The organism is Paenibacillus algorifonticola, from assembly GCF_000971975.1.
Lineage (GTDB): Bacteria > Bacillota > Bacilli > Paenibacillales > Paenibacillaceae > Pristimantibacillus > Pristimantibacillus algorifonticola.
Genome location: NZ_LAQO01000025.1, coordinates 1 through 115,343, shown reverse-complemented (window position 1 = coordinate 115,343; position 115,343 = coordinate 1). Strand labels below are relative to the sequence as shown.

101 protein-coding genes are annotated in these 115,343 nt (G+C 50.6%); 77 read left to right on the top strand and 24 right to left on the bottom strand.

All coding sequences use genetic code 11. From position 1 onward, the window contains the following. The first annotated feature begins 156 nt into the window (after positions 1-156). The 3 genes from WH37_RS24965 to WH37_RS24955 all read left to right on the top strand — a co-directional run bounded on the left by WH37_RS24965 (position 157) and on the right by WH37_RS24955 (position 5,056). Positions 157-741, top strand: a complete 585-nt coding sequence (locus tag WH37_RS24965) for a TetR/AcrR family transcriptional regulator (protein WP_046233345.1) — start codon at positions 157-159, stop codon at positions 739-741. A gap of 126 nt (positions 742-867) precedes the next feature. Next, positions 868-2,958: a YhgE/Pip family protein gene (locus WH37_RS24960; protein WP_046233344.1), complete on the top strand. Its 2,091-nt coding sequence runs from the start codon at positions 868-870 to the stop codon at positions 2,956-2,958. Between the two features lie 172 nt (positions 2,959-3,130). Continuing rightward, positions 3,131-5,056, top strand: a complete 1,926-nt coding sequence (locus WH37_RS24955) for an LTA synthase family protein (RefSeq protein ID WP_231594354.1) — start codon at positions 3,131-3,133, stop codon at positions 5,054-5,056. Positions 5,057-5,107: 51 nt separating this feature from the next. Here the strand turns inward: WH37_RS24955 and WH37_RS24950 are convergent, their stop codons facing one another. The 4 genes from WH37_RS24950 to WH37_RS35725 all read right to left on the bottom strand — a co-directional run bounded on the left by WH37_RS24950 (position 5,108) and on the right by WH37_RS35725 (position 6,674). After that, complete coding sequence (locus tag WH37_RS24950) at positions 5,108-5,302, bottom strand: hypothetical protein (protein ID WP_046233343.1); 195 nt, start codon at positions 5,300-5,302, stop codon at positions 5,108-5,110. A 16-nt stretch (positions 5,303-5,318) separates the two neighbouring features. Continuing rightward, positions 5,319-5,786 carry a hypothetical protein gene (locus WH37_RS33935; protein WP_052737196.1) on the bottom strand — a complete coding sequence of 156 codons (468 nt, stop codon included), beginning with the start codon at positions 5,784-5,786 and terminating at the stop codon, positions 5,319-5,321. Between the two features lie 164 nt (positions 5,787-5,950). Further along, positions 5,951-6,436, bottom strand: a complete 486-nt coding sequence (locus WH37_RS24940; protein WP_046233342.1) for a hypothetical protein — start codon at positions 6,434-6,436, stop codon at positions 5,951-5,953. A gap of 49 nt (positions 6,437-6,485) precedes the next feature. Further along, positions 6,486-6,674: a hypothetical protein gene (locus tag WH37_RS35725; protein WP_156182362.1), complete on the bottom strand. Its 189-nt coding sequence runs from the start codon at positions 6,672-6,674 to the stop codon at positions 6,486-6,488. 166 nt (positions 6,675-6,840) lie between these two features. On the opposite strand from WH37_RS35725, the gene yunB reads away from it, so the two are divergent. Then, entirely contained in the window at positions 6,841-8,085 is a 1,245-nt protein-coding gene (gene yunB, locus WH37_RS34970) for a sporulation protein YunB (protein WP_082110995.1), read from the top strand. A 106-nt stretch (positions 8,086-8,191) separates the two neighbouring features. Here the strand turns inward: yunB and WH37_RS24930 are convergent, their stop codons facing one another. The 3 genes from WH37_RS24930 to WH37_RS24920 form a co-directional block, all read right to left on the bottom strand. After that, positions 8,192-8,680 (bottom strand): DinB family protein, encoded by a 489-nt coding sequence (locus WH37_RS24930; protein ID WP_046233341.1) that lies wholly within the window; start codon positions 8,678-8,680, stop codon positions 8,192-8,194. 33 nt (positions 8,681-8,713) lie between these two features. Further along, positions 8,714-9,652 (bottom strand): helix-turn-helix transcriptional regulator, encoded by a 939-nt coding sequence (locus WH37_RS24925; protein ID WP_046233340.1) that lies wholly within the window; start codon positions 9,650-9,652, stop codon positions 8,714-8,716. A 687-nt stretch (positions 9,653-10,339) separates the two neighbouring features. Continuing rightward, positions 10,340-11,401 carry a M23 family metallopeptidase gene (locus WH37_RS24920; RefSeq protein ID WP_046233339.1) on the bottom strand — a complete coding sequence of 354 codons (1,062 nt, stop codon included), beginning with the start codon at positions 11,399-11,401 and terminating at the stop codon, positions 10,340-10,342. A gap of 261 nt (positions 11,402-11,662) precedes the next feature. Between WH37_RS24920 and lipA the strand changes: the two genes are divergently transcribed. The 9 genes from lipA to WH37_RS24875 all read left to right on the top strand — a co-directional run bounded on the left by lipA (position 11,663) and on the right by WH37_RS24875 (position 25,125). Further along, positions 11,663-12,571: a lipoyl synthase gene (gene lipA / locus WH37_RS24915; RefSeq protein WP_046233338.1), complete on the top strand. Its 909-nt coding sequence runs from the start codon at positions 11,663-11,665 to the stop codon at positions 12,569-12,571. 36 nt (positions 12,572-12,607) lie between these two features. Next, complete coding sequence (locus WH37_RS34965; protein WP_082110994.1) at positions 12,608-13,387, top strand: YutD family protein; 780 nt, start codon at positions 12,608-12,610, stop codon at positions 13,385-13,387. A gap of 187 nt (positions 13,388-13,574) precedes the next feature. After that, positions 13,575-15,401 carry an IucA/IucC family protein gene (locus tag WH37_RS24905; RefSeq protein WP_052737194.1) on the top strand — a complete coding sequence of 609 codons (1,827 nt, stop codon included), beginning with the start codon at positions 13,575-13,577 and terminating at the stop codon, positions 15,399-15,401. Continuing rightward, complete coding sequence (locus WH37_RS24900; protein ID WP_052737193.1) at positions 15,398-17,239, top strand: IucA/IucC family protein; 1,842 nt, start codon at positions 15,398-15,400, stop codon at positions 17,237-17,239. Before WH37_RS24905 ends, WH37_RS24900 begins: the two co-directional genes overlap by 4 nt. Positions 17,240-17,244: 5 nt before the next feature. Continuing rightward, complete coding sequence (sbnA, locus tag WH37_RS24895; RefSeq protein ID WP_046233337.1) at positions 17,245-18,240, top strand: 2,3-diaminopropionate biosynthesis protein SbnA; 996 nt, start codon at positions 17,245-17,247, stop codon at positions 18,238-18,240. After that, complete coding sequence (gene sbnB / locus WH37_RS24890; RefSeq protein ID WP_046233336.1) at positions 18,237-19,274, top strand: 2,3-diaminopropionate biosynthesis protein SbnB; 1,038 nt, start codon at positions 18,237-18,239, stop codon at positions 19,272-19,274. The genes sbnA and sbnB overlap by 4 nt, the downstream gene beginning before the upstream one ends. A gap of 4 nt (positions 19,275-19,278) precedes the next feature. After that, positions 19,279-22,431, top strand: coding sequence for an IucA/IucC family protein (locus WH37_RS34960; RefSeq protein WP_143088619.1), 3,153 nt, complete (start codon positions 19,279-19,281; stop codon positions 22,429-22,431). A 19-nt stretch (positions 22,432-22,450) separates the two neighbouring features. After that, complete coding sequence (locus WH37_RS24880) at positions 22,451-23,785, top strand: LLM class flavin-dependent oxidoreductase (RefSeq protein ID WP_046233389.1); 1,335 nt, start codon at positions 22,451-22,453, stop codon at positions 23,783-23,785. Beyond that, positions 23,782-25,125: an MFS transporter gene (locus WH37_RS24875; RefSeq protein ID WP_063838041.1), complete on the top strand. Its 1,344-nt coding sequence runs from the start codon at positions 23,782-23,784 to the stop codon at positions 25,123-25,125. Before WH37_RS24880 ends, WH37_RS24875 begins: the two co-directional genes overlap by 4 nt. Before the next feature lie 67 nt (positions 25,126-25,192). Here the strand turns inward: WH37_RS24875 and WH37_RS24870 are convergent, their stop codons facing one another. Beyond that, positions 25,193-26,785, bottom strand: a complete 1,593-nt coding sequence (locus WH37_RS24870; protein ID WP_046233335.1) for a helix-turn-helix domain-containing protein — start codon at positions 26,783-26,785, stop codon at positions 25,193-25,195. A 471-nt stretch (positions 26,786-27,256) separates the two neighbouring features. Between WH37_RS24870 and WH37_RS24865 the strand changes: the two genes are divergently transcribed. The 10 genes from WH37_RS24865 to WH37_RS24820 all read left to right on the top strand — a co-directional run bounded on the left by WH37_RS24865 (position 27,257) and on the right by WH37_RS24820 (position 38,165). Next, positions 27,257-28,285 carry an ABC transporter substrate-binding protein gene (locus tag WH37_RS24865; protein ID WP_052737192.1) on the top strand — a complete coding sequence of 343 codons (1,029 nt, stop codon included), beginning with the start codon at positions 27,257-27,259 and terminating at the stop codon, positions 28,283-28,285. Between the two features lie 103 nt (positions 28,286-28,388). Next, positions 28,389-29,375 (top strand): FecCD family ABC transporter permease, encoded by a 987-nt coding sequence (locus WH37_RS24860; RefSeq protein ID WP_046233334.1) that lies wholly within the window; start codon positions 28,389-28,391, stop codon positions 29,373-29,375. After that, complete coding sequence (locus WH37_RS24855) at positions 29,375-30,385, top strand: FecCD family ABC transporter permease (RefSeq protein WP_046233333.1); 1,011 nt, start codon at positions 29,375-29,377, stop codon at positions 30,383-30,385. The genes WH37_RS24860 and WH37_RS24855 overlap by 1 nt, the downstream gene beginning before the upstream one ends. Before the next feature lie 23 nt (positions 30,386-30,408). Further along, the gene (locus tag WH37_RS24850; RefSeq protein ID WP_046233332.1) at positions 30,409-30,990 is read left to right on the top strand and encodes a nitroreductase family protein; all 582 of its coding nucleotides are present in this window, start codon (positions 30,409-30,411) and stop codon (positions 30,988-30,990) included. A gap of 228 nt (positions 30,991-31,218) precedes the next feature. Further along, positions 31,219-32,571: an LLM class flavin-dependent oxidoreductase gene (locus WH37_RS24845; RefSeq protein ID WP_046233331.1), complete on the top strand. Its 1,353-nt coding sequence runs from the start codon at positions 31,219-31,221 to the stop codon at positions 32,569-32,571. A 25-nt stretch (positions 32,572-32,596) separates the two neighbouring features. Beyond that, positions 32,597-33,952: an LLM class flavin-dependent oxidoreductase gene (locus tag WH37_RS24840; protein WP_046233330.1), complete on the top strand. Its 1,356-nt coding sequence runs from the start codon at positions 32,597-32,599 to the stop codon at positions 33,950-33,952. A 43-nt stretch (positions 33,953-33,995) separates the two neighbouring features. Then, on the top strand, positions 33,996-35,339 hold the full coding sequence (locus WH37_RS24835; RefSeq protein WP_046233329.1) for an LLM class flavin-dependent oxidoreductase: 1,344 nt from the start codon (positions 33,996-33,998) through the stop codon (positions 35,337-35,339). Then, on the top strand, positions 35,336-36,448 hold the full coding sequence (locus tag WH37_RS24830; protein ID WP_046233328.1) for an LLM class flavin-dependent oxidoreductase: 1,113 nt from the start codon (positions 35,336-35,338) through the stop codon (positions 36,446-36,448). The genes WH37_RS24835 and WH37_RS24830 overlap by 4 nt, the downstream gene beginning before the upstream one ends. A gap of 14 nt (positions 36,449-36,462) precedes the next feature. Further along, positions 36,463-37,746, top strand: a complete 1,284-nt coding sequence (locus tag WH37_RS24825) for an LLM class flavin-dependent oxidoreductase (protein WP_046233386.1) — start codon at positions 36,463-36,465, stop codon at positions 37,744-37,746. 29 nt (positions 37,747-37,775) lie between these two features. Next, positions 37,776-38,165 carry a helix-turn-helix domain-containing protein gene (locus WH37_RS24820; RefSeq protein WP_052737191.1) on the top strand — a complete coding sequence of 130 codons (390 nt, stop codon included), beginning with the start codon at positions 37,776-37,778 and terminating at the stop codon, positions 38,163-38,165. A gap of 67 nt (positions 38,166-38,232) precedes the next feature. Here WH37_RS24820 and WH37_RS24815 read toward each other — a convergent pair whose 3' ends face one another. From WH37_RS24815 to WH37_RS24790, 5 genes are all read right to left on the bottom strand, one after another. After that, positions 38,233-39,030, bottom strand: coding sequence for an NAD kinase (locus WH37_RS24815; protein ID WP_046233327.1), 798 nt, complete (start codon positions 39,028-39,030; stop codon positions 38,233-38,235). Between the two features lie 107 nt (positions 39,031-39,137). Next, positions 39,138-40,280 carry a sporulation integral membrane protein YlbJ gene (gene ylbJ, locus WH37_RS24810; RefSeq protein WP_046233326.1) on the bottom strand — a complete coding sequence of 381 codons (1,143 nt, stop codon included), beginning with the start codon at positions 40,278-40,280 and terminating at the stop codon, positions 39,138-39,140. Between the two features lie 481 nt (positions 40,281-40,761). Beyond that, positions 40,762-41,889 carry a glycoside hydrolase family 88/105 protein gene (locus tag WH37_RS24800; protein ID WP_231594352.1) on the bottom strand — a complete coding sequence of 376 codons (1,128 nt, stop codon included), beginning with the start codon at positions 41,887-41,889 and terminating at the stop codon, positions 40,762-40,764. Next, positions 41,864-42,952, bottom strand: a complete 1,089-nt coding sequence (locus WH37_RS24795) for a dienelactone hydrolase family protein (RefSeq protein WP_063838040.1) — start codon at positions 42,950-42,952, stop codon at positions 41,864-41,866. Before WH37_RS24795 ends, WH37_RS24800 begins: the two co-directional genes overlap by 26 nt. Before the next feature lie 33 nt (positions 42,953-42,985). Beyond that, entirely contained in the window at positions 42,986-43,876 is an 891-nt protein-coding gene (locus WH37_RS24790; protein ID WP_046233324.1) for a pectinesterase family protein, read from the bottom strand. Between the two features lie 85 nt (positions 43,877-43,961). Here WH37_RS24790 and WH37_RS24785 point away from each other — a divergent pair, with 85 nt between their 5' ends. Further along, a complete protein-coding gene (locus WH37_RS24785; RefSeq protein ID WP_046233323.1) occupies positions 43,962-44,837 on the top strand; it encodes a helix-turn-helix transcriptional regulator in 876 nt (291 codons plus the stop codon). Positions 44,838-44,938: 101 nt separating this feature from the next. Here the strand turns inward: WH37_RS24785 and WH37_RS24780 are convergent, their stop codons facing one another. Both WH37_RS24780 and WH37_RS24775 read right to left on the bottom strand, forming a co-directional pair. Further along, positions 44,939-46,360 carry a glycoside hydrolase family 28 protein gene (locus tag WH37_RS24780; protein ID WP_046233322.1) on the bottom strand — a complete coding sequence of 474 codons (1,422 nt, stop codon included), beginning with the start codon at positions 46,358-46,360 and terminating at the stop codon, positions 44,939-44,941. Between the two features lie 17 nt (positions 46,361-46,377). Next, a complete protein-coding gene (locus WH37_RS24775) occupies positions 46,378-47,946 on the bottom strand; it encodes a glycoside hydrolase family 43 protein (protein ID WP_046233321.1) in 1,569 nt (522 codons plus the stop codon). Positions 47,947-48,143: 197 nt separating this feature from the next. Between WH37_RS24775 and WH37_RS24770 the strand changes: the two genes are divergently transcribed. The 6 genes from WH37_RS24770 to WH37_RS24745 all read left to right on the top strand — a co-directional run bounded on the left by WH37_RS24770 (position 48,144) and on the right by WH37_RS24745 (position 55,667). Further along, positions 48,144-50,405, top strand: coding sequence for an AraC family transcriptional regulator (locus WH37_RS24770; protein WP_046233320.1), 2,262 nt, complete (start codon positions 48,144-48,146; stop codon positions 50,403-50,405). Between the two features lie 252 nt (positions 50,406-50,657). Continuing rightward, entirely contained in the window at positions 50,658-51,614 is a 957-nt protein-coding gene (locus tag WH37_RS24765) for an ABC transporter permease (protein ID WP_046233319.1), read from the top strand. A gap of 12 nt (positions 51,615-51,626) precedes the next feature. Continuing rightward, positions 51,627-52,511 carry a carbohydrate ABC transporter permease gene (locus WH37_RS24760; protein ID WP_046233318.1) on the top strand — a complete coding sequence of 295 codons (885 nt, stop codon included), beginning with the start codon at positions 51,627-51,629 and terminating at the stop codon, positions 52,509-52,511. A 115-nt stretch (positions 52,512-52,626) separates the two neighbouring features. Then, positions 52,627-54,141 carry an ABC transporter substrate-binding protein gene (locus tag WH37_RS24755; RefSeq protein ID WP_046233317.1) on the top strand — a complete coding sequence of 505 codons (1,515 nt, stop codon included), beginning with the start codon at positions 52,627-52,629 and terminating at the stop codon, positions 54,139-54,141. Between the two features lie 423 nt (positions 54,142-54,564). Further along, the gene (locus WH37_RS24750) at positions 54,565-54,945 is read left to right on the top strand and encodes a globin domain-containing protein (protein WP_074904938.1); all 381 of its coding nucleotides are present in this window, start codon (positions 54,565-54,567) and stop codon (positions 54,943-54,945) included. A gap of 14 nt (positions 54,946-54,959) precedes the next feature. Next, a complete protein-coding gene (locus WH37_RS24745) occupies positions 54,960-55,667 on the top strand; it encodes a DUF2225 domain-containing protein (protein WP_046233315.1) in 708 nt (235 codons plus the stop codon). Positions 55,668-55,871: 204 nt separating this feature from the next. On the opposite strand, the gene WH37_RS24740 is transcribed toward WH37_RS24745, so the two are convergent. Continuing rightward, positions 55,872-56,114, bottom strand: coding sequence for a hypothetical protein (locus tag WH37_RS24740; protein ID WP_046233314.1), 243 nt, complete (start codon positions 56,112-56,114; stop codon positions 55,872-55,874). After that, positions 56,111-56,311, bottom strand: a complete 201-nt coding sequence (locus tag WH37_RS24735) for a YycC family protein (protein ID WP_046233313.1) — start codon at positions 56,309-56,311, stop codon at positions 56,111-56,113. The genes WH37_RS24740 and WH37_RS24735 overlap by 4 nt, the downstream gene beginning before the upstream one ends. A gap of 142 nt (positions 56,312-56,453) precedes the next feature. Here WH37_RS24735 and WH37_RS24730 point away from each other — a divergent pair, with 142 nt between their 5' ends. Next, positions 56,454-58,238, top strand: a complete 1,785-nt coding sequence (locus tag WH37_RS24730; protein WP_046233312.1) for a M3 family oligoendopeptidase — start codon at positions 56,454-56,456, stop codon at positions 58,236-58,238. Between the two features lie 70 nt (positions 58,239-58,308). Here the strand turns inward: WH37_RS24730 and WH37_RS24725 are convergent, their stop codons facing one another. The 3 genes from WH37_RS24725 to WH37_RS24715 are packed head-to-tail and all read right to left on the bottom strand — an operon-like array spanning position 58,309 to position 60,961. Then, positions 58,309-59,142 (bottom strand): ABC transporter ATP-binding protein, encoded by an 834-nt coding sequence (locus WH37_RS24725; RefSeq protein ID WP_052737189.1) that lies wholly within the window; start codon positions 59,140-59,142, stop codon positions 58,309-58,311. Positions 59,143-59,166: 24 nt separating this feature from the next. After that, positions 59,167-59,925: an ABC transporter permease gene (locus WH37_RS24720; protein WP_046233311.1), complete on the bottom strand. Its 759-nt coding sequence runs from the start codon at positions 59,923-59,925 to the stop codon at positions 59,167-59,169. After that, positions 59,900-60,961 (bottom strand): ABC transporter substrate-binding protein, encoded by a 1,062-nt coding sequence (locus WH37_RS24715; protein WP_046233310.1) that lies wholly within the window; start codon positions 60,959-60,961, stop codon positions 59,900-59,902. Before WH37_RS24715 ends, WH37_RS24720 begins: the two co-directional genes overlap by 26 nt. A gap of 349 nt (positions 60,962-61,310) precedes the next feature. On the opposite strand from WH37_RS24715, the gene WH37_RS24710 reads away from it, so the two are divergent. The 32 genes from WH37_RS24710 to WH37_RS24565 all read left to right on the top strand — a co-directional run bounded on the left by WH37_RS24710 (position 61,311) and on the right by WH37_RS24565 (position 94,689). Next, entirely contained in the window at positions 61,311-61,952 is a 642-nt protein-coding gene (locus tag WH37_RS24710; RefSeq protein ID WP_046233309.1) for a helix-turn-helix transcriptional regulator, read from the top strand. Continuing rightward, on the top strand, positions 61,949-62,749 hold the full coding sequence (locus WH37_RS24705; RefSeq protein ID WP_046233308.1) for a pyruvate, water dikinase regulatory protein: 801 nt from the start codon (positions 61,949-61,951) through the stop codon (positions 62,747-62,749). Before WH37_RS24710 ends, WH37_RS24705 begins: the two co-directional genes overlap by 4 nt. Positions 62,750-62,847: 98 nt before the next feature. After that, positions 62,848-63,810 (top strand): class II fructose-bisphosphatase, encoded by a 963-nt coding sequence (glpX, locus tag WH37_RS24700; RefSeq protein WP_046233381.1) that lies wholly within the window; start codon positions 62,848-62,850, stop codon positions 63,808-63,810. A 9-nt stretch (positions 63,811-63,819) separates the two neighbouring features. Continuing rightward, positions 63,820-64,419, top strand: a complete 600-nt coding sequence (locus tag WH37_RS24695; RefSeq protein ID WP_046233307.1) for a suppressor of fused domain protein — start codon at positions 63,820-63,822, stop codon at positions 64,417-64,419. 70 nt (positions 64,420-64,489) lie between these two features. Continuing rightward, the gene (gene ndk / locus WH37_RS24690) at positions 64,490-64,888 is read left to right on the top strand and encodes a nucleoside-diphosphate kinase (protein WP_046233306.1); all 399 of its coding nucleotides are present in this window, start codon (positions 64,490-64,492) and stop codon (positions 64,886-64,888) included. A gap of 158 nt (positions 64,889-65,046) precedes the next feature. Further along, complete coding sequence (fsa, locus tag WH37_RS24685) at positions 65,047-65,760, top strand: fructose-6-phosphate aldolase (RefSeq protein ID WP_082110992.1); 714 nt, start codon at positions 65,047-65,049, stop codon at positions 65,758-65,760. 170 nt (positions 65,761-65,930) lie between these two features. After that, positions 65,931-67,127, top strand: coding sequence for a GNAT family N-acetyltransferase (locus tag WH37_RS24680; RefSeq protein ID WP_046233305.1), 1,197 nt, complete (start codon positions 65,931-65,933; stop codon positions 67,125-67,127). 689 nt (positions 67,128-67,816) lie between these two features. Continuing rightward, a complete protein-coding gene (locus tag WH37_RS24675; RefSeq protein WP_046233304.1) occupies positions 67,817-68,569 on the top strand; it encodes a YveK family protein in 753 nt (250 codons plus the stop codon). Further along, complete coding sequence (locus tag WH37_RS24670; protein WP_046233303.1) at positions 68,550-69,242, top strand: CpsD/CapB family tyrosine-protein kinase; 693 nt, start codon at positions 68,550-68,552, stop codon at positions 69,240-69,242. Before WH37_RS24675 ends, WH37_RS24670 begins: the two co-directional genes overlap by 20 nt. A gap of 280 nt (positions 69,243-69,522) precedes the next feature. Further along, positions 69,523-70,410: a UTP--glucose-1-phosphate uridylyltransferase GalU gene (galU, locus tag WH37_RS24665; protein ID WP_046233302.1), complete on the top strand. Its 888-nt coding sequence runs from the start codon at positions 69,523-69,525 to the stop codon at positions 70,408-70,410. A 167-nt stretch (positions 70,411-70,577) separates the two neighbouring features. Beyond that, positions 70,578-71,267 carry a sugar transferase gene (locus tag WH37_RS24660; RefSeq protein WP_082110991.1) on the top strand — a complete coding sequence of 230 codons (690 nt, stop codon included), beginning with the start codon at positions 70,578-70,580 and terminating at the stop codon, positions 71,265-71,267. Between the two features lie 254 nt (positions 71,268-71,521). Then, positions 71,522-72,460: a GDP-L-fucose synthase family protein gene (locus tag WH37_RS24655; protein WP_046233301.1), complete on the top strand. Its 939-nt coding sequence runs from the start codon at positions 71,522-71,524 to the stop codon at positions 72,458-72,460. A gap of 213 nt (positions 72,461-72,673) precedes the next feature. Beyond that, the gene (gmd, locus tag WH37_RS24650) at positions 72,674-73,681 is read left to right on the top strand and encodes a GDP-mannose 4,6-dehydratase (protein WP_046233378.1); all 1,008 of its coding nucleotides are present in this window, start codon (positions 72,674-72,676) and stop codon (positions 73,679-73,681) included. Positions 73,682-73,749: 68 nt separating this feature from the next. Beyond that, positions 73,750-74,988, top strand: coding sequence for a hypothetical protein (locus WH37_RS24645; protein ID WP_046233300.1), 1,239 nt, complete (start codon positions 73,750-73,752; stop codon positions 74,986-74,988). A gap of 4 nt (positions 74,989-74,992) precedes the next feature. After that, a complete protein-coding gene (locus tag WH37_RS24640; RefSeq protein ID WP_052737188.1) occupies positions 74,993-76,423 on the top strand; it encodes an oligosaccharide flippase family protein in 1,431 nt (476 codons plus the stop codon). A 60-nt stretch (positions 76,424-76,483) separates the two neighbouring features. Continuing rightward, the gene (locus WH37_RS24635; protein ID WP_046233299.1) at positions 76,484-77,806 is read left to right on the top strand and encodes an O-antigen ligase family protein; all 1,323 of its coding nucleotides are present in this window, start codon (positions 76,484-76,486) and stop codon (positions 77,804-77,806) included. A gap of 1 nt (position 77,807) precedes the next feature. Further along, positions 77,808-78,944: a glycosyltransferase family 4 protein gene (locus WH37_RS24630; RefSeq protein WP_046233298.1), complete on the top strand. Its 1,137-nt coding sequence runs from the start codon at positions 77,808-77,810 to the stop codon at positions 78,942-78,944. A 3-nt stretch (positions 78,945-78,947) separates the two neighbouring features. Further along, a complete protein-coding gene (locus WH37_RS24625; RefSeq protein ID WP_046233297.1) occupies positions 78,948-80,108 on the top strand; it encodes a glycosyltransferase family 4 protein in 1,161 nt (386 codons plus the stop codon). After that, entirely contained in the window at positions 80,105-80,671 is a 567-nt protein-coding gene (locus WH37_RS24620; RefSeq protein WP_046233296.1) for a putative colanic acid biosynthesis acetyltransferase, read from the top strand. The genes WH37_RS24625 and WH37_RS24620 overlap by 4 nt, the downstream gene beginning before the upstream one ends. After that, entirely contained in the window at positions 80,668-81,912 is a 1,245-nt protein-coding gene (locus tag WH37_RS24615; RefSeq protein ID WP_046233295.1) for a glycosyltransferase family 4 protein, read from the top strand. Before WH37_RS24620 ends, WH37_RS24615 begins: the two co-directional genes overlap by 4 nt. 18 nt (positions 81,913-81,930) lie before the next feature. Beyond that, positions 81,931-83,331 carry a sugar phosphate nucleotidyltransferase gene (locus tag WH37_RS24610; RefSeq protein ID WP_046233294.1) on the top strand — a complete coding sequence of 467 codons (1,401 nt, stop codon included), beginning with the start codon at positions 81,931-81,933 and terminating at the stop codon, positions 83,329-83,331. 2 nt (positions 83,332-83,333) lie between these two features. After that, positions 83,334-84,515, top strand: coding sequence for a glycosyltransferase (locus WH37_RS24605; RefSeq protein WP_046233293.1), 1,182 nt, complete (start codon positions 83,334-83,336; stop codon positions 84,513-84,515). A gap of 123 nt (positions 84,516-84,638) precedes the next feature. Beyond that, positions 84,639-85,976, top strand: coding sequence for a UDP-glucose dehydrogenase family protein (locus WH37_RS24600; RefSeq protein WP_046233292.1), 1,338 nt, complete (start codon positions 84,639-84,641; stop codon positions 85,974-85,976). Positions 85,977-86,090: 114 nt separating this feature from the next. Next, complete coding sequence (locus tag WH37_RS24595; RefSeq protein ID WP_046233291.1) at positions 86,091-88,046, top strand: asparagine synthase-related protein; 1,956 nt, start codon at positions 86,091-86,093, stop codon at positions 88,044-88,046. A 2-nt stretch (positions 88,047-88,048) separates the two neighbouring features. Next, positions 88,049-88,213, top strand: coding sequence for a paeninodin family lasso peptide (locus WH37_RS35720; RefSeq protein WP_143088617.1), 165 nt, complete (start codon positions 88,049-88,051; stop codon positions 88,211-88,213). Positions 88,214-88,359: 146 nt separating this feature from the next. After that, positions 88,360-89,310, top strand: a complete 951-nt coding sequence (locus WH37_RS24590; RefSeq protein WP_046233376.1) for a phosphoenolpyruvate carboxykinase (ATP) — start codon at positions 88,360-88,362, stop codon at positions 89,308-89,310. Continuing rightward, entirely contained in the window at positions 89,303-89,644 is a 342-nt protein-coding gene (locus WH37_RS24585; protein ID WP_046233290.1) for a lasso peptide biosynthesis PqqD family chaperone, read from the top strand. The genes WH37_RS24590 and WH37_RS24585 overlap by 8 nt, the downstream gene beginning before the upstream one ends. 27 nt (positions 89,645-89,671) lie before the next feature. After that, entirely contained in the window at positions 89,672-90,148 is a 477-nt protein-coding gene (locus WH37_RS24580; RefSeq protein WP_046233289.1) for a lasso peptide biosynthesis B2 protein, read from the top strand. Then, complete coding sequence (locus WH37_RS24575; RefSeq protein WP_046233288.1) at positions 90,141-91,337, top strand: nucleotidyltransferase domain-containing protein; 1,197 nt, start codon at positions 90,141-90,143, stop codon at positions 91,335-91,337. Before WH37_RS24580 ends, WH37_RS24575 begins: the two co-directional genes overlap by 8 nt. Next, a complete protein-coding gene (locus tag WH37_RS24570; RefSeq protein WP_046233287.1) occupies positions 91,334-93,154 on the top strand; it encodes an ABC transporter ATP-binding protein in 1,821 nt (606 codons plus the stop codon). The genes WH37_RS24575 and WH37_RS24570 overlap by 4 nt, the downstream gene beginning before the upstream one ends. A 30-nt stretch (positions 93,155-93,184) precedes the next feature. Continuing rightward, complete coding sequence (locus tag WH37_RS37135; RefSeq protein ID WP_269431345.1) at positions 93,185-93,307, top strand: hypothetical protein; 123 nt, start codon at positions 93,185-93,187, stop codon at positions 93,305-93,307. Beyond that, complete coding sequence (locus WH37_RS24565) at positions 93,286-94,689, top strand: hypothetical protein (RefSeq protein WP_046233286.1); 1,404 nt, start codon at positions 93,286-93,288, stop codon at positions 94,687-94,689. Before WH37_RS37135 ends, WH37_RS24565 begins: the two co-directional genes overlap by 22 nt. A gap of 144 nt (positions 94,690-94,833) precedes the next feature. Here WH37_RS24565 and WH37_RS24560 read toward each other — a convergent pair whose 3' ends face one another. After that, positions 94,834-97,329 carry a right-handed parallel beta-helix repeat-containing protein gene (locus WH37_RS24560; RefSeq protein WP_046233285.1) on the bottom strand — a complete coding sequence of 832 codons (2,496 nt, stop codon included), beginning with the start codon at positions 97,327-97,329 and terminating at the stop codon, positions 94,834-94,836. A 379-nt stretch (positions 97,330-97,708) separates the two neighbouring features. On the opposite strand from WH37_RS24560, the gene WH37_RS24555 reads away from it, so the two are divergent. The 10 genes from WH37_RS24555 to WH37_RS24510 all read left to right on the top strand — a co-directional run bounded on the left by WH37_RS24555 (position 97,709) and on the right by WH37_RS24510 (position 108,255). Next, positions 97,709-98,884 (top strand): P-loop NTPase family protein, encoded by a 1,176-nt coding sequence (locus WH37_RS24555; RefSeq protein WP_046233284.1) that lies wholly within the window; start codon positions 97,709-97,711, stop codon positions 98,882-98,884. Between the two features lies 1 nt (position 98,885). Then, entirely contained in the window at positions 98,886-100,181 is a 1,296-nt protein-coding gene (locus tag WH37_RS24550; protein WP_046233375.1) for a TadA family conjugal transfer-associated ATPase, read from the top strand. After that, positions 100,105-101,016: a type II secretion system F family protein gene (locus tag WH37_RS24545; RefSeq protein WP_143088615.1), complete on the top strand. Its 912-nt coding sequence runs from the start codon at positions 100,105-100,107 to the stop codon at positions 101,014-101,016. Before WH37_RS24550 ends, WH37_RS24545 begins: the two co-directional genes overlap by 77 nt. Positions 101,017-101,028: 12 nt before the next feature. Next, complete coding sequence (locus WH37_RS24540; RefSeq protein WP_052737186.1) at positions 101,029-101,895, top strand: type II secretion system F family protein; 867 nt, start codon at positions 101,029-101,031, stop codon at positions 101,893-101,895. 41 nt (positions 101,896-101,936) lie between these two features. Then, complete coding sequence (locus tag WH37_RS24535; protein ID WP_046233283.1) at positions 101,937-102,122, top strand: Flp1 family type IVb pilin; 186 nt, start codon at positions 101,937-101,939, stop codon at positions 102,120-102,122. Next, positions 102,094-102,825, top strand: a complete 732-nt coding sequence (locus WH37_RS24530; protein WP_046233282.1) for a TadE/TadG family type IV pilus assembly protein — start codon at positions 102,094-102,096, stop codon at positions 102,823-102,825. The genes WH37_RS24535 and WH37_RS24530 overlap by 29 nt, the downstream gene beginning before the upstream one ends. Before the next feature lie 12 nt (positions 102,826-102,837). After that, positions 102,838-105,114, top strand: a complete 2,277-nt coding sequence (locus tag WH37_RS24525; RefSeq protein ID WP_143088614.1) for a TadE/TadG family type IV pilus assembly protein — start codon at positions 102,838-102,840, stop codon at positions 105,112-105,114. After that, positions 105,080-106,030 (top strand): TadE/TadG family type IV pilus assembly protein, encoded by a 951-nt coding sequence (locus tag WH37_RS24520; protein WP_082110989.1) that lies wholly within the window; start codon positions 105,080-105,082, stop codon positions 106,028-106,030. The genes WH37_RS24525 and WH37_RS24520 overlap by 35 nt, the downstream gene beginning before the upstream one ends. 39 nt (positions 106,031-106,069) lie before the next feature. Beyond that, the gene (locus tag WH37_RS24515; RefSeq protein WP_046233279.1) at positions 106,070-106,582 is read left to right on the top strand and encodes an A24 family peptidase; all 513 of its coding nucleotides are present in this window, start codon (positions 106,070-106,072) and stop codon (positions 106,580-106,582) included. 74 nt (positions 106,583-106,656) lie between these two features. Then, the gene (locus WH37_RS24510; protein WP_046233278.1) at positions 106,657-108,255 is read left to right on the top strand and encodes a DUF6382 domain-containing protein; all 1,599 of its coding nucleotides are present in this window, start codon (positions 106,657-106,659) and stop codon (positions 108,253-108,255) included. 11 nt (positions 108,256-108,266) lie between these two features. Here the strand turns inward: WH37_RS24510 and WH37_RS24505 are convergent, their stop codons facing one another. From WH37_RS24505 to WH37_RS24495, 3 genes are all read right to left on the bottom strand, one after another. Beyond that, positions 108,267-109,172, bottom strand: coding sequence for a TIGR01777 family oxidoreductase (locus tag WH37_RS24505; protein WP_046233277.1), 906 nt, complete (start codon positions 109,170-109,172; stop codon positions 108,267-108,269). Between the two features lie 18 nt (positions 109,173-109,190). Next, complete coding sequence (locus tag WH37_RS24500) at positions 109,191-109,682, bottom strand: RAD23 family protein (RefSeq protein ID WP_046233276.1); 492 nt, start codon at positions 109,680-109,682, stop codon at positions 109,191-109,193. Between the two features lie 163 nt (positions 109,683-109,845). Next, positions 109,846-110,283: a DUF2621 family protein gene (locus WH37_RS24495; RefSeq protein ID WP_046233275.1), complete on the bottom strand. Its 438-nt coding sequence runs from the start codon at positions 110,281-110,283 to the stop codon at positions 109,846-109,848. A gap of 102 nt (positions 110,284-110,385) precedes the next feature. Between WH37_RS24495 and WH37_RS24490 the strand changes: the two genes are divergently transcribed. The 4 genes from WH37_RS24490 (at position 110,386) to ppnP (ending at position 115,240) form a co-directional block, all read left to right on the top strand. Next, a complete protein-coding gene (locus WH37_RS24490; RefSeq protein ID WP_046233274.1) occupies positions 110,386-111,504 on the top strand; it encodes a deoxyribonuclease IV in 1,119 nt (372 codons plus the stop codon). Between the two features lie 65 nt (positions 111,505-111,569). After that, positions 111,570-112,460 (top strand): formyltetrahydrofolate deformylase, encoded by an 891-nt coding sequence (gene purU, locus WH37_RS24485; protein ID WP_046233273.1) that lies wholly within the window; start codon positions 111,570-111,572, stop codon positions 112,458-112,460. 413 nt (positions 112,461-112,873) lie between these two features. Next, positions 112,874-114,892 carry a transketolase gene (gene tkt, locus WH37_RS24480; RefSeq protein WP_046233272.1) on the top strand — a complete coding sequence of 673 codons (2,019 nt, stop codon included), beginning with the start codon at positions 112,874-112,876 and terminating at the stop codon, positions 114,890-114,892. 30 nt (positions 114,893-114,922) lie between these two features. Next, on the top strand, positions 114,923-115,240 hold the full coding sequence (ppnP, locus tag WH37_RS24475) for a pyrimidine/purine nucleoside phosphorylase (RefSeq protein WP_046233271.1): 318 nt from the start codon (positions 114,923-114,925) through the stop codon (positions 115,238-115,240). Positions 115,241-115,343: the final 103 nt, after the last annotated feature.

The following is a 115,343-nucleotide window of genomic DNA, read 5'->3' as shown; positions in this document are numbered from 1 at the left end:
TTTCTCTAAAAAACGCTCGAAAAAAAGATTGTGCTTTTGAATCGTCTGTGTTAAATTAACTTATGACCAATTGACTGAAAATGAATTTTAGTCATTTTTGATCATTAAGCCAATCAATAGACGGTTGTAAAGCTTTTTGCAAGGGAGGTTATGGGGATGGCAATTGATCGCAAAACATTGATTTTGGAAGCGGCGACACAGTCGTTTGCACAGTTTGGCTATAAAGCGACGACGATGGATCTCGTATCCAAAATCGCAAATGTAGGCAAAGGGACGATTTATACTTTTTTCAAGACGAAGGAAGAGTTGTTTGAGGAAATTCTCGGCAAAGCATTTGCAGAGCTGCAAAGCATTATGTGGGAGGGAACGAAGCAGGACGCGGCGTTTGTCGACAATTTGTTTAATGTGCTTGATTCGATTCTCGATTTTCGCTCCGACCATGAGCTGGCAGTGAAGCTCTCTCAGGAGGTTCGAGACATTGGAACGGTTCAGGCGCTTGAGGGCATCCGCCGAATGGAGCAGTTCGCGCTGGACTTTCTGGGGCAGCAGCTTGAGCGGGCGATTGACAATGGCGAGGTGAAGCCTTGTAATCCGGCGATTGCCGCATTTATGATTTTGCGGCTGTATATCGGCTTGACGTCTGAGTGGAACAAGCTGAGCGATCCGCTGAGCAAGGATGAGATTAAACAAAATATGCTTTCCTTTATCGCATATGGCATTGTAGCTGATCCGGTGAAGTAATGGGCAAAGTCAGAGCAAGACGGCGATGCCTATTTTTTTGAGAAAAATTGACCAATTTACCGAAATGGTCATTGGTTCAATATATAAGCAGCATAGATTAGCATATTGAAAAAGGACGTGTTCTGGATGAGTGTATTTCAAGTGTTTTGGAAGGAAATGAAACTGCTTGGCAAGAAGCCGATGGTGCTGCTGACGTTAGCGGGGGTTGCTCTGCTGCCGATGCTGTACAGCAGTTTTCTAGTAGAAGGGTCATGGGACCCTTACGGACAAACGAGCAAGCTGCCAATAGCGGTTGTTAATCTCGACCAAGGGGCAGACTATGAAGGCAAGCAGCTGCATATTGGCGAGGATTTTGCCCGAGAGCTCCAGAAAAACAATGACTTTAGCTGGTCATTCGTCTCGCAGGAGCAGGCAAAAAGCGGAATAAGCGATAATCATTATTATATGACGATAACGATTCCTGAGCAGTTTTCGCAGGATGCGGCGACGCTGACAGAGGCTGAGCCGAAGCAGGCGGAAATTATTTTTGAACCGAATAGCGATTATAACTTTGTAGGCGCACAAATCGGCAGCAGCGCAATAAAAGAGCTGAAGTCGAAGCTGTCGGTGCAAATTACGGAAGCCTATACGCGCAGCATGTTTGAACAAATCGACAAAATTTCCGATGGCCTTGGGAAAGCGGGCTCCGGTGCAACGGAGCTTCAAGATGGGGCAGGCAAGCTAGGCGAAGGCATTACGACGCTGAAAACGAATTTGAACAAGCTGGCCAGTGGCACAGCGGACGTTCAGGTAGGCGTGAAGCAGCTCGCGAGTGGCGCGAGCGACCTTGCCAAAGGCGCGGGCACGCTGAAGTCGGGAACCGCGACTTTGGCGAGCGGGCTGAATGAGCTGTCTGCGGCCGCTGCCAAGCTGGACGCAGGGGCTAGCAGCGCAAGCAATGGCGCTGCGAAGCTTGAAGCTGGCTTGCAAGCGTCAAGCGTTGGAAGCGGGAAATTATCCGCTGGCCTGACGGCTTCGGAGAAGGCCAGCGCGCAGGTTGCGGCCGGTGCAAGCCAAGTCGCGAGCGGCTTGGAGCAGCTCGTGGCGAGCAGCCCGGAGCTGCAAAGCAATGAGCAGCTGGCGCAGCTGCTGGCGGCAAGCCGCCAAGTGGCGTCCGGCAGCGAGCAGCTGCATGACGGACAAAAGCAATTGCTGACTGGCAGCACGGAGCTTGCGAAAGGGCAGAAGCAGCTGCTGGACGGAGCAGCAAAGCTTAGCGGCGGACAGCAGGAGCTCGCTCAAGGGCTGCATACCTTCAGCACCAAAATGAAGGAAGCTGCGGCAGGTGGCCAGAAAACAGCAGAAGGTGCCTCAAGTCTGCAAGCCGGCGCTGCAAAGCTTCAAACGGGGCTTGGGAAGCTGAACGGCGGTGTTAGCGATTTGGCCGATGGCTCCAAAAAGCTTGACGATGGTGCAGGTCAGCTTGCCGACGGATCCGTAAAGCTTGTTGACGGATCGGGCGAGCTCGCGAGCCAATTAAATGAAGCAGCGAGTAAATCGTCTGAAGTGCAATCCAGCGACAGCACGGTTAGCATGTTCGCTGCTCCAGTCAAAATTACGGAAAACACCGATCATAAGCTAAGCCATTATGGGCTGGGCATTACGCCTTATTTCCTATCACTGGCGCTGTTTATGGGGGCGCTCGTGTTTACTACGGTTTTCTCTCTGAGAGAGTCTGGCATTGCTAATGCCACACCTACGCAGCGTTTTGTGAGCCGTACGATGACGTTTACAATGGTCAGTCTCTTGCAATCGATCATTGCGGACACGGTTTTGCTATACGTCCTCAAGCTCGAAGTTCATAGCAAGCCATTATTTTTCCTATTCACGATTATTACAAGCTTGACCTTTACATGGATTGTACAAATGCTCGTCACATGGCTTGACAACCCGGGGCGCTTTGCGGTCATCCTGCTGATGATCCTGCAGCTCACTTCAAGCGCAGGAACGTTTCCACTGGAGATGCTGCCGGATTGGATGCAGAAGGTGAACCCTTGGCTGCCCATGACACACAGCATTATCGGCTTCAAAGCGATTGTAGCAAGCGGAGATTATATGGTTATGCGCGAGCAAATGTTGATATTAGGCATTTTTGCGATTATTGCGCTCGCCTTGACCTTCTTGTATTTCTTTCGCCAGACTGGCAAAAATGAAGAAATACAAGCCATTACCGCTTAATGAAGCAGCAGGATGAATGAAACGAAATAATCGGAAGGAACATCCTCTTTCATTCAACGCCCAAATGCGTTAATATAATCTTAACAATTATCATTCAGGAAGCGGCCATCACGTGTTGATGGCTTCTTTTTTTGGTTATATTAACGTGGAATGCGAGAGAGTGGTGAGGTTTATGCAGCAACAGATGTTTGGGGAAAATAAGCAGCGGTCGCCTTTTTTACTTGTTTATGCAGCGCTGCTGATCAAGCTGGCGTTATTTCGCTATTTTATTTTTGATACCATTGCCATTAGAGATGTGGCGATGGATGGCCTAGGCCTGCTAGGCGTGTTATTGCTGTTCGAACTGGTTGCCCCTAGCAAGCGCAAAGGTGCTATTTTTTTACTCGTTAATGCGTTGCTTTCGCTTCTGCTGTTTGCTTCGACGGTTTATTTTGATTATTACGGCTCGGTGCCGACGTATAATGTGCTTAAATCGATCAATCAAGTCGGTCAAGTGCGGGCAAGTATTCAGACGTTAATCCAGCCTGTCTATTTCACTTATTTTCTTGATGTGGCGATTTGGCTGGCGGTGTATGCGGTAAGGCGTTTTCGTACACGGAAAGTGTATGAATACAAACGTATGGGACGAGTGTCGGTGCTGCTTGTCATTCTAATCGTAAGTACATCGTTTTTCAGCCGCCAGGTTTATATGGATCAAACGATTGCAAATGAACTGGAGCGGGCAAAAAATCTCGGGTTTATCGGCTTTCAAGCATCTGCGGCTTGGCAGGCTGGCAGTGAAGCCATCGAGACCGAAACCGGCAGCTTGCCAGAAACGATTGCTGAAATTAATCAGCTGCAAGCGAGCTATCCTTATGCTGATACGGGACCAAATAAGGATGCGAAAGGCAAGCAAGTGGCCAAGCAGCCTGTTCAATTTGGTAAGGCAGCAGGTAAAAATCTAATTGTCTTGCAAATGGAAGCTTTCCAAAACTTTCCGATTCACCTTAAGGTGGACGGACAGGAAATTACGCCGACACTTAATCAGCTGGCAGATGAGGGCTATTATTTTCCTCATGTTTATCAGCAAATTGGCCAGGGCAACACGTCGGATGCCGAATTTATGTCGAATACGTCGATTTATCCGGTTGGCAGCGAAGCGATGTCAAAAGGGTACGGGGACCGTGCGTTCCCAAGCCTTCCGAAGCTATTGGAGGAACAAGGCTATGATACAGCTACCTTCCATATTAATAACGTGACGTTCTGGGATCGCGACAAGTTGTACCCGGCGCTCGGTTTTAATGCTTATTACGATAAGCCTTATTATACGAATGACCATTTTAATGATTTTGGCGCCTCGGATGAGGAGCTTTACCGGGTCGGGGCCCAAAAGCTTGCTGAGATGAAGCAGCCATTTTACGCGCAGTTCGTTACAACGTCCAGCCACTTTCCCTTTAAAGTGCCGGCTGACCGCGTAACACTAACGCTGCCGGATTCGCTTGCAGGCACTCAACTTGGCGACTATTTGACATCGATTCATTATACCGATTACGCCATTGGCACATTGATTAACAAGCTTAAGGAGCAGGGATTGTGGGACAATACGGTGTTGGTTATGTACGGCGACCACTTCGGCCTGCAGCCTGACAAAATCGATCCCGAGCAATTCAAGACGGAGCTTGGCATGACGTATGATGCACGGCTCAGCCGCTTTAATATTCCGTTTATCGTCCATATGCCGGGCGGCGCCAAGGGTGGGAAAGGGCAGGTAGTGGAGCAGGTCGGCGGACAACTGGATATGATGCCGACGATTGCTAATTTGCTTGGTCTTAAGCCGGCGCAATCGGGCGCCACGCTGTTTGGCCATGATCTGTTGAACATCAATCGGAATGTGCTGGGGATGCGTTATTATTTGCCGAGCGGATCATTTTTCAACAATGATATTTTGTTCGTTCCCGGCAAAGGCTTTGAAGACGGTACCGCCGTATCGCTCGATACGATGGAGCCGGTTCCGAAATTTGAGCAATACCGCGGGGATTACGATTATATTATGAAGCTGATGAGCTTATCTGATAAATACGTGCGTATGCTGCCAAAGCGCGAGCTCGAGGCGTATTAATGATAATAGATGAGTGAGATAATTACTGTTTTTATTGTAAAAAAGCTCCGCCTATTGGCGGAGCTTTTCACAATTACTATTCGAATTTTTCCACTTTTCAATGGCTTCGCTAACTTCTTTATCGCGTTGTTCGTCTTTCGGTCCGGGTATAGTCGGGGAGACTTCATAAACATTGAAACGAGTGTCTGCTATATCTATGCGTCCTCTGCCGGAGCTTCTTACAAAGTTGCTGCCGCTGCCGTTCATTTGAAATCCACCACCTTTAATTCAAGTATAACCTAATAAGGTTATGCCCAGCAACGTTAGGAATAAACATACGACTGCTGCCCATAGAAACAGCACCATATTCATTGACGTAATGATGAATAAGTCCACTTTTTGCTTCAAAAGCTACAAATCCGTCACCACCTTGCTCAATATGTCGCTGAGCAGCATAAGCAAATAGATGGTGGGCCACGAATTTATATTTTTCTTTTGCTCCACGATTATGTGGTGCCTTTTCAATTAAGTGTATCCATTCATGATCGCCACGATTTTCTAGTGCTATGGCACCCTCTATTTGATCCGAATCGATGACACAGATTTTATACACTTCGACATTACCCATCTGAAAGTACAATCGCCAGTTAAAACCTGGTGTCCAATTTGGTCGCATTCCTTTTACATCATCTAAACTCATTTTTGTTATGTATATTGGAATACGGTAGCCTATCTCGTTTTCTATAAGCATAAAACCACCTCAAGAACTATCAAAAATAGCCGGATTTTCAGAAGGATTTATCTGAACTTTTTAGTAATCTTTCTTTATATGAATAAGACTAAAAATACCTCCAGCGTTGCTGAAGGTATTTTTTTAGCTTTTTTGAAAAAGAAACTGGCAAGGCAGGCAAGCGGCTACTCCCGCGAAAAGCCTTCCTCTTCCAAATATTCGACAGCCTCTTCATAGGTTTCGAACGCCATTTCCAAATTCATACCTTCGTAAATCATCCATGTATCTTCCTCGAACCTCAGTTGAAGCGTCTGCGAGTCTTCGTTAACCCATTGCTGATCGGAATTGGCCCGCTGTCTTCTGCGCTGCGCTCTCGTAAGCGGCACTTCAGGCTTGAACGATAGCGATTTGATCGCTTCGGCAATTAACGTACGAAGTGCAGGCTCATCCAGGCTGCGAATGTTGACGAGGCCCTTGTCGTCGATGTCATAGCCGTCCAGCAGGGCGGCGTAAACAAAACCGTTGCCGTTCGGATGCAGGTGGTAGACGACATTTTTGCGGTCGTACACGCTGCCCGCATATTGAAAATTAACGCGTCCCAGCGACACATCGCTGCGCTCCAGCTCGGGGAAGGACGTAATGATTTCAAGCTTTTGTTCAAAAGTTAGCATAATTTCCTCCATCGTTGAATCCAGTTTATTTTAGCGTAAAGGGCGCTGGCTACAGATGCGCCTTGTTGACCTGTTCGTTGCGTACCATTTGCTCCAGCTTGTCGACGAGAGCTTGATGCTCAGGCGGCAGCTTCCGCAAGCCGAATAAACGTTTGGCTTTGTTTTGCTTCAGCGTCTTCAGCATGTACAGCTTCTCCCGATAGGTGAACATGGGTACCAGCCTCCAATCCAATTGCACCGCAAGTTCCTCCATTATATAGGCTTCACCGTCAGGATGAAAGCTATAACCTGAACAATAAAGCTTTTTAGCCAAGCAAGGCGGCACGGGCGAGGCTTCTTCTTTTTTTGCCATGACAAGCATAAGCTTGTAACAGAGTGGGAATTTGGCGGGAGGCGATAGTAGCATGGCAAGATGGGGGAGAAAATGGGGACTGCTTCAGCTGTTGAACCGCAATCGAAAGCTATCCTGGCCTGGACTGCCGCTGAGGCGGGTGAAGACGGTCAGCTGGAGCAATCGGGGAAGCGCAAGCGAAAATCCAGGCAGACGCAGCGGCAAAAGCTGGGGCAGCAGCAAGCGTTCTGGCGCAAGTGTTAGCCGGCCCAAAAGCTGGGGCAGTGGCAAGCTTACTAGCGTAAGCATTAGCTGGCCTAAAAGCTGGGTCAGGGGGAGCCGTCCTAGCCCCAGCGCTAGTCGCCCCAGAAGCTGGGGAGTGAGCAAGCCCTTGTTTGGTAAAGGCAGCAGCCATAGTGGTTTTGTAGCAAAATCGCAGTCTGGTCGCGCCGCTTCCCGTCCAGCCGCTTATGATGCTTTTCAACCTGGACAGTCACAGTCGTCCGGTGGAGGAAGCTGGGGCTCAAGGCCGAAGTCGCCAAGGCGGAAGCTCAAAATATGGGCTGCCATTATTGTGTTAACGCTGCTCATTGGCGGCATTCAGTCTTTTTTATACGTAGATAAGCATTTGCGCGAGCCGCTTACTAAGGTTGCCCAATTGCGAATCAAGCAGGTAGCAACACAGGCGATTAATAAAGCGACGACAGAGCAGGTGGCCAGCCAGTCCGAGTTCGAGAAGCTGGTTGATTGGAAAATGAACAGCAACGGCAAAGTGTCGGGCTTCATGCTGAACTACAATGAGCATACGAAAATTAGGGCGCAAACGATTACGACGGTGCAATCGACGCTTGAGCATCTCAAGGAAATTCCCGAGCATATTCCAATTGGCAATGCGCTGGGCAGTCCGCTTATTGCGTCATATGGTCCCCGTGTTCCCGTCAAATTTGAGCCAGTCGGCGCGGTTAAAGTGGATCTCAGCACACGCCAGCAAAATGCTGGCATCAATATGATTTTGATTGAGGTGTACATTCATATTGTCGCGGAGGTCGCGATTATTATTCCTTTTGAAACGGAGCCGCAAATGGTGGAAACGGAAATTCCGATTTCCTATTTGCTCGTCGTTGGCGACGTCCCGATGTATTATTACGACAACAAAGGCAATCCAGTGGGCAGCTCTGCCCCTGGCGCCCCTAATATTGCACTGCCTTTATCAAAAGGAACCGGAGTGACGCAGCCATCGGACGGCAGCATGCTGGAGGAGCAGCTTGATGCACCAGCGCTGCCTGCGCCGAGCGCGGAGAATGAGAGCGAGCATTAGAAATAAGGAAAGCCACTGATGCAAACGTTGCATCAGTGGCTCATTAGTGATTTATTAGTGTTTCTATAAAGGCTACGTTCATTTGGAACATGCCCATTAAGCCGAATTACATGTACAGCATAAAGAAATTCAAGTCATGTCCGTTTTGCTTCAAGTAGTTGTAAAGCTGCGAGCGATGGTGGAACGTATGGGTAACGACCTCAATAAGCCATTTGATCTGAACCATGCCATGCTCCAAATAATAAGCTTTAGAAGATTTATTCAGCAGCTCTTCCTCGCTTAAGGAAAGGATATACTGCTTGAACGTTTCAAGGTTGGTTTGAAAACGCTGAATCAGCTCGTCCGTACTAGTGATGCCAGCGGCTCCATTTTCGACCTCCGCAACTTCATGCTCCGTCTTTTCCTGTAGAATGGCTAGATCGCTAGCGGGAATGGCAACCAGATGATGAACGAGCTCAATCAGCGAACGCATATTGTCCTGCGGGCGAAAGTCCCACTCGGACTGCTTGATTTGAGCAATTAAGGAGCTGCTTGTCCGCACGGATAGTTCCAGCTCCTCCAGCAAATGATCTCTAACTGTAAATGTTCCTAACATTATGTATCGTCTCCTTGTTTTGTCAATTATTTTTTATTGCTGCTCATAGCGGGAAGCAAGCTGGCATACTCGTTGATAAATAGCTTTTCGCAGCGCAGGCGGTTCTGTCACTTCGGCATCCATGCCGAGATAGGTGAAAAATTGAACGGCCCAGTCCCATTCGGACATGGGCAAATCCATTTCAAGCTTCCACAGCTGGCTGTCCACCTGCTTGACCAGCTGCCCAAAATGAGGATCCTGCTCGGCGAGCAAAGCTCCCCGATACGTTAATTGGGCAGCGATGTGTGCAAGCTTCATAGCGCTAGAGTCAGCCGATCCGGCCTTGTCCAAGTAGGCTGAAGCCGCTAGCGGCGGCTCAATGGGCTCCAATTGCACAAAACGATCAACGCGGAACGTGCGCTGCTCCTCATGCAGCACGGAATAAGCTTCACAGTACCAGAAGCCATGTGCTGTGTAGAGCCGGAGGGGCAGCAGCTCAAGCGATCTTTGATGCTGCTCGGAGCGATAGAAGGCGCGAATCCAGATCGACGTTCCCGCATATTTCAGCAGTTCCTCCAGCAGCGGTGTTTTGTAGTTCCGGTCGGGAATGGCAATTTCCAGACGATCCAAAATCGGCTCTATATGCTGCAAAATATGCTCCGGCATCGTGGCTCGAATTTTATCAATGGCTGTAAAACGTGCTTGGTTAAAAGGGGTGTCGGCCATTTTGGTCATGGCATTCAGCGAAAATAGCACAGCGAGTGCTTCCTGCGAATCGAAATGCAGCGGCGGCAGTTTATAGCCATCCATTAATCGGAAGCCTCCTGCAGGCCCCGATAGGGCGTATAACGGTATTCCCATCTCGGCTAGCGCCTGCATATCGCGAAGAATCGTTCGTTTGGATACCTCAAGCTTGCTGGCCAAAGCCTGCGCAGTCTCGGGCCGCTGCTGCAAAGCCATCATAATGGCAATGAGGCGATCATTCCTTTTCAAACGGGGCCTCCCTCCCTTTTTAACCCAGTATAGCATGCTATTAGTGACAACATGTTTGTCATCATTAAATCAGGCTGCTCAAGAAAAAAATAACGCTGCCGCCATGAAAAAACCGCTAGCTGCTGGCCAGCGGCCAGCAATTAGCGGTTCGTATTGGAGCGATAGGTGGCGCTTCGCGAGCTGAGCTGAAAGCTATTACCCTTTTTTCAAAATATAGAGAAAGCATATCCTAACGCTATCCTTTCTCTATATTTCTCGGAATGAAACGCGCCGCGCCGCCAAGGACGTCGACAGCCGTTTCACCTTGAAATATAGGAAAGGATGTCCTAATGCTATCCTTTCTCTATATTTCTCGGAATGAAACGCGCCGCGCCGCCAAGGATGGCGACAGCCGTTTCACCTTGAAATATAGGAAAGGATGTCCTAATGCCATCCTTTCTCTATATTTCTCGGAATGAAACGCGCCGCGCTGCCAAGGACGGCGACAGCCGTTTCACCTTGAAATATAGGAAAGGATGTCCTAATGCCATCCTTTCTCTATATTTCTCGGAATGAAACGCGCCGCGCTGCCAAGGACGGCGACAGCCGTTTCACCTTGAAATATAGGAAAGGATGTCCTAATGCTATCCTTTCTCTATATTTCTCGGAATGAAACGCGCCACGCCGCCAAGGACGTCGACAGCCGTTTCACCTTGATCGCCGCAGTTCTTCGCGCTCCCATGCTTTCAGCAACGGATACGGGTCGAAGGACCATTCGATCAGGCCGCGGTCGCGGTAAATGCCATAGTGAAGATGGGGAGGGAATTTGCCCTGGGTTCCCGGCTTGCCATAGCCCGAGCTTCCGACCCAGCCGATCACTTGACCCGGCTTGACGACCGTTCCGGCGGCCAGCGATTTATCGAACCCGGATAGGTGCGCGTAATAATGGTAATAATTGTTGAGATCACGGATGCCAATGCGCCAGCCGCCGAATGGGTTCCAGCCCTTCACCTCGATAATGCCATAGCAGGTGCTTTTGACAGAGAGGCCGTAGCCAGCGAACAGATCGGTGCCTTCGTGGCTGCGTCTGCCGCCCCAGCTGCGAGCGTTGCCCCAAGTGCTTTTATACGAATAGTTATTTCCGACTGGCAGCGGAAAAGCATGCTCGAACAGATCCAGTCGTCCAAACGCTTCATAAATACGCGTAAACTGCTGAATACGCTGGACGGAGCGGCTGTTATGATAATATTCCCATAGCCCAATGGCCAAATCGTCCTCAGTCGTTCCATGCTGCAAAATTTTGCTTGCTATCGCATACAGCAAATCGAAATCATTGGTGCGTTCCGCTAGCCCGTCGCCATTGCCGTCCCGGCCAATGCCGTTGAACCAGCGAATGGAAAGCGGCGATACATCGGCTTTATTCGGATTCAGCAGGCCGCTCCATTGATCCTGTTCAATAAAGATGCCAACGGTTTGGCCTAGAAGCGGCCGCGTTTTGGGGCGTGCGCTTGACAGCGTGCGCTCATATTGATCAATAGCGGCAAGCTGGGGCCATGGAATGCCCGTCATCAAGCTTAACTTGTCGTATAACGTTTTCCGGGTAGCGAATACTTCGGCAGCTTTAGGCGTGGACTGGACTGGCAAAAGGCCTTCATCTTGATGCTCTGCTGACCGGGACGCCGAATGGGCTTGCCCGGAGTGCCCGGTTATGAGGCAGGCGGAAAGTGTGAGTGCTGCTGCAAAACGCACGGTCTGTTTCAAGCTGTCCATCCTTTCTGTAGCTATATGGCTTGAAGGTTAGGTTTTGCAAATCATTGCTTTTTATGCGAGGCGCTTTGACTTGCCATCCATCGTAAATATGTATGGCTTTTATCTGAAATTCGAATGAATCGAATGGGCAATTACGTGCTACATAGAGAAGAAACATGCTATAATAGCGAAAGTGATACGGCCAAGGCTTATTTTGAAATGCAGCCATTATTGCGTTTGAGGATACGACCTTGTTAAATGGAGTGAAAGCAGGGATGCCGGATGAAACCAACCAAACAAACAGAAAAACTGCCGAAGCCGGATTGGCTTCGCATTAAATTAACGACTGACGGCAATTATGCCGAAATTAAAGACATGATGCGTACCAAGACGCTGCATACTGTATGCGAGGAAGCGCGTTGTCCAAATATTTATGAATGCTGGGCTAATCGTACGGCAACCTTTATGATATTAGGTGATATCTGTACGCGGGCTTGCCGCTTCTGCGCCGTTAAGACGGGCATGCCGACGGAGCTGGATACACAGGAGCCGGAACGCGTTGCTGAAGCAGCGGAGCAGATGGGTTTGCGCCACTGCGTCGTAACATCGGTTGCGCGCGATGATTTGAAGGATGGCGGCGCATCTATTTTCGCCGCAACGATTCAAGCGATTCGCGAGCGCGTTATGTTTTGCCGCGTTGAGGTGCTCATTCCGGATTTCCTTGGCAATGAAGCTGCGCTTCAAGTGGTTATGGATGCGAAGCCGGATATTTTGAACCATAATATTGAAACGGTAGAGCGCCTTTCTGACCGCGTGCGTGCCCGGGCTAAATATGCCCGTTCACTGGAGCTTCTTAAACGCGCGAAGGCGATGAATCCGAAAATTCCGACGAAGTCGAGCATTATGCTAGGCCTTGGCGAAACGTTTGAAGAGATTTTGAAAACGATGGATGATTTGCGTGCTGTGGATTGCAACATATTGACTTTAGGTCAATATTTGCAGCCAACGCCAAACCATCTGCCGCTAGTTCGTTACGTGCATCCAGATGAATTTGCCGCTTTGAAGGAAGAAGGATTGAAGCGCGGATTCCGGCATGTTGAGTCGGGCCCGCTCGTTCGCAGCTCCTATCATGCGCATGAGCAGACGGATTCCGCTGTCGCCGCTGAGGAGCGCGAGCTGAGCAGCGTGTAAGGCTTGAACTGAAGCTTCGAGAGGTGGGAAGTCGTCTTGATTCAAATCGGTGGTAAAATTTATGAGCTTGTTCATGAGAACAGAAATGGCTGGAATCAAGAGGCCTTTCGTGCCCGCTACAGCGAGGTGCTGGAGCGGTATGATTATATCGTGGGCGACTGGGGCTATAGCCAGCTGCGCCTGAAAGGGTTTTTTAAAGACAATCATATGAAGTCCACTCGTGATACGATGTTTTCCTATGCATCGGATTACATTAATGAATATTGCAACTTCGGCTGCCCTTACTTTGTGTTGGAGAAGACCGGAAGCGTGAAGCAGTCCCCCGAGCTTGAGGAAGTGGACGAGGAGGATGCACTGACGGCTGATCTCAACGACAAGCTGTTCATGGCGCTGGAGGAAGCTTTTCAGACAGCGGGGCAGGAGGGAGACGGCCATGTGCAGGCTGCTGCTCCGACAGCCAAGTCTCCTGGTGGATCAAATGCTCCAAATCAGGGACAGAAGCAAAGCCAGAACAGTCAGAGCCATACTTCGCGCGGCAGCTCCGGCAATCGCAGCGAGGATTCTTCGCAGCGCAGCGGGGGCAAGCAGCGTGAGCGCCGCAGCTATCGGCCGAATGGCGGCAGTGGCGGGGGCGGAGAGCGTGCAGATCGCAGCGGCGGCAAGAAGCCGCCAAGAGGACTTGCGGCAAGCAAGGAAATCGCCGCTTCCGCTGAAAGCAATGAAGGAGCGCCGGTTCAGCCGCAGCGCCAGAAATCGCCTTATCGCGGCAAAAATCGCCCGCCGAAAACGAATCTTTCCGAGCCAACAGCGGAATAAGCAGGTGCGGGTACAGGGTTAAGTTAAATGAAGCAGGAATACTGGAGTCATCCAGGTTCCTGCTTTTTTTGCGTTCAAAAGCATTTGGTAAAATCGGACAAAATGCTACATGGACGGTCGCAGGCGTTGCCGATATCATTGATAATGAAAATCAATTAAAAGTTTTCAGGAGGTGCTTCAAACGGGAATGGCTTATGCGAATATAGCAGCAGTAGGCGAACTGGCAAGCTCACAAGCTTTTCAGAGGGCGAGAAGGCGGGTGTTCACCCAACTGATTGAAGCACTCGTATTTGAAAGGCTACCCGTTTTCACATGCACGGAGCAGCGAGGCGGCCAGCTGGAGCTACTTATTTTCGGTCGCGATGAGCAAGAGCGGCCGGTCCATTATAGCTGCCAAGGCAGAAAAATGCTAAGTTTTGGAAAAATAAAGCTGACGAACAGCATCATAAATCGCCTTCAGGAAGGAAGGCAGGAAGAGGCGCAAGATATCGCCCTCTTTCTGGAGGAAATGGCTCGCTCACTTGCTGAGATACCTAGCCAGATTAGCACCTTTGCCGCAGAACTGGAGCAGACGCTGCTGAAGGAAGCGGCTGCCTTGCAGCGGATAAGCGAGGAGGGGAGCCATAAGCGGGGCGGCATCCGCAGTTACGACGAGCTTGAGGGCGATGTGCTGGAAGGGCACCCGTACCATCCATGCTTCAAGTCGAGAATCGGATTTACGATGGCTGATAATGAGGCGTATGGTCCGGAGTTTCATCCGCAATTTCAGCTGCTCTGGCTCGCTGTCTGGCAGGAAAATGTGGAAATGACAGCGTCCAAAGGGGTAGATGAAAGAGCGCTTATTCGAGCGGACGTTGGCGTGGAGCAACTCACGGAGTGGGAGCAGCGACTCGAGCAGAAAGGCTGCGAGCCGAAGGATTATGTATATATGCCAGTACATCCATGGCAGTGGCGGGAGGTGCTTTCCGGACTATTTTTCAAGGAGATCGCTTTAGGGAAAATAGTCGTATTAGGCGAAAGCCGCCACCTCTATTCGCCCCAGCAGTCCATTCGCACATTAGCTAACCGCACAGACCTTAAAGGGCTGTCGATTAAATTGCCGCTAAGCATCCGCAATACCTCATCGATGCGGACGATTAGTCCGCGGCATGCAAGGAATGGCCCGAGATCCTCGACTCGCCTTGCGACTATGGTGGTGGGGGATGAATATTTGAGAGAAACGCTGCGGCTGATTTTATTGCAGGAGCGGCTCGGTATTTCTTACCGTTATGAACGGCTACCAGAGTCGGTGCGCGGGCGGGCAGAGGGAACCCTTTGCGCCTTATGGCGGGACAGCGTCCATCTTTATTTAGATCAGGGCGAAGAGGCGGTTCCATTCACGGCGCTATGCCATGTTAGGTCAGACGGGCAGCCCTTTATCGCGCCATGGGTGCAAGCGTCAGGAGTAGAGGTTTGGCTCAGTCAATTGCTCAACGTTGTTTTGCGTCCGCTGCTCCATTTGTTGTTCGCGCATGGAGCTGCAGTTGAAGCACACGCGCAAAATCTCGTGCTGCTGCATCGCAGCGGCGTACCGTCGCGGCTCGCCGTAAAGGACTTTTCAGGCGGCGTATTATTTTATAACGGAGAAAATGCAGACTCCGCGGCTTTGCCGGAAACGGATGTCAAGCATGAGGTTCGGGATGTTGTGCATAACGCTTTGTTTTTTGTGAATTTGGCGGAGCTGGCTTTGTTTTTGAACAAGCATTATTCATTCGAGGAGCAGCAATTCTGGCAGGCGGTTGCAGATGCGATCGGCCAGTATGAACGGGATTTTCCGCAGCTTGCAGAGCAGTTTCAGGCCTATAATCTGTTTGAAAATCGCGTCTTCGTCGGGCTGCTTGCCGCCCGCAGGCTGCGAGGAGATGGCGGAGAACGGGATCACTGGATTGCGAATGCGTTAGCTGGCTACCGTGACAGCGACCGTAAAGCTGCCCGTGTTCAATCGGACTTCATAGAGGAGGAGAATAAGAAATGAAGGCACTTGAGCTGACGCAGCCCGAGGCGGGGATAGAGGAGATTGTCCATTCGGAGGCTTATCCGCCAGCGCGGCGGCGCGTACTCCGCCAACTGCTGGAGGCGCTGCTGTATGAGCAGATGATTGCTTACGACAGCCGCATCGCTGCTGATGGAGCGGAAGAAATAACGATTACAGGTACGGATGCACAGGGGCGTCCCGTCTATTATCGCTGTGCGTTCAGGCGCAAGCTGAGCTTCGGCAAGCTTCGCTTAACCAACCAGCCGCTGTACAGGCAGGCGGCGGAGCATCAGGATGGACACGGGCAGGAAGCCGAGGATATCGCGTTATTTTTGCAGGAAATCGTTTCTGCGATGGTAGAGGAGCCGCGTTACCTGGAACGCTTCACGCAGGAGATTGAGCAGACGCTGGTCAAGGAAGCCGCTGCCCGCAGTCATCGCCTGCTGCATCCGGTTAGTGGCAGCCGGGAGCTGGCGGATTTGGAAGGCGACGTCATCGAGGCCCATCCGTATCATCCGTGCTTTAAATCGCGAATCGGCTTTCAATTGGAGGATAACGCGCGGTATGGCCCAGAATTTCATGGACGCTTCCAGCTAGTCTGGCTTGCGGTCCATAAGGAGGATTTGATTTTCGCCGTATCCAAGGATCGTTCATGGACGGAGCATATTGCCGGCGAGCTTGGCGAGGAGACCGTTGCCCGGTTTGTACAAAAGCTGGAGCGGCAAGGGCTTGCGGCAGCGGAATTTACGTTCGTCCCGGTTCACCCCTGGCAGTGGCGGGAGAAAATCGCTCCACTATATTTCCGCTTCATGGCCAGTGGGCGTATGGTTGTGCTCGGCGAAGAAGGGGATCATTATTCTCCGCAGCAGTCGATCCGTTCGTTGTCCAACCGCAATAACCGGCTCAAAAATAATGTCAAAACCGCGATCAGCATCGTCAATACATCCGCTGTACGCCTTCTCGGAACGCATCATGTGACGAATGCGCCGATTTTATCGGATTGGCTTGAAAGCATTGTGGCTGGTGACCGCTATTTGCACGATGAGCTTAAGCTTGTGCTGCTTAAGGAGCATGCGGGCGTCTCCTTCCGCTACAATTTATTGCCAGGCCCTGTGCGGGCCGCCGGCTATGGAACGCTTGGCGCTATATGGCGCGAGAGTGTGTATGTCCACTTGGAGGAGGGAGAGGAAGCAGCTCCGTTCACCGTTTTATGCCACATAGGCGCTGATGGCAAGCCGTTTATCGATAGCTGGGTGCAGCGTGAAGGACTTCGAAGCTGGCTGGACAAGCTGCTTGCAGCCAGTATGCTGCCGCTCATTCATCTGCTGTTCGAGCATGGCATTGCAATGGAATCGCATGGTCAAAATTTAGTGCTCATTCACAAGCAAGGCGTGCCTTCGCGGATTGCGCTTCGGGATTTGCCTGGCGGCGTGCGTTTCCATACTCGCGATGGCGAGGAGGAATCGAGACCTGAGCATTTGCTGGACTCCGATCCGCTGCATCCTAACAGCTACAGCACGTCGCCAATGGAAACGAATAATGTTCAAAAGATTCGGAATTTTCTGATGGATTCTTTTTTGCAAATTATGCTGGCTGACCTTTGTCTCGTTCTGGAGGAGCATTACGGGTTGGATGAAACAGAGTTTTGGCATGCCGCTGCGGCGCCGATCCACAGCTATTTGAGCACATTCGGTCTGCACAAGGCAGAGCGCTATGATTTATTTGCTGAAACGATAGAAGTCGGGCAGTTAACGAGACGCAGGCTGTTCGGCGAGCATGTGATCCGCAATCATGCTGTTGCCAATCCGCTATACCAAATGAGAGAAACAGGAGTGTGAACAAGATGAATGTGAAAACGGTGCGCAGGCAAGAGGCAGGAGTGACCTCCGTAGTAGATTGTGTGGGCGGAACACCGCTCGTCCGGCTGAAAAGAATTTTTCCGGACTCAAGCGTCCGGCTGTTCGCCAAGCTGGAGATGATGAATCCGGGCGGCAGCATGAAGGATCGATCCGCGCTGTATATGATTGAGCAGGGCTTCGAGAGCGGCTTAATCGGGCCGAATACGCATTTAATCGAAAGCACCTCCGGCAATCTCGGTATCGGGCTGGCGATGGTTGCGAAGATCAAGGGGCTGAAGCTGACCTGTGTTGTCGATCCGAAAATTTCAAAAACGAATTTGCAAATTATTAAAAGCTTAGGCGCCAACATTGATATGGTTACCGTCAAGGATGAACAGGGCGGCTATCTCAAAACGCGGATTCACCGGGTCAATGAGCTGCTGGGCCAAATTCAAGATTCCTACTGGATCAATCAATATGCCAATGAGTGGAACTGGAAAGCCTATTATTCTACTGCGGCGAGCGAAATTATGGAGCAAATCGATGAAAAAATTGACTATTTGGTTTGTGCGGTCAGCACGACAGGCAGTATTTTGGGCTTTGCCCGGCGGCTGCGCGAGACCAATCCTCACATGAAAGTAATCGCAGTGGATGCGGCAGGCTCCGTTATTTTCGGCGGCCAGCCGGGAACGAGAGAAATTCCTGGCATTGGCGCAAGCCGCGTGCCGGAGCTGCTCAGCAGGGAGGAAATCGACGAGGTCATCTACGTGCGCGATTTGGAGTCGGTAGCTGGCTGCCAGCAGCTGCTCGGACAAGAGGGGATTTTTGCTGGGGGCTCCACGGGGTCGATTATTGCCGCGTTAGGCAAGCTGCTGCCGTCTATTTCTCCTTCTTCTACGATTGTTACCGTATTCCCCGATCGTGGGGACCGTTACATGGATACGATTTATAACGACGATTGGGTTAGTAAGCTTGAACAAACAGGAGGAGCATTGGTATGAATAAAATGCTGTATTTGAACCGCGAGGATATTCGCCGGGCGGGAGGCGATTCGTCAGAGCTGTATGTGCAGGCGGTCAGTCATGCGCTTGCGCTGCATGCGGAGGGAGATTTTGTACAGCCGCTGAAGCCGTATTTGCGCGTCAATGAGCAGAGCGGCCATATTGCCGACCGGATTATTGCAATGCCTGCGCATTTAGGCGGGAACGAGCCAGTATCCGGCATTAAATGGATCGGTAGCAAGCATGACAATCCGTCACGGCTTGGCGCTGAGCGGGCCAGCGGCGTCATTGTGCTAAACGATCCACAGAGCAATTATCCGGTAGCGATATTGGAGGCGAGCTTGATTAGCGGCATGCGCACCGCAGCCGTTACCGTTATTGGCGCCCGTTATTTGGCGAAAAAGCATTTTGCCGCTTTAAGCTGCATCGGCTGCGGCGCGATTGCCGGCATGCAGATGCAGGCGATGCTTGAGCAGTTTCCTGCTATAAAGACGCTGCAGCTTTATGATTTGAATGCAGCGGCGGCTGAGCGCTTCGCTGAACGCCTTCGCAAGCGCTTCAACCATGTGCACATTACGGTTGCGGAGAGCGCGGAAGCGGCTGTGCGCAGCGGCGAAGTTATTGTCACCTGCACCGTGGCCGACCAGCCGTACATTCCATTCGAATGGCTGCAAAAAGGCGCTTTCGTCAGCAATATTTCGATCATGGATTTGCAAAAGGATGTTTTTCTCCGCGCGGACAAAATCGTCGTTGACGATTGGCAGCAGGCGAACCGGGAGAAAAAAATTATTCATCAGCTCGTCACGGAGGGCAATTATTCGCGCGAGCAGTTGTATGGCGAGCTGGGCGAGCTGGTCACTGGCCGGAAGCCGGGGCGTGAAAACGATGAGGAAATCATCGTGCTGAATCCGATGGGTATGGCCATTGAAGACATTGCCAGCGCTGCGGAAATTTATCGGAAGGCGAGAGAGGCGGGCATTGGCAGCGAGCTGGAATTGTTTGGCGCTGAGCAAGCCGCGCCATCTGCAGGGTGATGTTATGAGTGAGCGGAAAACAATCGTTGCTCCGCCTTCAATAGCGGAGCAAGAGCATGTGGAGCGGCTGCTCAATGCGTATATGCGAGAAGCGGGACATTTTCGTCCGCTTCTTCACGAGGAGCAGCAGCTGCCGCCGGAGCTTCATGCAGCTATCGCTCGTGAAGCGGGCCTTGGGGCATTTATGCTGGAGCTGCCCCATTCCCGTGCTGCAATTGTCGGCTCCATTCGCTGGCTATCGGCAATGGGCCATCACAAATACGGCGACTCGCTGTGGCTGGTGGAGGGAACAGGGAGAGGAGCTCGTCATGCCCCGTTTAGCAGGCTGGATGGTGCAGCTGGGCTAGCAGCCATTGTAGTAGCCGAGCTCGCGCTTGCAAGCGGAAGCCGAGATGCAAGCAAAGAAGAAGCATTTCTGGCGCAAATTGCCAGCTCGCTACGCAATATGAGCCATTTCTTAGAGCAGTCAGGCAGTGGCGGGAGCCAGCTTGCGAGGACGTATGGCAGCGGGCGAATTCGGCTGGCAGAGCAGTCGATGCTGCAGGGCCATCCGTTCCATCCTGCCCCGAAAAGCTCGCAGGGATTTTCAGCGGACGATAAAGCCCGCTACGCGCCAGAGCTTGGCGCTGCGTTTACGCTGCATTATTTTGCCGCTGAGCCGGAGCTCGTACAGCAGCAGTGGATCGAAGATCAAGCAGTGGGTGAAAAAGCCGATCCGGTCACACCTGAGAAGGTGCGCCTTGCTGCGCTGAAGCTGCTGCCTGCTGCCCGGCAGCACTACGTTCTTATGCCTGTCCATCCTTGGCAGGCGAAGTATTTGCTCCGCTTGCCTGTGGTCGAGCGGCTCATTGAGCAAGGCGGACTTGTGCATTTGGGCCCGCTGGGGAATGAAGTGGTGCCAACCTCTTCTGTGCGCACCGTTTGGGATGTGCAAAGCCCTTATATGATCAAGCTGCCGCTGCAAGTGCGAATTACCCATTTTGTGAGGAATAATCCGACAGAGCAGCTGGTCAGAACGATTGAGGCAAGCCGAATTCTCGCTCAGCTAGAGCAGAGCAGCCCGTTTGGAGAGACGTTCAATATTATCCTTGAAGAAGGCTACCGGACAATCAATTTGCTGGAGGATGTGCCATCTGAATCACTAGAGGCTGCTATAAGCACAACAGAAGCGGCGGAACTGGCCGCGAGCTTCGGCGTCGTGTTCCGCCGCAACCCGGCTTATATGGCGCCTTGGAATGAACCAGAAGAGGCGGCAAGCCCGCTTGTAGTCGCCGCGCTGCTTGAGGAGGGAGCGGAACCGAAGTCTGCGCCAATAGGCGCCTTCATCCAGCTTGCTGCGGAGGCCAGGCAGGCGGCGCCGGATCTTTCCTTTGCCCAGCAATGGCTGGAGCAATATGTAGAAATATCACTGGTACCGTTGATTTGGCTATTCACGGAGCATGGAGTCAGCATGGAGGCACATGTGCAAAACTCGCTTGTTGCATTGGAGCGGGGCTGGCCGGCACGTTTTTACGTCCGGGATTTGGAAGGGACTAGCCTTAGTGAAGAGCGGCATGGACAGCCAGCTTCCGGGAGGAAGTCCAGTTACGCAGCTCGTGGGCACAGCTCCACTGACCAACCTGCCTTTACACTGCCGCAGGGCCATCCGGCGCTGTATGCAGATAAGCAGGCGTGGGATCGATTTAAATATTATGTGCTGGTCAACCATTTTGGCCATCTCATTCATGCCATCGCTTATTCGCTGGATGTGGAGGAATTGGCGTTGTGGCAAACCGTTCATCATACGCTTCGCCGTTCTTCATGGCTGAATGAGGCTGAACCGTATATGACCGATTTATTTCAAACGCCCCAGCTGCCAGCCAAAGCGAATTTGTCCAGCTGGTTCAGCCAGCGCGGCGAAAATCCGTCCTATGTAACGGTGCCGAATCCGCTTTATGCGGTGGGGGAGCGCAGGGACGAGCCTATTGCTGCCTCCGTGCTGAAGCGAGTGATGTCGGATAAGCAGGAGCATGCCAATCAGCCCTATTGCGCTTATTTGTACAATTTGGCTGAGCTTCGCTCGCATATTAGCCGCCTGACCGCCAGCCTGCCGGACTTCTGCCAGCTGTTTTATGCACTGAAGGCAAACTCCGAGGCGCCTATTATAGGAGCGCTTGCTCCTTATGTTCATGGGTTTGAGACGGCTTCCGCAGGCGAAATCCGCAAAGCGCGCGAGGTGGATGCTGCCATTCCGGTTATTTATGGAGGTCCCGTCAAAACCGATGAAGCGCTGGTGGAGGCTATGGAACGAAAGGTCCGCCATATTCATGTGGAAAGCAGGCATGAGCTGCTGCGATTGAACGAGCTTGCCGCTCGGCGCGGGGAAATCATGCCGGTGCTGCTGCGCGTAAATGTGAGCATCCCTTTGCCGGATGCGAAGCTCGTGATGGCTGGTCGGCAATCGCAGTTCGGAAATGATGAGCAGCAAATTCCCGAACTGCTGGAGCTGTCTCGCACGTTAAGCCATATCAAAATCGATGGTTTTCATTTCCATTCGCTATCGAATAATTTGAGCGTCGATCGGCATTTGGAGCTGCTCGCCTTCTATTGCCACCGCGCTGCGGAGTGGACGCAGCAGTTTCATCTGGACATCGCTTACATCAATGTAGGCGGTGGAATCGGCGTCAATTATGCGGATTTGCTGCGCCAATTCGAGTGGGAGCGGTTCACGGATGGGCTGCGGGAGCAGATTGCTCCGCTATGCGCAGCTGGCGTCAAGCTCGTATTTGAGTGCGGCCGCTATATTGTCGCTTCTTGCGGCTATTACGCGGCTGAGGTGGCCGAGGTGAAAAATAATCATGGCAGCCGCTTCGCCCTGCTGCGCGGCGGCACGCACCATTTCAGGCTGCCGGCATCCTGGCAGCACAGCCATCCGTTCCGCATTATAGCGGTGGATAGCTGGCCTTATTCCTTTGAACGTCCGCAGCTGTCTGACTGCCGGGTAACGATCGCTGGCGAGCTATGTACGCCTAAAGATGTGCTGGCGCGTGACAGCTATATCGAGCGGGTGCGTGTCGGGGACATTGTGTTATTTCCTTACGCAGGCGCTTACGGCTGGGCGATATCCCATCATCAGTTTTTAAGCCATGCGCAGCCGCAGCACATTTACCTTGATTAAAGAAACGGAGCTGAGAACGATGACCCAGACGAAAAAGCAGCTGCATCTGAATTTATTTCTGATGAGCACCGGCCATCATGAGGCTTCATGGCGGCATCCCGACAGTACGCCGGAGAGAGCGGTCGATGTGCATTATTATGTAAAGCTGGCGCAGACCGCTGAGCGGGGCAAGCTGGATTCGATTTTTCTCGCTGATTCCTACGGCTTGCCGCCTACGATTCAATACAAGGTGCTCCAAGGGCTCGAGCCGTTTACGCTGCTGTCCGCGCTTGCGATGGCAACGAAGCATATCGGGCTCATTGGCACCGCCTCGACGACGTATAATGAGCCGTTTCACATTGCCCGCAAATTCGCCTCGCTGGATCTCATCAGTGGAGGTCGGGCAGGCTGGAATATAGTGACGTCCACAGGCAACACGACGGCTTTCAACTTCCGCGACGAGCAGCTTCCTGAGCATTCGATGCGTTACCGCCGGGCCGAGGAGTTTTTGCAGGTGGTCAAATCGCTGTGGGACAGCTGGGAGGACGGTGCGCTCATCATCGATAAGCAGTCCGGCGTGTATGCAAATCCCGAGCGAATTAAGCGGATCGATCATAAGGGGGAGCATTATGCGGTTCGCGGTCCGCTGAATTTGCCGCGTATGCCCCAAGGGCACCCGCTGCTTGTGCAGGCCGGCGCCTCGGATACAGGCAAGGAATTTGCCGCTATGGCGGCGGAGGCCGTATTTACAGCACAAAATACGCTGCAGGGCGGACGCGACTTTTACAGCGATTTGAAATCGAGAATGGCGAAATATGGACGCAGCACGGATAGCCTTTGCGTTTTGCCGGGCTTCTGCGCCATCATTGGCGATACGGAAGCAGAGGCGAAGGAAAAGGAGCAGGAGCTGCATGAGCTGGTGCAAATCGATTATGGATTATACAGGCTGTCTAATTTATTTGGCATAGACCTGTCCGCTTATCCTTTGGATGGGCCGCTGCCCTATGCCGACTTGCCGCAAACGGAGCAAATCAATTCACAGAAGGGCCGGCATCAAATGTTTATTGAAATGGCGCAGCAGGAAAAGCTCAGCATTCGCCAGCTCATGATGCGTACTGCTTCTTCACGCGGCCATTTCTCCATGGCGGGCACGCCGTTACAAATAGCAGATGCGATGGAGCGCTGGGCAGTCGCAGGAGCAGCGGATGGCTTTAATTTAATGCCGCCTTCGCTGCCGTCGGGGCTCGATGATTTTGTGGACAAGGTCATTCCAGAGCTGCAAAATCGCGGCTTGTTCCGCACCGATTATACCGGCAGCACGCTGCGGGAGCATTACGGGCGCAGCGCCGAGGCACGGCCTGGCGTCCACGCGTGAAGGGGAAAAGGGCGCCAGATGGAGCGGACAAAGCAGCGGTTAACTGGCGGCTGAACCTCACTATTTTATGGCTGGGCAATTTTCTGGTTACGGGCAGCGCGACGATGGTCATCCCCTTTCTTCCGCTTTTCCTTGAGGATTTGGGCGTGAGCTCGGGCAGTGAGGCGGGCTTTTGGGCTGGAGCGATATTCGCTGCCCATTATGTGACCTTATTCATTTGCCAGCCCATCTGGGGAAGAATAGCCGACCGCTATGGGAGAAAAATGATGCTGCTGCGCGCAGGCTTCGGCATGGCCGTCGTCATTGCGATGATGGGCTTCGCTGAGGCGCCGTGGCAGCTTCTGCTGCTTCGTCTGCTCAATGGCGCTTTTGCCGGATTTTCACCTTCGGCAACCGCCATCGTATCGACGAATACGCCGAGCAGCCGAATGGGCTTTGCCATGGGCACGCTGCATTCCGGCAATATTTCCGGGACGGTCATGGGGCCGCTTATTGGCGGCTTGCTGGCGGAATGGCTCGGGCTGCGCAGCGTTTTTTTCATCACGGGCACGGTGATGTTTATGGCGGCGCTGTTAACCGCTATCGTCGTGAAGGATCATTTCGTGAAGGCGGATCAGCGCTTCGAGCAAAATGTTTCTACGATCGGCGGCTTTCTCGTGTTATGCCGGGTCCGGCAAATTCCCGCGCTGCTGGCGGTCAGCATGATGATTCAGTTCGCGCTGACCGGATCACTGCCGTTTATTCCGCTTTTCGTCAAGGAGCTGCATGGCGAGGCAGGCATGCTGGCTTTATATGTAGGGCTGGTCAGCTCGGTAACGGGCGTGTCCAATATGATTTTTGCACCGCTGCTTGGCAGGCGCTCTGACCGTACAGGCCCGCACCGCATTTTGAGCTACTCGATGCTCGGAGCTTGCCTAATCGTACTGCTGCATTATTTTGTCGCTTATTATTGGCAGCTGCTGCTGCTGCGGTTTTTGCTGGGCATGTTCATTGGCGGGCTCATTCCGACGGTGCGAACGCTCATTAAGCAGTATGTGCCGAAGGGGATGGAGACGCGGGCATACAGCTTTGATACGAGCGCAGTCAGCCTGGGGGCCGTTCTTGGACCCATCGTGTCCGGTGCGGCATATGGCTATGTAGGCATAAGGGGTGTTTTTCTCATGTCTGCCTTTCTCATGCTGCTTAATGCAGGCTGGAGCTACAAAATGCTTGGAGGCAGGAACAAGTCCAGAAGCGACTCTAAAGCTAATCCCGAAACCCTTTCTAACACGATGGCCATTGCTGAAAATAACGCTTCTACGCACCGACCTGCGGGCGAAGCAGTCAAAAAGCCTATGTAACCGCGCTAAAGCGGCCGCATAGGCTTCTTTTTGTTGGAAATCAGGCTTTTCAACTAGTAGTGAAAAGCTAGGCATGATGCTGGCCATTCGTATAGAGGAGCAGCGAGTCCATAATCGTTTTGCGGCCGATCGGCGTCCAGCACATCGCATACCAATTCGGGATGAAGCGTACGCGGCCGCTCTGGACAGCCTCATGCTTTTTCCAGAAGGGACTGCTCTGCATCCGCTGTAAAATTTGGTCGCTGCTCGGTCCATGATGCAGCTTTTGAACGAACAAATAATCCGATTGAATGGACAGGCCGCTGAGCTGCTCCGGCTGCATTTCGATTTTGTGGTCAATGGCTGGAGACGAGCTGCCTGCCGTTAGTCCAAGCTCGGTGAACAGCAGCTCGTTGAGCGGATGATCCGGCGCTCCCTGGATGCGGACGGCATTATGCGTAACCCGCATTAACGTCAGACTCCCGCTGCCGACGGAGCGGCCGAGCTGCTTGCGGGCGTCGTCGGTTTGCTGCGCCAGCTCGCTGAGCATCGTCTGCTCGGTTCGCTCGCAGCCGATCATTTCCGCCATTTTATGCAAGACGATACGCCAGTCGGCATGATGCTCCAGACATGCGGTGGAGGCAATTTGTTTAAGCGGCTCCTCATATTCATGATGATAGCGGTCGATAAGAATTAAGTCGGGTTTCAGCTGCATCAGCGTCTGCAAATGACTGGTCACTTTGCGCAGATGCTCGGCTTCTCCCATTCCGGGATAGCGGAAGCAGTTCATGCTGGCAATCGGAAAAATGCCGAGCGAGCGTAAGCTGTCGTCAAAGCTGGAGCAGGCGACGACCGCAATTTTTAATTGATGGCGCTTCATATAGAGATTGGGAGAAATGCCAACCGCTGCTTTAAATACCCGGCTGAAATAAAATTCACTGCCAAAGCCGACGCGCTCGGAGACGCTTCTGACAGACGCCCCATTCAGCGAAAGCTGTGCCTTCGCCTCCTTGACACGAAGATCCGCTAAATATTCAAAGGGTGTGACGCCCATTACCTTCTTAAATTTGCGCGAGTAAGAAGTTGGCGTCAGCATGGCGATGCTGGCAAGCTGCTCCAGATTGATTTTTTCATGCAGATGTTTATGAAGGTAGCTGATGCTTTCCTGCATGCCCTTCTCAGACGTTGGAATGCGATTAAGCTCGAGCAGCTCTAGCAGGACTGTGCTGTAAAGCTCCTGAAATTGCAGCTGTATCATCAGCTCGCTTTCAGGCTTGCTTTCGAACTTATCAACTTGTGAGGCTGTCTCATATAGGCGTACGATGCGCTCGGAGGTTTGCTGCTGGCTGCGAAGCTTGATGCCGCTGCCAAACAGCTCGGCCGGCAGCTCGGGAAGCTGCACCTTCCGGCTTTCACGCTGTTTGGCGACACCAACCGCATCCAGAATCAGCACATAATATTCAAAATCTCCGCGATCTGATTGGAAGCGTATGGACATGCCGGGAAGCAGCAGAAGCGGCCCAAGCGCTTCAAGCTTTCGCTCATAGCCGTTAATAGCGAGGAGGCCGGAGCCTCGGGTAAGAAAGACGAGCATCGGAGCGGGCGCCGTCCGCTGAATAGAAGTGTGAGCTGGCTTGCTGTATTTATGAATGGAAGATAAAAAAACCATTGTACGTTTCATTTTGGCGTCTCCAGTCTATTAGTCTGGTAAGAGGCATCGGTTGCTGCAAGGTGAAACGGCTGTCGTCGTCCTTTGGCGGCGCGGCGCGTTTCAGTCCGAGAAATATAGAGAAAGGATGAGAAAATGATATACTTTCCTATATTTCAAGCGTAAACGGCTGTCGCCGTCCTCTGACGGCAAAGCTACCGTTTCGAGGGTGAAATATAAGCCGAGAATAAGTGTGAAACTTATAAATGCTTATATTTAAAAAAAGGAAAAACCGATCTTGTTTATTGTAAATGAAAATCATTATCATAGTCAATTGTGAAAACAAACTATGGGCAGCAATTGGATAAATGATAAAATTTTATATGGAATCGGACAAAAAGATCGATGTACAAAAAGAGCGAAACGATTTATGATTCTCGTTGAGAATAGTTCTCATAAAAAAGGTCGTTATGGACCAAAGATACATACAGGGAGGTTTTTTCAATGTTATTCAAGTTACAAATCAATTGGCAGGCGCGCGCGGTACTGGTGCTGCTGCTGATGCTCGTCGTATCAGGCTGCGGAGCTGCGGCAAATGGATCTGGTGGTGCACCGTCAGGGCAGAACAGTTCTAGTCCGGCTGCGGGAGAAAGTGCACAGCCAACCGCTGAAGCAAATGCAGCAGGAGATACAGAAGGCCGCACGTTCAAGCATGCGATGGGAGAAACAGTCGTTCCGCCTAATCCGCAGAAGGTTGTCGTATTGGATAATGGCGCACTCGATAATATGCTTGCACTTGGCGTGAAGCCAGTTGGCGCGCCATCGATTATTTCGGTAGATGACGGTTTTGCGACCTATTTGACAGGAACAGAAGGCATTACGAATATCGGAACGGTAGAGCAGCCAAGCTTAGAGACGATTGCCTCGTTGAAGCCCGATGTCATTATTGGCATTAAGGATACGCAGGAGGCCATCTATGAGCAGCTTTCGCAAATTGCGCCAACTGTGTTTACAGAGGTAGGCGGCGCACAGTGGGAGGCGAACTTGGCTGTGCACGCAGCTATTGTTGGCAAAGAAGCAGAGGGCAAGAAGCTGATTGAGCAATTTGATGCGCATATCGCAGAGCTGCATGCGAAGCTTGGCGACAGCTTGAATACGACGGAAGTTTCGCTGCTTCGTCCAAGGAAGGACCGCGTATCCGTTTACTTGAAGCCTTCGTTCACTGGCGGTGTGGTAGAACGTGCTGGCATTAAGCGTCCGGCTGTACAAAGCAAGGATGATGATTTTAACTTTAATGCGACAGAGGAACAAATTGCCGATCTGGACGGCGATGTCATTATTTTGTTCGGACGCGAGAGCGAGCAGGAATATTTTGAACAAAAAATTAAAAGCAATCCGCTATGGAATACGCTGAAAGGTGTGCAGAATGATCGCGTCTACGTAGCGAGCTGGGAAGTTTGGCTGAGCGGGCATGGCATACAGGCAGTCAATTTAATGATTGACGATTTGACTAAATTCCTAGTCAAAGCGTAACCAGCGCTAGCGTTTAGGGTATTAGAAGCGTGGTGAGAAGGCAGAGTGTCCCTGTTCAGGCAGAGCTGGCGCTCTGCCGCCACGCTTTTAGGGAGGAACGGATTTGAATATTCGGCTTACGGGCATTGTGCTCGGTATTGTATTTGTCATCTTTGGCCTTGCAGCCAGCATTGCTGTAGGAAAATCAATGGTTCCGCTTCATACGGTCATCGATGCGTTTACCTCATTTGACGGCTCAAGGGAGCATCTGATCATTCGCACAGTCCGGGTGCCGCGCGCTCTAATGGCGATGATGGTGGGGGCATCGCTCGGCATGGCGGGAAGCATTATGCAGGCCATTAGCCGCAATCCGCTGGCGGGCCCCGAGATGCTCGGAAGCAACTATGGGGCGGCGCTGCTGCTCGTCATATCCATGTTTGTATTTGGATTTACGTCTTCGCTTATCCATATGTGGGCGGCACTGCTTGGGGCGGGGCTTGCCTGTCTCGTTGTTTTTATGCTCGGTTCGCTGGGCAGGGGAGGTCTTACGTCCATTAAGCTGATTTTGGCGGGCGCCACTATCAATATGCTGCTTGCTTCCATGGTGCAGGGCATTCTTATTTTCAGCGAGGAGTCGCTGGATGAAATGCGTTTCTGGATGGCCGGTTCATTGACCGGCGGCAGCATGGAAATGTTCGTACGCGTGCTGCCGTACATGCTGGTCGGAATGGCGGGAGCTCTGGTTCTCAGCCGGCAAATTAATTTGCTTAGTCTCGGCGATGAAGTCGCTCAGGGGCTGGGGCTGAAAATCGGCCTAATGAAAACGGCAGCGCTGTTCATCGTCATGTGCCTGATGGGAGGCTCTGTGGCCATTGCCGGTCCAATCGGCTTCATTGGCCTTGCGGTACCGCATATCGTCAGATTTATGGTCGGGCTGGATTATCGCTGGATCATTCCTTATTCTGCGCTGCTTGGAGCAGGGCTGCTGCTGCTGGCGGATATTGCTGCCCGCTTTATTTTTCCCTATCAGGAGCTTCCAGCAGGTGTAGTGACGGCCATGGCAGGCGCTCCCTTCCTCATTTATTTGGCGCAAAGGAGGGAGAAACGATAATGTCCCGTTTTACTTTATCCGCATCCGCCCGTCTTTGGCCTGTCATTGTTGTCCTTATTGCTGCTAATTTTATCGTTCTTTCCATGAGCATTATGATCGGTGAATACCCGGTTCCGCTGTCACAAGCGTGGAAAACGGTTTTTGGAATCGGCGAGCCTGAATATGAGTTTGTCGTCAATCAGCTGCGCTTTCCCAGGTCGCTGGTAGCATTTCTGGTCGGCTGCGGGCTGGCGCTTTCGGGCGCGATTTTGCAAGGGATTACCCGCAATCCGCTAGCTGCCCCAGGCGTCATAGGTATCAACGGGGGAGCTGCCCTAATGGCGGTTACCGCCATTATCGCCCTGCCGTCCGTGCCGATTGCGCTGCTGCCTTTTATTGCATTTAGCGGGGCGCTTGGGGCGGCTGCGCTTACATATTTTCTCGCTTGGCGTCGTGGCGCTGCGCCTATGCGGCTGCTGCTTGTCGGCGTAGGGGTGGGCGCGGCCTCACACGCATATATTACCTTTTGGATGACGACGCGTCATGTTCAAAATATTAAGCAGGCGATGATCTGGCTGATGGGAAGTACATATGGCAGAACCTGGGACCACTTTTGGCCGCTGCTTCCGTGGCTGCTCGTTCTGTTTCCGGCAGCGCTTCTTATGTCACGGACTTTGGATATTTTGAAGCTTGGCGATGAGCTATCCATCGGCCTTGGCAGCTCAGTCGAGCGTTCACGCGGCCTTTTATTGCTCATCAGCGTAAGCTTGGCAGGCGCTTCTGTCGCGATGGCCGGAACGATTGGGTTCATTGGCTTAATGGGACCGCATATCGCGAGGCAATTGGTTGGCCAGACGAGCCGCAGGCTGCTGAGCGTGTCGGCTTTGGTTGGCGGCTTGATCGTGATGTCTGCTGACCTGCTGGGACGTGCGCTGCTGCCGCCTATTGAAATTCCTACAGGCATTATAACGACAGCTATTGGAGCGCCCTATTTAATCTATTTGCTGTACCGCAATCGCAATCGTCCATAACAGGACATTAGGAGGAGAAAACGATGCATACGGACCATTCTGCTCTGCCAAATACAGTATCGCGAATCATAAAGGAAAGGCGTACGGTGAGGGTTTTCAAGGAAGATGCTGTGTCCATAGAGACGTTGACGGAGCTGCTCGATGTAGCCGTCTGGGCTCCAAATCATAATTTGCGCGAGCCTTGGCGTTTTATTGTGTATGAAGGGGAGGGGCGCAAAACGTTCGCGGATGCGATGCTCTCTACCTACACGCCGGAGGAGCTGGCCAAATACGGCGAGCATCGGATGAAGGAATATATGAATACGCCGCTGCATTTGCTGGTCGTGCTCAAGGAGGACCCTCGTCAAAAGCAGTGGGATGAGGATTTTTCGGCGGTATGCTGTCTCATTCAAAATCTCCAGCTTGCCGCATGGGAGCAAGGAATTGGCATGGTGTGGAAGTCGAATCCTTACATGTACAATCCCAAATTTCGCGATGCGTCCGGAGTAGGGGTTCAGCCGGGAGAAAAAATTGTCGCCGTGCTCCATATTGGCTATCCACGCATTATCCCAAATGCTGCCCCGCGCACACCAGCGCGCGAGCTTCTTACAATTGTTAACAAATAATTAATAATAAATTTATCTTAATTTTGTATTAAATCCGAAGACTCTTGGAATCTAATGATTCTAAGAGTTTTTTAATAATCTTAATATAGAAAAATAGGGCAAAAATGTACATGGATTAACTTTAAGTATTTCGATAAAATCGTAAATGAAAATCGTTATCAATTTCAGAACGCAGAGTCGCCATCCTGTTCCAGGGTGACCCTATATCCTTTTGAGGAGTGGTAGAAGATGAGTTATGGCAAAAAGAAAATGCATTTGAACTTGTTTCTGCGCAATACAGGGCATCACGAAGCGTCATGGCGCCATCCGGGCAGCGACCCGAATGGGGTGACGGATATCGACTATTATATAAAGCTGGCGAAAATTGCCGAAGCAGGCAAGCTGGATTCGCTATTTCTCGCCGATTCCTACGGCCTGCCGCCGACGATGCAGTTTTTGGTGCAGCAGGCGCTGGAGCCGTTCACGCTGCTTTCGGCGCTGGCGATCGCGACAAGCCGCATCGGATTGATCGGAACGGCCTCGACGACTTATTATGAGCCCTTCCATGTGGCCCGCAAATTCAATTCGCTGGATCATATTAGCCGGGGCCGGGCGGGATTTAATATTGTAACCTCGACGGGCAATGCGACGGCCTTCAACTTTGGAGCGGCTCCGCTGCCGGAGCATACCGACCGCTATGAGCGGGCTGGCGAGTTTATGGAGGTGGCGAAGGGACTATGGGACAGCTGGGAGGAGGACGCGATCGTTGCCGATAAGGAGCAGGGACTTTATGTGGACCCGGAAAAGCTGCATGAAATCAACCATGTCGGCCGCCATTTCCATGTGAAGGGTCCGCTGAACTTGCCGCGATCGCCTCAAGGACATCCCGTGCTGGTACAAGCGGGAGCATCGGATACCGGCAGAGAGTTTGCCTCTCGTATGGCGGAGGCTGTTTTTACTGCACAAAATACGCTTGAGGATGGACGGAGCTTTTATGCGGATGTGAAAGGCCGGATGGCGAAATATGGCCGCTCGCCAGCGCAAATTAAAATTTTGCCGGGCTTTTGTCCTGTCATTGGCGATACATCAGCGGAGGCGAAGGAGAAGGAGCGCGAGCTGAACGAGCTGACCCAGCCGGAATACGGGGTGTACCGTTTATCCAATTTGCTGAAGATGGATTTGCGGGGCTATCCGCTGGATGGTCCGCTGCCTTTCGCAGAGCTGGCGGAAAATCATGAAATCAATTCGCAAAAAGCGCGGCATCAGCTGTATCTGGAGCTAGCGCAGCGGGAAAACCTGACGATTCGTCAGCTTATTTTGAGGACAGCAACGTCGCGCGGACATTATTCGATGTCAGGCACGCCGATTGAAATCGCCGACGAGATGGAGCGCTGGATTGTGCAGGGGGCAGCAGATGGCTTTAATTTGATGCCACCTTACTTCCCGAGCGGACTAGAGGAATTTGTCGATAAAGTCATTCCCGAGCTGCAAAATCGCGGTCTGTTCCGCACCGATTATGAAGGCACGACGCTGCGGGAGCATTACGGGCTGGAGCGGCCAGAGCGCTCTTCGTCCAGGCAGTCGGTTATTTCCGCCCAATAAAAGGGCAGTGGAAGGGGAGGAAGGAATGAAGGCGACCGACAGGCAGCTTCACCTGAATGTGTTTCTTATGGGCAATGGCCATCATGAGGCCGCTTGGCGGCTGCCGGGAAGCAGCCCGCAGGATGTTACAAATGCCAGCTATTACGTCAAGCTGCTGCAAACGGCGGAGCGTGGCAAGCTCGATTCCTTATTTTTGGCTGATTCGTATGCGCTGCCCCCGACTATCCGATACAAGGTGCTGCAAAGCTTGGAGCCGTTTACGCTGCTTTCTGCGCTTGCTATGCTGACTAGTCGGATTGGATTAATCGGTACGGCTTCGACGACTTACAGCCATCCGTATCATGTGGCGCGGCAGTTTGCTTCGCTTGATTTTATTAGCGGTGGCCGTGCCGCTTGGAACATTGTGACATCAACCAATGATGCCACTGCCCACAACTTTGCTGATGAGAAGCTTCCGGAGCATGGGGAGCGCTATAAGCGAGCTGCCGAGTTTTTGGAAGTGGTGCAGCAGCTGTGGGACAGCTGGGAGGATGATGCGCTTGTACAGGATAAGGCGAGCGGCATTTACGCCGACCCTGGCAGCATACATGATATCCGGCATCAGGGCAGCTATTTCTCAGTGCGGGGCGCACTGAATTTGCCGAGGCCCCCGCAAGGGCAGCCCGTACGGGTGCAGGCTGGTGCTTCGGAGACGGGCAAGGAATTCGCCGCGCATGCAGCAGAGGTTGTCTTTACGGCGCAAAACAGCTTTGCGGACGGCTGCCTCTTTTATACGGATTTGAAATCGCGGATGAAGAAATATGGAAGGCAGCCGGATGAGCTGAAAATATTGCCGGGGTTCTGCCCGATTATCGGCGATACGGAAGCTGAAGCAAGGGACCGGGAGGCAGCGCTCCATGACCACATCCAATTTGATTATGGCCTGTTGCGGCTGTCCAATTTGTTCAGCACCGATATGACCGGGTTTGAGCTGGATGAACCGGTACCCGTTGATTTTCTGGCGCAGCAAAGTGAAGTAAATGGCCACCGCGGACGCTACCAGCTGTATGTGGAGCTTGCCCGCCGGGAAAAGCTGACGATGCGCCAGCTGATCGTCAAAACAGCCTCCTCGCGAGGCCATTATTCGATGGTGGGCACACCGGTGCAAATTGCCGACGAGATGGAAAAATGGTGGCGCGGCGGAGCAGCGGACGGCTTTAATGTCATGCCTCCGTATTTGCCGGAGGGCCTTGAGCTGTTCGTGGACAAGGTAGTGCCGGAGCTGCAAAACCGCGGTATTTTTCGCAGTGAATATACAGGAACAACTTTAAGGGAGCATTACGGCTTACAGCGCCCTGCCAGCATATATGGGCAGACGGGACAATTGGCAGTCAAGAGATAACGGCAATGATGCCCTACCATGCTATGTCGAAAGGAATGAAGCAATGATTTCAGCTAAGAGGAGCATGCATATCAATTTATTTCTGATGAACACCGGGCATCACGAGGCGTCATGGCGCCATCCGGCAACGGATCCGCGCCGCATTACCGATTTGAATTATTATCGTGAGCTTGGACGAATTGCTGAGCGGGGAAAGCTGGATTCGTTGTTTCTCGCGGACACATTGGTGCTGCCTCCGACTGTTGAGCATAAAGTGCTGCATGGGCTGGAGCCGTTCACTCTGCTGTCAGCCATCGCCGCTGTCACCGATAAGATTGGACTGATTGGTACAGCCTCAACCACCTTTAATGACCCCTTTCATATAGCACGCAAATTTGCGTCGCTGGACTGGATAAGCGCAGGACGGGCTGGCTGGAACATTGTGACGACGGCAAGCGAAAGCGCAGCTTATAACTTTACGGATGCGGCTTTGCCGCCACATGACGAGCGCTACCGCAAGGCAAGCGAGTTCGTAGAGGTGGTGAAGGCGCTGTGGGACAGCTGGGAGGATGATGCGCTCGTTGCCGATAAGGAAAGCGGCTTATACGCGGATATGGCGAAAATCCATCCGCTGGATCATAAGGGCGAACATTTCGCGGTCCGCGGCCCGCTTAATATGCCGCGCTCCCCTCAGGGACACCCGCTGCTCGTACAGGCGGGGTCATCCGAGGATGGCAAATCGTTCGCTGCGATGGTGGCGGAAGCGGTATTCACTGCGCAGCCTACCTTCGAGAGCGGACAAGCTTTCTACGCAGACATAAAATCGCGTATGAAGCCGTTTGGGCGGAGCCCGGACGAGCTATGCATTTTGCCAGGTTTCTTCCCGATTATCGGCGATACGCTAGCTGAGGCGCAGGACAAGCAGCGCGAGCTGGATGAATTGACGATTGTTGCGTACGGGCTGAAACGGCTGTCGACACTGTTCAAGGTCGATTTGACGGATTGTCCGCTCGATGAGCCAGTACCGCTTCATCTGCTGCCGCGTCAGGAGGAAATTAACGGCAACCGAGGGCGTTTTGAGCTCGTTGAAGGCATGGCCCGCAAGGAAAAGCTGACGCTCAGGCAGTTGATTATGCGCACAGCGGGCTCGAGAGGACATGCATCGCTTACGGGTACGCCGCTGCAAATCGCGGACGAGCTGGAGCGTTGGTTTCTCGGCAGGGCGGCGGACGGCTTTAATTTGATGCCTTCGCATATGCCGGATGGGCTGAGCGATTTTGTGGATAAGGTTATACCCGAGCTGCAAAACAGAGGCTTGTTCCGAACCGAATATACGGGAAATACATTAAGGGAGCATTACGGCTTCAGCCGCCCGGCGGGCAAGCGCAAGCTGGAGGCTCATACATGATGGGCGGCAAGAGCAGTAATAGACAGCTTTATATGAGTGCAGCCGTCGATGGCCTCAATTACCAGCAATGTGTGCAGCTGGCGGAGATGGCTGAGCGGGCACTGCTGCACGCCTTGATTGCGCCGGAAAGCAGCCGTTTGGAGAAGCCCGCACCATCTTCGCCTGTGCTGGAGCCCTTCACTTTGCTGGCAGCCTTGTCGGCTTCTACGAGCACGATTGGGCTGATCGCGGAAGTCCACTCCGCGTTTTATGAGCCTTTTCATGCAGCGCGCAAGCTGGCAGCGCTGGATTATATGAGCAGCGGCAGAGCTGGCTGTCTTACGCTTCCGGGGCAGGAGGCAGCGGCTGCGAATTTCGGCCGAGTGAGCAAGGAGCAATTGCGACCGCACGGCTATGAAGCTTCCGCCGCTGTGGAATTCGCTGAGGCGATGCAGCAGCTGTGGGACAGCTGGGATGACGATGCGCTCATTTATGATAAGCAGGCAGGCATGCAGTTTGATGAGGCCAAGGTGCGCGAGGTGAATTATACAGGACGCTATTACAGCACGCGGGGGCCGCTGAATATTGCTAGGCCGCCGCAGGGCCATCCGCCAATCGTAGTCCCAATTAGGACGCAGGACGACAAGCTGGCTGCTGCTCGCGTGGCGGATGTAATGATTATTGAGCCGAACTCGCTGGAAGAGGCGATTGAGCTAAGCTTGGAGCTGCGAGAGCTGCTGCGCCAGCAGGGAAGGCAGCCGGAGCAAGGCCGAATTTTAGCAAGCCTGACTCCAATCGCAGTGACAGCTGGCAGCATCTCCGAAGTGGACCTTCGGTTGGGCACGGTCGGAGGAGGAGGAAAAACAGCCCGAGGGCGACTTTGCTGTGCAGGAACCGCCGAAGAAATAGCTGATTGGATCCAGCTATGGCATCATTCGGGTGCGGTTGACGGCTTTCATATTCAGCCGCCGCTGCAGGCGGCGCTAGACAGCTTTGGATATTTTGCAGAGCAGGTTATTCCTGAGCTGCAGAGGAGAGGGATGTTCCGCCAGACAGGAAGCAGCAGTACATCGCTGCGTGAGCAATTGGGACTTTCGCGGCCGATCAACCAATTTCACGTCATACGATAAAGGGGAGATTGCAGCTGAATGAGGACAATCGCCAAATTCGCTTAAACGTATTTATACATGGTACCGGCCATCATGAAGCGGCCTGGCGGCATCCCGATATGCAGCCGCGGCAGACGCTGGATATTAGCTATTACCGCCATTTGGCGCAAGTGGCTGAGCGTGGGCTGATGGATTCTATTTTTGTAAGCGATGCCTACTTCGGTAAAATCAATAAGCTTGAAGCGACGACGCTGCTCGGGGCGCTGTCCGCTGCAACTAGCCATATCGGGCTGATCGCGACGGTTGGTACAACCTATTATGAGCCGTATCATCTCGCCCGGCAGGCAGCGACGCTAGATCATATTAGCGGTGGCCGGGCAGGCTGGAATATTGTGACGGGAAGCGCGGATGAGACGGCTTTTAATTTTGGCCGAGCAGCCCATCCCGAGCATGCACAGCGCTACCAGCTAGCGAAGGAATTTGTTGAGGTTGCGAAGCAGCTGTGGGACAGCTGTGTGGAAGGAGTCGCTGTTAATGACGCTGGCTCCACTAACGGTGTTGGTTCTACTCGTCATTATGAGGTGAAAGGGCCGCTTGATGCTCCTCGCCTGCCGCAGGGCTATCCGGTGCTCGTCCAAGCGGGCTCCTCGGAAAGCGGAAAAGCGATGGGCGCGGAAATGGCCGACGTTATTTTTACAGCCCAGCAAACCTTTGAAGCGGCTCGTGCTTTTTATACAGACGTCAAAGGGCGTCTTCCGGCTTACGGAAGAAAGGCTGGCGAGCTGTTGATCATGCCGGGGCTATGCCCGATCGTAGCGGATACGCTTGGGGAAGCTCGTGAGCTGGAAGAAGAGCTGAATCAGCTCGTTCATATGGAGGATGCGCTGAGGCGATTATCGCGGCGCTTCGCCGCAGATTTGTCCTCGTACCCGCTCGATGGCCCGGTGCCGCTGCATTTGGCAAAATCGCTTGGCGAAATTAATTCGCTGAAAAGCCGCCAATCGCTGCTGCTTGAGCTTATCGAAGAGGAGCAGATGACGATTCGCCAGTTTGTTCACCGCTTTGCGAATGGGCGCGGCCACTATGCTTTTACGGGAACGGCGGTGCAGCTTGCAGATGAAATGGAAAAATGGTTTCACAGCGGAGCGGCGGATGGATTTAATGTGATGCCGCAAATTTTTCCAAGCGGACTGGAAGCTTTTGTGGAAAAGGTCATTCCTGAGCTGCAAAATAGAGGGCTGTTTCGAACAGCCTATGAAGGAGCATCATTACGTGAGCGTTTGGGGCTTAAGGCGCCGGCTCAGCACTGCAAGGTCTAAGGTTTTAATTAGCCAGAGGAGTGAGCGCTATGGGAGAAACATCGTTGAATGGATCGAAGAGACTGATTGAGAAGACGATACACTACATGCAAACTCATTTTCATGACAAAATCGATATGGTTACGTTATCCTCAATGGCGGGACTGACAACAAGCTCATACTCCCGGCTGTTTAAACAAACGATGAAGGAGCCGCCAATTAAATATTTAACGAGATTGCGCATTGAGCGGGCTAAGCGCCTGCTTTACCATAATGCAGGTCCGGTTAAGGAAGTATCGGCCGCAGTCGGCTATGGCGATGAATTTTATTTTAGCCGCATCTTCCACCGCATGGTGGGCATTCCGCCTTCCCGTTATGGCAAGCAGAAGGATGTGAGCAAGGAAGAAGGCAGCGTGATGAACGAGGAGCTATTTAAATAAAAACAAGAAGCTGCCCTGCAGGCTAATCGCCTGAGGAGCAGCTTCTTTGCTCGGCGCTTGCTCTGCTTTATACTTCGTGCATATCCACGAATGCGTCACGGACGCGGTTCCAGAACGGGAAGGGGCGATAGCGGGCGAAGCTGACCTTGCGGCTCGACACATTGCAGCGTATCGATAAAATGTCGCTGCGCAAAATGCTGAGCTGGTCGATGGTCAGCAGCATTCGCTGGTTTTTCTTCGAGATAATGTCGCAGTGATGATGCTGCGGCAGCAGCAGCGAAGAGCCCAGCGTCCGGAAGACGCGATTGTTAATGGAAGCAATTTCGGCAATTTGTATCGATGAAATGGACGGATGGACGATAGCGCCCCCAACGCTTTTATTATAGGCGGTACTGCCTGAAGGCGTCGAAATGACGATACCATCGCCACGGAACATTTCGAAAGGCTCATCATTGACATTGATTTGAGCAACTAGCGTGCCGTCTACCCCTTTAAGCGTGAACTCGTTCAGCGCCATATAATGAAATTTTCCCTCGGTCGTCTCGACCTCAATTTCAGCGAGTGGATAGCGGACGATGCTAAGCTCCTTCTCCGCCATTAGAGCGACGAGCTCGGGCAGCTCATTTTTTTGCCAATCGGCATAAAAGCCCAAATGTCCGGTATGTACCCCTACAAAGGCGACATCCATAATGCGATCAACATATTTGTGAAAAGCCTGCAGCAGCGTGCCGTCTCCACCGATGGATACGACAATTTCAGGCGCGTCGTCATTTCGAATGAAGCCGCGCTCCGCAGCCAGCGTATGGAACTGTTCCGCCAGTGACTGGGATATGGAATCGCCTCTGTCGATAACGGCATATTTCAAGGAATGCAGCCCCTTTTCAAATCTTCTGGTTACGTTCCCTTAAATGATATCGGAATACAGCCGTAAATTCAATGCGCGAAGCGTATTTCATCCGATAAATCTGGGTATTAGGGCCCGAGCCATCCCCATAGCGCATAAACGAGACCAAATGCGATAAAACTGTGCAGCAGCCTTGCGAGCATAAGCGGCTTGTAGCGCATATCGGTTTTGCTGACAAGGCTGGCCACCTGTGCGTGGACGGACAAGCCTCCCCATGACAGCACCCACGCTGCGATTGCCGTTTGATGCAGCAGGCCTGTGCCAGCTTCACCGGCGGCGCGGGCGCCGAGCGTTACTTCGAACAGGCCGAAAATGGCGGCATCTGCGAGCGCTGGCGGAAGTCCAAGCAGCTCGAACAGCTGCCGCAGCATGGCAGCAAGCACGGTAATCAGGCCAGCTGACGTCAGCATCTCCATAATGACGGAGAAAAAAACAACGAGGCCGCCGACGACGATCATAAGCCGCAGCGCTGATTGAATCGCTTCCTGAAGCAGCTGGCCGAGGCCGCGTCCGTCGAGCAGGCGTGCCTCGTGCATCGCCTTCAGCGCGTCCGCAAGGCGCGAGCGGCGTAGCGAGCGCGAGTGCTGCGAGTGCTGCGTTGACGTCGTAAGCAGCGGCTGATGGTGTGCCAAGCCGGGCCTTGTGCCGCGCCCCCACAGGCTGCCGCTGCGCCGAGATTCGGTAATCGGCGCATGCGGGTCGTGGAAGCGCATGAGCAGGCCGATGATGAGCGCGCCGCCATAATGGGCGGCGGCGAGCACAGGCGCCAGAGCGACATTGTGGAAGAAGCCGACGGATACAGCGCCAATTAGGAAAATGGGATCAGACGTCGTCGTAAAGGCGACAAGCCGTTCTCCCTCTGTACGGTTGATGAGCCGCTGCTCATAGAGCTTTGCTGTCAGCCTTGCCCCAACCGGGTAGCCGGATATATAGCCCATCGCCACAACGAAGCTGCCAATACCCGGAAGCTTGAACAGTGGGCGCATGAGCGGGTCCAGCAGCTTGCCGAAAAAATGGACGATGCCAAAGCCAAGCAGCAGCTCGGAAATGACGAAGAAGGGAAAAAGGGCGGGAAATAGCACCTGCCACCATATGGATAAGCCCCGCAGGGCAGATTCCAGCGCTTCATTCGGAAATACGGCCATTAACAGGGTAAGGAATACAGCGGCTAATCCTGTTAAGGCAGCGGGATGCGAGAGCGTGCGCAGCATGGTCAAGACCTCCCCTCAAAATGGCGCTTCACAGTCAAAGGGACTTGTCCCGGAAAATAGGCAAGCAGCCCGTAGACCTGGCAGAAGTCCTTTTATCATCTTTATGCAGAAACTAGGACATCCATCACTTGCAAAGGAGGAAAAGCCTATAAAAATATTTTCAGTCCCAGAAAGAAAACGCTTGCAAAAAGGGTAGACGCGGGATTATTTTATGGTACAATGGAATTACCTTTGAATGCTTGGAGTGATGAGAATGAGTATAATCGCTGGCATCCTCGTCTGTGCTTTCGTCTATGTAATTAGGGAATCGCTTACAGCACCAGGAGAAGAGGACTACGAAGGCTACCACTAAATTAAACCTTATACTTTCACAAAGCCCGCATATGAATATGCGGGCCTTTTTTCATATAACGGATCGAATAGCGAAGTGCGGCACCTCATCTATGAAGGCTGCGTGAGCGTACTTCCAAGCTGGTGCCTATTACTCCAAATAACGTTCAACTTCAAGCGAGGCAAGCAGCAGGGGACCAATACCCATATAATGGTCAGAAACGACCGCCTCGGAAATGTAGTAGTCGAATGAGCCGTTGCGATCTTTGCTGAGTCCCGCGCCATGGCATATTTGATGAAGGTGGACGCCTTGACTATCCTCTGTGACCAAGTGGCGGATAATGCCTTCATACCCTTGCAGCATGGCATTGCGGAAGCCGGGCTCCAGATAACGAAGACGCAGGCCCTTAGCCATCGCGTAGACGAACATGATTGAACCTGTCGCCTCCAGATAATTGCCTTTGCGTTTGCCTTGATCAAGCACCTGATACCATAAGCCGCTGCCTTGATCCTGCACGTCGACAAGAGCATGGCACATCCGCTGAAAAATCCCGATAATAGTACCGCGTTTAGGATGGTCAACCGGGAAATGCTCCAGACAATCGACCAAAGCCATCGCATACCAGCCCATCGCCCGACTCCAAAAATGCGAAGACAGGCCGGTAAGCGAGTCCGCCCATTCCTGCTCTCCCGATTCATCCCAGCCGTGATAAAGCAGTCCCGTACGTTTGTCGCGGGTTCTGCGCTCAACAAGCAGCAGTTGATGTGCAACCTCACTCAGCAGCTCCGGACGGTCAAACACTTTCGCATATTCCGCCAGAAAAGGGGAGGCCATATACAGCCCATCGAGCCACATTTGGAAGGGGTATACTTTTTTATGCCAGAAGCCGCCCTCGGAGGTGCGGGGCTGGCTAATCAATTGGGCAGCCAATGTATCGGCGGCCTTCGAATAGCGTTTTTCAACTGTATTCTCATATTGAAAAAATAGATTTTTGCCCTGATTGATCTGATCCAGATTGTATTCCTCCAGCGTATAGGAGCGAATCGTTCCGTCTGCTTCGATGTAGTGGTCCATATGGAGCTGCATGAAATGATAGTACCTTTTTTCGTTCAGTTGAATGCCCGCACGGGCCATCGCCATCAGCAGCATGCCGGGTACATAGGCCCAACGCTCCATTGGGTAATCGTGATAGCCGTCTGAGTCGCATTGGCTCATTATTGTATCAGCTATTTTACCCGCCCATCCTGTCATATTAACCTGTTGTTGTTGTTCCGTCATCGTTACGATCCCCTCCTGCAATTGTCGAATGCTCCAGCAGCTGTTTTCGCAGCCAGGCGTAAGCAGCTGTTCCATGGATTTCATGTCCTCCATCAAAAAAAACAGCTTGCACAGCATCTGGCACCCCGGCTGCGCTATATATGCCGCGCAGCTCGGCGTATGCTTGCCGTGCAGGCTCCCTGGGGAATAAGTGGTCAGCGGCCCCTGATTCCAGAAACAGACCGCGCGGCGCGATCAATCCGAGCAGCTCAGGCATTTCCGCCTCCAGCAGGACGCCCGGAATATAATTGTCCAAGCAATGATTGCGTGTCAAAATGCTGTCCGCAAACAGGCTTGCATAACCGCTGACTACCGCGCAGCGGATTCTGTCGTCCATAGCCGCCGTAAAGCCTGCGACGAGCCCGCCGCCGGAAATACCCATGATTGCGATGTTATTGGAATCCACATCGGCCCGTTGCTGCAAATAATCAATGGCCCTAGAAGTCTCATAGACTCGCAACCCTGCAAGCGTGCGGCCCGTTAGCAGCAAATGCGCGGCTAGCATGAAGCAGGAGTTTTTAACAGCCGAGTCCGCAGCCTTATCCTCATCCAGCCTGCGGTCGCCGAAGCCGATCAGCTCAGGAGCTGCAACCACATATCCTTCTCTTACAAGCGCTAGGGCAAAATCTTTATGCAAGCCCGGAGTGCCTGAGCGTTCCGAGCCGTCCGGGTCAAGCCCGACGATTTCCCGGCTGCCGTAGCCGTGGCCATGGCAGGCAATGACAGCCGGGGCGGGCTCTGCGGCAGGGCTCTGCGGCAGCAGCACATACATGGCCATCCGCAGTCCATCCACTGTGGCGATTTCAACGCGTTCCCGTACATAGCCATTGCATGGCGTTCGCTCCAACAGCCGTGGCTCCAGATGCTGCGGCTCGTTCACAGGATAATGGCCAAGCAGCCGTCCAAACGCCGCCTTAAGAGTTTCCCGGCGCTGTTCGGGATTTGCACCAGCGCTGACGGACTGTCTATCCATCGCTGCACGCTGAACCAGCGTTTGCAAGTAATGCTCAAGCTTTATGGTCATGCCGTTCCCCTCTCTCATTAGCAGCCCTATTGATCAGTAGCCTTCGGGATGCCAGCCGTCAAGGATGGTGATGATGCGATAATCAACCGCTTCGCCAGCCGAAAGCTGCCTCGACCAGGAAACGCGAGCTCCCGAAGCTGCCCCTGCCCCAAAGCTGCCGAACTCCTCATAGCGGCTTGTCGCTTCACGATCCGGCTGCCCCCAGTTATGCCAGCCTTCAGGTGTAATCGAGCCGTCCACCGATGTGCGGATGAAGGCAACATGGGCATAGGGCCGCCACGGCCTGCCTAAATAAACGTCCACAACTCCTTCGGCTCCGGTAATTTTACAATCGAGGAATACATAGCCGAACGCGGCATCCTCGGGCGTCGAGGCGGCTGTAATATAGCCTCTAGAGCGTTTGTTATGCAGGTGGCAGCTGTCGAACACGACCGTCGCTGCCCCGAAAATATAATCGACATCGCCTTCAATGTAGCACTCGCTATAATATTGTTTGCCTTTGCCCGTATACAGCGTGTCCTGATCACCCAGCAGCCTGACGCGGCGGAATACAGCCCGATCCGCATCGACGAACGCCGCTACGGCCTGGCCTGTGCCTGGTCCAGAGGCATTGCGAATGGTTACATTTTCCGCCGTGAATGCTTCCGCTAATACATTTAATGTGCCTGAACGAAACGTTCCGAGCGGCTCCCCGTCCAGCCCCAGCGTATGGGCATTGTCCGACCAGGTCAGAATGGTTTTCTCGCTGTCCTCGCCAAGCAGCAAAATTGGCGGGGCAGAGGCTGGAATCGTGATCTTCTCCTCATAGATTCCCGGTCTGATGCGAATCGTTACCGCTTCGGCATATTCCACCGGGATGGAATCAATGGCCTCCTGCAAGCGGGTGAAATCAGCTTTGTCTTCTTTGGATACGGTAATCAGCATAGCGAGCGCTCCTTTCAAATAAGCGAAGTTTTATCTATAATGGGAGGTATTATTGCTAGCTTTGCAACCATACGGAGGAATGCCCATGACCGCGTCCGATAGCCTTAATCCCAAATACAATATGGAAGATGGCAAGCTGAGCATTCAGCATATGAAGCGCAAAGGGGCTACCGCGATGCCTCGTCCCCACAGCCATGCATCGGTCGAGCTGTATTACCTGCTGGATGGTGAGCGTGTCTACTTTGTAGACGGGCAGGTGGTTACCGTGCATAAAGGCGAGCTTATTATGATTGCCGGACATGAAATTCATGCAACGGCCAGCTCCGAGGTTGCGGAATTCGAGCGAATACTCATTAACTATGAACCGGTCATTTTGCCGCAAGCTTTGCAAAAGCTTGAGCTGCTGCTTCATGGACGGAGATTTCGCGTATTCGCACTTTCGCTGCGCGAGCAGGGAGAGACGGAACGTCTGCTTAACAAAATGCTGGATGAAAGCCGGCAGGAAAAGCCTTTTTATGAGTCCTATTGCTTATCTTTGCTTGCGGAGCTGATCATTTTGCTTGGCCGCTTCGAGAATACGGCAAGGCGGTCAAATCCTTCTCGTTACTCCCTGCATAATAAGGTGTCTGAAATCGCGACTTATGTACGTGAGCATTATCGTGAAACCGTGACGCTGGAGGATACGGCGAAGCATTTTTATTTGAGCAGCTCTTATCTCAGTCGAATATTTCATAAGCTTACCGGCTTCCGCTTTCGGGAATATATTATTCACATCCGGGTTCGTGAAGCGCAGCGGCTGCTTGCAGGATCCCGCCAGAAAATTCAGGAAATCGCTTTAGCTGTAGGGTTCGAGCATTTATCCCATTTCAATAAGACGTTTAAAAAAGCGACCGGCCTCACTCCGATGGAGTACCGCAAGCAGGCAAAAAATGGACAAGTTCCGCCGCATCAGCCATTTTAAGAGCGGTACTCCGCTTGCATGCAAGTTTACATGCAAGCTGGCAGCAAGATGGGCAGGAGAGAAGAGGGCGCATCTGTTGGCCGTCAGCTTTCACTCGAATGCTACTCGATGATCGAATGGTTGCATTGATAAAGCTGAATCTCGGGAAGTGCCGACGTATGCAGCTTTAGTTTCTCCAGCTTTAATTGATTGGCATAGCGCGCAATAACGCCGTGAACAGCTGTTGCCTCCAAGCCTTCAACCGTTAAGCCGCTTAGCGGCAGCTCGGGAAGTCCGTTAATGAGCAAGGCTGTTTCGGCTCCGTGGCAGGTCAGCTCGCGCAGGGTAATATTGCGGAAGACGGGCGTTTCCTCTGTTACCTCAAAAAGCTGCTCGTCGCAGCCCTCTGAGCCTTCCACCCCGGCATAAAAGAAATGAAATGAAATGGCCTCGCGTACAATGTCCGCCATTTGAATTCTTTCCATCACAATATCCTCAACCACGCCGCCGCGACCGCGCACGCTCTTGAAGCGCAGGCCAATATCCGTGCTGATGAACTGGCAGTCAGATGCACGCACGGCTTTGACGCCGCCGGACATTTCGCTTCCGATGACGATTCCTCCATGACCGTGGTAGACTGTGCAATGCCGAATCGTTACGAATTCACAGGGCAGTGCTAGCCTTCTGGCCTCCTCGCCCTTGCCTGACTTCAAACATATCGCGTCATCGCCAACGTCGAAGGTGCAATGCTCGATGAGCGAGTGGCGGCAGGATTCCAGATCAAGGCCATCTCCATTTTGAGAATACCAGGGGTTGCGAACGTTCAGCCGCCGAATCGTTACCTGCTCACAGTTATATAGGTGCAGGCACCACGCGGGCGAATTTTGAAACGTTGGCCCATCAAGCCGCACTCTGGAGCAGCCGCGCAGACTAAGCAGGGTGGGACGGAGGTAGGCTCTTGCCGGCAAATACGCCTCGCAAGCCATCACGCCACGCTGGTGCAGTCCATGAGCAAGTGCTTCTCCTTCCATCGCTTCAAGCGACGGCCACCACAGATCGCCTTCTTCATTAACGGCTCCGCCGGATTTCAGCAGTTCATTCCACTGATCATTGGTCATCTTAAAGCGCTTGACCGGACGCCAGCCCTGTCCGCCCCCATCGAAAATACCTTCACCCGTAATCGCGATGTCCTCCAGACCCTCGCCTTCGAGCGGTGCTTGGCAGCGAACAGCCGATTCACCCTCAAAATGCGATGCCACCAGCGGATATAGCTCAGCCTTCGGCTCGAACAAAATTAGCGCGCCTTGCTGGGCGTGAAGCTCAATCCGGCTATGCAGACGCAGCGGCCCGGTTCGCCATATGCCGGGTGGAATGATCACCCGGCCGCCACCTGCTGCCGAGCAGGCGTCGAGCGCCTGCTGGAACGATGCGGTGCACAGCGACAAGCTGCCCGGCGCAGCCCCATATTCCGTGACGAGGAAGCTGTTGTTTGGAATAACAGGCAATGTTGGAGTTGGATATCGCATTTTTTCTTTAGTATCCATTCGGCAATCCCCCCTGCCTAGTCTGAAATCGGTTCGTAGCTGAACCAGTCGAAATCCGCATAGTGTGCGCGTCCTGCACTGGTGCTGGCAGCATACATCCCCATATAGGCGCCCGTAAAACCTCCGGCCTTGTCGGTGCTGAGTAGGGTACCGTCTGCTTCTCCGCCAAGCGGCAGCCAATTGTGCGTCCCGGCTTCACGCCAGAAGAAGCTATAGCTTTGGCCAAGCGCCTCAGCCTTCCATTCCAGACTGTTCCCGCTGAAAGGACTTGCGGCGAGCACGGTTTCTTCCCCTTGCCTTCGCTCGGTAAGGCGAATTTCCGTTATCCCATTATAGCTGCCGTATTCTGCGCGGAATTGGAAGTCGGCGTTTTGCAGTAATACGATGCCCGCCACATCGCCCGTTTGCTCGGGTGCAAATTTCATGGTGGTTTCGGCACGGAAATTCATATGCTGCTGTCTGCGTCCGACGAAGGAAGGGTTGCTGTCGGAAGCAATGGAGTCCGGCTTCAGCTTAAGACGCAGCGAGCCCGGCTTTTCCGTGAGACTCCAGAAATCGCCGCGTGGCGTGCGAAGGAAGTTCCAGATCGGCGAGAGCTCCGGCTGGTCGAAATCATCGCGCGCCGGCAGCTGCGGCCATGGCGTCTCCGGCAAGTTTGGAGCCAGTGCTTCCTGCTCCAAAATGCCTTTGCCAGGATTGACGACTGGCCATTCCCGCTCCCATACAACGGGCACAAGGAACGTTTCACGTCCTAAATTGCGGAAGTAGCCGCCATAAGGCCTGGAAGCGAGACAAAGCATCCACCAGTCTCCATGCTGGGTTTCAATTAACTCGCCATGGCCGACGTTGACAATTGGATAGCTGCGGCCCAGATGGCGATGGGTGAGAATCGGGTTGCCCTTGTAGCCCTCATATGGGCCGGCGACTGATTCGCTGCGCGCAATCGTAATCGCATGGGTATGCCCTGTTCCTCCCTCAGCGATCAACAAATAGTACCAGTTGCCGATTTTGTACAAATGAGGGCCTTCCTGGGCGTGGGCCACCTTCAGCGCGCCTTGCCAGATGCTCGTCTTTGGTCCGATGAGCTTCCCGCTCGTCAGATCCAGCTCTTGCAGCCAAATATCCATATGCTTCGGGTAAAGCTGGCCATCAGGGGGGAAGCGGTTCCCCGTATAATAAACCTTGCCGTCTTCATCAAAAAATAAGGAAGGGTCTATGCCTGGCGCATCTTCCAGCCATACTGGATCCGACCAGCTTCCGGCGGGATCGGTTGCGGTGACATAGAAATTATGGCATTCCTTGTCGTTGTCAACAAAAGTTGTAATCATATAATAGATCCCATTATGATAGCGCAGCGTTGGCGCCCAGATGCCTCTTGATGGAGCAATGGCATCCAAATTAAGCTGGGAAGGACGATCAAGCACATGTCCAATTTGTCGCCAATTAACCAGATCCTTGCTGTGGAAAATCGGAACTCCGGGGAAAAACTCAAAGCTTGAAGTAACCAAATAATAGTCTTCTCCGACGCGTATCGCTGACGGATCGGGATAAAAGCCCGGTAGAACAGGGTTTTGGAACTTGCGCATGCTTTTTGCCTCCTAGCATTAATAAAATGTAAGCCCATACAAGTATAGTTCAAAAAAACATCATAATCTTGAAACTTTCATGCTCAATTTCAGCATTTTTATATATTCTTGTCATCTTTTCGCTGCTTCTAGCAGGCAGGGCTGTTAACTTTCTTTGCAGAAATGTGTATAGTGGTAACTATAAAGGGGCGATAGCAATGGCGGGAGAGAAGCAACTGCAAGTCCGTTTTTTTATGAGCCTAGCGCTAATTTCTATTTGCTCGGTGCTCGTTCTGGCCACGGTTCTGTTCTTCTGGTTCCGGGAAAAAACGATAGACAATGTCAATAAAGCGAATGTGGCCGTCCTTCTCAACACAGAGACGGTATTTATGAAGTATATGGACATGGTGCAAAATTACACGATGGACTTTTACCATAATCCGAACATTTATACCGTCATGCAGAGCGGAGACAACAGCTGGAGCGATCAGCTATATAGCGCGCTTAGCCAAATTCGCGGCACGCTCACGATTAACGATTTTCTTGAAAACGCTTATATTTTGGGGCCAGGCGGCCCCGTCATGATGTTCGAGAACAACCCGCTTAGTGGGGCGGCGAAGCAGGAGCTGTTCGAGCGGGTTCGCGACAGCGAAATCAGGCAATCCCCATTTGTCTGGAGCGCAACGCTGAATAATGGGCAAAGCGAAACGATGATGACTACCTTCTATAATGATCGCGCTTTCAAAAGCAGTGAATTCAATGGCGCCATCGCGATGACGATCAACCTGAGGAAGCTGCAAGAAAATTTGTTTAATAAAAACAATGAAGGTGATACACGCTATGCTGTTCTGAATGCAGACCACATCGTGCTCATGCAGAGCAGTTCTTCGGATCAAGCGTTCGACAGCAGGCTGCTGCAACAAATTGTTTCTGTAGAAAGCAAGGCAGGCACGCTCGTTTGGAAAACAGGCGCCGGAGACAAAAAACTGATTACGTATCATCAGTCGCAAAATGGAGGTCTGTGGTTTATTTCAGAAACCTCCTATAAAAACAGCGTCCGCGACATCGCAAGCGCCCGCAATATAATGGTCGGGCTTTGCCTTGCTCTGATAGCTGCTGCTTCTGCCGCCGCTGCCTTTGTGTCTTATCGCATGTACAAGCCGATAGGTACATTGTTTGGTACAATACGCAATTTGTCCGATGATCGACTTGCATTCCCACGTGGTGGTGGCTTCGATGAAGCCAATCGGGAGCTGGAAAGAATTGGAGACCGGGTCAAGGAGCTGAAGCAGGAAAATGAAGATAGCGCGCTGCTGCGCTGGCTTACGTCGCCTTACCGGGCTGACGAGCATGTGCCTTCTGCGCTGCCCCCGATGAGTCAAACACATGACAATGGGGCATTTTGCGTGGCCGTGCTGCATGTAGGTTTGTCCAGCGGAGACAACAGCCTAGCTGCAACAAATTGGAGAGAACATATCCGCAGTTTTCCAGAGCTGACGGAGCAGCTGTTTGCTGGGACGGGCACTTGCCGCGGCTTCTTCCCGCATCATGAGACCGCGGTTCTAATAGTCAGCGAGACGGCGAACGGCAGCTTTGGGGATTATGGGACTTTCCGCGAGCGCTGGGAGCAGCTAAGCTATTCGATTAGGGAATGGGAGGGGGGAACATGCTCCGTTGGCGTAAGCTCCCTATCTGCCGATCCCTTACAGTTGAAGCAAATGTACGACGAAGCCAGCAGCAGCCTTCAATATATTAAGCTGCATGAGCATTTGTCTCTCAGCTTTGCAGACGACATTATTCATTTGAATAGCAGTTCCGTTCCTGACAGCACGCTTGAATTTGTACTTCAAGCGGTCAGAAGTCAGGATCGAGAGCTGCTGCCAAAAGCGGTCGAGCGTTTGCTTGCAGTAGCATGCAGCTACAAAGTAGAGCAAGCGACGGTTGCATTGTCCAAGCTGGCCTCAGATCTTCAGAAAATAGCGGAAACCGGTCTTGCCGAGAGCATGGCGCGGCATACGGATTTCCTTGATCATTATCAGCATATTTGGCGTACGCGGAGCTACGCCGAGCTACGAGCATGGCTGGAGAAGCTGTGTTTTGATGCATATGGGAAGCTGAACGATTTAAATACGGTGCAAACCCGCAATTTGGCTAGCGAAGCAATTGCATATATCCGCAACCATTTCGGTGACCAGACGCTTTCCTTGAATGGTCTTGCAGAGAAGCTGACGATTAGTCCGCCTTACTTGAGCCGCCTGATTACAGAGGCAACTGGCAGCAGCTTTCCCGATTTTGTCAATCTGGTCAGACTTGAGCATGCTCGTTCATTACTCATTGCCGAGCTTGAACTCGACATCCGTGAAATTGCAGAAAAATCAGGCTATAATAGCAGCACCTATTTTACAACGTTATTCAAAAAGCGTTATGGCGTAACGCCGTCCAAGTGGCGCCTGAATTATATTTTGCAGAAGGAAAATTGAAAATGGGGCCGTATTAATAGCAGTCCTTCCTTAACCGAGGAAGGGCTGCTTTTGCTATATAAGCCTTGCCATCCGCGTCCCAGAGCCCCATTTCTAGGGGCTTTTTTGATTTTTTAAAGGATTTCACTTTTTTTAAGCTTGCTTATTTCGCACTGTTTAAGCGTTTTCATTTATTTATGATTGCGCTTTCATTTTTGGTGGAGCTATATTGGACCCACAGCCCGAAACTAAATCCACAAGGAGTGAATCATCATGTCAGACGAAGCTTTACAGCCCGGCAAAGCAGCTGGCGGGAGTCGACGGTTCAAGTCGCTGCGCAATGACAGCTCGCTGTTTCTGCTTGCGCTGCCTGGCGTTATTGTACTTGTACTATTCGCCTACCTGCCAATGAGCGGACTCATACTCGTATTCAAAAACTACAATTACAACGGCGGCATATTCGGCAGCCCTTGGGCAGGCTTCGAAAATTTTGAATTTTTCTTCTCGAGCATGGACAATGCGATCCGCGCCACACGCAATACCGTAATGCTGAACGTGTTGTACATGCTTACTGGGACGTTTTTTTCAGTAGCCATCGCGATTGTGCTGAATGAGCTGAGAGGCAAGCTATTTATTAAAATTACGCAAAGCGTCATGTTTTTTCCTTATTTTATTTCCTGGATCGTCATTGGGGCGATATTGTTTTCCTTCCTCGACTTTGACAAAGGTGTCATGAATAGACTGCTCGAGGCAGTGGGCATGCAGCCCGTTGACTGGTATTCCAATCCGTGGCTGTTCGTAGTTGTCCTCGTACTTGCGAATATTTGGAAAAGCGCAGGCTATGGCGCCATCATTTATTATGCGGTGCTGCAAGGAATCGATCCTTCTTATTATGAGGCTGCCCGCATAGATGGCGCCTCGCGGATACAGCTGATTACGCGCATTACGCTGCCCCTGCTTATCCCGTCGATCATCCTGCTTACTTTGCTTGGAATCGGGGGGATGCTCAAGGGCGATCTCAGCATGATTATGGGCGTCACCTTCCTGAATCCGCTGCTGCTTCCGACTACCGACATTATCGACGTGTATGTATACCGTACAGCCATCCGCTCTGGCGAATTCGGCTTCGCTTCAGCTATTACACTGTATCAGTCCGTCTTCGGGTTCCTGCTCGTGCTGATCGCAAACAAGCTGGCAGGCTGGTACGACAAGGAAAGCAAACTATTTTAGGAGACATGTGACATGGCTAATCAAGAAAACAGAATGCTTATTGTCGTTTTTTATGCCTGCATCAGCCTATTCGCCCTTATTTGCCTGATTCCGTTCGTAATGGCCGTCTCAGGCTCGTTCTCGACGGAAGCAAGGCTCGCAGCGGAAGGTTATTCCTTCCTGCCTCGGGGCTTTAGTCTGGATACGTATGCTTTTATGTTTGGCTCAAAGGCGGAGCAAATTTTGCAAGCTTATTTGACCTCGGCGATCGTTACGGTGCTCGGCACAGCGTCCGCCGTGCTCGTTACGACAGCCTACGCCTACGTTATTACGGTGAAGGGCTTCCGGTACCGCAACTTTTTCGCCTTCATGGCTTATTTTACGATGCTGTTCAGTGGCGGTACGCTGCCTTGGTATATTTTAGCTACGAAATATTATCATCTGGACAATACGCTTGCTGGCCTGTTCGTTCCCTATTTGCTCAATGTATTTCTCATGTATTTGCAAGCCAACTATTTCAAAAGCATTCCACATGAAATTATCGAATCTGCCCAAATCGACGGTGCTGGTCATATTCATATCTTTTTCCGCATTATGCTGCCGCTTGGACAGGTTGGACTCGTTACGATCTCCCTGTTTTATGCGCTGCAGTTCTGGAATGATTTCTACTTGCCGCTGCTGCTCGTTTCGGAGGAGAGGCTGTATACGATCCAGTACATGATGTACAACATGATGGCTAACATTCAATATTTGGCTTCTGGAAACAGTGCGCAGATTGGCGGCGCTATAATCGCTCCTCCGCTGGAGACGGCAAAGATGGCGATGACCTGTCTGACTGTGCTGCCGATCGCGATTTTGTATCCGTTCCTTCAGCGTTATTTTGTAAGGGGAATCATCGTCGGCTCCGTCAAGGGCTGATACGGCTATTTGCGGTTGTACATGGTATGATGGACGAATTCATTATGAGAAGGTTAGCGTCCTTTATGCCATTGAACAATAAACAAACATAAAAACATTACAGGAGGGTTCACACATGGTAAAGAAACGCGTATGGTCAGCTCTATTCTTGGCAGCGTTGCTGCTTCTCTCCGCCTGCGGCACGGGAAGCAATAACGGGAAGGAATCCACATCGCCCGCTAATGGCACGAATAATGAAAGCGCTGGCAGCACTCTTAAGCCGGCCAAGCTTAAAATCGTCCTTTACGGCGATGAGTCGAACCGCATGAAGGAGCTTTCCAAAGCAGAATTCAAGGATCTGATCAAAAAAGAAATCAACGCCGACATTGAATTTCAATTTCTGCCCTGGACAGAATACGGTGGCGGGAAAACGGATTTGATGCTGTCCACCGGCGAGGATTTCGCAACTTATACAGATACGAATTACATGGTGAAGTCAGTGGCAAAAGGACTGTATACCGACCTGACGCCATTTATGGATAATGCGGCTGGCGATATGAAGAAGTCGATTGACGACAATTCCTTTACCGCCTTCCAGCTTGACGGCAAGCAGTATGCGGTTCCGGTAGGCAATAAGCCTAACTCCGGAGAGTTTTACAGCGTGCTGGCGCGTCAGGATTTGCTCGAGGAGGTTGGTATGACGGGCATTTCATCCTTAGCTGAACTGGAGGCGTTTTATGATAAAGTCCATGCGAAGCATCCTGAGCTGATCGGCTATGCAAGCACAGACGCCCGTAAAATGCTGATGTACGAGTATACAGATAAAAATCTGTTCTGGCAAAATGATATGCTCGCCATTGATGAAGCGGCCAAGGACGACAAAGTGATTAGCTGGTTTGAAAGCGAGGACTTCAAAGCGTATGCCGCGATTATGAGGGGCTGGTACCAGAAGGGCATCATTCCTAAATATGCAGCGACTAATTTGCCTCAATTGCAATCCGATTGGAACTCCGGCAAGGCGATGTTCTGGGCTGGAACGGCAGCGCGTCCGTTTGAAGGCGCTGCTTCGATTACGCAGGCTGTTCCGACAGCGAAGCTTGCCAACTATTTTTTAAGCAAGGATTTTCCAAAGATCAGCCGTGGCACTTATAGCACCGCATGGTTCGTATCGGCAAATGCTGCTGATCCCGAACGTTATGTCATGTTCTTCAATCTACTCCAAAAAAATCAGGAGCTGTACGATTTGTTCGCTTATGGCATCAAGGATAAGGACTACACGCTTGATGAGAACGGCAGACTGACGCGTAACACAACCGATGCGCTTATTCCAGATTGGCTGCTTATGAATAAAAACTTTATGCGTTTCGACAATACGGTCCCAGACGACTTTATTGCACAATATAAAGCGTGGGACGATGATGCCATTATTTCCAAGGGCGCAGGCTTCAACTTTGACAATACGCCGGTGAAAAATGAAGAAACAAAAATCAATGGCGTTTTCTCGGAGCTACTGGCGCCAATTGCCAGCGGTTTCCTGGATTACGATACGTATTTCCCGAAAGCGCTGGAGAAGCTTAAGGCAGCAGGCTTTGACAAATATATGGCTGAATACCAGAAGCAGTTTTCCGCATGGTATGCAGCTAAGTCGTAAGGCTAGCTCGATTTTTTGGAAGCCTCCATATGGCGAGATGCGAGTTATTTTAATGAAAAGGCGGTACAGCTGCTTGTCAGCGCTGTACCGCCTTTTTTTGTCCTGTCTTCCCGAACGTTCAAAAGACTTACTTTTGACGCGACGAATGGGTCTTGCTAAATCGGTCTGAAAAAGCAGCCATTCCTTATTATTCCTTGCTCGTTGAGCCATGGGCCATTTACGTTTAATTGTTCACGCCTTTGCCGTTTTTACAATGGGATCCGAAATTATAAACTGCACACTTATATTATAATAAGCTTATGGCCCAGCACGAACCGGGACTAATAGGTCAGAATGGAGATGATACGAAGCAAAAATGTTGAGACAGTTAAATTTTTCTGTGATATAATACTAAATACCTACAAATTGGAGCTGAAAATGACGATGAATAGGAATATAAGCCTCTATGAAACACTTGGAGGAGATAGGTCTTTAAGACTTATTGTGGAAGCATTTTACCCGAAGGTGCAGGCTCATCCCCTTCTTGGTCCATTGTTTCCGGAAGATATTAATCCGGTGATGGAGAAGCAGCATATGTTTCTCACCCAGTTTTTTGGAGGGCCAACATTGTTTTCCGATGCTTTCGGGCATCCGATGATGCGTGCTCGGCATATGCCTTTCGAGATTACGCCTGAGCGTGCTGAGGCTTGGCTCGACTGCATGAACAGAGCGCTTCAGGAAGTAGGCATTGAAGACGAGCTGAGACAATTTGTAATTGAAAGACTGTCAGGACCTGCCCATCATTTTGTAAACACACCGGAATAGGAGACGTGGTCTGTATGGATCCGCTATATGAAACGAAAGTACAATGCATTTGCTGTGAGACAAGCTTTATGACCTCGCGCGTGCGTCCTAGTTTTAAGAGAGCGGTGAAATCAGACACAGACTTCTGCGGTTATTATAAAGCGGATATGAATCCCGATTATTATGTCGTTCGCGTATGCCCAACCTGCGGCTATGCAACGACGGAGAATGGCACTGAACGGCTGAGCGATAAACAGAAGATGAGCTATTATGAAAATGTCGGCTCGCGCTGGGTGACTCGTGAGTTTAGCGGCGAGCGCACACTGCAGCAGGCTATGGCGACTTACAAGCTGGCGCTGTTGTCGGCCCAATCGGTTGGCGAGTCCCCGCGTGTTATCGCTGGCATTTTGCATCACATTGCATGGTTGTACCGCTATGAGGGCAACCACGCCGAAGAGCAGCGGTTTCTGAGATTTGCGCTGCAAGCGTATGTTAAAGTTTTTGAAGGGGAAGGCGCGCAGCTCAATGGAGCCAAGCTGATGTATTTGATTGGCGAGCTGAACAGACGCATCGGCGAACGCGCTGAGGCTGTACGCTGGTTCTCGCGCATCATTAATGACAAGCGCATTATGGATGCCGCGATGATACGTGCGAGCCGCGAGCAATGGCAGCTCATTCGCGAGGAGCTGGAAACGAGCAGAATGCTGGAGCAAGAGCCGCATGGCGAGCTGACATCTGCTTAATACGAATCAAGCATTAAACAGCCTGGAACGAATAAAGAAGCTTCCGTATTTCCGCTGTAAGCAGCGGGTGCGGAAGCTTCTTGTTTTTGCCGTGAGGCCAGCGGCCTAATTGCCCAAGGCCCGACTTAGTTGAATGGGAGCAGGATGCTTCGGACACGTGACAGGCGCTCTATTTTTCATAGAAGGCCTGTCCGTGCTGTTCGGTTAGCCGCCCAGCTTGCGCAATCGTTCAGTTGCCAGCAAATAATCGCCATCTACATCGATGATCGTTACTCGATTGTGGCAGCAGGGAAAGACGAGCAGCTTTTTTTTGCCTTGCTGGATGAGCGGAATTTCCTTGGGACGAATCGGGATTAACACATTGCTGGCCCCGCAGAACGGACAATCCGGTACATATAAGTCATTCATCATGATGTCGTAGGGCCAGGTGTTCTCAAACGGAATCATAGAGGCTTGTCTCCTGAAGCTTCATCTTCAGAGGGGCTCGAAGCGGCTGTGTTTGCCTCGGCTTCGGCTTTGGCAAGCTCCCCGAGCTTTTGCAGCAAAATGTGTTTTGGCATATGCATTAAGTGCTCAATCGGTATGCCGAGCTGCTTGGACAGCTTGATCGCGGTATCCGCTGAAATTTGTAAAGGCTGGGACATGGTAGAAATCCTCCAATCTGTATATAATTAAGTTATACACCGCCTCCGGAGAATGCGCAAATGAAAAGCGAATCCTGCGGGCGGTTTTTAGTGGTTGATTTAGTAGTTAAGGAAGATTGGGCATGGAGAGGAGATAAGTCTAATGTCAGTTGGTCATTATTCATTAACATGGAATTTGGACTCGATTTATGCAGGAGGAGCGGGCTCGGAGGCTTTTGCGGCAGAACTGGCTGCGGTGCAGCAGGAACTGTCAGAGCTTGAGGAGCTGCTTGCAGCACCGCAGGAGGGAGCGGCTTATTTAAACCGGACAACGGAGCTTGTGCAGTCGGTTTTGCTGCGAATGCGGCAGTCGGATTCATTCGTAGCTTGTTTGACCGCGCAAAATATGAAGGACAAGGCGGCAACCGCTCTGAATGATCGCATTAAAACATTGAATGCGGCTTTCCAAGGCGCGCTGACGCGCTACGATAATGTGCTGCGCAGTGTTGACGATGCCAGCTGGGCAGCATGGATTAGCGAGGGGGCGGCAGCGGAGATCGCGTTCAGTCTGACGGAGCGCCGCGAGCAAGCGAAGGAGAAGCTGTCTCCAGAGCTGGAGTCTTTAATCGAAGATATGGCGGTAGACGGCTATCATGGCTGGGGAGATTTGTACAATCTCGTCGTATCGCGAGCGAAATTTATTGATGTCGGCGCAGATGGCGAGAAGCGCGAGCTGTCGGCAGGACAGATGTTTAATAAGCTGTCAGCAAGTGACCGTTCGGTGCGGCAGGCGGCTTTTGCCGAGTGGGAACGGGAATGGGGCGAGCAGGCTGATCTGTGCGCAGACGCCTTGAACCGGATTTCCGGCTTCCGTCTGAAATTGTATGGCAAGCGGGGCTGGGACTCAGCGCTCAAGGAGCCGCTGAAAATGAACCGAATGAGCGAGAAGACGATCGGGGCCATGTGGTCGGCGATCAACGAGGGCAAGCCGGAGCTGGTCAAATATATGCAGCGCAAAGCGAAGCTGCTTGGTGTCGAGCAGATGGATTGGCATGATATGTATGCATCCATCGGTACGGCGGAGAAGGTCGTCAGCTATGACGAGGGAGCGGCGCAAATTTTAGAGCAGTTCGCGAAGTTCAGCCCTGAGCTGGCCGCTTTTTCGGAAAAAGCATTTGTAGACAAATGGATCGAGGTCGAGGATCGTCCGGGCAAGCGTCCTGGCGGCTTCTGTACTTCATTGCCGAAAAGCAAAGAGACAAGAATTTTTATGACGTATTCGGGTACGGCTTCGAATGTGTCGACACTCGCACATGAGCTGGGACATGCTTACCATCAGCATGTGATGAATGATTTGCCAGCCTATTCGCAGGAATATGCGATGAATGTGGCAGAAACAGCTTCGACGTTCGCAGAACTGATCGTATCGGATTCTGCACTAAAGGCAGCTACGGACAAGGATGAGAAAATCGCTCTGCTGGAAGAAAAATTGAGCAGCGCAGTGTCCTTTTTCATGGATATCCATGCGCGGTTTTTGTTCGAGACACGCTTCTATGAGCGTCGTGCCGAAGGCATGCTGACAGTGGAGGAACTGAACAAGCTGATGGAGGAAGCGCAGCATGAAGCATTTTGCGGCGCATTCGGACAGGTGCATCCGCTGTTCTGGGCATCGAAGCTGCATTTCTACTTCACGGATGTGCCCTTCTACAACTTCCCGTATACGTTCGGCTACTTGTTCAGTGCGGGCATTTACGCACGGGCAGTGAAGGAAGGGGCCGCTTTTGCTGACCGCTACGTGGCGCTGCTGCAAGATACCGGACGAATGACGGTTGAGGATTTGGCGCAAAAGCATTTGGGCGTCAATTTGGAGGAGCCTGATTTCTGGCGTGAAGCGGTCGCTTTGACGACTGCCGATGTGTTGCTGTTCCTGGAGATGACAGAGGAATAAGGTCGATCGTTTAATTGAAGAAAAAAAGGCCAGCAGGACCGGGGAAAGCTTCCCGGGCCCTGCTGGCCTTTTAGGTTTCCGCGCCAATTAGCTGTTTTAGCCGCTTTTGATCAGCTTCGTTAAAAGCTGACCCAAGGCTTGTCTCCGCCGGGCGCATAATGCTCGTATTGTATTCGTCGCTGACTTTGATCAGATGCTGCGCTTCATGAATGTCCATAGCTATTGAGGCGGGGGAACCTGCAAGCAGAACGATTCTCGAACCAAGCCTTAAAGCTTCATCGCAGTCATGGGTGACGAGGAGCACGGTAGGCTTGTCCTTCTCCCACAGCTTGAGCAGAAGCTGATGCATGTTTAGCCGTGCGGCTGGATCAAGACTTTGAAACGGCTCATCCATCAGCAGCAAATCAGGGCTTGCGGCGAATGCCCGCACGAGCGAAACACGCTGCCGCATGCCGCCACTGAGCTGGTGGGGGTAGTGATGGATGGCAGAGGCAAGACCTGCTTCGCGGAGCAGCTCAATGACCATATCGCGAGTGCAGTTGTTTTTAGCAGACTTGGACTTGCTTGGGCCAGTAGCGTCTTCGTTATCTTCCATAATAGGCGTGTTACGGCCCAGCACCCACCGTACATTTTCGAGCACGGTTTTGCCGGGCAGCAAACGTGGCTCTTGGAAGACATAGCTAATGCGATGCTTGTTGATGCTGCTTTTGCTTATGCTGATGCTATTGCGAATGATACGGCCTTGCTCGGGCTTCTCCAAGCCTGCTGCGCAGCGAAGAAGGGTTGTTTTGCCAATGCCGGAGGCGCCCATCAGGCAGGTGATTTTCCCCTCGCCCAATTGCAAGGAAAAGTGGCGGAATACGGTTTTGCCGCCAAAGGTCAGCTTGATGTTGTCGAATTGCATCAGCGTTCCTCCTTCTAGGTAATGTTAATCGGCAGCTGTCGGTCCTTTTCGATGGAGCAGCTTTCGTGCAATCTGCTCCATCGATAGGCCGAGCAGGGCAATGACGAGCGTCCATGCCATAACGTCCGGAATCTCCAAATAAATCCTCGCTGTATTCATCGACGCACCAACCCCCGTATGTCCGCTAATAAGCTCTGCCATGACAACCGTTTTCCAGCCCATACCGAGATTGACCATAATAGCTGCTGACCAGAAGGGCTTCAATGCGGGCATATAAATGCCGGCAATTCGTTTGCCTGTGCTTACTTGATACACAGCAGCCATTTCCAGCAGCTCGCGGGGCGCTTGCCTGACCCCTTCGACCGTATTGAAAAAGAAAACAGGCACGAGCGCAATCGTGACGATTAGCACCTGCGCACCGCCATTCGTGCCAAGCCACATGATAGCTAACAGCATCCAAGACACGGGCGGTACTGCCTGAAGCAGTGAAATGGCGGGACGAATAAATACATGTACGCTTTCCCGCCATCCAGCGGCCACTCCTAGGCCGGCTCCAAGCAGGAAGGCGAGCCCGAAGCCTGCGGAAAAACGGGCGATGGTACGCTTAAGCGGCTCCCACAGCTCTCCTTCGGCAACGAGTGCTGCCAATGCTTGCAGCGTTTCGACTGGACCGGGCAAAATGACCGGCGGATACAAACGTGCCGCTCCCGCCCAAACCAGCAGCAGGAGCAGCGCAGCGCTTATTGGGCGCAAGTCATTACGGCGCGTAGTAGAAGCCATCATCCGGCAGCTTGCCCCCGACCGACTCTGGCGCCATTTTCAGCAATATATCAAAGTAGTGATCGGTCTCTTGTCGTGCCTCTGCGGCCGTTTTGAAAGCCAGCATGATTTTGCCCATGGCCTGCGTCAAAACAGCTTCCGGCATGCCGAAAGCTTCGGCCGCTGCCGTTAGATCCGCTCCTGGCTGAATGGACTCCTCAAGCGCTGCTTTATATTGGCTTTGGAATGCGGCAATCGCCTCTTTATTGGTTTTGGCCCATTCGCTGTTCACGAATATGCCGGTTTGCGGCAAGCTTTCGCCAAATGCTTTTTGCCACGCTGCATCATAATCGACCACTTCGGACAGCTTGCCCGCCAGCTTCATGCGAAGTCCGCTAAGCACTGGCTCCGGCAGCACCGCATGCTTGATCGTTCCCGCAGCAAGCTGCTGCATCATATCCGGAATCGTCGAATAGGCGAGCTCAATATCCGAGTCAAGTCCTGCTTCGCTAACCAAATAACGCGTCAAAGTATCGGGAGGGCCGCCTTGGCCGGGAATATATACGGTTTCGCCCGCGAGATCGGCGAGCGTTTGTTTTTCAGTATCCGTCGATATGAGGTACATGGAGCCCCATGTATTGACTTGAATGAGCTGAACCGGCAAGCCTTTGGCATAAAGATTGCTGCCGACATTAAGCGGCGCTGCAATAAAGGCGGCATCGCCATTTTGGATACGGGCGAGCAGCTGCTCAATCGTATCCCAGGTTTCTATTTTAAGCTCTATCGTGTCTGTAGGCTTGTCCGCTGCAAGAAGTGCTGGAATGAGCGAAGGCGCCTTTGGCGTTAGCAAAGTGACAGCTTGCGCTTCCTGTGCAGGCGTTTCTGTGGCCTGCTCCTGCGCTTCGGCTGCCGGCGTTGTTTCCGCTGCTGCAGTCGCATTCGTAGCAGAACTTGAAGCCTGCGGCTCCTTCTCGCTGCTTGAACAGCCGGCAATAATCATGGATACAGCCAGTGTGCCTGCCATTAGCAGTCTGCTGATCTGGTGACGAAGTGTAACCATTCGTTTGTTCAACTCCTTAAGTGTGTGGTGTTCGTTAAGAATCATTCTCAATTATAGGGGGTGAGGGAGAAAGCGCCATCCCATAAATGTGGGATATCACAGGCAGCTGAGGGAGAAAGGGTGTCATAAACGGGTCATTTTTCGCAATAAGAGGATTAATGAGCATTATATAGTTCTCTTTCATCCCTTATCAGAAACACTAATAGCATTATGTCGTCTTATATATTGTGCATCATATTTATATGTGTTATATTAATTGCGGATAATGACCATTTAATATGATGAGTATCTTATACATAGATATGGTCGAGAGGGGGAGAGAACGGTCATACAGCTATCATCCAGGCAGTTGGAGCTTATTGAGCTGGTAAAGAAGCATGCGCCTGTTACCGGAGAGCAACTTGCAGATTATATAGGCGTGAGCCGTCCTACTCTGCGCTCGGATTTTTCGCTGCTCGTGATGCTGGGGCTTCTTGATGCCAAGCCTAAAGTCGGTTATTTCCTAGGCAATGCTTACCGCGGCATGGACAACTCGGAAACGAGGCAGCGCTTTGATCATATGAAGGTTGCCGAAATACAAGGAGTGCCAGTGAACATACCGGATACCCTTTCCGTTCATGATGCTGTAATCACCCTGTTTACCGAAAATGCGGATACGCTGCTGATTGTTAATGAAGATAAAAAATTTGTCGGCATCGTAACGCCCAAGGACTTGCTGAAAATTACGCTAGGCAATGCGGGAGCTGCATCCATTCCTGTAAGCATGGTCATGACGCGCTTTCCGAATATCGTGACGCTTGTCAGCGATGATTCGGTGGCGGATGCGATTCGCAAAATGATTTTACATCAAGTGGACTGTTTGCCGGTTATTACGTCGGTGGACGAGTCCGGTCAAGGTCCCGAGGTTACCGGTTGGGTGTCCAAATCCAATATTATTCGTCTGATGTCGGACATCACAGCTGCAGAGGAACTGGGGGAACAAGGTTTATGACAGAAGAAATCATATACGTGTGCTCCGATGCAGTGGGCGAGACAGCCGAGGCAGTGGCGAAAGCAACGCTGCGGCAGTTTTCTTCGGAGCATGTCAAAATTAAGCGTTATGGCCACATGAAGACGGAGGACGAGGTTATTCAGCTTGTTGCCGAAGCAGCCCGCACAGGCGGCTTCATCAGCTATACACTCGTCCAGCCGGAATTGCGCGAGCTCATGAAGGAAGAAGCTTTACGCTGGGGTGTACGCGCAGTCGATGTGATGGGGCCGATGATGCAAGCCTACGTTGACACCTTTGGCAGCTTTCCGAAGCGCAAGCCAGGCTTGCTCCATTCGATGGATGATGAATATTATCGCCGAATGGAAGCGATTGAGTTCGCGGTTAAATATGATGATGGAAAAGATGCCAGAGGTTTTATGCAGGCCCAAGTGGTGCTGATCGGCGCATCGCGGACGTCGAAGACGCCGCTTAGCGTGTTCTTGTCCCACAAAGGCATTAAGGCGGCGAATTTGCCGCTGATGCCGGAGGTGAAGCCGCCAGCTGAGTTGTACCCGTTGCCAGGCCGGCTTATTGTTGGCTTGACGATGCAGCCGGAGCAGCTGCTGCACATAAGGTCCGAACGTTTGAAGACGCTGGGCTTGCCGGGTTCGGCCCAATACGCTTCCATGGAACGCATCATGGAGGAGCTTGATTATGCGTCACGCGTCATGGAGGAGCTTGGTTGTCCCGTCATCGATGTGACGAGCAGGGCCATTGAGGAAACAGCTGGCATTATTATAGAAATGCTGAACCGCTAGAAGCGTAGCCTTTTTTTTACCACACTTCTAGGGTTGCTGGACGAAGAGGTATAGATGACGAAAAATTGGCAATACGAAGGAGAGGGAGATAACAGATGCTGGAACGCGAATTATCTTTGGAGCTTATACGAGTAACGGAGCTTGCCGCACTTGCGGCTTCTCCATGGATGGGACGCGGTGACAAGCATAGCGCAGACGGCGCGGCAACGGAAGCGATGCGCAGCATGTTCGACACCGTATCGATTCGTGGAACCGTTGTAATTGGCGAAGGCGAGATGGATGAGGCGCCGATGCTGTATATCGGAGAGCAGGTCGGCAGCATGAATGGTCCTGAGGTTGACGTGGCAGTAGACCCGCTTGAGGGTACTGAAATCGTTGCCAAAGGATTGAATAATGCGATGGCTGTCCTTGCTGTAGCGCCGAAAGGCCAATTGCTGCATGCGCCTGACATGTATATGGAGAAGCTCGCAGTAGGCCCTGCACTTGCTGGCAAGCTGTCGCTGCGCGACCCGATTGTGACAACGCTTGAAAAAGCGGCCCTCGCCCTTGATAAGCCAGTATCTGACCTTACCGTCATGATTCTCGATCGAGAGCGTCATGCAGAAACGATTCTAGAGCTGCGCAAAGCGGGCGTGCGAATCAAGTTTCTGTCAGATGGAGACGTAGCGGGCGCGATGGCCCCGTCCTTCCCTGAAGCGGGCATTGACTTGTATGTAGGCTCTGGCGGCGCCCCTGAGGGGGTGCTGGCAGCTGCTGCGCTTAAGTGTCTGGGCGGAGAAATTCAAGGCCGTCTCATGCCGGAAAATGAAGAGCAGTATGAGCGCTGCATTTCTATGGGGCTGTCAGACCCTCGCAAAATTTTGTATATCAACGATATGGTAGGCACGGATGATGTGATTTTTGCTGCTACTGGCGTTACGCCAGGCGAGTTTATGGGCGGTGTTCGTTATTTGCCTGATCAGCGGGCTGAAACACATTCCATCGTCATGCGGGCCAAAACGCGTACGATCCGTTACGTGAAATCACTTCATTACTTACCGAACAAACCGCTTTTGCGATAGGATGCTTCTATGAAAATCGAATTTTTTAGTCAAAATGAAAGGTTTACCTTTGATGTTCGCAGAAGCATTCTGCTTAGTGCGTATATGGCTCAGTGGGGCATGCCGGAATATCGGGTAATACTGTCTAAGACGGAGAGCAACGTCTATATTGAAATGTACCTCTTTCCTGATAGGGGAGGCGTTTCAAGATTTGTGACCATTGGCATGTCCAATACGTGTCACAAATCCGGGCAGCCTGTAGCTTCTGAATGGATGCTGGCTCTTCCTTCTGATTTGGGCGGAGAGAAGCAAGAGCGGATTTTTAATTACTTTGCCGATTTAATTGCTCACCATATCGAAAACGCTACCGACGCGTCTGTTCCACTCGTCATGAGCTCAAGTGCTTTAGCACCGGAGAACTGGAATGCGAAAGCTTTGTTGATCGACGAGCTGCGCGGCGAAAGCGACAGCTTGGAGGAGCTGACGGTCGGCAGTGAAGTTTTTCCACTCTTATGGGCAGTTCCAATTACCGAAAAAGAAGCGGCGATTATTTTGGAAAAAGGAATTGAGCATTTCGACGAAATCTTTGAAAAGTCAGATTATTCTATAATTGATCCTTGCCGTCCGTAATCTAGTCTTAGATAAGACAGGAAATGAAATGGATAATAACAGTTTAGAATAGAAGAGAGGAAGTTAGCATATGAGTCGTACTTTTGTAATGGTGAAACCGGATGGGGTTAAACGCGGTCTAATTGGCAATATCGTAGCAAAGTTTGAGGGAAAAGGGTTTGAGCTTGTGCAAGCCAAGCTGATGAATGTAGATGTTGCCCTTGCCAAGCAGCATTATGCAGAGCATGTAGAAAAACCATTTTTCGGCGAATTGGTGGATTTCATTACTTCCGGCAAGGTGTTTGCGATGATTCTGGAAGGGCCCGATGCGGTGCAGAATGCAAGAAACATCATTGGCAAAACCAATCCGAAGGAAGCCCAGCCCGGAACGATTCGCGGCGATTATGCGTTAACCGTAGAAAGCAACATTATACATGGATCAGACTCAGATGAAAGCGCGGCTCGCGAAATCAAATTATTTTTTCAATAAAATAGATCGGCAATAAGGAGGGTGAAGCATGAAGTTTTTTCTGGAAATATAGGAAAGTATATGATTTTTCCATCCTTTCTCTATATTTCTCGGAATGAAACGCGCCGCGCCGTCAGAGGACGGCGAAAGCCGTTTCACCTTGAAATATAGGAAAGGATATGATTTTCCCATTCTTTCTCTATATTTCTAGGAATGAAACGCGCTGCGCCGCCAAAGGACGGCGACAGCCGTTTCACCTTGATACAGCAAATGAAGAAGAAATTAAACGGATTACGAAGCTGGGCTTGGTGGATGGTGTAACGACGAATCCTTCGCTTATTGCAAAAGAAGGCCGCGATCATAAAGAAGTGATCCAGGAAATTTCCAGTCTCGTAAGCGGACCGGTCAGCGCCGAGGTGATTGGCACGAAAGCGGACGAAATGCTGGAGGAAGCTTTTCAAATTGCGGAATGGGCGCCTAACGTTGTGATCAAGCTTCCAATGACGGAGGATGGCTTGTATGCAACGAATGCGCTCGCGGCAAAAGGCATCAAGACGAATGTGACGCTCATTTTCTCGGCCGCTCAAGGCTTGATGGCTGCAAAAGCAGGCGCTACCTACATTAGTCCATTCGTAGGCCGTTTGGATGATATCGGTGTGGACGGACTGAACCTGATCTCGGATCTGAACACGATTATTAAAAATTATAATTTGTCCGCAGAAATCATCGTAGCCAGCATTCGCAACATTGGGCATTTGGAGCGCGCCGCTACGCTCGGCGCACATATCGCGACGATTCCAGGCTCGCTGCTGCCTTCGCTGTGGAAGCACCCGCTGACGGATATCGGCATTGAAAAGTTTCTCGCCGACTATCGAAGCTCGCAAGCAATATAAGCTGTTCGCTGTGTTATTTTATTGGTGAAAGCCGCCGGTCATGGTTCATGATCTGGCGGCTTTTCTTTTGCTGAGAGCCCGCTCCCTAAGGTATGATAGAAGCAGATGGACGAGATACGCTTGGAAGCTGAGGAATAGAGAAAAAGGGGAAAACGAGGAGGCTATTGGGGATGGAGATCAGAGCACTGGAAGCCAAACATTTTGAAGAAAGATTGAAGCTGTCCGAGTATGCTTTTCAATTTAAACTTGCACCGAGCCAGCAGGAGCAGGATGAGCAAAAATTCCGCCCGGAGCAGGAGCTTGGCGCATTCGATGAGCACGGGCAGCTGCTTTCGGCGCTTACTTTGCTGCCGCTTGAAATTTGGGTGCAGGGCAAGCCATTTGCTATGGGCGGGCTCGCGGGAGTTGCGACATGGCCGGAGGCGAGAAGGCTCGGCTGTGTAAGCGAGTTATTGAAACGGTCGCTTGAACTAATGAAGGGCGCAGGACAGACGGTAAGCATGCTGCATCCGTTTGCTTTTGCCTTCTATCGGAAATTCGGCTGGGAGATGACGGTGGAGCGCAAGGCGTATACGATTGCAGCGGGCCAGCTTCCTCTGCGGAAAGCGACAAGCGGCCGAATCGAACGGCTGGCAGAGGCGGATAGTGCGCTGCTGGATCAGGTGTACGCCAAGTTTGCATCGCGGTATACGGGAACGCTTGTTAGAACGTCCGAGTGGTGGTCTCAGCGGGTACTCAGCAAGCCCGGCCATGCAGCCGTATATTATAATGCAGACGATGAGGCAGCTGGATATGTGAGCTATCAAATCGAAAATCGTAAAATGACGATTCACGAGTTAGCTGTACCAACAGAGGAAGCTCGCACTGCCATTTGGACCTTCATTAGCAACCACGACTCGATGCTGGATGAAGTTAGCGTGACGGTGGCAAGCGATGATCCATTGCCATTTCTGCTCCCAGACCCGAGAATCAAGCAGGAGCTGCAGTCTTATTTTATGACGCGGATTGTGGATGCGGAAGCTTTCGTGAGCCAGTATCCTTTCGCTGCTGGCGAGCAGGGAGAGGCATTGGAGCTTGTGATTACAGATACGCACGCCGAGTGGAACAACGGCCTATTCCAGTTAGCATTCGACGCAGATGGGACGGCACGTTTGACGAAAGCTGCTGAAGAACAGTCGGGCAGTAAGCAAGCGCAGGCTGCACCTCAGCTGGCCCTAGATATCCAAACTCTGTCAGCGCTGCTCCTTGGAGGCCGTAAAGCCTCCTGGCTTGCGGAAGCGGGACGGATAACGGGGGATTCGGCTGCAGTTGGGCTGTTAGAACGTCGAATTCCGCAGCATAAGACGTTTTTGATGGACTTTTTTTGATCGGGTTGCAGCATTTGCAATAGTTAGGCCAGCAAGCAGGGTATGGGACGCTATTCGTTCCCATGCCCTGCTTTGTTATGCGAGTGGTGATCGGATCGGAAGCCAATCTTTTCATGTAGTGGAGCCTCTTATTCATCATGCTTCATGCCATCTACCTACTTTGGCCGAAGCCATTAGCCTCAGGACCTTCTATCTAGTTTTGTATACATATTGTATCGAATTTTGTCTATAAATCTACCTCACCATACTTTGGGCATTTGCTCGTCTCTCCTTCAGGAATAAATGCGTAATTTCCGCATATAAGTTAGTTTAATTTATGAAAAAGGCCCGTTTTTCCTAGATAATACGGAGTTTTTCAGTGAAAACGTTATCTTTGTTCGGATTGCGCTTTCAGTTACGTTCTGACGCATTTTTATGAAAATATGTGAAAAAACTATTGACATGATACGTATTGTATCGTAAAGTTAGGGTTGTAAAAATACATAATGTATCAGGCAACAGGCGGAAGACGCTTTGAAAAAAAGGCACTAAAAGCCTCCGTATTTGTCAGATCAAAAAAGAATAGCAGAGCGAAAGGGTGGATGAGTGACGTCATTATGTCAGCTACTGAGAAGGCTCGACTCTAAGAGACAAGTTTCAGCTTTTTCGAGATAGACACAGAAATACGGATAGCCTGTGGAGGGATAAAAGTGGAGTTGAAACAATATATGAAAATCATCCGGAAAAAAATAGGGCTGGTTGCGGTCATTGTTCTTATCGCCTGTCTGGCAGCAGCGGTAAAAAGCTTCTTTTTTACTACCCCTATCTATCAATCTCATGCCAGGCTGCTCGTCAATCAAACCGCCCTGCCTGACGGCCAATTGTCCCCAAGCGTAGGTACGCTGCAAACGAATATTATGATGATTAACTCGTACAAGGTCATTATAAAATCAGAGACGATACTCAGTCTGGTGACGCAGCGTTATCCCGAGCTGAACATTACACCTGCACAGCTAGCTGGGCGCATATCCGTCTCCTCGGCCGAAAATTCACAGGTCATGGATTTGCTAATTCGAGATCAATCGTATATACGGGCCGCGCAAATGGTCAATGCGGTATCTACTGTCTTCAAGGAACAAATTCCCCTCATTATGAAGGTCGACAACGTTACAGTCCTGGATAAGGCAAATGAAAATGCCGCTGCGTATCCCATTAACAACAATCCCATTTTCGTCATTCTGGTCAGCTTTATTGCAGCGCTTATGCTGGCGATTGGACTTGTGTTTCTGATTGAGTATTTGGATGACACGTTTAAGATGGAGTCCGAGGTTGAAGCGGTGCTGGGTATACCCGTCATTGCCTCCGTACCGAAGATGACGAAGGAAGATGTCCGTCCTTCCCGCAAACGTGTATTGAATAACCAAGGGGTAGGTGAAGGGCAGCATGCGACGATTAACCAGTGAGACGAATTTAGTAGCGTTAACGAATCCCAATTCTCCCATTTCGGAAGTTTACCGAACGCTTCGAACCAACATTCAATATGCCGAAATCGATACGCCCAAGCAAATTTTAATGATCGCTTCCTCGCAGCCGGATGAAGGCAAAACGACGACGATCACCAATCTGGCGGTCACGATTGCTCAAGAGGAACGCAAGGTGCTGCTGGTTGATGCCGATATGCGAAAGCCGTCGCTGCATCAGGTGTTCGACAAGCCGAATCGCATCGGCCTCAGCAGTGTCATCTCTAATCAATTTTCGTGGCAGGAGGCGGTCATGGATACGATGGTCGAGCATTTATCGGTCATTACATCCGGCCCGATCCCCCCGAATCCTTCTGAGATGCTTGGCTCCAATAAGATGAAGGCGCTCGTGCAGGAATGGAAAAATCACTATGACGTTATTTTATTCGATACCCCGCCGGTTTTGGCTGTAACCGATGCCCTTATCGTAAGCGCGTTTTGCGATGGCGTCGTGCTGGTTGTGCTGGCAGGCAAGGTGAAGAAGGAAATGGTCAAAAAGATGAAGGCGAATCTCGATCGCGTCCAGGCGCAAATTGTCGGAGTCGTCATGAATAAAATCAATCCGAAGGACAGCGAGGATATTCAGCTGCAATATTATGAAACAGTTAGATCTTAAGCTGTATGCCATAGCTTGATTTTCAAAAAGGAAGCGAATTACGGAGCTGTCTAGCTCAGGTCATGCCTATAACACCTTTATCAGGGTAGGCACTCGGTCACGCTGTGGGTTAAGCGACCTTAGACATTATTGTCAAGGGTGTGATGTGAGGAAGGGTTAAATGCCCTGTTAAAAATAATAGTTATTGCCTTTTGCTGCAGGCAAGAGGCAATAACTAGCATTTTTAACTTCTAAGAATCGCATTCATAGATAAAGAATAAATAGGATAGGGTGATGGACGATGAAGAAGGTCAAAAAAGCAATTATACCTGCAGCAGGGCTCGGAACACGTTTCCTGCCAGCGACTAAAGCAATGCCGAAGGAAATGCTGCCTATTGTGGATAAGCCAACGATCCAGTATATCGTCGAAGAAGCGGTGGCATCAGGCATTGAAGACATCATTATTGTAACGGGCAAGGGCAAGCGGGCCATTGAAGACCATTTTGACCATGCCTTCGAGCTGGAGAACAACTTGTTCAGCAAAGGCAAGTTCGACCTGCTGGATGAAGTCAGGCGCTCCTCCAATGTAGATATCCATTATATCCGGCAAAAGGAAGCGAAGGGACTTGGCCACGCCGTATGGTGCGCGCGTAATTTTATCGGCAATGAGCCGTTTGCGGTACTGCTTGGAGATGATATTGTCCAGGCGGAAGTTCCTTGCGTTAAGCAGCTGATTGAGCAATATGAAAAGACGCAAAAATCGGTTATTGGCGTCCAGACGGTGGCGGATGATCAGACGGATCGTTACGGCATCGTAGACATTTTAGAAAAATTTGATCGGCTCTATGAGGTGAACCATTTCGTGGAAAAGCCGGCGAAAGGCCAGGCGCCATCGAATTTGGCCATTATGGGGCGATACATATTAACCCCTGAAATATTTGGCTTTCTGGAAAAGCAGGAAGAGGGCGTCAGCGGCGAAATCCAGCTCACCGACGCTATTCAGAAGCTGAATGAGCATCAGGGCGTATTTGCTTATGATTTCGAAGGCATTCGGTACGATGTGGGCGAAAAGCTCGGCTTTATCAAAACGACGCTCGATTTCGCCTTGCAAAATCAAGAGCTTCGCGGCCAGCTGCTATCCGTCCTTGAGGACATTTTGGTTAGAGAGCAGCTGATTAAAGCAAACTAGCGCAGCACACTTGCTGTTTTTCCAAATATAGAGAAAGTATATGATTTCGTCATACTTTCTCTATATTTCTCGGACTGAAACGCCGCGCGCCGCCAGAGGACGGCGACAGCCGTTTCACCTTGGAGTATTGAAATCGTTATTCTACTATTTAATTGAGGTGATTGCGAATGCCCCCATCCCCGCAGCGCAATGATGCCAGGGCCGTATTGGAAGGCGGTTTTAATGCAAGCTATGAAAAAAGAAAGTCGCTACGCCTCTATTTAATGGCAAAGCGGGCAGTGGATATTATCGGGGCAGCTACAGGCATTATGATATTATCGCCGGTTCTTATTCTCGTGGCTGTTCTCATCAAGCTGGAGGACCCGCGCGGCAAAATCTTCTTTTACCAGACGAGGGTTGGACGTAATGAGCGGACGTTTAAAATGTACAAATTCCGCTCCATGGTTTCCAATGCCGAAGACATGCTGGAGGATTTGCTTAGCAAAAATGAAGTAGAGGGCGCCATGTTCAAAATGAAGGAAGACCCGCGCATTACAAAAATCGGCCGTTTCATACGGAAAACGAGCATTGATGAGCTGCCGCAGTTTTGGAACGTGCTGCGCGGCGATATGTCGCTCGTTGGTCCCCGTCCACCGCTGCCGCGGGAGGTTGAAAGCTACAGCAGCTACGACAAGCTGCGCCTGCGCGTAACGCCTGGCTGCACGGGACTATGGCAGGTGAGCGGCCGCAATGAACTGAATTTTCATGAAATGGTGGAGCTTGACCTCCAATATATTAAGCAAAGAAGCATTATTTTCGATATTAAAATTATTTTGCTGACCGTTAAGGTGATGTTCGGATCGAAGGATGCATATTAGGGGCGGTGCGTCGAAAGCTTTATTTTTAAAAGAATGATGAAAAAGATGCTTCGCTGCGTAAAAGGTTTGGTTTTCGATCGCTGTTGCTCCTTATTTTTCAGATTAAATTTTCAGTGGTTAAAATAAGTAGCAAAGGCGAACGCTATCGCTTCTCAAATCCAAACCTTTTACTCCACTACGTCTTTTTCAACCTTCTTTTTAATGATAAAAGGCTTTAAAAGCACAGCCTGTTAAAAAGGGAGAGGAATAAAGAGATGGAACTAGGAGCTAAAATTTATGTGGCGGGCCACCGTGGGCTTGTGGGATCGGCAATCGTCAGAGCGCTTCACGAGCAAGGCTATCAAAATCTCATCTACCGAACAAGCGCGGAGCTGGATTTGCGCAAAAAGGATGATGTGCTCGCTTTTTTCCAGCAGGAGGCTTTCGATTATGTGTTTCTCGCTGCGGCTAAAGTGGGCGGCATCGTTGCGAACAATGATTACCCAGCCGACTTTATCCGCGATAATTTGCTTATTCAAACGAATGTCATAGATGCCGCTTATCAGACGCGTGTAGGCAAGCTGTTATTCCTCGGCTCAACCTGCATTTATCCCAAATTTGCTCCGCAGCCGCTGAAAGAGGAATATTTGCTGACAGGCGAGCTGGAGCCGACGAACGCTCCGTATGCGATTGCTAAAATCGCTGGCATTCAAATGTGCCAATCGTATAACCGGCAATACGGTACAACCTACATTTCAGCAATGCCAACCAACCTCTACGGGCCCAACGACAACTTCGATCTAAAAACTTCTCATGTATTGCCCGCACTTATTCGTAAATTTCATGAAGCTAAGCAATCTGGTCAGCCTTCGGTAGAAGTATGGGGCTCCGGCAATCCGAAGCGCGAGTTTCTTCATTCCGATGATTTGGCGGATGCCTGCATCTACTTAATGCGGCACTATGAAGGCAATGACATCGTCAATATTGGCGTCGGTGAAGATATTTCGATTAAAGAGCTTGCAGAGCTTATCGGTTCTATCGTGGGGTATGAAGGGGAAATTACATTCAACACCTCCGTTGCTGACGGAACGCCGCGCAAGCTGGTTGATGTGTCGAAGCTGAACAGGCTCGGCTGGAAATCCAGCATTACGCTGGAAGAAGGTCTGCGCTCGGTATATGCGGCCTATCAGAAGGAAGCTTTAGTAAACCACTAAAATTTAAAAATTAGACACATGTGATGAATTGTCGTAGCGGAGTGAAAAGGGTCTGCTGGAGAAACGGAGTGTTCGTTTTTGTCCTTGAATTTCTACCGTTTGATGGTAGATTCAGAGAAATTCAAGGGCAATGGCGATCGGAAGCAGGTCCTTTTCACGCAGCGCAGACCGTTTCCCATCACAGTATACAATAATCCCTTTGGAGGAATGAAAATGAAGAGAGCGCTAGTAACAGGTGTAACGGGGCAGGACGGATCGTATTTGGCAGAATTTTTGCTGGAAAAAGGCTATAAGGTGTATGGCATGAGAAGAAGAACAAGCACGCCAAACTATGAAAATGTCGCTCACATTAAAAATCAAATCGAGTGGATTTCCGGCGATTTGACGGATCTCGCTTCCTTGATCGAAGCGGTACGCATCTCTGATCCGGATGAGGTATATAATTTGGCGGCTCAATCGTTCGTAGCAGCTTCCTGGCCACAGCCGCTGGCAACCGCGCAGCTGACGGCGCTTGCCGTCACCAATATGCTGGAAGCCGTTCGCATCGTTAAGCCGGAAGCGCGTTTCTATCAAGCATCCAGCAGCGAAATGTATGGAAAAGTGCAGGAGACGCCGCAAAAGGAAACGACACCTTTTTATCCGCGCAGTCCATATGGCGTAGCCAAAGTATACGGCCACTGGATTACGGTCAACTACCGCGAAAGCTTCAATATGTTCGCTTGCTCGGGCATTTTGTTCAACCATGAATCGCCTCGGCGCGGCCTTGAGTTCGTAACGCGCAAAGTAACGGACGCGGTTGCCCGCATTAAGCTCGGTGTGCAAAATGAGCTGCGCATGGGCAATCTGGATGCGCTGCGCGATTGGGGCTTCGCAGGCGATTATATTAAAGCGATGTGGCTGATGCTCCAGCAGGATGAAGCGGATGATTTCGTCATTTCGACGGGTGAAATGCACACGGTTCGCGAGCTGCTGGAGGTTGCGTTCTCCTATGTAGGGCTTGATTACAGCAACTATGTGGTCATCGATCCTGAATTTGTGCGTCCGGCAGAAGTGGATTTGCTGCTGGGTGATTGCACGAAAGCGAAAGAGAAGCTCGGCTGGAAGCTGGAGGTTGGTTTCCAGCAGTTGATTCATATGATGGTGGATGAGGATTTGAAACGGGTTAGAGCAGAAACAGCCTACAACAACAGCTTAATTGGGGCGGCAGGAGCAGGCGTTTAATAAAAAGCAGAACAGGGTGGCAGAGCAAATCTGCCGCTCTTTATTTTTGAAGAAAGCTGGAGTGAGCGATGATTAAAATTAAACCGGTAATCGAGCATGAAGGCAATTGCCGGCACTGTGGCGTTGTTCTAGACAATGAACGAGTGCTGTGGCAGGGCATTCATGTATGCGTTGAAGCGTGCTGTCCGTCCTGCGGCGGCGAATACGTAGAGGATTTGAAAGTCGGTCATGCGACGACCTATCCTTATTTAATTGACCGGGCGTCGTACACGCTTAGCGGCCATGAGGCGTCCAAAGGCTGGCTCGGCAATCCGCTGCTGCATAGCCTCCAGCATCCAACTGCTGATGAACAGGTCAGGCTTGAGGTAGAGATAAGAGAGGCTTGCCGCGAAGTGGTCATCATTAACTGCATCGACTTTCTTTACGGTCATTCCCTGCTCAAGCTGCTGAACGCTGAACGTGAGCGCACCGAAAATCCGGAAGTTGGCATTGTCGTCCTCGTCCAGTCGTTTATGAAATGGATGGTACCGGATTATGCGGCGGAGGTGTGGACGGTCAATGTGCCGCTCTCCAAGGCGCAGCGGTTCTATCCACAGCTGGATGAGCAAATTTCAGCGCAATGCGAGCGTTTTGAGCAGGTTTTCGTCAGCAGAGCGTATTCGCATCCGAGCCGGTTCAATATTGAGCAGTTTACGAAAATGCGTCCATTCCAGATGGAGGAGTCCCAGCCTGGGCCGACGCGGATTACATTTATTTGGCGTGAGGATCGGGTGTGGCTCGATAATCCTTATTTGATTAAAGCAGCGAAGCGCTATAAGCTGCTGCGCATGCTGCTTAAGCCGATTATTTGGTCGCAGCGCAACAAAATCGTCAAGCTTTTTAGCAAGATTAGAAAGCAGGAGAAGGACGTCAAGTTCAGCGTAGTCGGCCTCGGCCGCTCCTTCGCTTTCCCAGATTGGATTGATGATTGCCGTGTGAGCAAATTTAATCTGGAAGCAGAGCTGAAGGCTTGCGAGATTTACGCATCCAGCGCGGTCATTGTCGGGGTGCATGGTTCCAATATGCTGCTGCCCTCCGCGCTTGGCGGCATGGTTGTTAATTTAATGCCAGCGGACAAATGGGGCAATTTCGCCCAGGATATTTTGTTCACGGAAGAGGATAACCGCATTTCGGCGTATATGTACCGTTTTCTGCCATTGGAGACGAAAATCAAGGTACTGGGCAAAATCATTTCCAGCCAAATTTCCGGCTTCGCACATTATCACGATCAAATGAAGGAAGACATTATGATGAGTAGGAATGGGTAGGCTTATGGGCAAAATAAAGCAAATCTTGCAAGCGAAGGACCACCCGTTCTGGGTCATTCTCCAGCAGTTCGTGACGAAGGTGCTGACGGGCGTCAAGTTTCTCATTATCGCCCGCATGCTCGGCCCAGCCGAGATGGGTCTGGTCAGTATTGCGCTCGTAAGCCTTTCGATTATTGAGCTGCTTACGCAGCTTGGCGTCATGGAAGGCATCATTCAGAGGAAAGAAGACTTGAACAATGAGCAGAAAAATGCGCTTTGGACGATGATGCTGGCGAGAGGCATAGGCATCAGCCTCGTACTGCTCGTTACCGCTCCTTATATTGCGCAGCTGTTCGGCGAGGGGCGGGCAACGTCCTTGCTTCTGCTGGCAGCGGGCGTTCCGCTCGCAACCAATGCGGTCAGCATTAAATGGTATGAGCGAATGCGCCATAAGGATTTTCGCTCTACGGGCATTTTGCAGCTGATTACGATTATGCTCGATTTAAGCTTATCCGTAATGCTCGTCGTTGTACTGAATTCGCCAATCGGCGTCATTGCCGGCCAGCTTATCGCCCAGCTGTTCCGCTGCACGGCATCCTTCGTATGGTTCAAGGATAAGCCGAAGCTGAGCCGCGATATGGGCAGCATCGCCGATATTCGCAAATATGGCAAATGGATTTGGGCGAACAGCATTTCGACACTTGTGCTTTATCAATTGGATAAGGTCATTGCCTCCCGCTTTCTGGGAACGACGATGCTCGGACTGTATCAGACGTCGCAGAAGCTCAGCCAAATGAGCATCAGCGATGCGTCTTATGCGCTCGGGCAATATTTTTTCCCGGTGCTTTCCAAGCTTAATCGGGAGGATCATAGCCAGCTGAAGGTGCAGTTTATGCAAATGCTGCTGCTTATCCTTTCTTTTTCGGCTGTAACGTCTGCGTATTTTTATTTGAATGTGGAATGGCTCGTTGAGCTGCTGCTTGGTAAGGAGTGGCTGGATATTGCTCCGCTTCTAGGGCTTATGCTTGTAACAGCCAGCCTTGCAGGCGTCATGAATGTCGCCGTTGTTCTGCTTCGCGCAGTAGGCAAGCCGAGAATCGTCACCTTAACCTCATACGTACAGCTGGTCATTTATGTGCCGCTCGCCATAGTTGGCGTCATTTATTTTCAAGTATATGGACTAATCGCCGCAAGTCTGATTGGCACGCTGGTCACGACGCTTGTGCTGCTAGTATATTCCTTTATGACGTTGAAAGTGGCGCCGCGCAAGCAAGACTTCAAAAAAACCATTTTCCCTATTGCTGTGCTGCTTGTTTTCTACGCATTGCATGTATGGGCGGGGGGAATTGGCCTTTTAATTGCTTCAACGCTTATTTATGCTGCGCTTGTAATTACGATAGCCAAAAGTCTCAAAGGCGCTGAACCGGAGAAAAAACAGCTTGCTTTAGGCGCTTAAGCTTCTACTTTGACTTCTTCTTCGAGGATTCATATTAACTCAAACAATAGAGGTGCGCTTATGCAAAACAGCCTGATTAAAAGCGCCGGCAGCTTCAATATCGCCATCTTCCTGATTGCACTTCTGCCCGTCACCAACATTATTAAAGGCGGGTCGGGGACAGTCTCACCCGTTATGGATATTACGCTGCTAAGCTACATTGCGCTGTATATCATTTGTTTTTTTAAGGTCGTGTTCCATCATACACCTATCCATTTTGTGAAAAGCGACTTTATTACGTTGTTCTGGAGCGCGGTAGTCCTCATAAGCGTGCTGTATTCGGAATACACCGTGTTTGCAATTGGCAAAATGTCGCGATTTATTTTGTTTAGTGTCGGGCTGATGCTCATCTCCCGAATTGTGATGCAGACGAAGGAAGATATCGACAAGCTGCTGACCTATATTTTGTACAGCTGGTTCGGGGTTGAGTTGTATATCATCATTGACTTCGTGCTGTCGGGTGCGCCTCTCGGACGTTATGCCTTCTTTAATGTGCATCCGCTGCCGATGGCGATGACGGGGGTTGTCGTGCTGCTGCTTGCTTTTATTCAGCTCTTGCAGCAAAAAATAAACAGCCTGCTGGCGATTATTATTATTTCTGCGAGCTTGATGTGCATCATAATAAGTGCTTCACGTGGGCCGCTTGTGGCGCTGCTGCTTACGCTCGTTATGCTGCTGCCGCTAATCTTACGCAAACTAAAGCTCAAGCTGCTCGTTACGCTGAGTTTTTCGGTTGTGCTGCTGTCGCAGCTGCCTTTCGTTAAAAACCAATTTGATTATTTCTACGATCGCCTGATGAATTCAGCTGGAGATGATGACCGGTCGGGGATGAGGCGTTATTTTATCCAAGACCTGTATATGGATTCTTTTTACGATAATCCACTGCTGGGGGCGGGCATTAACGGCGTTACGCCTGTTGTGTCCTCTCACAATATATTTATTGATGTGCTTGGTGAAAATGGGGGTGTGCTGTTCCTCATTTTGGTAGTGATGGTCGCGCTGTTTATTATTGATTTTATTAAGACGATTTGGGTAGCGGCCGATTATACGAAAATTATTTTGGTCTCGCTATTGATGCTGAATTTATGGAGCTTGCAATTCAGCTGGAGTTACACGGAAAATAAATATTTTTTCGTTTTTTTAGCAGCGTATTTTACCTATAGCAGAATTGTGAAGTCTACAAGAAAAAGTGCAGGCTTATGTGCTGCACCAGATCAACAGTCAGCTCTAGCGTTGCCAACAAGTTCGAATAATAGTTTGAACAAGAATCTAGGCTTGAACAGAAATTTGGGCCTAAACCTGCGTGCCATAAATCCAGCTGTACTTCAGGAAAAGGGAGATTGATATGAACAAGGTACTGCTTCTAACCAATACAATTGCGCCATATCGCATACCCGTATTAAATAAGCTGCACCGTGATGACAATACGAGCCTGACGGTCTGGTATTTGGAGGAGAAGGAGCAGAATCGCAAGTGGAATATTGATTATGGCGAAATCGAATATGCGTACAAATGTTTGCCGGGCGTCCATGCTTTTATTCAAAAGCTGGATATGGGTGTTCATCTTAATCCCGGCATTTTTCTGCGGCTGATGAAGCATAATCCCGATGTCGTCATCACCTCCGGCTACGATTCGCCTGGCTATTGGTCTGCGTTGTTTTACAGCAAGCTGTTCCGGAAGAAATTCATCGTCTGGTGGGGCAGCACGCTGGAAAGCAGCCGGGTACAGAATAAACTGGTGAACACGGTGCGCAGAGTGTTTTTCAAGCTAACGGATTCCTTTATTACATACGGTACACAGTCAGCGGAATGCCTGGAGTATTATGGCGTCAGCAAGGATAAAATCGTTATTGGCTACAATACGGTGGACATTCGATTTTTCCATAAAAAATATACCGAGCATAAGCAGAGCAAGCTGCGCAGCGATGAGGGGCCGATCAAGCTGCTTTTCATCGGACAGTTGATTGAACGCAAAGGGCTCGCGCAAATTATTGACGCCATCCAGCAAACGCATAGCGATGCGGCCTGGCAGCTGACCATTGTCGGCTCGGGCCCGGATGAGCAGAAGCTTAAGGCACGTGTGGAGCAGTATGGGCTGGCGGAGCAGATCAGCTTCGAAGGCTATAAGCAGAAGGATGAACTGATTGGGTATTTGATAGAAGCAGATTGCCTGATTTTTCCTTCCCTAATCGAGGTGTGGGGGCTTGTCGTCAACGAGGCGTTAAGCACGAATACGTTTGTGCTGGCGTCCAAATACGCGGGAGCAACGAAGGACATTATCGTCGATAGGCAAAATGGTCTCATTATTGATCCGCTTGATCCACAAAACTTAAAGGAATCGATGGACTGGGTGTTTGCGAACAAACGGTATATTCAGTCGAGCTGGAAGCTGAAGTTTGGGCTGTGGCGCAAAATGCACCCGAATTATTATGCCAGAGCGGTATCATCAGCCGTAAACCGGGCTTTGTCAACGGAGGGATAGCAAGTGGAAAATATTCTTTATATTCAGCCGTATGCAAGCCATGTTGGCGGTGTGGATACGGTGCTGCTGCAGCTGGTTCAAGGTCTGGATCAGGCGAAATACAAGCCTTATGTGGTGCTGCCGGAATGGAGCCCTTATGTAGAAAAATATGAGGCGAGCGGAGCAACGGTACTGTTCGCAGCCCTTGCCGTCTTCGGCAAGCCGACCGATGCGCTTTATTATTTTCGCAATACGGTTAAATTGGTCAAATCCATGCGGGCACTGCGAAAAATCGTCAAGCAATATCAAATTAAGCTGATTCATTCGCATAAAATGGAAGTCATTGGCGGCAATATTGTCGGTAAAATGCTCGGTATTCCGACGCTGCAAACCGTTCATGAGCTGCCAAGAAAGCCGCTGATCGCCTATAAATTTGTCGGCTATCTGGACCATCTGTTCAATGACCGCATTATCGTCTTATGCGAACGCAGCAAAATCATGTTTCAGTGGGGCGGCCATACGTCAAAGAAGCTGATCAAAATACATAATGGCATTGAGGTGGCCGCGTCTCCCACGCCTAGTGAAGCAGCTCGCAGCTCGCTGCGCCAAGAGCTGAATTTGGCCGACAGCGATCGCATAGTCATTACGGTGGCAAGGCTGTCGCCGATGAAAGGCATTGAATATTTGCTCAAGGCTGCGCACTTGATGAAGAGGAAAAAAGCCGAGCAAAACCTGCATTTTGTCATCGTAGGCGATGTCGCTTTCGATACGGATCAGGAATACAAGCAAGGCTTGCTGGCGATGGCTCGGCAATACAAGCTGGACAATGTCCATTTCCTCGGCATGCGAAGGGATGTTGCCGATTTGCTGCAGCAGGCGGATTTGTTCGTGCTGCCGTCGGTCTATGATATTTTTCCGACGGTGCTGCTGGAAGCGATGGCGGCTTCGCTGCCGATAGTAGCGACCGATGTTGGCGGCGTGCCAGAAATGCTGAATGGGGCAAACGGCCTGCTCGTCCCGCCGCAGGATGAGCTTGCGCTTCAAAAGGCGATAACGAGCATTTTTGAACAAAATTACAAGCTGATGGGGGAAGAAGGTTATTCGCTGCTCCAGCAATCCTTCACCCGGGAGCAATATGTGAAACGAACGACAGCGGTTTATGAGGAGTTGTTGAACATCGGATGAAAAATCTCATTCGCTTGGACCAGTATGAGCAGGCTGGCTATTCAAGGGGCAGAAGCGGCGCTTATGTTCTGTTATGGTGGCTCATTCAAGGCACGCTGTTCCGGTTCTCCCTGCACAATATGTATGCGTGGCGAAGCTTTCTGCTTCGTCTGTTTGGCGCGAATATCGGCAAAGACGTATTAATTCGATCAACGGCGAAGTTCACGTATCCTTGGAAGGTCAGCATTGGCGATTTTTCCTGGATCGGTGATCATGTCCAGTTTTATAGCTTGGATGAAATTGAAGTGGGCAGCCACTGCGTCATTTCCCAAAATGCTTATTTATGCACAGGCAGTCATAAAATCAATGATCCAGCTTTTTCGCTGGAGGTTCGGCCGATTGTTATTAAAGATGGTGCTTGGGTAGCGAGTGATGTATTCGTTTATCCCGGCGTCATCCTGCATGAAATGGCCGTTGCGGCAGCAAGAAGCACGGTGCTGAAAAGCATCCCGGCCAATGAAATTCACGCCGGTTATCCGGCGCAATATTTAAGAGAGCGATTCGCGAAAGAGGTCATGGCATGAAGCCTAATATCGTATTCGTAATAAATTATTTTTATCCAGATTTCGCTTCTACTGGGCAGCTGCTGACGGAGCTTTGCTTATATTTGCAGGATGATTTCAACATTACGGTCATCGCGGCACAGTCCGAGCAGGGCGAGAAGGAAGCGGAAGCATCGGGTGACAAACGGCGGGTCGTTTATGACCAATTAGAGGGCATTCAAATTATTCGCATTCGTCTGCCTAAGGTAGATAAGCGGAACAAGCTAAGTAGGCTGCGTTATATCGCATCCTACTTTTTTCATGCCAATATCCAGTTGTTGAAGCAGAAAAAGGTTCATTTTATTTATACGATATCGCAGCCGCCGATTTTGGGCGGATTGATCGGAACCATTGGCAAGACGCTTAAGCGCTCCAAGCATATTTACAACATTCAGGATTTCAACCCTGAGCAGGCAGCCGCCGCAGGCTATATGAACAATAAAGCGGTGCTCGGGCTGGCGCGCTGGGTCGACACCCTGAACTGCAAATACGCCGATCATATCATTACGGTTGGCTATGACATGCAGGATACCCTTCTTAAACGTTTTGCCAGCCGGAGGGTAACGGACAATACGGTCATTAACAACTGGACGAATGAAGAGGAAATTATTCCGCTGTCCAAGGAGCATCCGCAGGTTCAAGCGTTTCTTCGCGAGCATGATTGGCAGGATAAATTCATTATTATGTATTCCGGCAATTTAGGTCTTTATTATGACTTGGAAAAGCTGGTGGAGCTTGCGAGCCAGTTCCGCGATTACCCGGATGTGATTTTCGCCTTCATCGGCGAAGGCGCTGTGAAGAAGCAGATGCAGGATTATGTGCAGCGGGAGGGGCTTGCGAACGTAGCCTTTTTACCTTTTCAGCCGAAGGAGCAGCTTAGGTATTCGCTTAATGCGGCAGATGTGCACCTCGTCGTGAATCAGAAGGGCATCAAGGGCGTATCGGTTCCAAGCAAAATTTATGGCGTCATGGCAGCCGGCAAGCCGGTTCTAGGTGTATTGGAGCAGGGCAGCGAAGCGTACCGGATTATTGAAGAGAGCGGCTGCGGCATCGTGGCTGAGCCTGGGCAGTATGCGGAAATTGCGCGAAAGCTAAATGCGATGATTGAGCTTGGCGCAGCGGAGCTGGAAGAGCTGGGCCTTAGTGGCCGGGATTATTTGGAGGCGCATTTGCGCAAGGAAATATCGCTTAATAAATACCGCAAGCTGCTGCTTTCAATATAAGAATGGGAGGAATCTATGATGAAGCTGGTATTATTGTCCGGAGGCTCAGGCAAACGTCTATGGCCGTTATCGAATGATGCGAGATCGAAGCAATTTCTGAAGGTGCTGGAAAATGAGAACCGGGAAATGGTTTCCATGGTGCAGCGTGTATGGGGGCAAATTAATGAAAATGGCTTGGGTGATTCCAGCTATATTGCAACGAGCCAGGCCCAGATCGAAATGATGCAGACTCAAATCTCACCGGAGGTTCCGCTCATTATTGAGCCGGATCGGCGGGATACGTTCGCGGCCATATCGCTTGCCGCCACTTATTTATATTCTCATGCCGGGGTAGGACTAGATGAAGCAGTGGCAATTTTGCCCGTTGATCCTTATGTGGAAAGCCATTTTTTTGAAGCGGTAAAGCAGCTGGAGGAGGTTCTGAACCGCTCCGATGCCGAGATTGCGCTCATTGGCGTGAAGCCAACTTACCCATCATCCAAATACGGCTATATTATACCGGAAAAGGCTGCATCAGCAGGGGCGGTTACGGCGATGTCAAGTATGACAGTCAGCGAATATGTTGCGGTCAGCCACTTCCGGGAAAAACCGACCGAGGAAATCGCCGAGCGGCTTATTGCAGACAATGCCTACTGGAATTGCGGCGTGTTTGCCTTCAAGCTGGGTTATGTGATTGAGCTGCTGGCGAGCAGAGGGCTGCCGATTCAATATGAGGAGCTTTCAAAGCAATACCAGCTGCTTCCGAAAATCAGTTTTGATTACGAGGTAGTCGAGAAGGCATCAAGCATCGTCGTTTTGCCTTATGAAGGATGCTGGAAAGACCTTGGCACGTGGAATACGCTGACCGAAGAAATGCAGAACAAACAAATAGGCAGAGGCATCATTAGCGAGGATTGCATTAATACGCATCTCATTAATGAGATCGACATCCCCGTCTCTATTCTCGGCTTGTCGAATGTTGTAGTCGCGGTAAGCCCCGACGGCATATTGGTGACGGATAAAAGCGCGAGCCCGCGCATTAAAGATTTTATCAGCTCCGACCAGGGGCCGATGTATATCGAGCGCCAATGGGGCTGGATCAGAGTGCTTGACGATCGCACCTATGAGGATGGACGCTGCGTTTCCACTAAGCGCGTAGGCATTCAGCTCGGCAAAAACCTCAGCTACCGCCTGCATTCGGCGCGCGAGGAAGTGTGGACTATCGTCAAAGGCAGCGGGGAGTTTATTCAAAATGGCAATTTCATGCGCGTCGGAGCGGGCAATGTGCTGCATATTCCGATGAAGATGCTACACAGCATCCGTGCATTGACGGAGCTTGAAATTATTGTCGTGCAAAGCGGCATGGCCGAGGAGCGCAATCAGGTTGTGGAAATTTATCATACCTGGGACGAAGTGTCCGAGCATTGCATTAAGGTATAACCATGCTTGGCGCTCGTGGCACGAACGGCCGTTTAACAACGATTGGATATTATATTTCAGATTATGGCTATGGCCATGCAACGCGCAGCATTGCGCTTATTCGAACGCTGCTGCTTTATTCGCCGCGGCGTTATCGGCTTATGATCTGCTCGGGCAAAACGCTTCCCTTTATTCAGGCTTCATTAGCGGAATACAGCGCTGAATATAGCCCGGAACGGATAGAGTTCCGCGGCTGTTCATCGGATCTTGGCTATGTGCTCGGCGGAGGATCAGGCTCGGTAGAGCTTGATCAGGAAAGGTTTAGGCTTGGTTACGAGCAATATATGGCGGCATTTTCAGCTGAAGTAAGGCGGGAAGCTGATTTTATCATGAGTGAGCAGCTGGATATGGTCATTTCGGATATTTCTCCGATTCCGATTGCTGCAGCCGCGATCGCGGGAGTGAAATCGGTGGGCATATCCAACTTCACCTGGCATACCGCCTATGGGGCTTTTCTGCAGCAGGAGCAGTTGGCTCCGCTGCATCAGGCGTACGAACAACTGGATTATTTCATTCCGCTGGCTGGATCGGATTTAGGGGAACGGAAATGGACAACGGGAAGCGGGCCGGAGACAGGCTTTTATTGCCGAACGCCGCAAGCTGCTGAGGTGCAGCGGATCGTGCGGGAGTTGAATCCGGACGGCAGCAAAACGATCGTTTATTTTGCTCTAGGCATGGGAATAGAGACAGAAGCGCTAGACTCGCTTTCGCTGTGGAAGGATCACTCCTGTGTATTTATCGTATCGGAAAATATGCAGATTTACGGGCCGAATATTGTCCGAATTCCTCAAGGCTACACCGAATCGCAAAATTATGCGGCGGCGGCGGATCTCATCATTTCGAAGCCGGGCTGGGGTGTAGTTGGGGAGGCAGTCACGCTCGGCAAACCTTTGATTGTGCTGGTCAGGACATCCATGACGGAGGATCGGAATACGATTCAAGCATTGCAGGGCAAGCATCCGCATATGCTGGTAACTTGGCAGGCTCTAAGAGAGCTGAACGTACAGCAAAGCTTCCCGCAGCTTGCGATGGAAGGATGGAGTCGGGGCGTTTCTATCGCCATGAATGAGCGGCGTAAATACCAGATTGTCCAATGGATTGAGCATGTGGCTAATGAAACGAACGCCATTCGTACTTCAGTTTAGCATTTAGCGTTAATGATAAAGGCTTTGTACAGGGATGTTAGCGGCAAAGTGTAAATGTAAAAGTATATAAAGCAGCAGCCTGCGATCAGGCGTCTGGGCTGCATGTGGAGAGGAGTGGGCAGCATGAAGCTGGCTGTAATTGGAACGGGTTATGTGGGGTTGGTATCTGGCGTATGCTTCTCGGAGCTGGGCAACGATGTCATCTGCGTTGACCACCTGAAGGAGAAGGTTGCCTTGCTGAATAAAGGGGAGGTGCCGATTTATGAGCCGGGCTTGAAAGAGCTTATAGCGAGCAATAAATCGGAGGGGCGCTTGCAATTTACAACGGATTTGCCAGAAGCGGTGAGGCAATCCGACATTATTATTATTGCGGTAGGGACGCCATCGCTCCCAAGCGGCAAAGCGAATTTGAGCTATATTGAGCAGGCTGCCCGCGAAATCGGATTGGCAATGAATGGCTTTAAAATTATTGCTACGAAAAGCACGGTGCCAGTCGGCACCAATGAGCACATTCAAACGATTATAGCCAGCCAGACGGCTTTTCCGTTCGAGGTCGCTTCCGTACCAGAATTTCTCCGGGAAGGCACGGCGGTTCAAGATACGCTTCACCCCGACCGCATTGTTATTGGCACATCAGGGGAGACGGCTCGCAAGTATTTAACGGAGCTGCATAGGCCGCTCACCGAGCACATCATGAGCACCGATATTCGCAGCGCCGAAATGATTAAATATGCATCCAACGCTTTCCTTGCAGCCAAAATTTCCTTCATTAATGAAATAGCCAACATTTGCGAAAAGGTAGGCGCCGATGTCACCGAAGTAGCGGAAGGAATGGGCTACGATCACCGAATCGGTTCATCTTTCTTGAAAGCGGGAATAGGTTATGGGGGCTCCTGCTTCCCGAAGGATACGCAGGCACTTATTCAAATTGCTGGACAAATGGATTATGATTTCAAGCTGCTTAAATCGGTCGTAGATGTGAATCGCGACCAGCGCTTTAACGTCATTCGCAAGCTGGAAGCTTCGCTTGGGGATTTGGCGGGCCGGACCGTTGCGATTTGGGGGCTGGCCTTCAAGCCGGAAACGGATGATGTACGCGATGCACCAGCCTTTGAAATTATTGATGCATTAGTAAAGCGAGGCGCAAATGTCAAAGCCTACGATCCGATAGCGACAGCTAATTTTCGCCAGCAATTTGGCGAATCGGGCGTTGTATACTGTGCAGACGCGGAGGAAGCGGCGATTCAGGCGGATGCGCTGTGCATTTTGACCGAATGGAAGGAATTCCGCGATATTAAACCGCTTAGTATCCAATCCTGGCTGAGAACGCCTAATCTCATTGATGGGCGCAACATTTATAGTGAGCATGAACTAGCCAATACACAGCTCATTTATTATTCGGTGGGACGTCCTAATATGAACCATGGAGTAAAAGAACAAAAACCATTATTGTCGTTGTGAAAAATCGTGCAGCATAGGAAAAAAATGAATAATTCTTTTGAAAAAAATGATACAAAATGTATCTTTATATGCTATAATAAATACAGTTAGTATCAAAAAGGAAAGGGGTACCGCATGAGCGCAATCGCCGCTATTTATCAGAAGGATTCCAAAGCTCCCGTTTCTATAGAAGCGGGGTTGCGCCTGATGCAAGCCTTGCAAAAATATCCAGCGGATGCCGTCGATACTTGGCATGACGGATGCGTTTTCCTAGGCTGCCATGCCCAATGGATTACGCCAGAATCGGTCGGACAGCCGCAGCCCTTTTACGCAGCTGAGCTGGGACTAACGATTACGGCTGACGCCATGATCGATAATCGTCCATTTCTGTGGGAGCAGCTGCTCATCGATCGCGAGCGGCGAGCCAGCATGCCGGATAGCGAGCTGATTATGCTGGCCTATGCCAAATGGGGAGAGGAAGCGCCGCGTTTTTTAATAGGTGACTATGCTTTCATCATTTGGGATCAGCGCAAATCCGAGCTGTTCGGTGCGACCGATCTGTTCGGCAGCCGTACGCTGTATGTCCACTCTGATGCTCAGCAAAGCTCCTTTTGCACAACCATTGCCCCCTTGCTTGCCGCGCATCATGTGGAGAAAAAACTGAATGAAAGCTGGCTCGCCGATTATTTGGCGATTGCTATTGTTCATGAGTCGAGCGACCTGTTCGCAACGCCCTATGAGCATATTCGTCAGGTGCCGCCGGGGCATGCTTTTCGCATAAAGGACGGACAGCTCGATTTTTGGCAGCACAGCAAGGTCGAGCCTCCAGAGCAACTGCGGCTAAAGAGGCGCGAGGAGTATACGGAAGCTTTCCAGGAGGTTTTTCAGGAAGCGGTCAATGTACGGATGAGGACGTTTCGGAAGGTAGGGGCAACGCTTAGCGGCGGGCTTGATTCCGGCTCGGTCGTCAGCTTCGCGGCAAAATCGCTGCAGGCGCAGCAAAAGCAGCTGCATACCTTCAGTTATGTGCCAGAGCCAAATTTTCAGGATTGGACGTCCAGGCGGCATATGGCGGATGAACGTCCCTTTATAAAGAAAACTGTAGAGTTTGTCGGCAATATTGCCGATCAATATTTGGATTTGCAGGGCCGCAGCCCGCTGTCGGAAGCGGATGAATGGCTGGAAATGCTGGAGATCCCCTTTAAATTTGCAGAAAATTCATTTTGGATTAAAGGGGTTTACGAGCAGTCGCAGCAGCAGGGAATGGGCATTCTGCTTACGGGAGCAATGGGAAACCATTCGATCTCGTGGGGGCCTGCCATCGATTATTATTCGTTGCTCCTCAAGCGGCTGCAATGGCTGCGGCTGTACCGGGAAGTGACGATGTTTGGCAAGCGCAAGGCAGTAGGGCGAAAACGGCTTATGTATTATGTTGGGAAAAACGCCTATCCGAAGCTGTTTCCTCGGGACCAGGATCATGGTCAGCAGGAGATGCCGCTCATGATCAATCCGGCTTTTGCCAAGCGGATGAACGTCTTTGCCAGATTGAAGGAGCGGCAGGCAGGGGCTGGCAGCGTTTTTGAAAAAGATGCGATTAAAGCGCAGCCGGGGCCCTTTCAGGATATGGCGATGACCAATATGAGCGGTACGCAGCGCACCAAGCTATCGCTGAGCTATGCGCTGTGGGAACGAGACCCGACCAGCGATCCGCGGGTTGTGAAGTTTTGCTTGTCTGTTCCGATTGAGCAGTACGTTCATGATGGCTACGACCGTGCTTTAATCCGCGACTCAACGGCAAATTATTTGCCCGATCAAATACGGTTAAACCAGCGTGTGCGCGGCATTCAGGCAGCGGATTGGGTTCACCGAATGACGCCGGTTTGGTCTGCATTTGTAGAGGAACTGCGGAACTATTGCAAGGATCCGTATCTTGCGCAGTTTTTCAATGTAGAGCAGATGAGGGCTTCGCTGGAGCAGGTCGGCTTAGTACCAAAGCCGGAATACGCGGTTGATTTAAACAGCCGTTATTTATTGCATTGCTTGGTGGCCTGCCGATTTGTGCAGCAGTTTCATTTGAAAGGAGGTGAATAAGCATGGAAAAACAACAATGGCAAGCTCCGGTTCTCGAAACGCTGCAAGTGAGCGAGACGATGGCTGGCGTAGGTACACGTTACATTGATTTTGTAAAAGCGGGGGACTTTGACGTCACTGATGACCCAACTCCGTTCCCTATCGATCCAGGCACTTCCTTTTCCTAGAAATAAATCCATTATACTTATGCAGTAAAAGTGATCAACAAGGTCCTTATACAGCAAAGCATTATTGTACAAGGACTTTGTTGATTTTGTTATTTTCGATTGATGGCTTGAAGCAACGCGATTTTATTCATATAAGGGTGAACGCGATGATATTAACGGAGAAAAGAGCAATCTACGACGCTTTCGGCCTCCGCATCAGGAGTGAAATCGAGCTTCCTGAGCTGCTTGCGGCGGCAAATTCGGAAGCGCTTGCAGATGTTGAAATAGAGCTGGCTAAGCCAGAATTTACATGGCCGATTTTGGATCAAACGCAGGATCATTATGCTGTTCACGGCGCGAAATTGTTTTTTTATATTCACGAGGTCGCAAGCTTCTGTATTCAAGAGGGCAAATGGATTATTGTGGCGCCATGCGAAAGCATGGATGAGGGCCGGCTCCGGCTTTACCTGCTTGGAACATGCATAGGGGCGCTGCTCCTGCAGAGAAAACAGCTGCCGCTGCATGGGAGTGCTATAGCGATAGACGGCAAGGCCTATGCCTTCGTAGGAGACTCTGGGGCAGGCAAGTCGACGCTGGCCGCAGCCTTTATAGACCGCGGCTATCCCTTGCTTAGTGATGATGTAATTGCCTTAAAGGAACCGGAGGCTGGCGCGAATGATGCATCTATTGTCATGCCCTCCTATCCGCAGCAAAAGCTGTGGCAGCAAAGCGTCGAGCAGCTCGGAAGAACGAGTCAGCTTTACAAGCCGCTTGCCTATTCCGTATCCAAATTCGCTGTTCCGTTATCTGCCAGCTTCCTATCCTCTCCACTTCCACTCGCCGCCATATTTGAGCTTTCGCGCACAGAAGCAAATGCGGTATCGCTATCACAGCTGCATTCGCTAGCGAAGCTGCCTGTATTGCAGAACCACACCTTCCGCCATTTTCTAATTGCGCCTTTAAAGCTTCAAAATTGGCATTTTTCAGCTACTGTTCGACTTGCCGCAAGCGTACAGGCTTATCAATTGCAGCGTCCTGCAGAAGGAGCATTTTCCGCTTATGAAATGGTTGATCTAATACTAGCAGCTACTCAGAAAGGACGTGAGGCAAATGTCTAAACATGCTAGACCGCTTCTGCAGCCTGAACAGATTATTCAGCGGACAGAAGGTCATTTGGCTACTGATATGGATGGTGATAAAGTGCTGTTAAGCTTGTCTTCAGGCAAATATTACAACATGGGCAAGCTGGGAGGCATCATTTGGGAGCGGACGGCGTCACCCGTGACACGCCGGGACATTGTGACCCAGTTGCTCAAAGAGTATGAAGTGGAGCCAGCGGCATGCGACCAGCAGGTGGCAGACTTTTTACAGGACCTGTATGCGGAAGGGCTTCTCGAGCCTGTCTCAAATGCAGGAGTACGGGATGGCGGAGCAGGGGATACGGCAGGTTAGCGAATAGTTCAAGGAAAGGGCGGTTCGATCGTTTTGCTTAAAAAATGGAGCCATTTCATCACGCTGCCGCTTCGCAGCAAGCTTCTTCTGTTCGAAGCCTATATGCTGCTCGCCTGGGCGCGCCTTCTCAAACTGATTCCTTTCGCTAAAGTCGCGCCCACTCTAGGTGTTCCGATGAAGGAGACGCCCTATGAGCGGGTTGCGGAGCATGAGCAGATGCTCGGTGAGGTGGCGAAAGCGATACGGCAGATGAGCCGCTATACTTGGTGGGAAAGCGAATGTCTCGTTAAAGGGATCGCCGCGATGAAGCTGCTGAAACGCAGAAAAATAGCGAGCACGCTCTATTTGGGCACAGCCAAGGACGCATCAGGCAAAATGATCGCCCATGCCTGGCTTCGCAGCGGCCCCTACTACATAACGGGCGTGGAGGAAATGGGACGTTTCACCGTCGTTGGCTTGTTCGGTAATCAGATTAAGCGGAAGAAGGAGCATCGCTATGGATAAAACGTATGAATGGGAAGTGGCCAACCTTCCGCTCGAATTGCAATTTATTCTCGATTGCTTGAAGCCGGATGCCGATCCGGCAGTCATTGGTCGCCGCTGGGCGGGGAGCAGGCTGAGCGGGGAGAAGCTTATCGAATTGGCGCGCCATCACCGCGTATATCCAAGCCTCTATTTGAAGCTGAAGCAGCTTGCGAAGCCGGTGCTGCCGAAGTCGGTGCTGCTGACGCTCCAGCAGGATTATTACGCCAATACGCTGATGATGCTGAGGCTCAGCGCCGAGATGCAGCGGGTTGTAACGGCTTTGGCAGAGCGCGGCATACGCTCCTTGCAATTGAAAGGGCCAGTTATTGCACATGAGCTTTACGGCGATATTTCCCAGCGCACGAGCAAGGACCTGGATATTTTAGTACCAATAGAGGATGTTGACCGGGCCGAGGCAGTGCTTGAAGAGCTTGGTTATTACGATCGAGATCCAGCGCCGCGCTTGTTTAATGATTTAAAGTGGAAAACGCATCATAGCTGCTTCGAGCATACGGTCAATCGAACGCAAATTGAGCTGCATTGGCGCCTTAGCCCCGATGCGGTAAAAGAAACATCCTTCGAGCAGCTGTGGGCGCAGCGCAGAATCTATGAGCAGACGGGAAGCCCGATTCCCTATTTGGGGCCGGAGCATCTTTTTCATTATCTGGTCTCCCATGGCGCAAGGCATGGCTGGTTCCGACTGCGCTGGCTGCATGATATTGCCCAGCTTGCTTCTGCCTGCGAGGACGGCGGCGAATCGCTGGTGGAGGAAACGCGAAGGAGCGGAGGGGCGGCGGCCATAGGGCAGGCGCTTGTTTTGGCGCGGGAGCTGTTCGGGGTCAAGCCTCCCCGGGCGCTGCTGCCGTTGACCGCCAGCCCGCTCGCGCATAGGCTTGTCCGCTGCATTTTTCCATTTATTCAGGAGACCGTTACGATTAGCCCGATTCCGGAGCAGAAAAAGATGGCGCTGCTTTATAAGCGTTATACATTCATGCTGCTGACAAGCCGGGAGAAGCTGACCCATTTCATCGGCAAGCTTTATCCAAGCGCCTGGGATGCGCAGACTTTGCCTTTGCCTAAAAGGCTGCATTTTCTTTATTTTCCGCTGCGGCCGTTTCTGTATTTTTATCGAAGGCTCAAGCAGCCTCGCAAAAGGGTGAGTATATGAAACCGATATTGCTATATATGAAAAAGCTGCATCAGTTTGCAGGGAAGAAGCTGTACCTGAACATGCTGGGTATTATGATCGTCAGCTCGCTTGAGGGCGTAGGGCTGCTCGTCTTAATACCGCTGCTGGGCATTATCGGTTTATTTGATGTGCAAAGCGCAAGCTTGCCGGTCGTGCCGCAAGTCAGCGACTGGCTTGGCGAGCTGCCGCAGGAGCTGCTGCTTGCAGCTGTACTGGCCATCTTCATTGGCATTAATGTCGGGCAGGGCCTGCTGCAAAGACAGCAGACGAATCAGGGCTTTGCCTTGCTTCAAAGCTTTGTAACGAAATTGCGGATGGATATTTATCAGGCGCTGCTGCAATCGAATTGGGCTTTTTTTCTCGGCAAGCGCAAGTCGGACTTCAATCATATTCTTTCCTCAGAGCTTTCCCGGGTTAATCAGGGCATGCAGCTCTCGCTTCGTTTAGTTACGACGGGAATTTTTACACTTGTACAAATTGGGCTGGCGTTCTACCTGTCGTATCAGCTAACGTTGCTTATTTTAGTTTGCGGTGGCCTCCTCAGCTTGTTCTCACGTAAATACACGCGAGGAGCAAGGTCGCTTGGTACTCGGTTGACAGAGCTGTCACAGAGCTATGTGGCGGGCATAACCGATCATTTCAATGGCATTAAGGAGATCAAAAGCAATCGGCTGGAGGAAAGCCATCTGTCCTGGTTCAGCAAGCTGACGCAGCAAATGGAGCACAATAATGTGCAGTTTGTGAAGCTGCAATCCAATAGCCAGCTCATATTTAAAAGTATCTCAGCGTTGATGATTGCGGGCTGCGTATTTTTATCGGTGCAGGTTCTGCAGGTTGGGGTAGCGCAGCTAACATTAATTGTGCTGATTTTTACAAGGCTGTGGCCGAAGCTGACGCTCATTCAAACCTCTATGGAGCAAATCGTGCTGACGCTCCCGGCATTCAAGAGCTTGAATGACTTGATGAAGGAATGTGGCGTTGCTGAGGAAATGCAGCTGAATAAGCCTGCTGAACGAACAGAGCAGGCAGAGCCTGCTCAGCTGAAGCTTGTGCATGAGCTGGTCTGCCAAGATGTGTATTATCGCTACCGGGAGCAGGATGAGACGTATGCGCTGAAGCATATTAATTTGCGTATCCCAGCGAACAGCATGACGGCAATTGTCGGCAAGTCTGGGGCGGGGAAAAGCACGCTAATCGATACGTTGATCGGATTGATCGTTCCCCAGCACGGGGCGGTGCTGCTCGATGGTGCCCCGCTGGACGATAGCAATCGCTTTGCTTACCGCAGCGCGGTGAGTTATGTCTCACAGGACCCATTTCTTTTTAATGCCAGCATTCGTGAAAATTTAAAGCTCGTATTGCCGGGAGCGACGGAGGAGCAATTGTGGGAGGCGCTCGCTTTTTCGGCGTCTGATGCCTTCGTTCGCGCGCTGCCGCAGGGACTGGACACGATTGTGGGCGATCGTGGGGTAAGGCTGTCCGGCGGTGAGCGGCAGCGCATCGTATTGGCGCGGGCGATGCTCAGGCAGCCGTCGATTCTTGTACTGGATGAGGCGACCAGCTCGCTCGATAGCGAAAATGAGCTGAAAATTCAGCAGGCGCTTGAGCAGCTGAAGGGCAAACTAACGATTATTGTCATTGCCCACCGCTTGTCTACAATTCGTGGCGCCGATCAGGTTATCGTTTTGGAAGAGGGCAGAATCATTCAGCAAGGCGGCTATAATCAGCTGTATCGCGAGTCCAAGGGGACGTTCAGCAAGCTGCTGGAGTATCAGGCGGGCGGGCCAATGGGCTAGTTAGATTGTGAAAATAGGAGGAAATATAGCATGTCATCCTTTGAAACAGACAACCTGAAAATGACAGTCAGTGCAGGCAATGATCTTTTGGATATAACAGAAATTCGTAATAATGTAATACAGTTGTTGATTTGCCTGCCGGAACCTATTTAATCACAAGCGCTAATCCGAAAATTTTAAGCACAACAGCAGCTCGTGCCCGTGGTTTATCCTTTCGCGGGGCTGGGCGGGGAATTACGAAAATCTTATTCAAGCCGGAATCAGGTACAAACGGCTATTTATTTTATAATGATGACAAGTGGCTTCATCTCCATTTTGAAGGCATTACATTTATAGGCGATGTCGATAAGCAGACAAATTTTATGTATTCTTATTCAACTGGTGGGGCACAAAATTATACGTATGACAAATGTGACTTTATTCATTTTAATTATGGGTGGGAGCTTAAAGGGCTTAATACAAACAGTGAATTTACATGGTTTCATTGTGGCTTTTACGGGAAATGGAACAAGACGGTGTTTTCAGATATTACAGGTACGAGTGACCAATTTTTAAACTATAATTTTTATTCCTGCCAAGTTGAGTTTTCTTACGGAGAATTCTTGTATTTTGCCCAGGGCGGTAACATTAATATTTGGGGAGGCAGTTTTATAAACACGGCTGACAGCGGTGTTCATTCTACCTTTTTCAAACTGCTTGGAACATCACATTCTAGCGGTGTGCAGCGTTTTTTATGCATTGGAGCCAGAATCGAGACGAAGTATGGGCTTTCAAAAATAATAGAATGCGAGTGGGCATCTGGCACAGTTTCATTTATAAGCTGTGACTGCGATGCTCAGCAATATAATTCAGGAAGCCAATTGTGGATTACGGCAATTTTTAAGTCTGTAAATACGAAAATGCCTATTGTTAAATTTGATGCATGTACGCTAATGGGTATCCATCAATATAGTTATACCGGAAATTCGTGGTCGCAGCCCCACAATATTATTTATGAAAATTGTCAAATTGCTAAGCACAATAAAGCACAAGATTTTATATCTTATGTGAGTACAAATTCGCTTGGAAATTTAGGAGGACAACCTCAAATCATTTTTAGAAATTGCCGTGGCCTTGATGATAACCAATCTATTGTATGGGAAAGCACATTGGGTTTTATGAAAGCAAACGTTGGAATGGTACAGAAAAAAATAGTTTCACTAAAAGGAGCGAATGGTAGGTTTCCAATTTCAGGTAGTACTAATTTTCAAGTTGTTTTACCGATGAATTCTATTATTACGGAAGTGAAACTATATTCCCCTGCAAACGCTGTGACGGAAACGAATCCTGCAACATTTACACTTAAAACTGCAGGAGAAAGCTCCACCGTATTAGCTGTTGCTGACGTATCTAGTCATAAAGATGGCTTTGATGTTAGTCAGTCTCTATTTTTCATTTGTGATACAGCAGATAAATGCAAAATCAGTCTTATTGCCGGAAGCAGTGTGACACATGCTAATCCCTCAGCATTATGTTTAATCGAGTACATTGAATAGCCGGATTTTGGGTAACTGATAGGAGGATCCCAAACTGCAAAAAACGACAAGCGCTATATAAGCATCTTAAACCGTCTTCTTAGCCTGTTGGGCTGGCTGACGACATGAAGAGAGCTTATATAGCGCTTATTTTTGCTTGTTCAGTTAAGGGCATACGATCAGATTGACAAACTGTGGTGGACTAAGTGCAATGGCGACAGAGGATGCGGAAGCGGTAAATACACTGTCAAATGTAATTCGATTGGTATTGTAATCGACGGCAAGCACATATTTGACGCTGTCGCCTACGAGTAAATATTGCCCCCGGCCTATATTGGCAACGCTAGTTACGTTTGTCGCAATCGCTGAGCCATTAGTCACCGTGCAGGTCAGCGGCTTAGTTGGAGCTTTGCCATACATGCCAGGCTGAATGCAAATTTTTTCATACACCTGTCCACTGGCAAGCGTGGTGCTTTGAATACGGTCATGCTTATGCCATATTCGGGCTGTATAGGTGGCGGAAGGAACAGCTGCGGCAAACTGATTCGGAAAGAGCGGCCTGCTATTGATACGATCCCCTTCCCATAACGCGCAGCGACCATGAAAATAAAAATCATTTCCCGTCGTGCCGGTTGTTAGATGAGGCGTGTCGACATCGACAAAATCGTTGTTTCGTACAATAATCGTACCGCCTCCAGCAAGGCCTGTGTCTACGCCCGTATACGTTTTTCCGCTTTTGAGCGGAATATAGTCGCTGGCGAGGTTGCCGGGACGAAGCTCGATGCCTTTGGTGCAGCGGTTAAAATGATTGTCTTCAACCGTCGTATAGGGGGAGTTGCGCACGGATAGGCCAAGCGTACAATTATGCATCCGATTGGAACGAATCAAGGTGCCGCTTACCCGAAATGTATCCAGTGTAATGGCTTCACCGGCACAATTTTTAATGATATTCCCTTCAATGGAGGATTTCTCTACCTCGGTATGCTCTTTTGGGCTGCCCGCCCACAAAATCCCCGTTTGAAAATAATCAATCCGGTTGCCGCGAATATCAGCATTCAGCAGGGACTCACTATTATCGACGATAATCGCGGGGCCAGGCGCAAGATTTGGAAACTTTACTTTTTCCCGAATAATATCATTGTTGACGACACGGCAGTTCGGGATTTTGATATGAATGGCTCCGTCAATCGTATGATTGTTTCTTCCAGGATTCACAATGCGATTGTTGAAAATATCAATGCCAACCTGATCCGAGGGCAGTGGCGAATGCGGCTCTGTTTTGAAAGGGTTCACCCTCGTTACGATTGCTCCGACGGAAGAACCTGCTCCATCTGCGTTGCCTCCCGGCTTTTGCGCTGCATATTCAATATAATTGTTGGATACGACGATGCTGTTCGTACCTCGAATATAAATGGCTTGCTCCCATGAAGCATAGAGGCGATTCAAGTCAATTTGAATATTTCCTCTATACGTTTCCGCCGTCAGCGGATCGGCATAGCTCCCCCTATACACCTGTATGGAGCATTGCGCCCCCAAAATAATATTGCGTGAAATGATGCATGGATTCTCATCGTACGTTTGTGCAAGCGCGTCAATACCGAGATCGAGTCCCATGACCTCCATGTAATTGTCCGAAATCATGAAATTGCTGGCTTTGCGGGGTTCAGGCGAAGCTCCTAAATGTCCGAAAACAATGGCACCCGTGTAGGCATACGTTCCAAAAGGCTGGTACGTCCCGTCAAGCATGGAAGCGATTGTTTTTCCAGTATCGGAATAAAAGGAATTATCTTTAATGACAAAATTGCTGCAGCCGCGATAAATAATGCCCTGGGAAAATTTTCTAAATACGCAGTCTTTGATATACCAATCATGAGAGTGATAAGCATCAATGCAGGAGTTGTTTTTGGAAGGAGAGAAGCCTGTTTTAATATTTTTAAGGAGCCTGGTGCCATGGTCGATGGCTTCAAATTCCATGCCTCTAATGGACCAGGTTCTCGTATTCTCTGGAGCGTAGACAAGAGTAAAGCCCATGCCACTGGGATCGGCATTGTCTATTCTCCGAAGCTTAGCCTTATAGCCGAACCAGTGGGAGTTTGATTTTTTGATAATGGAGGCGCTGATGGCGAACTCCCCAGCGAAAACGACGGTAGCCGTGCTCGTGCTTGCTATATCCTCGGCATTTTGAATGGCCAAATAGTCATTGGTCATGTTATCGGCTTTCGCGCCAAACCACTGGGGATAAATCGTGTCAATTTTTATATAGCCAGCGATTTTTCCACCCAATGTCAAATCGAAAATCCAATCGAAAGCGTCCGCATCGACAGGGCCATTTACCGTAAGTGTTATATTTTTTTTAGGACGAAAGCGGGCATTTTGATCGAAAACAAGCCTTTTAGTGGCGGGTATCGACACGCTGGAGTGAAGCGCATATATTCCTTTTGGGACGATGATGGTATCGGAATCTTCTACAATAGCGCTGAGCAGAGCGGCTGAGCTATCCGTTGCTCCTGTAGGGTCAGCGTCTTTCCAAAGGAGATTCGTGCCGCGTTGGGCAAATTCTGCATCAATCGATTCAAAGTTCACATTCATCTCTGTACGCGCAACGCCATCTGTACCAACGCAATCCGATAAACTCAAATTAGGTGTTTTATTCGTTGTCACAGGTTTATTCGCCTCCTTTGTTTATAATAAGAATTTTGCGGCGTTAACGTCCTAGGTGATTGCCCGAATCTGATATTATATTTGTATTACAAGGTGAATTTTATAGGTTTGATTGTTTAAGTTATGCGCTTATGTCCTTGTTCTTTACTCTCGATGAGAGGAAATATACGATCAAAGGATGGCTAGCGCCTTGCTGGGGATTTTCAGAAAAAATCAGTTGACAGTGCATACTTAAACGTGATAAATTTTTCTCAATCTTAAATTGGACGACTACGGAAGCACCGTAAAGGACCGCAGGTAAACTGCGCCTTTACGGTGCTTTTTTGCGTTGTCTGAACTCAGATTGCGGGTTGAAGCTTTGCTGTAGAAGGAGGATTTAATGGTGCGTTATCAATTAGCTGTTGCGGTAAGCGAGCTGGAGTATGCAAGAAGGCTCGCGGAATATGTGAGGGATAGCCCGTTCGGCGAGCAGTGGCAGCTCACGGCTTTTACGAACCCGGCCTCTCTCATCCAGTTTCTCAAGGGAGGTTATGCCGTTGATTTAATCGCGGCCCAGCCTGCGATACTGGCTGCTGCATCTCCACACCTGCCCGCTGGTGTGCCCGTGGCGGCATTCGTAGCTGCCAAGGGGCAATATGCTCAGTATGATGCTGAGCTGCTGCAATATCAGCCGCTCCCGGAGCTATTGCAGAGCTTGGCGGCTCTGCATGGCGCAGTCCGGTCGAGCGCAGATAATGCAAGCAGTGAGGGTGGAGCGTCAGTTATTGCTATCGGCTCGGCATCTGGCGGAGTTGGCAAGACAGCACTTGCGCTCAAGCTGGCGAATACAGCTGCCAAGCATGGCTGCCGCGTCTTTTATTTGACGCTGGAGCGCTGGAGCGCCCTTGAAGTTTGGCTGGGAGCGGAAGACCAGCGCGTGCTGCCCGAGGGAGAAGGGATGTCACAGCTTCTCTATCATCTGAAGGCTGAGCCAGATAAGGCAGGAGCGTGGCTTTCGCAGCATCGCAAGCGCCACCCGGCGCTGAAAGCCGATTTTATTTTGCCCTGCGACAATGAGGAGGATCGTTACAGCCTGTTGCCGGCGGATGCAGCGGCGATGGTGGAACTGCTGCGTGCTTCAAGGCAATATGATCTCATTTTAATCGATTTGCAGGATGGGATTGGGGAGATCGAGCTGGAGATTTGCGGGCAGAGCAGCTTGGTTTTGTGGCTGGTTACCGATGACCCATCCATTCAGCGGAAGACAGAGCTGGCGTTTGGCTACGCAGAACGCAGGTGGAAAGAAGATTTTCAGTCGCTTAGCCGCCGCATCCGACTTGTTGTTAACCGCCGTATTGCGCCAGCCGGAGGTGATGAAGCAGAGGGGAGGCCTCCAGATATGTTTACGATTAAGCTGCGAAATGGAAGCCGTTCGATTGCCGCAGCGCTGCCTGAAGCTGCTGAAGGGAGTCCATCGCCGGCGGCAGTTGCTGCATCGCCATTGTATAAGGCAGCCGTGGAGCGGTTGTTCCAGCAATTGGTGAGTGAGGGAGGTATTCGGATTGCTAACCGATGAGATGGTGCTTGTATTAAGAGATCAGATTAGATCACAGCTTGATTTCAGCGGTGCTGTAACGGATGAAGAGCTGACGCGAAACGTGGAGCAGACGGTATTCGACTATTGCAGCAGCGGATATCCGCTTACGGCGACGGAGAAGGTCCAGTTGGTGCGGAGGCTGTTTCATTCCTTTCGGGGCTTGGACATTTTGCAGCCACTGATGGATGATCCGGCAGTTACTGAAATTATGATTAACCATCACGGCGAGATTTTTATTGAACGGGGCGGAACGATGACTCAACTGCCAGCTGCCTTTGAAAGCAAGGAGAGGCTGGAGGACTTGATACAGGCTGTCGTTGCAGGTGTCAATCGTGTCGTGAACGAGTCTTCGCCCATTGTTGATGCCCGTCTCAAGGATGGCTCTCGCGTCCATGTTGTGCTGCCGCCTGTAGCCTTGCGCGGACCAGCGATGACGATACGTAAATTTCCTGAGCGCCCGATGACGATGGAGCTGCTCGTTGAGGCGGGCGCTTTAACCGCTGAGGCAGCAAGCTTTCTGCAGCATCTGACCGCAGCGCAATACAATATTTTTATTAGCGGCGGGACGGGGACCGGCAAGACAACTTTTCTGAATGCCTTATCGCAGTTCATACCAGCTAATGAGCGAGTTATAACCATTGAAGATTCTGCTGAGCTGCAAATTCGCAGCGTCGCCAATCTGGTATCGCTGGAGACGCGCAATGCAAACACCGAGGGAAAAGGTGAAATTACGGTTCGCGATCTCATTCGCGCATCGCTGCGAATGCGTCCGAATCGAATCATCGTTGGAGAGGTAAGGGGAGCGGAAACGCTGGATATGCTGCAAGCGATGAATACCGGACACTCAGGCAGCATGTCAACAGGTCATAGCAACAGTGCGCGCGACATGATGGCAAGGCTGGAGACGATGGCGCTTGGGGCAGCTGATTTACCCGTTCAGGTCATTCGGCAGCAAATTGTTTCTGCTCTGGATATTGTCATTCATCTCTCAAGGTTCCGCGACCGTACGCGCCGTGTAACGGAAATATGTGAAATTGCCGGCATAGCTGGCGGGGAAATCGAGATTCGCTCCTTGTATCGTTTTGAAGAGGAGGGGGAGAAGAACGGAAAGGTGCTAGGAGCTTTAAAGCGTACTGGTCATGTACTCCTTCATAAGGACAAGCTGCATATGGCAGGTCTGACACTGGAGGAGGAGCATCATGGAGAAAGCCGAGAAAGCCGAGAAAGCCAAGAAAGCCAAGAGTACAGGGAAGGCCAAGCCATCGCTGCTCACTAGAGCGCTTTCCTGGTGCGGTCTTGAGCACGAAGGTGGCAAAGGCGAAGAAGGGAACGGGAGCAATGCCAGCAGGCAGCCAGCCAAGACTGGATATTTAACGAATTATGATAGCTATATGCTGTCTTATCGCGAGTTTGCATTGGCAACATTCATCGGTTATGCAGCTGTTTTTGCAGCTTTATATACGGTGTACCATTCCCTTCTGGTTTGTCTCATCGCTGCCGGATTGGGATTATGCACGCCCCGTTATTACAAAGCTTTATTAATTGCGCGTCGCAAGGAGCGGCTGAAGCTGCAATTCAAGGAGGCGCTCTATTCGCTGACATCCTGTCTTGCGGCAGGAAGATCGGTGGAGAACGCCTTTATTGCTACGCTGGATGATTTAAAGCTGCTCTATCCTGACCCAAGAACGGAGCTGCTGCTGGAGTTCCAAATCGTCAAGCATCGTCTTGAGCATGCGGAGCCGCTGGAGCAGGCACTGCGAAGTTTAGCAGCTCGCTCCCATGTAGAAGATATCGTTCAATTCGTTGATGTGTTTGCTGCCTGCAAGCGCTCGGGAGGCGATTTGGTAGAGGTGATGAAGCGAACGTCGCAGACGATTGGCGAAAAGCTGGAAATCCAGCAGGATATTATGGTGCTGCTAGCACAAAAACGCTTTGAGGCACGCATTATGATGGCGATTCCCTTTATATTTCTAGGATTTTTGAACCTAATGGCTCCTGATTATATGGCGCCTTTATATGGGGGAATGGGCTATCTGCTGCTGACGATTGGCCTGGGTGCATTGTTAATATGTTTTTGGTTTATTCATACAATAATGAGCATTCGAGTATAGGAGCGGACGCAAATGATAGCAATTCCGATTATGCTCATGGTGGCATGGCTATTTATTATCGGTGGCAAGCGACTCCGAACGATCTCGGCTGCATCCCGCCAAATAAAACGCAACCAGGATGCTTTAAAGCATTTGCTTTTCATTGAGCCGTTCAGCGAGCTGTTGGAAAGAAGCCGCTTGTATGAGTACATGGCACTTTCACTTAGCAGCTATCACGCAAAACTCGTTATTTTGCGGGGAATCCGGTGGCAGCTGCAGCAGACGAAAGAGCAGCTTGGCGGCGCTGCTGGTTACGGGTATGCCGCGATGATGGGCTGCGCTTGGCTGGCTTGCGCAGCAGGCGAACCGCTGCTGCTGGCAATGGGTGCGTTGCTTGGCTTGCTGCTTCCTGTGCGCCAGCTGCTGGAAGCAGGGAAGCTGATTAAGCAGCGCAAGCAGGAAATTATTTTGGAGCTGCCGGAAATGATCAGCAAGCTAATGCTTTTGGTCGGAGCGGGCGAAACCGCCTTGCAGGCGATTGGGCGCTGCCTTGAAGGCAAGGATACTACGCAGCATCCGCTGTATAAAGAATGGAACAAAGTCGTATATTCCCTGCACAATGGCGAGTCGTTTAGTACGGCGGCAGAGAAATTCAATCGCAGCTGTGCGGTGCAGGAGGTTTCGATTTTTACGACGGTGCTGCTGCTGAATTATCGCCGGGGCGGGGAGCATTTTGTACTGGCGCTGCGAGAGCTGTCTTATACGCTTTGGGAGAAACGCAAGGCCGTTGCGCGTGCGCGCGGCGAGGAGGCCTCCTCCAAGCTTGTTTTTCCGTTGGTTGGCATTTTGCTTGTGTTGATGGTTTTTGTCGCTGCTCCCGCAATGCTGTTAATGTCTTAAGCTTTAACGGGGCAATTGAAAATAGAGAGGAAGCTGGATCGATGACAACAGTAAAAAATGTATGGAAAAGATTTTGGAAATCGGAGAGCGGTTTAGGCACGCTGGAAATCATTTTAATCATTGCCGTCGTCATTATTATTGCATTGCTGTTCAAGGATTGGATTATAGAACTCATTGAGCGTTTAATGGGCAAGGCCGATGACCAAGCAGACAAAATTTTCTCTTAAGCTGCTTGGTCGCAAGTGGCTGCTGGGGGAGCAGGGGAGCTTTACGCTGGAATCAACGCTTGTGTTCCCACTGCTGCTCACTGTTATTTTGTTGTTTCTCCTGCTTGGGATGTACATGTACCAGAAGACTGTGCTTTATTATTCCGCCTCCGTTACGACGGAGCGGACGGCCTTTGGTTGGGATAATAGCTTCCGTAATCCGCATACGGGCCTATTGCCCGAAGGGGAATACGACGGCCTATACTGGCGAATGAATGAGGATCGGATGCTCAGCTCTTTGTTTGGCTTAGGCGGCGAATCAGCGGATGCGCAGCTGGCTTTGCCTTTGCAAGGGGCGGTAGGGGATAGCTTGCCTGAACAAAAAATGGCCGCGGCTGCAGGGTGGATTGATTCTGAGCAAGGCCTTCCTTTTGAGGGGAGCATTGGCTACCATCGTACGGTCATTCAGCGCCATATTGAGACAAAGCTTTTACAGCCTGTGTCGCTTGAGCCGCTTGAGCGTGTATTAGGCATTCGGGAGCCTAAGACGGTTGCTTCCAGCCCGGTTACCGATCCAGTCGATTTTATTCGCGGCGTTGATTTGGTTAGATATTATACGGCTAAATTTGCCGGAAGTCCTCAGGGCGGCGGGAAGGAACAGGCTAGTCAGGCACTATCCAATTACAGCAAACAAAACAGCAATAGCAAAGCAAGGATCCGTTGAATGGAGGCGGAAATGAAAGAAAGCCGAGCTGGAAGGTTGAGTCAGCATTTTGCTAGGAAAAGCTGTTTACGCAAATGGCTGTGGCGGAGTGACGGTGCAGTCACTATATTTTCCGCTATGGTACTGTCGTCGCTTTTGCTGTTCATGTCCATCCTTATTGATTACGCAAGAATAGCAGCTCTCCATAAAATAACCGAGGATGCAGCGAGAGCAGGTGTAAGATCCGTATTATCAGCCTTCGATAGTCAGCTTTATGAGCAATACGGATTATTTGGGCGAGGCGGAACGAGTGGAGATACGATTTATAGCGAGGTTGTAAAAGCGAATGTGGAGAGTAGTGCGTCATCCGCTGCTTTTTCTAGGCCAATTGATGCTAAAGTGGTTCATTCACATACGGATCAGGCTGCGGTATTGGGCAGCCATAAGGTGTTTGAAAGGCAGGTGCTGGAAGAGATGAAGTATAAGGCACCGATTGATTTTACGCTGGAGCTGGCTTCAAAGTTTGCTCCCATGTCGGAGGCGATGAAGGAGTCTGCGGTGACAGTGGACTTGCTGGAGCAGCTGCGCAAGCTTTATGACAAACGCCAAGCGAGCCTCGCTCGTATATTGGCTGTGCAAAAGCAGTCGGCTGAGGAACTGGGAACAAGCAGCTTGAACGCACTGCTTCCTTATGGGGAGCCGGATTTCTCAAGTGCAGGAGATGGGACAGCTTCATCACTTGCCGGGCGTTACGAGGAATACGCGGGCTGGGTCATCATTGACGAGCAATTAATAGCCGCAGGCAAAGCACCCAAATATACGCAGGAAAGAGCGGAATATAAATCAGAAGCAATCACGCTGATTAATGAGCTCAAGAAACTGAACGCTAAGGTGATGCGCGAACATATAGAGCTGCAGAGCACGGCAAAGGACGAGCTGGAGCAAGCAAGGCTGCTGAATGAGGAAATGCGGCGGATTGAAAGCAAGTCGAGACAGTCTTCCTCCTATAGCGGATATGACCGTGTGTCTAGCAAACAAGTCGTAGGCTCCGATTCGCATACTTTGCCGTCCGGAACGGCCTCTGAACTGCAGGATATACAAAAGACAGCGGATCAGCTGATTTTACCAGACGCTTGGTTCACTGAATATGGAGCCGAATTGGATGAACAGGCACAGTCGTATACAGCTTTTCATAATGAAGCGAGTGGATTCACCTCAGCTTATACGCTGCTGCTTGACTCAGTAGATCGTTACACAACCGTACTCCACACTGGAACAGCGAAAATGACTATGCTGTATGGACAATATGCAAGTCTGTATGTTCAGCCAGGTACTATCATTGTCAAGCGTCAGCAGGAGTTAGCCAATGAGGGGGTCGAGAAGCAGCGCAAAGAGCAAGAAAAGCAGCTAGGTTCGCTATGGAAACAGGCAGGCAATATGCTGGAGGGTTTTCAAAGCGTGGCTGGTTCAGAAGAACAGCAGGCAATATTTAATCAGCTGGAAGAGCGCTACAAAGGAAATTTGCAATTTAATGCAGCCGCTGCGCAAGGCTCTAATGCTGAAACAAAAACGTTTAGTGAGGATGCTCATGCGCAGGCAGAAGCTTCTGCTGCGCTGTCTAATGGTTTGTTCGGCGGGGTAGCCGATATGTTGGAGCAGGCTAGAGATACCGTATATTTGGGTGAATATGTATTGCAGCGATATTCTGTTTTTGCCCCACAGCAACTGAAGACGATGCTTGAAAATGGGGATACCGCTGAGCTTTCGCAGGCGCTGACCTTTCATAATCAAGAAGCCGAATATGTGATTTATGGTTTTCATAATCGCATAGGCAATGTCGCAGCAGCTTATGGTGAGCTGTTTAGCGTACGCATGGCTATTCGCACTATGGAAGGCTTGTCTACTTGCCGCCCTGCTGGACATCCCCTCTTGATTTTATCTTGCTCGCTTATTTACGGTCTGGAGAAGACGATGGAAGACATGCTCGCATTTGCTGATCGGGGATCAGCCCCGTTATCTAAATATGTAAATGTGGAAATCGCATACACCGATTATTTGCGACTTTTTATGCTTCTGCATGGCGGGATCAACAAAGAAGCAGTCATGTCCAGAATGATTGCGGTCATTGAGCAAAATAGCGGGGTTACTCTGTCTGGTGTTTCCACAGCTGTAACAGGAGAAGTGCGGACATCCGCACAGCTGTGGTTTTTGCCTGGCGTTATGCAACTGCTAGGAAGCTACGGATTATTGCAGGGAAGGGTGACAAGTGGCCGCTATGAAACGACGCAGACGATTGGCTGGTCATACTGATTGCCGAAAGGGGGAGCGCGGCAGCATCGTTATGGAAGCAGCGCTAGTTATGCCGATGCTCCTGCTTGTGCTGATGGCATTCATTATTTTTATACGTGTGTGCGCACTCCAAATGGCGCTTCAAGCGGCAGCCTCGCAATCCGCCCGGCAAATTGCCGCACATATATATCCTGTAGAGTTAACCTATCAGAAAGTTTCTGCATCAATGCCGGAATTTAGTGCCGCACAAATGCCGCTCGCTGATTGGGGCTCGGCGGCATCTGATGCTGCGAAGTGGCTGCCTGATCCGGCAGGGACACTAGCTTCCTCTGCACTAAGCGGCGATTGGACGCCGCTTATAAATATGGCTGCAACGGAGCTTGGACGAGGAGCGATAGAACCGCTGCTCCGTCAACATGCAGACGAGGCCGTGCTGGAAAAAGATAGAATCAAGCTTTCAAGGCTGTCGCTGCCGGATTTGAAAAATAAGCAGCAGCCTTATCTGATTATCGAAGCGGAATATGAATTTCCAATGCAGCTTCCTTTCATGAAGCAAAAGCTGATTTTAAGAGAGCAGGCTTCAGAGCGGGTATGGATCAGCGACGCTGCGGCGGCGCAAGATACAGCAGCGCAAAATGATCCCGACCATATTCCGCTACAAATTGTATCGATATCGCCTGTGCCGCTAAGGCCAGGCCACAAAGCTACGGCTATTGTGCTCACAAAGCCGGGAGCGACTGCTTCATTAAAGGTGATATACAAAAGTGGGCAAAGCCAGGCCAAGCATCTTGGCGAGGCGACAGCGGGCAGCGACGGATTTGTGCAGTGGACATGGCTCGTATCGGGCAATACGACGCCAGGCATGTGGGAGCTGACCGCTGGGGTGGGCGATCAGCAAGCATCCATGCATTTTCAGGTTGAGAAAAAAACGAATTAGAAATGTGGAAATCTGCAAGGAGAAGGGAGATAGAGTCTTATGCTCACAATACCGTTTGCAGCGGCAGCCGTGCTGCTCATTGCTGCGTTACTGACAGATTTGCGTTCCATGCTTATCCCTAATCGTTTGACCGTGTCTTTTTTTGCAGCTGGCTGCTTATATCAGACTATCGTTGGCGGCTGGAGCGGGTTATGGACTGGGTTAGTCGGGGCGGCTGCGGGCTTTGTGCCGCTGTTCATTTTGCATATGGCAAGAGGGATTGGCGCAGGGGATGTTAAGCTGTTCGCTGCCTTGGGTACGTGGGTTGGCGCAAATACGGTGCTGCAAATGATGATGTATGCCATTTTATATGCAGGCTTAATTGGCGTGCTGCTTGTCCTGTTTAATAGACCTTTTAGCAGAAGGATGTTTAGTGGCTTGCTGCTGCTATTGCACCGAGGCACAGAGCCGAGACGCAAGGAGCTTGGAGGCTGGGCAGCGGGAGGAACCACATTTCCATTTATGCTTGCAGTAGTACCCGGGGCATTAACCGCGTGGCTCATGCTTACATAAGACTGGCAGCATGCATGTTCAACTCGGTTAAGCTGTTCATAAAAAATCGAGCTGCAAGCAAAGGGGGAGAACCGATGGGGAACTTTATTGTAGATTATGCGATGAATCGCGGTCATGAGTTAATTATGGATCGTGAGGGAGGAATACGCAGGCAGGAGCTTGACGATGTAGAGCTTCAAATGCTGCAAGGCGACTCGATTCCACATATGCTGCCAATGGAATGGTTTGAGCTGGATGGGCTCATTACGTTCAGATATCGAATAAGCGGCAAAAAATTGCTGCTTCATCGCTTGCAGATACAATCGCTGACGATGGAGAAGTTTTATGCCGTGCTGCTTGGTATTATAGAGGCGCTGGATGAATGTCGGCATTATATGCTTCGCCCTGAAGGCTGCCTGCTGGAAGAGTCATATATATTTGTCGGCGAGCAGCTAAGCGATATTTTTCTCGTGTATATGCCTTTAAAACAAATTAGTTCAGGCCAAGCTGCTCCAAGCTGTACGAACTCCCTGCTAGCTCTGGCAGTACGCTGGTCTTCTTATATAGAAGAAATAAATGGCGAGGAGTTTCAGCATATTTTACGTTTGTTAAGCAGAGAAGATGCTACGGTCAGCACGATTCGTTCTCAATTGCTGGAACGCATTAGCAAAATGTATGAGGGTACGTATCGCCTTCCTGCCACCGCATCAAGCACAAGCAAGCCAGATGATGCTGGCAGTACTAGTATTTCTGGCATTATTAGGCCGAACAAGCCTGCCGATCATAGCAGCTCTAATCATTACGGAGAAGCTGGCGAGTTGAGCCGCGATAGCGTTGTGATGAAGAAAAGCGAAACGAATATGGACGATTCTATAAATGAGCGTTTTTTTGCCGCGGGCAATTGGGAAATAGAAGCTGAGCCTCTACCACAGTATAGCTTTAATGAGGAGGAGGCTGCACCAGTTCGGAAAGGAAAATGGCTAATAAGCGTGGTGATCATTGTAGTAGTTGCTTGTATATGGCGCTATATTTATTTAGCGGCTCCTTCCAGCAGCATGCTGTTCATATGTCTAGGTTTATCACTTATCGGTGTGGCGGGACTTCTAGCCATATGGCTCAAAAAAAACGTAATTGCTGAATCGGAATTAGTAGAAGAAGAGATCATAAAGGAAGAGAACATAGAAGAAGAGTTTAGCTATTCACGTTTTAGAGGAATAAATCAAAAATGGGAAGAGGACGTTCGTCACCCTAAATCAGCCTTTGAATTAGAGGAAGCCGTGTCCCCGTTTAAAAAGACAGTTTCCTCACAAACTGTCCTAGCTAGAAGAGAGGAAGCAACGGTGCTGCTAGGACAGCATAACAAAAAGCCTGCTGCCGATAGCGAGTTCTCACTCCACAGGGAATGGGAAGGGCAAGGACAGAGGCTCGTTTGGGAGAAAGGCCGATTTACAATTGGCCGCATAGGCGAACAGGTCAGCTATGGTGACGAAGCGCAGGGAATATCCCGCCTGCACCTTGAATGCTATAGAGACGACAAAGGCTGCTTTATAAAAGATCTTGGCTCCCGGAACGGAAGCATGCTGAACGGACAAACGATGATTGCTTACAAAGCCTATCCTTTTTCAGTAGGAGACATCGTCCAGCTAGCTGGAGTAAATGGTCCTAAATATGAATTGAAGCAAGGAAGCCAATGAAAAAAGCAGGCTTAGGACTTGTTATACATATGCTGCATAGCGCTCTCGACAGTTGGATAACGGAAAGTAAATCCATTGTCCAATGCGACACGTGGAAGGGCTCGCTGTCCATCGAGCAGCAGCGTTGCAAGCTCGCCGACCGCAGCCTTCATGATAAAAGCGGGAACAGGAAACCAATGGGGCCGATGCATCGCTTTGCCGATCGCTCTTCCAAAGCTGTCATTCGTAACAGGCTCTGGAGCAGAAGCGTTAACAGGCCCACTCACATTCGGCTGATCCACACAAAAGATGATGAGGCGGACAATGTCCTCCAAATGAATCCAAGATATCCATTGCTGCCCGCTGCCCATTCGTCCACCGCCAAATAACTTATAGGGCAGAGCCATTAATGGGAAAGCGCCGCCTGTTTTGTTCAAGACGACGCCTACTCTTAGCTTGATCAGACGTTCTACCTTAATCGCGTCAGCAGCTTTTTCCCATTGCTTGACCACTTCTGACAAAAAGTCTGTTACGGCAGTTGGGCTGTACTCATCAAAGGTTTCGGTAGTTGACAGCCCATAGGCTGAAATGCCTGAAGCATTAACGACAACCTTCGGTTTGCCTTTTAGAGCTTGGACGATTTGGGCGATGCGTGCGGTAGCAGTTAGTCTGGAGCTTAGAATCCGCTGCTTGGCTTGCGCGGTCCATCTTTGATTGATGGATTCGCCAGCAAGGTTAATGATGGCGTCAATTCCCTCCAGCTTTTGTGGATGCTCGGCAAGCTCGCTCCATGTTACATAATGGAGACCTTTTCCTACAGGCGAGTTTTGGCCTCGTCCAGAGCGCGAAATGATCCATACTTCATCACGCCGCTCCAGAAGAGCCTTGACCAATGCTTGTCCGACAAAACCAGTACCACCAGCTACCGCGATCCGCATGCATCCACCAGCTTTCGATTATTGTTTCTCGATTTTCTCCGCCCACATTTGTGTGAAGCCGTCTAAATCTTTTTCAACATACTGGTATTTAATTTTACTTTTCTCTGGCAGCGAATTAATGACATCAAGTAGCTCATCATTAATTTGCAAAACGATGGTGCCGCTTGGTGTGTCTACTTCTATGGAGTGAGTGTCGATAATACCGTTGAACACGCCTTCTCCGGTTTTCAGATCTGGGTTAGCGGACGGTGTGTCTGTGCCTGGACTGCTTTCTGGCGACGCTTCGCCAGGCTCTGTTACGCTTCCACCATCACTCGGTGATGGTGCCGCGCTTTCCTCTGGCGTTGGCGATACGGTAGCTGGCTGCTCGCCTGTGGCAACCGGGCTGCTGGATGCAGCGGGAGCGTTATTGCTATTGCTTGAGCAAGCGGCGGTTGCGAGCATAATTGCTACTAATAGGGAGCTCGTCACCATCAAGCTGCTTTTTTTGGTTTTATTATTTTTTGTCATTGTGAAGCACCTCCTGGCAATATAAACGAAATCTGATCGCAATAGGTTCCAAAAAAAAGAGATCAGAGCGAGCCGTCGCCGTGCTCGTACATGTTCTTACACGGACGGAAGACTCGTTAAACAGCCAACGCCAGGCTAATCGTGAATGAAAAAACAAGAAGCGCTATTTGTTGAGCAAATGCTTGAAGGGGCTGTAATCAATGCCTTGCTTCTCGAGAAAGGTAACGAGTACTTTGTAGTCTCTTTTGGGTGTAGCTCGTATGTATCCTTCTACACAATGTGCTCGTGTGACCTCTTTAGCTTCATATTCAATAGCCACTTGACCGATTTTCGCAGCTATGGAGTGTTTCGCTATATCTCGGAACGCAGATGGGACAGGCGCGACCAGCTCATCAAGAAAAAGCTTGGACTCCGCGGTCCACATGCTGCGGCTTCTGTCCACCCAATAATTTTGCCAATCGAGCTTTGACTTGCCATCCCGCTGAGGGAGCACCTTCAAAAACTTGCGGAACATAAAGAACCCGCCGATTGCCATGAAAACGACCATGACGATCGCCCAGAAAATGATGAAATACATAAACCAATCAGGAGCTGATTTCATATCCAATTTTCACCTCATGGATGAATTATAGCGTATTCCTAGATTTATTTCGACATTCCTTGTAAAATAGGTGTGATAAACCGAAAGGGGCGTTATATAACGATGTTGAAAATCGGTTCCCATGTTTCATTTTCGGACAAAGGGCTGCAGACAGCAGCAACGGAGGCCATTTCTTATGGTTCCAGCACATTCATGATTTATACCGGCGCACCGCAGAATACGCGAAGAAAGCCGATTGACACGCTATATATTGAAGAAGGCAAAGCTTTAATGCAAACAGCAGGTATTGATGAGATTGTTGTTCATGCACCGTATATCGTCAATCTCGGCTCTTACAAGGACAGCACCTATAACTTGGCTGTTGAATTTTTGCAGGAGGAAATCCGCCGTACCGCTGCCACTGGTGTGCAGAACATCGTGCTGCACCCAGGCGCTTACACCGACAAGGATGCTGAATATGGCATCAGCCGTATTGCCGAAGGGCTGAATGCAGTGCTGGAAGGCACGAAGGAAACGAATGTCAATATTGCGCTTGAGACGATGGCTGGCAAAGGAACGGAAATCGGCCGCAGCTTTGAAGAACTGGCAGCGATTATTGATAAGGTTCAAAGCAACAATCGCCTGACCATTTGTATGGATACTTGCCATATGCATGATGCGGGCTACGATCTCGTTGATGATTTGGACGGCGTATTGGACAAGTTTGACAAGCTGGTAGGGCTTAATAGAGTCGCAGTTGTACACGTGAATGACAGCAAAAACCCGCGTGGAGCAGCAAAGGACCGTCATACGCCGATAGGCTCGGGATATTTGGGTTATGATGCCATTCAATCCATTGTCCATCATGAGGCACTCAAAGGGCGTCCATTCGTATTGGAGACGCCATGGATCGGCAAGGATGCGAAAACGGAGCGTCCGATGTATGAAGTAGAAATCGCCTTGCTTCGCGGAGAAATTCAGCAGCGGTTTGGCGACAGCTTCCTGGAGGATGTTGCGAAGCTCCAGCAGTTTTTTGCTCCGCAAGGCATTGACCGTGCATTCGTACTATCGACATGGGAACTGCTTAAGGCAGATGCCAAAGCAAGAAAAGCTGATCCGCGCGAGCCAATGGAGCGGATTTACGACCTCGTTATCGAAGGCGGCATATTGTCGGCGGCACTGACGGAAGAGCAAATTAATCAACGGATTACAGCATGGTTTGCAGGAAAAGCAGTGCTCTAAATATAAAGATTTATAAATGATGAATATAATGAAGATAATAGTTGAAGGAAGGAAGTTTGAACTAAATGTCATCGCCATCTATATCGCAGCAGCCGTCCGCCAAGAGCGGACGGGCTCGCATGCTCATTTCCTGCCCAGACCGTTCCGGAATCGTGGCAGCCGTATCCCATTTTCTGTATGAGCATGGGGCGAATATTGTGCAGTCCGACCAGTACACAATGAACCCGGAGGGTGGAATGTTTTTTATCCGCTTTGAGTTCGATTTGGCTGACCTCGACAAGGAGCTTCCCGTATTAGTGGAGGATTTTGCCCGTGTTGCCGATCGTTTCGATATGAAATGGCATACGTTCCGTGCAAGCCGCAAGAAGCGCCTGGCGATCTTCGTTTCCAAAGAAGATCATTGCTTGATGGAACTGTTGTGGCAATGGAAAGCCGGCGATCTTGACGCCGATATTGCCATGGTCGTCAGCAACCATCCGGATATGCGCGATATGGTGGAAGGCTTCGGCATTCCTTATCACCACATTCCGGTTACTGCGGATACGAAAGCGGAAGCGGAGCGCAAGCAGATGGAGGTTGTTGCGGATAAAGCGGATATCATCGTGCTTGCCCGTTACATGCAAATTATTTCGCCGAAATTTATCGAGCAGTTCCCGAATCGCATCATTAATATTCACCATTCCTTTTTACCTGCTTTCGTTGGCGGCAAGCCGTACGCACAGGCTTACCAGCGCGGCGTGAAAATCATTGGCGCGACTGCGCATTATGTTACAGAGGAGCTGGATGGCGGTCCGATTATTGAACAGGACGTTCAGCGGGTCAGCCATAGAGACAATGTGGATGACTTGAAGCGGATTGGCCGCACGATTGAGCGTGTCGTTCTTGCCCGTGCAGTTAAATGGCATATTGAGGACCGGATTATCGTTCATCATAACAAGACGGTCGTATTTAATTAGGCTTTTCGCGGTTATTTATCAATATTTTTTAATAGGCAAACTGCTCTGGCGGGTGTTACAATGTTCAAAGCCATTGTGTTCAATTGCGCACGACCTATAAGCATGTTGAAAAATGCAGGCTTTCCGCAGGAAAGCTCTTTTTCAAAATATAAGAATTTATAAGTTTCACACTTATAAATGGGCTTATATTTCATCGCGAAACGGAAGCTTTGCCGCCAAAGGATGGCTTCAGCCGTTTGCGCTTGAAATATAGGAAAGGATATGATTTTCTCATCCTTTCTCTATATTTCTCGGAATGAAACGCGCCGCGCCGCCAGAGGACAGCGAAAGCCGTTTCACCTTGCCATGCTTCTAAAGAGAGAGCAACACTTAAAACAAGAAGACCAGAATGGATTTTAGGAGGAAACAAGCTAATGACAGTTACTCAAAAATCAGTTGACCAGCTTTCGATTGATACGATCCGTACGCTTGCGATCGATGCGATTGAGAAAGCAAAATCTGGACACCCAGGCATGCCAATGGGTGCAGCTCCAATGGGTTATCAGCTTTTCGCTAAAAACATGGTTCACAACCCGGCTAACCCGACTTGGGTAAACCGCGACCGTTTCGTACTTTCTGCAGGACACGGCTCCATGCTGCTTTACAGCCTGCTGCACCTCTCCGGCTACGATCTTCCAATTGAGGAACTGAAAAACTTCCGTCAATGGGGCTCCCTGACTCCGGGCCACCCTGAGTTTGGCCACACAGCTGGCGTTGATGCAACGACTGGTCCACTGGGTCAAGGCGTAGCAATGGGCGTTGGTATGGCGCTTGCAGAAGCACAGCTTGCCGCTACTTACAATAAAGAAGGCTTTAACGTAATCGACCATTATACTTATGCCATTTGTGGCGACGGCGATTTGATGGAAGGTATTTCGCATGAAGCGGCTTCCATGGCTGGTCACATGCAGCTGGGCAAACTGGTTGTACTATATGATTCGAATGATATTTCCCTTGACGGCGAACTGAGCCTGTCCTTCTCGGAGAGCGTTCAGAAGCGTTTTGAAGGTTACGGCTGGCAAGTGCTTCGCGTAGAAGACGGCAACGATCTGGATGCATTGTCCAAAGCGGTTGCTGAAGCGCAAACAGACCATGCAAAACCGACTTTGATCGAAGTGAAGACCGTTATCGGTTACGGCAGCCCGAACAAAGGCGGCAAAGGCGGACATGCAGGTCCTCACGGATCGCCGCTGGGCGCTGAAGAAACGAAGCTGACTAAGCAGTTCTACGGATGGGAAGAAGACAATCAATTTTTCGTACCAGACGAAGTTCGCGCACACTTCGCAGAAGTGAAGAAGCAAGGCGAAGAGTCCAATGCGAAATGGGATGCTTTGTTTGCTGAATATAAAAAAGCGAATCCTGAGCTTGCTGCTCAATTCGAAATCGCAACTTCCGGTTCATTGCCAGCTGGCTGGGATGCAGACCTCCCTGTTTACACAACAGAAGACAAGCCTGTATCGACTCGCGTAGCTTCCGGTAATGCCCTGAACGGCCTAGCGAAAAATGTTCCTAGCCTTGTTGGCGGCTCCGCTGACCTTGAAAGCTCGACTATGACTCACCTGAAAGGCTTGCCAGTGTTCAAGCCAGGCAGCTACGATGGCCGCAATATTTATTTCGGCGTTCGTGAGTTTGGTATGGCAGCTGCAATGAACGGTATTGCCCTTCATACAGGTCTGAAAGTATTCGGCGGTACGTTCTTCGTATTTACCGACTACCTGCGTCCAGCTATTCGTCTGGCAGCTCTGATGAAGCTTCCTGTCGTATACGTACTTACGCATGACAGTATTGCTGTTGGCGAAGACGGTCCTACACATGAGCCAATCGAGCAGCTTGCTTCGATCCGCATCATTCCTGATCTGACGGTTATCCGTCCAGCTGACGGCAACGAAACTTCCGCAGCATGGGCTTATGCTCTGGAGAACACAAGCAATCCAGTAGCGCTTGTTCTGACTCGCCAAAACCTGCCGATTCTTGAAGGCACTGTAGATAACGCTCGCGAAGGCATCCGCCGCGGCGGATACGTTGTATCCGATGCGAAAGACGGCAAGCCGCAAGCGCAAATCATTGCTACAGGCTCCGAGGTTCAACTGGCTGTTGCTGCTCAGAAAGCTCTTGCAGAAGAAGGCATTCAAGTTCGCGTTGTCAGCCTTCCGAGCTGGGATCTGTTCGAGAAGCAGGACAAAGCTTACAAAGATTCTGTATTGCTTCCTGAAGTTAAAGCTCGCGTTGCTATCGAAATGGCTTCCCCATTCGGCTGGGAGCGTTATGTTGGCGATCAAGGCACGATTATCGGTATCGACCGTTTCGGCGCTTCGGCTCCTGGCGACCGCGTCATTGCTGAATATGGCTTTACGGTTGAGAACGTTGTAAGCAAAGTGAAATCCGTACTTTAATTTTCGAAATAGAAGGAGATTATACCCATCATGTCTCAATTTGAAAATGTAACGGTCGTCAAAGAAGCTAACGTTTATTTTGACGGTAAAGTAACAAGCCGCGCTGTATTGTTCGCGGACGGCACGAAAAAAACGCTCGGCATTATGCTGCCAGGCGACTACGAGTTCGGTACGGACTGCGTAGAAATTATGGAAATTCTTGCTGGTGATCTGAAAGTGCTGCTTCCAGGCGAGACGGAATGGCTGCACATTCAAGGCAAAGGCGAATTCACTGTGCCTGCCAACACGAAATTCAAGCTTCAAGTAGCGACTGTAGCGGACTACTGCTGCTCGTACATTTACGAATAGGATTCAAAAATCAAGGGAAGGGCTGCTTCGCATAGTGATATGCTCCCCATACGGTAGACAGGTGAAATAATAAAACCTGTTACTGTAAGGGGAGTTTTTTCAT

Bases quoted from the DNA above. Each gene is read 5' to 3' on its own strand.
- WH37_RS24965 (WP_046233345.1), top strand. From the start codon at position 157: ATGGCAATTGATCGCAAAACATTGATTTTGGAAGCGGCGACACAGTCG.
- WH37_RS24960 (WP_046233344.1), top strand. From the start codon at position 868: ATGAGTGTATTTCAAGTGTTTTGGAAGGAAATGAAACTGCTTGGCAAG.
- WH37_RS24955 (WP_231594354.1), top strand. From the start codon at position 3,131: ATGCAGCAACAGATGTTTGGGGAAAATAAGCAGCGGTCGCCTTTTTTA.
- WH37_RS24950 (WP_046233343.1), bottom strand. From the start codon at position 5,302: ATGAACGGCAGCGGCAGCAACTTTGTAAGAAGCTCCGGCAGAGGACGC.
- WH37_RS33935 (WP_052737196.1), bottom strand. From the start codon at position 5,786: ATGCTTATAGAAAACGAGATAGGCTACCGTATTCCAATATACATAACA.
- WH37_RS24940 (WP_046233342.1), bottom strand. From the start codon at position 6,436: ATGCTAACTTTTGAACAAAAGCTTGAAATCATTACGTCCTTCCCCGAG.
- yunB (WP_082110995.1), top strand. From the start codon at position 6,841: ATGGCAAGATGGGGGAGAAAATGGGGACTGCTTCAGCTGTTGAACCGC.
- WH37_RS24930 (WP_046233341.1), bottom strand. From the start codon at position 8,680: ATGTTAGGAACATTTACAGTTAGAGATCATTTGCTGGAGGAGCTGGAA.
- WH37_RS24920 (WP_046233339.1), bottom strand. From the start codon at position 11,401: ATGGACAGCTTGAAACAGACCGTGCGTTTTGCAGCAGCACTCACACTT.
- lipA (WP_046233338.1), top strand. From the start codon at position 11,663: ATGAAACCAACCAAACAAACAGAAAAACTGCCGAAGCCGGATTGGCTT.
- WH37_RS24905 (WP_052737194.1), top strand. From the start codon at position 13,575: ATGGCTTATGCGAATATAGCAGCAGTAGGCGAACTGGCAAGCTCACAA.
- WH37_RS24900 (WP_052737193.1), top strand. From the start codon at position 15,398: ATGAAGGCACTTGAGCTGACGCAGCCCGAGGCGGGGATAGAGGAGATT.
- sbnA (WP_046233337.1), top strand. From the start codon at position 17,245: ATGAATGTGAAAACGGTGCGCAGGCAAGAGGCAGGAGTGACCTCCGTA.
- sbnB (WP_046233336.1), top strand. From the start codon at position 18,237: ATGAATAAAATGCTGTATTTGAACCGCGAGGATATTCGCCGGGCGGGA.
- WH37_RS34960 (WP_143088619.1), top strand. From the start codon at position 19,279: ATGAGTGAGCGGAAAACAATCGTTGCTCCGCCTTCAATAGCGGAGCAA.
- WH37_RS24880 (WP_046233389.1), top strand. From the start codon at position 22,451: ATGACCCAGACGAAAAAGCAGCTGCATCTGAATTTATTTCTGATGAGC.
- WH37_RS24870 (WP_046233335.1), bottom strand. From the start codon at position 26,785: ATGAAACGTACAATGGTTTTTTTATCTTCCATTCATAAATACAGCAAG.
- WH37_RS24865 (WP_052737192.1), top strand. From the start codon at position 27,257: ATGTTATTCAAGTTACAAATCAATTGGCAGGCGCGCGCGGTACTGGTG.
- WH37_RS24855 (WP_046233333.1), top strand. From the start codon at position 29,375: ATGTCCCGTTTTACTTTATCCGCATCCGCCCGTCTTTGGCCTGTCATT.
- WH37_RS24850 (WP_046233332.1), top strand. From the start codon at position 30,409: ATGCATACGGACCATTCTGCTCTGCCAAATACAGTATCGCGAATCATA.
- WH37_RS24845 (WP_046233331.1), top strand. From the start codon at position 31,219: ATGAGTTATGGCAAAAAGAAAATGCATTTGAACTTGTTTCTGCGCAAT.
- WH37_RS24840 (WP_046233330.1), top strand. From the start codon at position 32,597: ATGAAGGCGACCGACAGGCAGCTTCACCTGAATGTGTTTCTTATGGGC.
- WH37_RS24835 (WP_046233329.1), top strand. From the start codon at position 33,996: ATGATTTCAGCTAAGAGGAGCATGCATATCAATTTATTTCTGATGAAC.
- WH37_RS24830 (WP_046233328.1), top strand. From the start codon at position 35,336: ATGATGGGCGGCAAGAGCAGTAATAGACAGCTTTATATGAGTGCAGCC.
- WH37_RS24820 (WP_052737191.1), top strand. From the start codon at position 37,776: ATGGGAGAAACATCGTTGAATGGATCGAAGAGACTGATTGAGAAGACG.
- ylbJ (WP_046233326.1), bottom strand. From the start codon at position 40,280: ATGCTGCGCACGCTCTCGCATCCCGCTGCCTTAACAGGATTAGCCGCT.
- WH37_RS24800 (WP_231594352.1), bottom strand. From the start codon at position 41,889: ATGACGGAACAACAACAACAGGTTAATATGACAGGATGGGCGGGTAAA.
- WH37_RS24795 (WP_063838040.1), bottom strand. From the start codon at position 42,952: ATGACCATAAAGCTTGAGCATTACTTGCAAACGCTGGTTCAGCGTGCA.
- WH37_RS24790 (WP_046233324.1), bottom strand. From the start codon at position 43,876: ATGCTGATTACCGTATCCAAAGAAGACAAAGCTGATTTCACCCGCTTG.
- WH37_RS24785 (WP_046233323.1), top strand. From the start codon at position 43,962: ATGACCGCGTCCGATAGCCTTAATCCCAAATACAATATGGAAGATGGC.
- WH37_RS24780 (WP_046233322.1), bottom strand. From the start codon at position 46,360: ATGGATACTAAAGAAAAAATGCGATATCCAACTCCAACATTGCCTGTT.
- WH37_RS24775 (WP_046233321.1), bottom strand. From the start codon at position 47,946: ATGCGCAAGTTCCAAAACCCTGTTCTACCGGGCTTTTATCCCGATCCG.
- WH37_RS24770 (WP_046233320.1), top strand. From the start codon at position 48,144: ATGGCGGGAGAGAAGCAACTGCAAGTCCGTTTTTTTATGAGCCTAGCG.
- WH37_RS24765 (WP_046233319.1), top strand. From the start codon at position 50,658: ATGTCAGACGAAGCTTTACAGCCCGGCAAAGCAGCTGGCGGGAGTCGA.
- WH37_RS24760 (WP_046233318.1), top strand. From the start codon at position 51,627: ATGGCTAATCAAGAAAACAGAATGCTTATTGTCGTTTTTTATGCCTGC.
- WH37_RS24755 (WP_046233317.1), top strand. From the start codon at position 52,627: ATGGTAAAGAAACGCGTATGGTCAGCTCTATTCTTGGCAGCGTTGCTG.
- WH37_RS24750 (WP_074904938.1), top strand. From the start codon at position 54,565: ATGAATAGGAATATAAGCCTCTATGAAACACTTGGAGGAGATAGGTCT.
- WH37_RS24745 (WP_046233315.1), top strand. From the start codon at position 54,960: ATGGATCCGCTATATGAAACGAAAGTACAATGCATTTGCTGTGAGACA.
- WH37_RS24740 (WP_046233314.1), bottom strand. From the start codon at position 56,114: ATGATTCCGTTTGAGAACACCTGGCCCTACGACATCATGATGAATGAC.
- WH37_RS24735 (WP_046233313.1), bottom strand. From the start codon at position 56,311: ATGTCCCAGCCTTTACAAATTTCAGCGGATACCGCGATCAAGCTGTCC.
- WH37_RS24730 (WP_046233312.1), top strand. From the start codon at position 56,454: ATGTCAGTTGGTCATTATTCATTAACATGGAATTTGGACTCGATTTAT.
- WH37_RS24725 (WP_052737189.1), bottom strand. From the start codon at position 59,142: ATGCAATTCGACAACATCAAGCTGACCTTTGGCGGCAAAACCGTATTC.
- WH37_RS24720 (WP_046233311.1), bottom strand. From the start codon at position 59,925: ATGATGGCTTCTACTACGCGCCGTAATGACTTGCGCCCAATAAGCGCT.
- WH37_RS24715 (WP_046233310.1), bottom strand. From the start codon at position 60,961: ATGGTTACACTTCGTCACCAGATCAGCAGACTGCTAATGGCAGGCACA.
- WH37_RS24705 (WP_046233308.1), top strand. From the start codon at position 61,949: ATGACAGAAGAAATCATATACGTGTGCTCCGATGCAGTGGGCGAGACA.
- WH37_RS24695 (WP_046233307.1), top strand. From the start codon at position 63,820: ATGAAAATCGAATTTTTTAGTCAAAATGAAAGGTTTACCTTTGATGTT.
- ndk (WP_046233306.1), top strand. From the start codon at position 64,490: ATGAGTCGTACTTTTGTAATGGTGAAACCGGATGGGGTTAAACGCGGT.
- fsa (WP_082110992.1), top strand. From the start codon at position 65,047: ATGATTTTCCCATTCTTTCTCTATATTTCTAGGAATGAAACGCGCTGC.
- WH37_RS24680 (WP_046233305.1), top strand. From the start codon at position 65,931: ATGGAGATCAGAGCACTGGAAGCCAAACATTTTGAAGAAAGATTGAAG.
- WH37_RS24670 (WP_046233303.1), top strand. From the start codon at position 68,550: ATGCGACGATTAACCAGTGAGACGAATTTAGTAGCGTTAACGAATCCC.
- galU (WP_046233302.1), top strand. From the start codon at position 69,523: ATGAAGAAGGTCAAAAAAGCAATTATACCTGCAGCAGGGCTCGGAACA.
- WH37_RS24660 (WP_082110991.1), top strand. From the start codon at position 70,578: ATGCCCCCATCCCCGCAGCGCAATGATGCCAGGGCCGTATTGGAAGGC.
- WH37_RS24655 (WP_046233301.1), top strand. From the start codon at position 71,522: ATGGAACTAGGAGCTAAAATTTATGTGGCGGGCCACCGTGGGCTTGTG.
- gmd (WP_046233378.1), top strand. From the start codon at position 72,674: ATGAAGAGAGCGCTAGTAACAGGTGTAACGGGGCAGGACGGATCGTAT.
- WH37_RS24645 (WP_046233300.1), top strand. From the start codon at position 73,750: ATGATTAAAATTAAACCGGTAATCGAGCATGAAGGCAATTGCCGGCAC.
- WH37_RS24640 (WP_052737188.1), top strand. From the start codon at position 74,993: ATGGGCAAAATAAAGCAAATCTTGCAAGCGAAGGACCACCCGTTCTGG.
- WH37_RS24635 (WP_046233299.1), top strand. From the start codon at position 76,484: ATGCAAAACAGCCTGATTAAAAGCGCCGGCAGCTTCAATATCGCCATC.
- WH37_RS24630 (WP_046233298.1), top strand. From the start codon at position 77,808: ATGAACAAGGTACTGCTTCTAACCAATACAATTGCGCCATATCGCATA.
- WH37_RS24620 (WP_046233296.1), top strand. From the start codon at position 80,105: ATGAAAAATCTCATTCGCTTGGACCAGTATGAGCAGGCTGGCTATTCA.
- WH37_RS24615 (WP_046233295.1), top strand. From the start codon at position 80,668: ATGAAGCCTAATATCGTATTCGTAATAAATTATTTTTATCCAGATTTC.
- WH37_RS24610 (WP_046233294.1), top strand. From the start codon at position 81,931: ATGAAGCTGGTATTATTGTCCGGAGGCTCAGGCAAACGTCTATGGCCG.
- WH37_RS24605 (WP_046233293.1), top strand. From the start codon at position 83,334: ATGCTTGGCGCTCGTGGCACGAACGGCCGTTTAACAACGATTGGATAT.
- WH37_RS24600 (WP_046233292.1), top strand. From the start codon at position 84,639: ATGAAGCTGGCTGTAATTGGAACGGGTTATGTGGGGTTGGTATCTGGC.
- WH37_RS24595 (WP_046233291.1), top strand. From the start codon at position 86,091: ATGAGCGCAATCGCCGCTATTTATCAGAAGGATTCCAAAGCTCCCGTT.
- WH37_RS35720 (WP_143088617.1), top strand. From the start codon at position 88,049: ATGGAAAAACAACAATGGCAAGCTCCGGTTCTCGAAACGCTGCAAGTG.
- WH37_RS24590 (WP_046233376.1), top strand. From the start codon at position 88,360: ATGATATTAACGGAGAAAAGAGCAATCTACGACGCTTTCGGCCTCCGC.
- WH37_RS24585 (WP_046233290.1), top strand. From the start codon at position 89,303: ATGTCTAAACATGCTAGACCGCTTCTGCAGCCTGAACAGATTATTCAG.
- WH37_RS24575 (WP_046233288.1), top strand. From the start codon at position 90,141: ATGGATAAAACGTATGAATGGGAAGTGGCCAACCTTCCGCTCGAATTG.
- WH37_RS24570 (WP_046233287.1), top strand. From the start codon at position 91,334: ATGAAACCGATATTGCTATATATGAAAAAGCTGCATCAGTTTGCAGGG.
- WH37_RS37135 (WP_269431345.1), top strand. From the start codon at position 93,185: ATGTCATCCTTTGAAACAGACAACCTGAAAATGACAGTCAGTGCAGGC.
- WH37_RS24555 (WP_046233284.1), top strand. From the start codon at position 97,709: ATGGTGCGTTATCAATTAGCTGTTGCGGTAAGCGAGCTGGAGTATGCA.
- WH37_RS24550 (WP_046233375.1), top strand. From the start codon at position 98,886: ATGGTGCTTGTATTAAGAGATCAGATTAGATCACAGCTTGATTTCAGC.
- WH37_RS24545 (WP_143088615.1), top strand. From the start codon at position 100,105: ATGGAGAAAGCCGAGAAAGCCGAGAAAGCCAAGAAAGCCAAGAGTACA.
- WH37_RS24540 (WP_052737186.1), top strand. From the start codon at position 101,029: ATGATAGCAATTCCGATTATGCTCATGGTGGCATGGCTATTTATTATC.
- WH37_RS24535 (WP_046233283.1), top strand. From the start codon at position 101,937: ATGACAACAGTAAAAAATGTATGGAAAAGATTTTGGAAATCGGAGAGC.
- WH37_RS24530 (WP_046233282.1), top strand. From the start codon at position 102,094: ATGACCAAGCAGACAAAATTTTCTCTTAAGCTGCTTGGTCGCAAGTGG.
- WH37_RS24525 (WP_143088614.1), top strand. From the start codon at position 102,838: ATGAAAGAAAGCCGAGCTGGAAGGTTGAGTCAGCATTTTGCTAGGAAA.
- WH37_RS24520 (WP_082110989.1), top strand. From the start codon at position 105,080: ATGAAACGACGCAGACGATTGGCTGGTCATACTGATTGCCGAAAGGGG.
- WH37_RS24515 (WP_046233279.1), top strand. From the start codon at position 106,070: ATGCTCACAATACCGTTTGCAGCGGCAGCCGTGCTGCTCATTGCTGCG.
- WH37_RS24510 (WP_046233278.1), top strand. From the start codon at position 106,657: ATGGGGAACTTTATTGTAGATTATGCGATGAATCGCGGTCATGAGTTA.
- WH37_RS24505 (WP_046233277.1), bottom strand. From the start codon at position 109,172: ATGCGGATCGCGGTAGCTGGTGGTACTGGTTTTGTCGGACAAGCATTG.
- WH37_RS24500 (WP_046233276.1), bottom strand. From the start codon at position 109,682: ATGACAAAAAATAATAAAACCAAAAAAAGCAGCTTGATGGTGACGAGC.
- WH37_RS24495 (WP_046233275.1), bottom strand. From the start codon at position 110,283: ATGAAATCAGCTCCTGATTGGTTTATGTATTTCATCATTTTCTGGGCG.
- WH37_RS24490 (WP_046233274.1), top strand. From the start codon at position 110,386: ATGTTGAAAATCGGTTCCCATGTTTCATTTTCGGACAAAGGGCTGCAG.
- purU (WP_046233273.1), top strand. From the start codon at position 111,570: ATGTCATCGCCATCTATATCGCAGCAGCCGTCCGCCAAGAGCGGACGG.
- tkt (WP_046233272.1), top strand. From the start codon at position 112,874: ATGACAGTTACTCAAAAATCAGTTGACCAGCTTTCGATTGATACGATC.
- ppnP (WP_046233271.1), top strand. From the start codon at position 114,923: ATGTCTCAATTTGAAAATGTAACGGTCGTCAAAGAAGCTAACGTTTAT.